Origin of the sequence: Pseudomonas sp. 5P_5.1_Bac1, assembly GCF_025466015.1 — a bacterium.
Classification (GTDB): Bacteria; Pseudomonadota; Gammaproteobacteria; order Pseudomonadales; family Pseudomonadaceae; genus Aquipseudomonas.
On record NZ_JANLNX010000019.1, the window covers coordinates 114,946 to 200,749 of the forward strand.

70 protein-coding genes and 5 pseudogenes (1 of these 75 cut by a window edge) are annotated in these 85,804 nt (G+C 63.3%); 36 read left to right on the forward strand and 39 right to left on the reverse strand.

The features are described 5' to 3' along the window. The 4 genes from NTD82_RS03990 to NTD82_RS04005 all read right to left on the reverse strand — a co-directional run. Positions 1–225, reverse strand: the 5' portion of a protein-coding gene (locus NTD82_RS03990) for a CocE/NonD family hydrolase (protein WP_262127822.1). The gene continues 1,638 nt to the left of window position 1, outside the view; the window shows 225 of its 1,863 coding nt (coding positions 1–225); the start codon lies at positions 223–225; its stop codon lies beyond the left edge, outside the window. A gap of 78 nt (positions 226–303) precedes the next feature. Beyond that, positions 304–1,125 carry a TorF family putative porin gene (locus NTD82_RS03995; protein ID WP_262127823.1) on the reverse strand — a complete coding sequence of 274 codons (822 nt, stop codon included), beginning with the start codon at positions 1,123–1,125 and terminating at the stop codon, positions 304–306. Between the two features lie 229 nt (positions 1,126–1,354). Continuing rightward, positions 1,355–2,476, reverse strand: a complete 1,122-nt coding sequence (locus NTD82_RS04000) for an extracellular solute-binding protein (protein WP_262127824.1) — start codon at positions 2,474–2,476, stop codon at positions 1,355–1,357. Positions 2,477–2,497: 21 nt separating this feature from the next. Further along, positions 2,498–3,730, reverse strand: coding sequence for a serine hydrolase domain-containing protein (locus NTD82_RS04005; protein WP_262127825.1), 1,233 nt, complete (start codon positions 3,728–3,730; stop codon positions 2,498–2,500). A gap of 127 nt (positions 3,731–3,857) precedes the next feature. On the opposite strand from NTD82_RS04005, the gene NTD82_RS04010 reads away from it, so the two are divergent. Continuing rightward, complete coding sequence (locus tag NTD82_RS04010; protein ID WP_262127826.1) at positions 3,858–4,460, forward strand: TetR/AcrR family transcriptional regulator; 603 nt, start codon at positions 3,858–3,860, stop codon at positions 4,458–4,460. A gap of 49 nt (positions 4,461–4,509) precedes the next feature. On the opposite strand, the gene NTD82_RS04015 is transcribed toward NTD82_RS04010, so the two are convergent. The 11 genes from NTD82_RS04015 to araD1 form a co-directional block, all read right to left on the reverse strand. Then, positions 4,510–5,079 (reverse strand): NTP transferase domain-containing protein, encoded by a 570-nt coding sequence (locus NTD82_RS04015; protein WP_262127827.1) that lies wholly within the window; start codon positions 5,077–5,079, stop codon positions 4,510–4,512. Further along, complete coding sequence (locus NTD82_RS04020; RefSeq protein ID WP_262127828.1) at positions 5,076–6,098, reverse strand: XdhC family protein; 1,023 nt, start codon at positions 6,096–6,098, stop codon at positions 5,076–5,078. The genes NTD82_RS04015 and NTD82_RS04020 overlap by 4 nt, the downstream gene beginning before the upstream one ends. 16 nt (positions 6,099–6,114) lie before the next feature. Continuing rightward, entirely contained in the window at positions 6,115–7,467 is a 1,353-nt protein-coding gene (locus tag NTD82_RS04025; protein WP_262127829.1) for a c-type cytochrome, read from the reverse strand. A gap of 12 nt (positions 7,468–7,479) precedes the next feature. Beyond that, positions 7,480–9,738 carry a xanthine dehydrogenase family protein molybdopterin-binding subunit gene (locus NTD82_RS04030; protein ID WP_262127830.1) on the reverse strand — a complete coding sequence of 753 codons (2,259 nt, stop codon included), beginning with the start codon at positions 9,736–9,738 and terminating at the stop codon, positions 7,480–7,482. Then, positions 9,738–10,196 (reverse strand): (2Fe-2S)-binding protein, encoded by a 459-nt coding sequence (locus tag NTD82_RS04035; protein WP_262127831.1) that lies wholly within the window; start codon positions 10,194–10,196, stop codon positions 9,738–9,740. The genes NTD82_RS04030 and NTD82_RS04035 overlap by 1 nt, the downstream gene beginning before the upstream one ends. Positions 10,197–10,347: 151 nt before the next feature. Further along, the gene (locus NTD82_RS04040; RefSeq protein WP_262127832.1) at positions 10,348–11,250 is read right to left on the reverse strand and encodes a LysR family transcriptional regulator; all 903 of its coding nucleotides are present in this window, start codon (positions 11,248–11,250) and stop codon (positions 10,348–10,350) included. Between the two features lie 186 nt (positions 11,251–11,436). Further along, complete coding sequence (locus NTD82_RS04045; RefSeq protein ID WP_262127833.1) at positions 11,437–12,345, reverse strand: LysR family transcriptional regulator; 909 nt, start codon at positions 12,343–12,345, stop codon at positions 11,437–11,439. Between the two features lie 122 nt (positions 12,346–12,467). Further along, the gene (locus NTD82_RS04050; protein WP_262127834.1) at positions 12,468–14,039 is read right to left on the reverse strand and encodes an aldehyde dehydrogenase (NADP(+)); all 1,572 of its coding nucleotides are present in this window, start codon (positions 14,037–14,039) and stop codon (positions 12,468–12,470) included. 33 nt (positions 14,040–14,072) lie between these two features. Then, positions 14,073–15,626 carry a UxaA family hydrolase gene (locus tag NTD82_RS04055; RefSeq protein ID WP_262127835.1) on the reverse strand — a complete coding sequence of 518 codons (1,554 nt, stop codon included), beginning with the start codon at positions 15,624–15,626 and terminating at the stop codon, positions 14,073–14,075. Positions 15,627–15,655: 29 nt separating this feature from the next. Further along, entirely contained in the window at positions 15,656–16,975 is a 1,320-nt protein-coding gene (locus NTD82_RS04060) for an MFS transporter (RefSeq protein WP_177454383.1), read from the reverse strand. Between the two features lie 73 nt (positions 16,976–17,048). Next, entirely contained in the window at positions 17,049–18,047 is a 999-nt protein-coding gene (gene araD1 / locus NTD82_RS04065) for an AraD1 family protein (RefSeq protein WP_262127836.1), read from the reverse strand. Between the two features lie 110 nt (positions 18,048–18,157). Here araD1 and NTD82_RS04070 point away from each other — a divergent pair, with 110 nt between their 5' ends. Continuing rightward, entirely contained in the window at positions 18,158–19,075 is a 918-nt protein-coding gene (locus NTD82_RS04070; protein ID WP_262127837.1) for a LysR family transcriptional regulator, read from the forward strand. A 494-nt stretch (positions 19,076–19,569) separates the two neighbouring features. Here the strand turns inward: NTD82_RS04070 and NTD82_RS04075 are convergent, their stop codons facing one another. Continuing rightward, complete coding sequence (locus NTD82_RS04075; RefSeq protein WP_262127838.1) at positions 19,570–20,490, reverse strand: LysR family transcriptional regulator; 921 nt, start codon at positions 20,488–20,490, stop codon at positions 19,570–19,572. A gap of 206 nt (positions 20,491–20,696) precedes the next feature. Here NTD82_RS04075 and NTD82_RS04080 point away from each other — a divergent pair, with 206 nt between their 5' ends. Continuing rightward, complete coding sequence (locus tag NTD82_RS04080) at positions 20,697–21,917, forward strand: MFS transporter (protein WP_262127839.1); 1,221 nt, start codon at positions 20,697–20,699, stop codon at positions 21,915–21,917. A 177-nt stretch (positions 21,918–22,094) separates the two neighbouring features. Further along, positions 22,095–23,426 (forward strand): diguanylate cyclase, encoded by a 1,332-nt coding sequence (locus NTD82_RS04085; protein ID WP_262127840.1) that lies wholly within the window; start codon positions 22,095–22,097, stop codon positions 23,424–23,426. Between the two features lie 50 nt (positions 23,427–23,476). On the opposite strand, the gene cprA is transcribed toward NTD82_RS04085, so the two are convergent. The 7 genes from cprA to NTD82_RS04120 form a co-directional block, all read right to left on the reverse strand. Continuing rightward, positions 23,477–24,607 (reverse strand): cationic peptide resistance protein CprA, encoded by a 1,131-nt coding sequence (gene cprA, locus NTD82_RS04090; RefSeq protein ID WP_262127841.1) that lies wholly within the window; start codon positions 24,605–24,607, stop codon positions 23,477–23,479. Positions 24,608–24,998: 391 nt separating this feature from the next. Continuing rightward, positions 24,999–25,964, reverse strand: a complete 966-nt coding sequence (locus tag NTD82_RS04095; RefSeq protein WP_262127842.1) for a polysaccharide pyruvyl transferase family protein — start codon at positions 25,962–25,964, stop codon at positions 24,999–25,001. Between the two features lie 4 nt (positions 25,965–25,968). Beyond that, positions 25,969–26,706, reverse strand: a complete 738-nt coding sequence (locus tag NTD82_RS04100; protein WP_262127843.1) for a glycosyltransferase family 32 protein — start codon at positions 26,704–26,706, stop codon at positions 25,969–25,971. Beyond that, positions 26,703–27,953 carry a capsule biosynthesis protein gene (locus NTD82_RS04105; protein ID WP_262127844.1) on the reverse strand — a complete coding sequence of 417 codons (1,251 nt, stop codon included), beginning with the start codon at positions 27,951–27,953 and terminating at the stop codon, positions 26,703–26,705. The genes NTD82_RS04100 and NTD82_RS04105 overlap by 4 nt, the downstream gene beginning before the upstream one ends. A 189-nt stretch (positions 27,954–28,142) precedes the next feature. Further along, on the reverse strand, positions 28,143–29,951 hold the full coding sequence (locus tag NTD82_RS04110; RefSeq protein ID WP_262127845.1) for an ABC transporter ATP-binding protein/permease: 1,809 nt from the start codon (positions 29,949–29,951) through the stop codon (positions 28,143–28,145). A 69-nt stretch (positions 29,952–30,020) separates the two neighbouring features. Further along, positions 30,021–31,244, reverse strand: coding sequence for an MFS transporter (locus tag NTD82_RS04115; RefSeq protein ID WP_262127846.1), 1,224 nt, complete (start codon positions 31,242–31,244; stop codon positions 30,021–30,023). 31 nt (positions 31,245–31,275) lie between these two features. Then, the gene (locus NTD82_RS04120; RefSeq protein WP_262127847.1) at positions 31,276–32,523 is read right to left on the reverse strand and encodes an MFS transporter; all 1,248 of its coding nucleotides are present in this window, start codon (positions 32,521–32,523) and stop codon (positions 31,276–31,278) included. Positions 32,524–32,729: 206 nt separating this feature from the next. Here NTD82_RS04120 and NTD82_RS04125 point away from each other — a divergent pair, with 206 nt between their 5' ends. The 15 genes from NTD82_RS04125 (at position 32,730) to NTD82_RS04195 (ending at position 49,041) form a co-directional block, all read left to right on the forward strand. Next, positions 32,730–33,632, forward strand: coding sequence for a LysR family transcriptional regulator (locus tag NTD82_RS04125; RefSeq protein WP_262127848.1), 903 nt, complete (start codon positions 32,730–32,732; stop codon positions 33,630–33,632). A gap of 188 nt (positions 33,633–33,820) precedes the next feature. Then, positions 33,821–35,158: an NAD(P)/FAD-dependent oxidoreductase gene (locus tag NTD82_RS04130; protein WP_262127849.1), complete on the forward strand. Its 1,338-nt coding sequence runs from the start codon at positions 33,821–33,823 to the stop codon at positions 35,156–35,158. Positions 35,159–35,288: 130 nt separating this feature from the next. Then, a complete protein-coding gene (locus NTD82_RS04135; RefSeq protein ID WP_262127850.1) occupies positions 35,289–36,320 on the forward strand; it encodes an ABC transporter substrate-binding protein in 1,032 nt (343 codons plus the stop codon). 13 nt (positions 36,321–36,333) lie between these two features. Then, on the forward strand, positions 36,334–37,368 hold the full coding sequence (locus NTD82_RS04140) for an ABC transporter substrate-binding protein (protein ID WP_095153419.1): 1,035 nt from the start codon (positions 36,334–36,336) through the stop codon (positions 37,366–37,368). Between the two features lie 96 nt (positions 37,369–37,464). Beyond that, on the forward strand, positions 37,465–38,547 hold the full coding sequence (locus NTD82_RS04145) for an ABC transporter ATP-binding protein (protein WP_177454381.1): 1,083 nt from the start codon (positions 37,465–37,467) through the stop codon (positions 38,545–38,547). Continuing rightward, the gene (locus NTD82_RS04150) at positions 38,544–39,425 is read left to right on the forward strand and encodes an ABC transporter permease (RefSeq protein ID WP_262127851.1); all 882 of its coding nucleotides are present in this window, start codon (positions 38,544–38,546) and stop codon (positions 39,423–39,425) included. Before NTD82_RS04145 ends, NTD82_RS04150 begins: the two co-directional genes overlap by 4 nt. A 4-nt stretch (positions 39,426–39,429) precedes the next feature. Beyond that, positions 39,430–40,245, forward strand: a complete 816-nt coding sequence (locus NTD82_RS04155; protein ID WP_262127852.1) for an ABC transporter permease — start codon at positions 39,430–39,432, stop codon at positions 40,243–40,245. Next, positions 40,242–41,726: a 2Fe-2S iron-sulfur cluster-binding protein gene (locus NTD82_RS04160; RefSeq protein WP_262127853.1), complete on the forward strand. Its 1,485-nt coding sequence runs from the start codon at positions 40,242–40,244 to the stop codon at positions 41,724–41,726. The genes NTD82_RS04155 and NTD82_RS04160 overlap by 4 nt, the downstream gene beginning before the upstream one ends. Next, positions 41,723–42,892, forward strand: coding sequence for an NAD(P)/FAD-dependent oxidoreductase (locus tag NTD82_RS04165; protein ID WP_262127854.1), 1,170 nt, complete (start codon positions 41,723–41,725; stop codon positions 42,890–42,892). Before NTD82_RS04160 ends, NTD82_RS04165 begins: the two co-directional genes overlap by 4 nt. 61 nt (positions 42,893–42,953) lie before the next feature. Further along, positions 42,954–43,745, forward strand: coding sequence for an IclR family transcriptional regulator (locus tag NTD82_RS04170; RefSeq protein ID WP_095153415.1), 792 nt, complete (start codon positions 42,954–42,956; stop codon positions 43,743–43,745). A 105-nt stretch (positions 43,746–43,850) separates the two neighbouring features. Continuing rightward, complete coding sequence (locus tag NTD82_RS04175) at positions 43,851–44,885, forward strand: zinc-dependent alcohol dehydrogenase (RefSeq protein WP_262127855.1); 1,035 nt, start codon at positions 43,851–43,853, stop codon at positions 44,883–44,885. 34 nt (positions 44,886–44,919) lie between these two features. Continuing rightward, positions 44,920–45,279 (forward strand): RidA family protein, encoded by a 360-nt coding sequence (locus NTD82_RS04180; protein ID WP_095153413.1) that lies wholly within the window; start codon positions 44,920–44,922, stop codon positions 45,277–45,279. Positions 45,280–45,335: 56 nt separating this feature from the next. Next, a complete protein-coding gene (locus NTD82_RS04185) occupies positions 45,336–46,835 on the forward strand; it encodes a CoA-acylating methylmalonate-semialdehyde dehydrogenase (protein WP_262127856.1) in 1,500 nt (499 codons plus the stop codon). Between the two features lie 69 nt (positions 46,836–46,904). Next, positions 46,905–48,332 carry an aldehyde dehydrogenase family protein gene (locus NTD82_RS04190; protein ID WP_262127857.1) on the forward strand — a complete coding sequence of 476 codons (1,428 nt, stop codon included), beginning with the start codon at positions 46,905–46,907 and terminating at the stop codon, positions 48,330–48,332. 244 nt (positions 48,333–48,576) lie between these two features. Then, the gene (locus NTD82_RS04195) at positions 48,577–49,041 is read left to right on the forward strand and encodes a DUF3574 domain-containing protein (protein ID WP_262127858.1); all 465 of its coding nucleotides are present in this window, start codon (positions 48,577–48,579) and stop codon (positions 49,039–49,041) included. A gap of 149 nt (positions 49,042–49,190) precedes the next feature. On the opposite strand, the gene NTD82_RS04200 is transcribed toward NTD82_RS04195, so the two are convergent. The 4 genes and pseudogenes from NTD82_RS04200 to NTD82_RS04215 form a co-directional block, all read right to left on the reverse strand. Then, positions 49,191–51,575, reverse strand: a complete 2,385-nt coding sequence (locus NTD82_RS04200) for a TonB-dependent receptor plug domain-containing protein (protein ID WP_262127859.1) — start codon at positions 51,573–51,575, stop codon at positions 49,191–49,193. Positions 51,576–51,950: 375 nt separating this feature from the next. Continuing rightward, positions 51,951–53,000 carry a substrate-binding domain-containing protein gene (locus NTD82_RS04205; RefSeq protein WP_262127860.1) on the reverse strand — a complete coding sequence of 350 codons (1,050 nt, stop codon included), beginning with the start codon at positions 52,998–53,000 and terminating at the stop codon, positions 51,951–51,953. A gap of 32 nt (positions 53,001–53,032) precedes the next feature. Further along, complete coding sequence (locus tag NTD82_RS04210) at positions 53,033–54,058, reverse strand: ABC transporter permease (RefSeq protein WP_410017025.1); 1,026 nt, start codon at positions 54,056–54,058, stop codon at positions 53,033–53,035. Continuing rightward, positions 54,051–55,616: pseudogene (locus NTD82_RS04215) on the reverse strand (sugar ABC transporter ATP-binding protein). The gene NTD82_RS04210 and the pseudogene NTD82_RS04215 overlap by 8 nt, the downstream one beginning before the upstream one ends. Positions 55,617–56,155: 539 nt before the next feature. Here NTD82_RS04215 and NTD82_RS04220 point away from each other — a divergent pair. The 5 genes from NTD82_RS04220 (at position 56,156) to NTD82_RS04240 (ending at position 61,817) form a co-directional block, all read left to right on the forward strand. Next, a complete protein-coding gene (locus NTD82_RS04220; RefSeq protein ID WP_262127861.1) occupies positions 56,156–57,418 on the forward strand; it encodes an acyl-CoA dehydrogenase in 1,263 nt (420 codons plus the stop codon). Then, positions 57,415–58,767 (forward strand): LLM class flavin-dependent oxidoreductase, encoded by a 1,353-nt coding sequence (locus NTD82_RS04225; protein WP_262127862.1) that lies wholly within the window; start codon positions 57,415–57,417, stop codon positions 58,765–58,767. The genes NTD82_RS04220 and NTD82_RS04225 overlap by 4 nt, the downstream gene beginning before the upstream one ends. A gap of 22 nt (positions 58,768–58,789) precedes the next feature. Continuing rightward, complete coding sequence (locus tag NTD82_RS04230) at positions 58,790–59,842, forward strand: NADP(H)-dependent aldo-keto reductase (protein ID WP_262127863.1); 1,053 nt, start codon at positions 58,790–58,792, stop codon at positions 59,840–59,842. A 46-nt stretch (positions 59,843–59,888) separates the two neighbouring features. Beyond that, positions 59,889–61,091 (forward strand): acyl-CoA dehydrogenase family protein, encoded by a 1,203-nt coding sequence (locus tag NTD82_RS04235; RefSeq protein ID WP_262127864.1) that lies wholly within the window; start codon positions 59,889–59,891, stop codon positions 61,089–61,091. 102 nt (positions 61,092–61,193) lie between these two features. After that, positions 61,194–61,817, forward strand: coding sequence for a dTMP kinase (locus tag NTD82_RS04240; RefSeq protein ID WP_262127865.1), 624 nt, complete (start codon positions 61,194–61,196; stop codon positions 61,815–61,817). On the opposite strand, the gene NTD82_RS04245 is transcribed toward NTD82_RS04240, so the two are convergent. The 6 genes from NTD82_RS04245 to phnD all read right to left on the reverse strand — a co-directional run bounded on the left by NTD82_RS04245 (position 61,801) and on the right by phnD (position 68,102). Next, complete coding sequence (locus tag NTD82_RS04245; protein ID WP_262127866.1) at positions 61,801–63,285, reverse strand: EAL domain-containing protein; 1,485 nt, start codon at positions 63,283–63,285, stop codon at positions 61,801–61,803. The two genes, NTD82_RS04240 and NTD82_RS04245, sit on opposite strands and share 17 nt — an antisense overlap. Before the next feature lie 304 nt (positions 63,286–63,589). Then, positions 63,590–64,417 (reverse strand): phosphonoacetaldehyde hydrolase, encoded by an 828-nt coding sequence (gene phnX / locus NTD82_RS04250; RefSeq protein WP_262127867.1) that lies wholly within the window; start codon positions 64,415–64,417, stop codon positions 63,590–63,592. Between the two features lie 35 nt (positions 64,418–64,452). Continuing rightward, complete coding sequence (gene psrA / locus NTD82_RS04255) at positions 64,453–65,541, reverse strand: iron-containing alcohol dehydrogenase PsrA (protein ID WP_262127868.1); 1,089 nt, start codon at positions 65,539–65,541, stop codon at positions 64,453–64,455. A gap of 79 nt (positions 65,542–65,620) precedes the next feature. Then, entirely contained in the window at positions 65,621–66,439 is an 819-nt protein-coding gene (gene phnE, locus NTD82_RS04260) for a phosphonate ABC transporter, permease protein PhnE (protein WP_095153397.1), read from the reverse strand. A 2-nt stretch (positions 66,440–66,441) separates the two neighbouring features. After that, positions 66,442–67,236 carry a phosphonate ABC transporter ATP-binding protein gene (gene phnC, locus NTD82_RS04265; RefSeq protein ID WP_095153396.1) on the reverse strand — a complete coding sequence of 265 codons (795 nt, stop codon included), beginning with the start codon at positions 67,234–67,236 and terminating at the stop codon, positions 66,442–66,444. Next, positions 67,233–68,102 (reverse strand): phosphonate ABC transporter substrate-binding protein, encoded by an 870-nt coding sequence (gene phnD / locus NTD82_RS04270; protein WP_262127869.1) that lies wholly within the window; start codon positions 68,100–68,102, stop codon positions 67,233–67,235. The genes phnC and phnD overlap by 4 nt, the downstream gene beginning before the upstream one ends. Before the next feature lie 111 nt (positions 68,103–68,213). On the opposite strand from phnD, the gene NTD82_RS04275 reads away from it, so the two are divergent. After that, complete coding sequence (locus tag NTD82_RS04275; protein ID WP_095153394.1) at positions 68,214–69,095, forward strand: LysR substrate-binding domain-containing protein; 882 nt, start codon at positions 68,214–68,216, stop codon at positions 69,093–69,095. Between the two features lie 24 nt (positions 69,096–69,119). Here NTD82_RS04275 and uraH read toward each other — a convergent pair whose 3' ends face one another. Both uraH and NTD82_RS04285 read right to left on the reverse strand, forming a co-directional pair. Beyond that, positions 69,120–69,530 (reverse strand): hydroxyisourate hydrolase, encoded by a 411-nt coding sequence (gene uraH, locus NTD82_RS04280; RefSeq protein WP_262127870.1) that lies wholly within the window; start codon positions 69,528–69,530, stop codon positions 69,120–69,122. A gap of 10 nt (positions 69,531–69,540) precedes the next feature. Next, entirely contained in the window at positions 69,541–70,044 is a 504-nt protein-coding gene (locus tag NTD82_RS04285; protein WP_262127871.1) for a GlcG/HbpS family heme-binding protein, read from the reverse strand. 146 nt (positions 70,045–70,190) lie between these two features. Between NTD82_RS04285 and NTD82_RS04290 the strand changes: the two genes are divergently transcribed. From NTD82_RS04290 to NTD82_RS29230, 7 genes and pseudogenes are all read left to right on the forward strand, one after another. Next, positions 70,191–70,862 carry a heavy metal response regulator transcription factor gene (locus tag NTD82_RS04290; protein WP_095153391.1) on the forward strand — a complete coding sequence of 224 codons (672 nt, stop codon included), beginning with the start codon at positions 70,191–70,193 and terminating at the stop codon, positions 70,860–70,862. Next, positions 70,859–72,247 (forward strand): heavy metal sensor histidine kinase, encoded by a 1,389-nt coding sequence (locus NTD82_RS04295; protein WP_262127884.1) that lies wholly within the window; start codon positions 70,859–70,861, stop codon positions 72,245–72,247. The genes NTD82_RS04290 and NTD82_RS04295 overlap by 4 nt, the downstream gene beginning before the upstream one ends. 51 nt (positions 72,248–72,298) lie before the next feature. Beyond that, positions 72,299–72,823: a sigma-70 family RNA polymerase sigma factor gene (locus NTD82_RS04300; protein WP_262127872.1), complete on the forward strand. Its 525-nt coding sequence runs from the start codon at positions 72,299–72,301 to the stop codon at positions 72,821–72,823. A gap of 2 nt (positions 72,824–72,825) precedes the next feature. Further along, positions 72,826–73,764: a FecR domain-containing protein gene (locus tag NTD82_RS04305; RefSeq protein ID WP_262127873.1), complete on the forward strand. Its 939-nt coding sequence runs from the start codon at positions 72,826–72,828 to the stop codon at positions 73,762–73,764. 78 nt (positions 73,765–73,842) lie between these two features. Then, positions 73,843–76,242 carry a TonB-dependent siderophore receptor gene (locus NTD82_RS04310; RefSeq protein WP_262127874.1) on the forward strand — a complete coding sequence of 800 codons (2,400 nt, stop codon included), beginning with the start codon at positions 73,843–73,845 and terminating at the stop codon, positions 76,240–76,242. A 343-nt stretch (positions 76,243–76,585) separates the two neighbouring features. Then, positions 76,586–77,512: pseudogene (locus NTD82_RS29225) on the forward strand (cache domain-containing protein); the annotation flags it as partial. 345 nt (positions 77,513–77,857) lie between these two features. Then, positions 77,858–78,373: pseudogene (locus NTD82_RS29230) on the forward strand (methyl-accepting chemotaxis protein); the annotation flags it as partial. 402 nt (positions 78,374–78,775) lie between these two features. On the opposite strand, the pseudogene tnpC reads toward NTD82_RS29230, so the two are convergent. From tnpC to tnpA, 3 genes and pseudogenes are all read right to left on the reverse strand, one after another. Further along, positions 78,776–80,311: pseudogene (tnpC, locus tag NTD82_RS04320) on the reverse strand (IS66 family transposase). Positions 80,312–80,374: 63 nt separating this feature from the next. Continuing rightward, the gene (gene tnpB / locus NTD82_RS04325) at positions 80,375–80,710 is read right to left on the reverse strand and encodes an IS66 family insertion sequence element accessory protein TnpB (RefSeq protein WP_159985346.1); all 336 of its coding nucleotides are present in this window, start codon (positions 80,708–80,710) and stop codon (positions 80,375–80,377) included. Beyond that, the gene (gene tnpA, locus NTD82_RS04330; protein WP_262127876.1) at positions 80,707–81,027 is read right to left on the reverse strand and encodes an IS66-like element accessory protein TnpA; all 321 of its coding nucleotides are present in this window, start codon (positions 81,025–81,027) and stop codon (positions 80,707–80,709) included. The genes tnpB and tnpA overlap by 4 nt, the downstream gene beginning before the upstream one ends. 596 nt (positions 81,028–81,623) lie before the next feature. Here tnpA and NTD82_RS04335 point away from each other — a divergent pair. Continuing rightward, positions 81,624–81,791, forward strand: a complete 168-nt coding sequence (locus NTD82_RS04335; protein ID WP_262127877.1) for a hypothetical protein — start codon at positions 81,624–81,626, stop codon at positions 81,789–81,791. A 230-nt stretch (positions 81,792–82,021) separates the two neighbouring features. Here the strand turns inward: NTD82_RS04335 and NTD82_RS04340 are convergent, their stop codons facing one another. Further along, positions 82,022–82,912 (reverse strand): helix-turn-helix transcriptional regulator, encoded by an 891-nt coding sequence (locus NTD82_RS04340; RefSeq protein ID WP_262127878.1) that lies wholly within the window; start codon positions 82,910–82,912, stop codon positions 82,022–82,024. Positions 82,913–83,043: 131 nt separating this feature from the next. Between NTD82_RS04340 and NTD82_RS04345 the strand changes: the two genes are divergently transcribed. From NTD82_RS04345 to NTD82_RS04355, 3 genes and pseudogenes are all read left to right on the forward strand, one after another. Then, positions 83,044–84,522, forward strand: coding sequence for a hypothetical protein (locus tag NTD82_RS04345; protein WP_262127879.1), 1,479 nt, complete (start codon positions 83,044–83,046; stop codon positions 84,520–84,522). Further along, positions 84,509–85,234 carry a hypothetical protein gene (locus NTD82_RS04350; protein WP_262127880.1) on the forward strand — a complete coding sequence of 242 codons (726 nt, stop codon included), beginning with the start codon at positions 84,509–84,511 and terminating at the stop codon, positions 85,232–85,234. Before NTD82_RS04345 ends, NTD82_RS04350 begins: the two co-directional genes overlap by 14 nt. A gap of 63 nt (positions 85,235–85,297) precedes the next feature. After that, positions 85,298–85,804 (forward strand): annotated as a pseudogene (locus tag NTD82_RS04355) (hypothetical protein); the annotation flags it as partial.

Sequence of the window (85,804 nt, forward strand, 5' to 3'; positions counted from 1 at the left end):
CAGCACCGGGAACTTGCCTTCGCCCTTGGGCAGCAAGACCGAGTAGCGCAGTTGGGTGCCGTCGGCGGCGGTGATGTAGCCGGTGACGCGCTTGCCCCAGAAGGCTTCGAAGCTGCGGTCGGACGGCGGCAGGCCGTCGCCGCCGGGCGGGGCACCGGCGCAACCGGCAAGCAGCAGGGCCAGGCTCAGGGCGCTGAGGCTCAGCGCGCGGGTGAGGGAGGGCATGGACATAACTATCCTCGGATCAGTCGTTGCGTAGGGTGGCGGGGCGCTGACGTGCGGCCCGCATCATTCAGTCAGTGCTCAGAAGCGCTTGCTGGCGGAGAACACCACGGTGGCGGAGCAGTCGCCGCCCTTGCCGAAGTTGTTGGTGCACTCGGCCTCGGACAGGTCGGTGTCGATGTAGGCGGCCTTCCATTCCAGGCCGTAGGCGCGCTTGCTGACCGCCAGTTGCCAGTCGTTGTAGTCGCTGCGGTACTTGCCGCTGGCCGAGCGCCAGGCCTGTTCGTCCGGGGTCGAGGTGTGGCCGAAGCGGACGTTGAGCTTGGTCTGCCACGGCAGATAGAAGTCGTATTCGGCCCAACTGATCAGGCGGTGCCCATCGCGCTCGGTGATGGCGGCGTTGGCGGGCAATACGCCCCAGCCGATCAATTGGTCGACCTGGGCGGCGGCCGCGGCGCGGGCCGGCGGGTTGCGCAGGTCGTTGGCGTATTTGAAGCCCACGGTGGCGTTGCGGTAGCCGAGGGTGCCGATCCATTCGCCGAAGTTGATCCAGCTATCGCCGGGGTATTCGTAGCGGACGTAGGACAGCGAGAAGCGCGTGTTCTCGGTGATCGGCCGGGCGATACCGACGTAGTAATCCCATTCGCGGTTGCTCTGGGTGCCCATGTCGACGTTGGCCGTGAAGACGCCGGCATAGAGACCGCTGATCTTGTGCACCAGGGTGGCGGACGTGAGCAGGACGGGGCCGTCGTTCTGGTTCAGGGAAAAGCCGCCGACGCGGTAGTCGCTGGCCAGCCCGACGTTGATGTCGAGCAGGGTTTCCGGGGTCAGGTCGATGGCCTGGGCGGACAGTGAGAGGCCGAGCAAGGCGCCGGCCAGCCCCCCGAGAGTCAATTTGTTCATGCGTTCTGCTCCATTGTTGTGATTGATCTGGCAGATAAGGGCGTTGCGTTGTAGGTCTTGTTATTGGATGGCCTGATGGCCCCCGCGCTTTTTCCGGGCATGACGAGAGCGCTGGCTCGATCGAAGACGAGCCACTCAGGCACCGGGCAAGGGTTGTTATTGGCGGGTGAAGCGGGTTGCGAATCAGTGTCGGCGGATGCTGTTCTCCTTGTGCGGTTGAGCGAGTGCTTCAGACATCGGAGCGAATCCGGTTCCACAGCCGTGTCAGCAGGCGCAGCACTTGCCGTTGTGGCGGCTCGGCCTGGAACAGCAGGTGACGGTCCTCGTCCGGGACGAACAGGTTGTGTTCGCCCAGCAGTTGCGGGTCGATCAGCGCCTTGCTCGCCGGGGTGGGGTTGGGGTAGCCGATCTGGTTGGTGACCCGGGCGATCACCTCCGGTTGCAGCAGCCAGTCGATGAAGGCATGGGCCTGGGCGAGGTTCTTCGCGCCCTTGGGGATCACCATGTCGTCGGACCACATCAGCGTGCCCTGGCGCGGCAAGGCCATGCGGATGTCGTTGCCGTTGTTGGCGCCGAGGGCCATGTTGCGCGCCGCGAGCATCCCGCCGGACCAGCCGAGGGCCACGCAGATATCGCCGTTGGCCAGGTCCTGGGGGTACTTGGACGAGTTGAAGTAGCGCACGTAGGGCCGGATCGATTTGAGCAGCGCCTCGACCTTGTCGTAATCGGCCTGGCGCGTGCTGTTCGGGTCCAGGCCGAGGTAGTGCAGGGCGATCGGCACGACCTCGTTGGGGCTGTCGAGAATGGCCACGCCGCACTGGCTCAAGCGGGCGATGCGCTCCGGTTTGAACAGCCAGTCGTAGTCGCGCATGTCGACGTCTTTGCCGAGTACCGCCTCGACCTTGGCCTTGTTGTAGCCGATCAGCGTGCTGCCCAGCAGGTAGGGCACCGAGTAGCGGTTGCCGGGGTCGAGGTGTTCGCGCTGTTGCAGGGTGCTGGCGTCGAGCTGGTGCCAGTTCGGCAACTGCTGGCGGTCCAGCGGCAGCACGGCGCCGGCGGCGATCAGGTTGGGCACCTGGCTGCTGCCGGGGAACGCGAGGTCGTAACCCGCCGTGCCGGTCAGCAGGCGCGCTTCCAGTGTTTGCGGGCTGTCGAAGACGTCGTAGATGACCTTGATGCCGGTGCGTTTCTGGAAATCCTGCACCACGTCCTTGGGCAGGTACTCGATCCAGTTGTAGATGCGCAGTTCGCCGCCCGGGCTTTGATTCGGGGCCTGGTCCTGGGCCTGGACGAGCAGGCTGGCGCCGCCCAGCAGCAGGGCCGTGGTCATGGTTTTCAGCAAATGCTTCATGGAGCTCTCCTGTCGATCAGATCAGAGCGCACGGGCGAGGGCGCGGAGCAGGCAGACGGTGTCGATATCGAGGATGCTTTCGGCCACCGGCATCGACGACTGCTTGACGATTACCACGCGGCGCTCGAAATCCAGGTACAGGTACTGGCCGTGGATGCCCACCGCCAGCAGCGCTTCGCCGGGATAGACATACCACTGGCTTTTGTAGCTGGCCCCGGGACTCCACTGGGCGAAGCTCTCGTTGGCGGCATAGATGGCCGGATCACCACCGGCCAGCACGGCGCCGATGGCGTCGGCGCTGAGCAGTTGGCGGCCCTGGCAATGGCCGCGGTCGAGCAGCAGGCTGCCGTAGCGGGCCATGTCGCGCAGGGTCGCGTTGAAGCCGCAGCCGGTGATGTTGCGGCCCCACGGATCAGCGAGGAAAAACCCGTCGCGCTCGCAGCCCAGGCCCTGCCAGATGTCACCCAGCAGCTCGGCGCAACTGCGGCCGGTGGCGCGCTCCATCACCCAGCCGAGGGCTTCGGTGGTCGCGGTCACGTAGTGGAAGAAACCGCCGTGCTCGCCACGCTTGCGCATCCCTGGCAGGTATTCGTAGAGCGACTGACAGGCCTGGATACCGGCCGGTGGCGGGGTGAGCCCGCAGGCGTAGCCGAAGTGCGAACTGCCGGAGTCCGGGTCGTCATAGACCTCGTCGTAGTCGATGGACACAGCCATGTCCATCAACTGGCGCACGCTGGCATCGCCGAAGGCACTGCCTTCGAACTCCGCGACGTAGTGGGTGGCCAAGCGTTGATCGTCCAGTTGGCCGTTCTGCACCAGTTCTTCGGCTTTCATGCCGATCAGCGATTTGGTCACCGAGAACATGATGTGACGCGTGGTCTCGCCGTGGCCGTTGGCGTACAGCTCCTGGGCGACCTGGCCGTCTTTCATGACCAGCCAGCCGTCGGTGTGGGTCGCCGCGAGGTGATCGGCGAGGCTGACGTCATCGCCCGATGCGCTGAGGAAACTGAAGTCGGCGATCGAATACCCGGCGGCGGGCAGGGGTCCGGCGGCTGCCTGGCCACGTGGCACGCTGATGCTCGGGCGGATCCGCCCCAGGTTGTGAAACGCCCAGCGGTTATGCGGCGGGGTCATGAAGTTATGCCATGTCACCCGTTGTTCGGCGGGCGGCGGAAACCCCTCCATCAACGGCGTTACGGAAGGAGCGCTGGTGCGATAGGCACTGCGCATTGCCTCGACGAAATCGGTGTTCATGGACAGCTCCGTGGGGTGGCGGTGGGAAATTTTTATCTCCATATAATTTTATAGTCAAATAAAATATTTGATCGAGATTGAAAATTTACTAGAATCGGCACCTTGCCAAGGCCACCCGGAGAAGAACGTGAGCGGATTACGACAGAGACAAAAGGAACTGCGGCGGGAGGCCATCGTTACCGCGGCGCTGGAGCTGTTCGAGACGCACGGCTTCACCGCGACCACCGTGGAGCAGATCGCCGTCCAGGCCGGGGTGTCGACACCGACGGTGTTCAACTACTTCGGCAGCAAGCAGGACATCCTGCTAGCCCTGATGGAACACGCCGACCAGCGCGCGCTCGGCGACGCCCGGGTGCAGATGCCCGTATTCGACAACGCGGTCGACGCCATGTGTTATCTCGAATCGCAGATCATCCGCCGTGAACTGCAGGCCTTGCCCGCTGCGATATGGCGCGAATTGCTGCCGCTGGGCGTGCTCACCCCGCGCCCTGACGCCGCGACCCACCTCAACCAGCGCCTGATCGTCGAAGTGGCCGGTTTGCTGCGCGATCTGCAAGCGCGGGGCTTGTTGAAGGCGTCGTTCGATGTCGAGTTCGTCGCGGAATTTCTCAATGACTACAGCTCGACGCTGTTCATGCGCCTGGTGCAGGACGACGTGCCGGACCTGGAGGCCCATGACCGGCGCATTCGCACGCTGACCCAGACGTTGGTGGAGGGGTTGGCGCCGTAGGCGGATCGGGGCGCTTGGCTTAGGCTGCGGCGCGGATAGTCGGTGTAACTTAGCCCGTGAGATCCCCAGGCAGATCGATATCCCGCACAACTCCGGGGTCTTGCACCTCGATCCGCACACAGGCCTGAGGGTTGTCGCCGATCACCTGCCGGCCACCCTGATCGCCGTTTGCCCGCAACAAGGCGGGCCAGAAGCGGCGCCCGAAAATCACCGGGTGACCGCGCTGGCCGTGGTGAAGCGGCATCAGGATGCGCTCGCTATCAGCTTGGGCGCACAACTGCCGCAGCGTCTGCGTCTCGATCCAGGGCATGTCTCCAAGCAACACCGCCACTGCCACGGCGGGATTATCCGCCAGCGCGCCAATGCCCGCGGCCAGGCTCGCGCCCATGCCTTCGTCGGCGTATTCGGCGCGGATGAGCGCGACCCGGCTATCGAGGCCCAACTGCCGAGGTTCATCGTCGTGCCGCAGCACCACGTGGACCTCATCGAAGCAGGTCAGCACCCGCTCCACTGTCGCCGCCAGCACGGTCTGGCCAGAGGGGAGCCGCGCCAGCCGCTTGTCGCTGCCAAAACGCTTGCCTCGACCGGCGGCCAGCACCAACGCCACGCAGGTGCTCATGCCGCTGGCACCTGCAGTTCGCGGCTGTGCTTGGCCCGCGAGACGCTGATTTCGCCAGGCAGGGCAACGCCGTTCTTGGCGGCAAGGATTTCGGCCATGACGCTGACCGCGATTTCGGCGGGGGTCTTGCTGCCGATATAGATGCCGATGGGGCCATGCAGGCGTTTGAGCGAGGCCTCGGTTTCGCCGAAATGCTCGATCAGCCGCTCGCGGCGCAACTGGCTGTTACGGCGCGAGCCGATGGCGCCGACGTAGAACGCCGGGCTGTGCAGGGCCTCCAGCAGAGCCAGGTCATCCAGCTTGGGGTCGTGGCTGAGGGCGACAATGCAGGTGCGGACATCGACCCGGTAGGCCCGGACCACGTCATCCGGCATGCCGATGATCTTCTCGACCCCGGCGACGTTCCAGCCGCCCATGTACTCGGGCCGTGGGTCGCACACCGAGACCTTGAAACCGTTGAACAGGGCCATGGTCGCCAGGTACTCGGCCAGCGCCCCGGCGCCGATCAACAGCACGCGGTAGCCGGGGCCGAGGGTGTTGAACATGTGCCGGCCATCGAAGCTGAACTGCTCCGGGAGTTGGGTCGGGGTCAGGGTGACCTGGCCGTCGCTCAGGTCGAGGTCGCGGCGCACCAGGCTGCCGCTATCGAGCAGCTCGAGCAACTGCTCCAGACGGGCCGGTGCCGGGTCGAATTCGAGGATCAGTTCGAGGGTGCCGCCGCAGGGCAGGCCGAACCGGTGGGCTTCGTCGGCGCTGACGCCGTAGCGCACCACTTCGGGCAAGCCGCCGCGCATGCCGGCGCCGCCATAGGCCGTGGTGTAGCGATGGATCAGGTCATCCTCGATGCAGCCGCCGGAGACGCTGCCCACCACCCGGCCATCGCCGCGCAGCGCCATCATCGAACCCACCGGCCGGGGTGACGAACCCCAGGTGCGGGCGACGGTGGCCAGCAACACCGGCTCGCCCGCCTTGACCCAGTCGCGGACGCTACGCAGGACCAGCAAATCGATGCTTTCCATGATTGCCATCACCTCCTCAGCGCATCTGCAGAATGATCGGGCTGCTGCTGGCCGGATCGGTGTGGCCGCGCAGCTTGCCGACGGCCTGGGCCTCGACCTTGCCACCCTGGTTGCCCCAGGTGGTGCGGATGAAACTCAGCACATCGGCGATTTCCTGGTCCGTCAGTTGCGCGCGGAACGCCGGCATGCGGTAGGCATCCGGCAACCCGGCGGCGACCACCCGTTGCGAGCCATTGAGGGTGATATTGATCGCCGAGGCGTCCTCGCGGGCGAGCGCCGAAGTCGCCCCGGCCAGCGGCGGCATCCACTCGGCCAGTCCCTTGCCGTCGAGTCCATGGCAGGAAGCGCAGCGGGTCACGTAGGTATGCGCTCCGGCATTGTCCAGGTGCTGTGCGGCGGACACCGCCTGGTATTGCCAGGGTGCGCCGTCGCGTTGTGCATCGCCGGGCAGCGATTTCAGGTAGTGGGCGATTGCTGCCAGATCATCGTCGCTCATGAACTGCGTGGAGTTATTGAAGGCCTCGGTCATCGAGCCGTAGACCACCGCATGCTGATTGCGCCCGGTCTTGAGGAACCGGACGATATCGGCCTCGCTCCAGCGCCCCAGCCCGGTGTTGTGATCGTCGCGCAGGCTCGGCGCGTACCAGCCGTCGAGCAGGGCGCCGGCAAGGTACGGCTTGCCGGTTTCATCCAGGGCTTTTTCGTTGAACGCTAGGCCGCGGGGAGTATGACAACTGCCGCAATGGCCGGGCCCCTGGACGATGTAGGCGCCGCGGTTCCACTGCGCGTCCTGTGCGGGTTTGTCCGCGTAGGGGCTGGTCGCGGCGAACACACCGTTCCATAGAGCGATGGGCCAACGCATGTTCAGCGGCCAGGGAATGCTCCCCGCAAGGTTGGCTTGCCTGACCGGCCGCACGCCTTGCATGAAGAATGCATAGAGCGCGCGGACATCGTCGTCACTGAGCTTGGCGTAGGACGGGTAGGGCATGGCCGGGTACAAACGCCGACCGCCGGGCGCGACGCCATGGCGCACGGCGCGGTCGAAGTCGGCGAGGCTGTAGCCGCCGATACCGGTCTCCCGTTCGGGGGTGATATTGGTGGCATGGATCACGCCCAGCGGTGTCGCCATCGGCAACCCGCCAGTGAATGGCGCGCCGTCCGGCAGGCTGTGGCAGGCAACGCAATCGCTCAGGCGCGCCACATATTCGCCACGGCTGACCAGCGCCGCATCGGCACTGGCGTCAGCGCGTGGCGCGGCGTCGAACGGCGAGGCGGGCTCGCGGTTGACGTACCAGGCCAGCAGGCCCGCCGCGACAAGGCACGGCAGCACCAGCCAGCCGGCGGTTCTTGCGAATCGGCTGCGAGTCATGGGCGTTCCCCGTCAGGTGAAGGTGTAGCGGCTCAGGGGCATGCTGCGAATGCGCTGCCCGGTCAGCCGCGCTACCGCGTTGGCCACTGCCGGCGCGACCGCCGGCAACGGTGGTTCGCCGATGCCGCCCATTTTCGCCCCGCTCTCGATGATGCGCACATGCACCTTGGCCATGCGCGACGGCGGCAGGATCGGGTACAGGTCGTAGTTGCGCGCCCGTGGCTTGCCGTCGATGAACACCGCTTCTTCCAGCAGCGCCTGGGACAGGCCCAGGGCCACGGCGCCATTGACCTGCGCCTCGATGATCGCCGGATTGACGATGCTGCCCGGATCGATTGCCTGCCAGATGTCGTGCACCCTGACCTGGCCGTTCTCGATCGACACTTCGGCGATTACCGCAGCTTCGGAGCCGAACGGCGAGGCCATGGCCACGCCGCGGGCACGCCGGGTGCCGTCTTCAGCGGTAAACGGGCCGCGCTTCCAGCCGCCGGACAACTCGCCCACCGCATTCAGCAGGTTGGTCAACCGCGGGTTGTCGCGCAGCAAGTGCTGGCGCAGCTCGAAGGGGTCCTTGCCGCCCTTGTCGGCGAGTTCGTCGAGAAACGCCTCGTAGAAGAAGTCATTCAGGGAATTGCCCACCGAACGCCAGTAGCCGAGCATCATCGGGCCTTGGACGTAACGCTGGGCGATACGTTTGTTGGGGATGGCGTAGGACTTGCCTGACAACCCTTCCAGGGCGGTGGGGTCGAGCTTGTCGCCCTGCTTGCCGGCGAGGGCTTCGCTGGGCCCTTCGGTGGCACTGATCGCTTCGATGGCCAGCGGCAGCCCGTCGCCATCCAGCGCGGCGCGGAACCTTACCGCGGCGATCGGGCGCAGCACATCACGCAGGAATTCTTCCTCGCGGCTCCAGATCAGCTTCACCGGGCGGCCGACCGCCTTGGCCAGCTCGATGGCCTGGGGGTACGGATTGGCGGACTCGTAGAGAAAGTGCCGGCCGAAAAAGCCGCCCAGCAGCGGCGAGTGCAGGGTGATCCGGGCGGGATCGAGGCCGGTGCGTTTGGCGATGTCGGCGCGGAACATGTCCGGCGCCTGGTTGGGCAGCCAGACTTCCAGCGAGCCGTCGGGGTTGAAGCGTGCCAGGGCGGACGGCGGCTCCAGTTGGGCGTGGTTGAGGTATTGGTTGTGATAAGTGGCCTCGACCGTGGTCTTGGCGGTGGCGAGGATGCCGGCGACATCGCCCTCGTGTTCATCATCCCGGGCCGACCCTTGTTCGGCGGCGAGGCGCTCGCGAAAGGCATCGCTGGAGAAATCTGCGGGCATCGCCCGGACCTTGCCGTCGCTGGCCGCTTCCCGCCAGTCGACCTGGATGGCTTCGGCCGCACGCTTGGCGTGCCACCAGCGTTCGGCGACCACGGCGACCGCGCCGGGCAGGCGATGGACCGAATGCACGCCCTTCATCGCCTTGACCTGCGCTTCATTGCGCAGCTCGCCGACCGTCATGCCCAGGCGCGGCGCGTGTTGCACCGCGGCATGGAGCATGCCGTCGAGCCTGATGTCGATGGTGTACTGCGCCTTGCCGGTGGACTTGTCGTAGGCGTCGACGCGGCGCACCGGCTTGCCGATCCAGCGGAACTGGCTGGGGTCGCGCAGTTGCACACTGGCCGGGTCGGGCACCGGCAGGTCCATGGCGCGTTCGGCCAGTTCGCCGTAGGCCAGCGAGCGGCCCGAAGCCACATGCAGCACCTTGCCGGGCTCGGTGGACAGCTCGCTCACCGGCACGCCGAGACGCTCGGCTGCGGCCTGCAGTAACATGGCCCTGGCCAGGGCGCCGAGACGGCGCATGGTCGGGTAACTCATGCGCACCGACATGCTGCCGCCGGTAATGCGCATGCCGTTTTCCATCACCACATAGGCATCGCCCGGTGGCGCGCTATCGACCAGGAAGGTGGCGGGATCGGCGTCCAGTTCCTCGCCGACGATCTGCGCCATGGCGGTGTAGGTACCTTGTCCGCCCTCCATGAACGGGCAAAGCAGGCGCACGGTGCTGTCCGGGCGGATTTCAAGAAACGCCGGCACCTGGGTGCCGCGCTCCTGGGCCGCGGCGGCGGCAGCCTGGACCCTGGCCGAACCCAGCGGCAGGCCGAAACCGATGACCAGAGCGCCGACCGCGGTGCCGGCGGATGCCAGCAGGAAACCCCGTCGTGACAGGTTGACCGGTTCACCCTTGAGCAGGGCAGTCAATGCTTCGGGCGCGTCGATGGGCGTGTTCATCAGACGTTCTCCTGTTGCGTCGCCAGGTCATGCACGGCGGCATGGATGGCGTTGTAGGTGCCGCAGCGACACAGGTTGACCATGGCCGCGTCGATCTGCGCATCGCTCGGTTTCGCCGTGTGCTTGAGCAACGCGGTCGCCGCCATCACTTGCCCGGACTGGCAGTAACCGCACTGGGCCACCTGGTGTTCGACCCAGGCCGCCACCACGCGCTTGCCCACCTCGTCGGCCTCGATGGCTTCGATGGTGGTCACCTCGCGCCCGCTCACCGCCGCCACCGGGGTGACGCAGGAACGCACCACGCTGCCGTCCACCAATACCGAACAGGCGCCGCACTGTGCCAGGCCGCAGCCATACTTGGTCCCGGTCAGCCCCAGGTCGTCGCGGATCACCCACAGCAGGGGCGTATCGGCGTCAGCCTCGACCTCATAGGTCTTCTGGTTGATTCGTAGCTCCATGGTTCACCTGCTAATCAGTCGGTTGATGTCTTGGTTTTCTTATAGGCAGGTGCCACGCACAGACGCGTGGCCCAAACCAGAAACGCTAGCACAAGGCTGCAAGGGGCATTCTTCGCGTTCATCGCATGAGCCCAGCAACGGGATTGATGAATCAGGGCGCGTCGGACGGCAGCCGCAGAGCGTCGATCACCACCTGCATGGCCGGCGAGGGCTTGCGCTGCGCCGCGTAGTACAGGTGATAACCGGGAAAGCGCCGCCAGCACTGCTCCAGCACCGCAATCAAGCGGCCGGTCGCGAGGTGCGGGCGGGCCAGGTCTTGCGGCACATAGGCGAGGCCGTGACCATCCAGCGCGGCGTTGAGCACCTGATAGATGCCGTTGAACACCAGGCGCCCGCCAACCCTGACGCTTAGCGCCTGCTCATCGTGCTGCAGTTCCCAGGCGTAGAGGTTGCCGTAGGTGGGCAGGCGCAAGTTGATGCAGTCGTGATCCATCAGCTCACCGGGAGTACGCGGTGGTTCGCGACGGGCGAAGTACGCCGGGCTGCCGATGATTGCCATGCCGAAGTCCGCGCCGATCGGGATCGCACGGATGTTCCGGGCCAGGCCGTCACCCAGGCGCACGCCAAAATCGAACCGGCCCTGGACGATGTCGACGAGGTTGTAGTCGGCGTGCATTTCCAGGTTCAGCCGGGGATGAACGGCCAGCAAAGGTGCCAGCTTCGGCCACAGCAGCGAGTCGATGGCATGGTCGCCGGCGGTGATGCGCAGGGTGCCACTGACGGAATCGGTGAACTCGGCGACCGCATGCAACTGCGCCTCGATGGCCTCCAGCCTCGGCGCCACGCTGGCGATCAGCCGTTCGCCGGCCTCGGTCACGGCAACGCTGCGGGTGGTGCGGGTCAGCAGGCGTACGCCCAGGCGGGCCTCCATCGCACCGATCGTATGGCTGAGCATCGATTGCGACATGCCCAGTTGCGCCGCGGCGCGGGTAAAGCTGCGTTCGCGGGCCACGGCGATCAATGCGAGCAAGTCGCTGTAGGGCTCTTTGGCCATCCGGGGGTTCCTTGAAGTGGCTTGAAATCCAGGCTCGAAAACAGGTGAGGAACGGCCGGGGTCGCGCTCGACGTTGACGGGTCGTCAAGCGGGCTACGGGACGATGGCACCAGTCTAGGGATTGGCATGCCCTGCAAAAACCCGGATAAAGCGCATGTACCTATGCATCGGATTGATAAATAGGACTCAGGCTGCGGGATAGCGCAAGGCCGCGATGAGCAACGTCATCGCCGCAGACGGCTGGCGTCGGCTCGGGTAGTACAGGTGCAGCCCGGGCCAGGTCGGGGACCAGTCGTGCAGCAGTTGCACCAGCGCGCCGGCCTGCAAGTGAAGCCTGGTCATTTCTGCCGGCATATAGCAAATGCCCAGCCCGGCCACTGCCGCTTCCACGCAGTCGAAGCTGCTGTTGCACACCAGTTGGCCGTCCACCCGCAGGTTGAGTGGCGTACCGTCCTTCTCGAACTCCCAGGCCCACAGATTGCCGAGGCTGGGCAGGCGCACATTGATGCAGTTGTGCTGGAGCAGGTCCGCCGGCGTTTGCGGTCGGCCATGCTGGGCCAGATAGCCCGGGCTGGCCACCACCGCGAAGGGCGCGTCGGGACCGATGCGCACCGCGATCATGTCCTGATCCAGCGACTCGCCCATGCGCACGCCGGCGTCGAAGCGCTCGGCGACGATATCGACGAAACCGTTGTCGGCGACCAGCTCGACCTTGATCTGCGGGTAGTGCGGCAGGAACTGCCTGAGCCTGTCCATCAGCACCGCGTTGATCGCATGGTCCGAAGCGCTGATACGAAGCGTACCGGCGGGGCTGTCGCGAAACGCGTTGAGGGCCTCGAGTTCGTTATCGATCGCTTCCATGTGCGGGGCCACCCTGCGCAGCAGTTGCTCGCCGGCTTCGGTGGGGGTGACGGTGCGTGAGTTGCGGGCCAGCAACTGCACCCCCAGTCGCGCTTCGAGGGCGCGAACGGCATGGCTGACCGCTGTTTGTGTGACCCTCAGGCGTGCGGCGGCCTTGGTGAAACTGCCTTCACGGGCGACGGCGAAGAAAACCGGGAGGCCGCTGAAGGCCTCGCGGAGGGATTTGTGCTCCATGGCTGGCGCATCTCACTGAAAGGATTGATGCACGGTAATGGCTTGGGGAAGGATTTTGAAGGGTAGATTCTTTGAACCTGGGTGTCGGCGCATCGAGTTCACCGCGCCAACACCCAGTGCCTTTACCTGCTGTACTCACCATCGATCAGGCGCGGAATGCCCAGCGGATTGGCATCCTGCAACGCGGCAGGCAGCAGCTCATCGGGGTAGTTCTGGAAACACACCGGGCGCAGGAAACGGTCGATGGCGAGGGTGCCAACGGAGGTGCCGCGGGCATCCGAGGTGGCCGGGTATGGACCACCGTGAACCATCGCATCACAGACCTCGACACCGGTCGGATAGCCGTTGAGCAAGACCCGACCGACTTTCTCCAGCAGCAGCTCACTCAGCCAGCCATAGGTGCGCAGTTCGTCCGGCTCACCGATCAGCGTGGCGGTCAGTTGCCCGCGCAGGGCCTGGATGGCGGCGCTCAGTTGCGTCTGATCTTCGACTTCGATCACCAGCGTGGCCGGGCCGAACACTTCTTCCTGCAACAGCTCATCGCCGCTCAGCAGCAGACTGACATCCGCCTGGAACAACTGCGGTTGCGCCTGCGTGCCGGTTTGCGCGGCGCCGGCCAAATGGCGGATGCCAGCGTGGGCGTGCAGGTGCTCCAGCCCCTTGCGGTAGCTGGCCAGGGTGCCGGCATTGAGCATGGTCTGCGCCGGTTGGTCAGCCATGTGCGCCGCGAACTGTTCGATGAACGCGCTGAACGCCGGCGAACGCAGGCCGAGGATCAGTCCGGGATTGGTGCAGAACTGGCCGCAGCCAAGCGTCACCGAGCCGCTGAGTTCGCGGGCGATGGTGGTGCCACGGGCTTGAAGGGCATCCGGCAGGAGGATCACCGGGTTGATGCTGGACATCTCGGCAAACACCGGGATCGGCTGCGCCCGTTCGGTGGCCATGCGGCACAGGGCGTTGCCGCCCTTGAGCGAACCGGTGAAGCCCACGGCCTGGATTGCCGGATGCTTGACCAGCCATTCGCCCACGCCGCCGCCATAAATCATATTGAACACGCCCGCTGGCATGCCGGTGCGCTCGGCGGCGCGCAGGATCGCATCGGCGACCCATTCCGCTGTCGCCATATGGCCGCTGTGGGCCTTGAACACTACCGGGCAGCCGGCCGCCAACGCGGAGGCGGTGTCGCCACCGGCGGTGGAGAAGGCCAGCGGGAAGTTGCTGGCGCCAAACACCGCCACCGGGCCGACGCCGATGCGGTATTGACGCAGGTCCGGGCGCGGCAGCGGCTGGCGCTCGGGCAGCGCGTGGTCGATGCGTGCGCCGTAGAAGTCGCCGCGGCGCAAGACCTTGGCGAACAGGCGCATCTGGCCGCTGGTGCGGCCGCGCTCGCCCTGGATGCGCCCGGCAGGCAACGCCGTCTCGCGGCACACGGTGGCGACGAAGTCGTCGCCCAGGGCGTCGAGTTCGTCAGCGATGGCGTCGAGGAAGTCCGCGCGTGTGGCGGCGCTCAGGTTGCGGTAGATCGGGAAGGCGGCGCTGGCCGCCCTGGCCGCGGCATCCACTTGCGCCTCGGTGGCCTGGCTGAACCGGTGCGGCAGCGCCTCGCCGGTGCTGGCGTCGAGGCTGTGCAGCCAGGTGTCGCCTTGGGCCGAGCGCTGGCCGCCGATGTAGTTGTGACCGAGGATCGAGGTCATTGGGGTCTCCGTAATCAGGTAAAAACAAGGAAATCAGGTGATGGCGCCGATCTGCCACGGCACGAATTCGTTCTGCCCGTAGCCGTGCTGTTCGCTCTTGCTGCGCTCGCCCGAGGCGATGCTCAGCATCAGGCGGTAGATGTGCTCGCCGCGCTCTTCGATGGTCATGCTGCCGTCGGCGATGCCGCCGCAGTTGACGTCCATGTCTTCTTCCTGGGTTTCCCAGAGGCGGGTGTTGGTCGCCAGCTTGATCGACGGCGAGGGCGCGCAGCCGTAGGCCGAGCCGCGGCCGGTGGTGAAGGCGATCAGGTTGGCGCCGCCGGCGACCTGGCCAGTGGCAGAAATCGGGTCGTAGCCGGGGGTGTCCATGAACACCAGGCCGTGGGCGCGCACCGGTTCGGCGTATTCGTAGACGTCGACCAGGTCGCTGGAGCCGGCCTTGGCCACGGCGCCGAGGGATTTCTCCAGGATGGTGGTCAGGCCACCGGCCTTGTTGCCGGCGGACGGGTTGTTGTTCAACTCGGCGCCCATACGCTCGCAGTAGGCTTCCCACCACTTGATGCGGGCGATGAGTTTTTCGCCGACCTGCTGGCTGACCGCACGGCGGGTCAGCAGGTGCTCGGCGCCATAGATTTCCGGGGTTTCCGAGAGGATCGCGGTGCCGCCGGCGGCGACCAGGCGGTCCACCGCATTGCCCAGTGCCGGGTTGGCGGTGATGCCCGAGTAGCCGTCCGAGCCGCCACATTGCAGGCCGACGGTGAGGTGGCGAACGCTGACCGGCTCGCGCTCGATCCGGTTGGCCTCGGCCAGCAGCGATTTGACCTGGGCGATGCCGCTGGCGATGGTCTTCGAGGTGCCGCCGGTGCCCTGGATGGTGAAGGTGCGCAGGGCGTCGCTGCTTTCCAGGCCCTGGGCCGCCAACAGGTCGGGGATCTGGTTGGTTTCGCAGCCCAGGCCGATCATCAGCACCGAGGCGAAGTTGGCGTGTACCGCGTAACCGCCGAGGGTCCGTTGCAGCATGGCCAGGGCTTCGCCGCCCGGGTCCACCGCGCAGCCGACGCCGTGGGTCAGGGCGACCACGCCGTCGACGTTCGGGTAGGCCGCCAGGGCTTCGGGGTGGATGTCGCGGCGGAAGTGGTCGGCGATAGCGCGGGCCACTGTCGCCGAGCAGTTCACCGAGGTGAGGATGCCGATGTAGTTGCGGGTGGCGACCCGGCCATCGGCGCGGACGATGCCCATGAAGGTGTCGCCGGTCGGCGCCTGCACGCCCTTGGCATCGACGCCGAACGCGTAGTCACGGGCGAAGTCGCCCATCGCCAGGTTATGTACGTGAACGTGTTCACCGGCGGCGATGGCCTGGCTGGCAAAGCCGATGATCTGCCCGTAGCGGCGCAGCGGCTGGCCGGCGGCGATGGCGCGGGCGGCGACCTTGTGCCCGGCCGGGATCGGCGCCAGTACGCGCAGGCCTTCTTCCAGTTCCAGGCCCGCGGGCAGCGGTTGGCGGGCGATCAGCACGTCGTCCAGCGGGTTGAGGCGGATCACGGCGTTGGCAGCGCTTTCACTGCCTGTTCTTGTAATGAGTTGCATGGCGGTTACCTCAGAAATACAGCGGGGGCTCAGGCCAGCCCGCGCTCGCGATAGTCGATCAGGCCGGAGAACAGCATCAGGCCGAAAGCCATGACCACGAAGAAAATCAAGGCCAGGAAGTAGGAACCGGTGAACTGCACGATCAGGCCGATCAGGATCGGTACGATGACGCCGACCATGTTGCCGCAGAAGTTCATGCTGCCACCCAGCACGCCGGCCTTGGACTTGCCGCCGAGGATCGCCGGCAGGCACCAGTACATGCCGCACCAGCGGATGAAGAACAGGGCGACGCAAAGCAGGGCGATAACCCGCGCGGCATCCGGGGTGTAGGCCACCAACAGGATGCACAGCGCGGCGACGGCGGCGGAGCCGGCGAACATGCTGCGCATCACGGTGTTTGGCTGGCCGCCATTGGTTTTCCATTTGTCGGCGACCCAGCCGCCGATCAGTTCGCCGACGAAGCCGCACATGAAGATCAGGAAGGTCGCGCCACCCATGGCCTTGATATCGAGGTTGTGGGCCTGGTGCAGGTAGCTCGGCATCCAGGTCAGCAGGCCGTAGAACACGCTGTTGTAGCAGGCGTAGCCGGCGAACATGCACAGCACCGAGCGGCTTTTCAGCAGTTCCTTGAGCACGGCCTTGCGGTTGCCGTTGTTCTTGCTCGCGGCGTCGTTGGCCTGGGTGATGTAGTCCAGCTCGGCCTTGTTGACTTGCGGGTGTTCGCTCGGGTGGTTGCGGATGTACCACCAGGCCCAGATCCCCACCACGACGGTGCCGACACCGGCGATGAAGAAGGCGATGCGCCAGGAATCGAACCAGGTGATCAGGCCGGCAATGATGATCGCGCCGAACGCGGTGCCCAGCGGTGCGCCGCCGTCCACCAGGGTGGCGCCACGGCCACGCTCGTTGGGGGTCAGCCAGGCGCCGTTGAGCTTCGCGCCGGCGGGCATGATCGGCGACTCGGCGACACCCAGGCCAATGCGGGTGATTAGCAGGGTGATCCAGTTGTGTGCGAAACCGCCCAGCGCCTGGAAGGCGCCCCAGCCAACAGTGGCAACACCGACGATATTGCGCACCTGAAAGCGGTCCAGCAGCATGCCGCTGGGGATCTGCATCAGCGCGTAGGACCAGAAGAAGGCGCTGAGAATCAGGCCTTCCAGGGCCGGGGTCAGTTCGAACTCGGCGGAAATCAGCGGCAGGGCGACCGACAGCGAGGCACGGTCGATGTAGTTGATCGCCGCCAGCAACAGAAGGATCAGGAAAATGCGCCAGCGCACGGTGGTCGGGCGAGCGCTGTCAGTGGCGGCGAGGGCGGGCGAGGGGGCCGCCGGATAGGGGCTGTTCTTCATGCTCATCTCACTCTTATGGTTGTTATGAAATGCCGGGGCGGCGCCTCCCTGCGCCTGCTTCACATGGGCCGGGTCAGAGCGGCTTCACGGCGCCCGGTTCCAGCGGTTCGGCGGCACGGGCAACGCTGTTGCGCAGTGGCGCGCCGAACTCGCTCAGGCTGATCTCGAACACATCGCCTTCGACGGTCTTGATCTGGTCGGCGAACGACAGGGTCGCGGTGCCGAAGAAATGGATATGCACGTCGCCAGGGCGGAGGAACTGGCCGTACTTGAAGTGGTGATACTCCAGGTTCTCCAGCGAGTGGCACATGTTTTCTTCGCCGCTGAGAAAAGGTTTTTCCCACAACACGGTGTCGCCACGGCGAATCCGGCTGGTGCCTTCCAGGTGGCGGGGCAGCTCGCCGACCCGCAATTCCGGGCCATACGAGCAGTTACGCAGTTTCGAATGGGCGAGGTACAGGTAGCTGCGGCGCTCCATGACATGGTCGGAAAACTCGTTGCCGACGGCGAAACCCAGGCGGTAAGGCTGGCCATCATCTCCGATCACGTAGAGGCCGGCCAGTTCCGGTTCCTCGCCGGCGTCTTCGGCGAACACAGGGCTCTGGAATGCCTGTCCCGGACGGACGACCGTGGAACCGTCGCCCTTGTAGAACCATTCTGGCTGCGCGCCCACGGTGCCTGCGGCGGGACGGCCACCGTCGATGCCCCACTGGAACATCCGCGCGGTGTCGGTCAGGGCGGCGGCGTCATCGATTTTCTGCTGGTGCATCTTGTCGCGGGTCGAGGCGCTGCCCAGGTGGGTCAGACCGGTGCCGCTGATCAGGCAGTGAGCCGGGTCTTCGTGGTCCAGCGGCGGCAGCACGCGGCACTCGGCCAGGACCAGGGAATAACTTTCAGTACTGCTGTCCAGCCCGCGCTCCAGAACCTCGGCGCTCAGGCTGCGCTGGTTACGGATGGCGGCGAGGGCCAGTTCACGCATGTGGGAGGTGTTGCGCACAACCTGGATCAGGTCGCCTTCGACCACGCCAACATGGCGTTTGGCTTGTGCAGTCTCGAATTGGATCAGGCGCATGAGGGCTCCTGTTTGTTCTTGTGGAGGATCGTCTGAGGGCCACTTTAATTTTCCCGGGCGATGCTGCCTAATGAGAGCTGTTTACCCCGTGATAACTTTTAGTGATCCCTATGCTGCCTTCCTTGAGTTCCATGGCTTCACGCCTGCGCCTGCGTCAGTTGCGCCTGCTTATCAGCCTCGACGAACTGGGCTCGATCCACAAAGCCGCCGAGGCCATGTCCATCACCCAGCCCGGTGCGACCAAAGCCCTCAACGAAATCGAGTCGACCCTCGGCGCGGTGCTGTTCGAGCGCACCAGCAAGGGCCTGGAAGCCAATGACCTGGGGCGTTGCGTGGTGCGTTACGCACGCTTGATCAATACCGACCTGGCGCATTTGCGCGAAGAAATGCTGGGGATTCTCCAAGGCCATGGCGGGCGCTTGTCGGTCGGCACCATCATGGGCGCCGTGCCGATGCTGGTGGAGGGCCTGGCGCACTTGCGCGAGAGCCAGCCGGACCTGTCGGTGACGGTGGTCGAGGACACCAGCGACCGCCTGCTCAGCCTGCTCGACCAGGGCCGGCTGGACGTGGTGATCTGCCGGACCAGCGTCAGCCGGCGGCCGGACGCCTACGACAGCCGGGTCAAGCATCAGGAACAACTGGTGCTGGTGGCGAACCCGGCGCACCCGTTGGCCGGCAGCGAAACCCTGAGCCTTACGCAACTGGCGGATTCGCGCTGGGTGGTGTTCCCGGTGAACATGCCCCTGCGCCTGACCCTGGAACGCGAGTTCCGCGAGGCCGGGTTGAACTTTCCGCAGTACCCGATCGAAACCTCATCCACCTTCACCACCTTGTCGCTGCTGCGCCAGGACGCGGGACTGCTCGCGGTCATGCCGTGGGACGTGGCCAAGGTGGCGGTAGAGCACGGCATGCTGGTGAAGTTGCCGCTGCAGTTGCTGTCGCGCAGCGAGCCGTATGAAGTGGTGACGCGGCGGGGTGTCGAGTTGAGCGGGCCGACGCAGGTGTTGATTGGTATTTTGATGGAGTGAGGGGCATGGGTATTTACACATCTTTCTGTCATGTGGTGGCTGGAAGGCGCCTGTCAAAAAATCGAGTAATGGCCACCATGCGCATGTCGGAAGTTTTCTAGCGCTCTCAAGACCGAGCGCCGCCCGCGCGGCGCATCGCGGATGAATCCGCTCCTACATTTGCTGCAACGTACCTATGCCTGTCAGGCCATGGTTGACCGCCTTGGTGGTATGACGCGGTATCGAGTCGACCTCAATAGCCTCCCCGCAATTCATCGTCAGACGCCAAAGACGGGCAACGCCTATCTGACAGGCCATGGCACGTTGCAGCAAATGTAGGAGCGGATTCATCCGCGATGCGCCGCGCGGGCGGCGCTCGATCTTGAGAGCGCTGAAAAACTGTCGGCTCGCGCTTGGCCGCCATTACCCGATTTCCTGACTGACGCCTCATGGTCTTCATACAGCCACAAGATGTTTAGATACCCATGCAACGATGGCCCCCACTAAACAATACGTTACCCACCAGACCGCCCCCAATACGGCGGCTCCCCAAAATGCTCGGCAAAGAACTCGACAAACGCCCGCACTTTCTTCGAATTGCGCCGGTTCGGCAGGTACACCGCATGCACGCTGCTGTCTTCGCTGTTCACATGGGCCTTCCACTCCGGCAACACGATCTGCAACCGGCCGGCGTCGATGTCCTTGCCCACCAGCCAGTCGGCGATCAGCAGCAAGCCCATGCCATTCAGCGCGGCTTCGCGCAGCACCAATGAGTTGTTGGCCCGCAACGGACCGCTGACCCGCACGCTTTCTTCACTGCGACCAGTGAAATGCCAGAGGTGGTTGCCGCGGGTGTAGGCGAAGGTCAGGCAGGCGTGCTGGGCAAGGTCGGCCGGGGTGCGTGGCACGCCATGGCGCCGCAGGTACTCGGGGCTGGCGCACAGCAGTCGGTGATGCGGCGCCAGGCGCCGGGCGACGACATCCGGCGAGTTCACGCTGCCCAGGCGGATCGCAAGGTCAAGCCGCTGCTCGACCAAATCCGCCACGTCATCGGACAGCAGCAGTTCCAGGGTGATGCCGGGGTAGCGCGCGAGAAAGGCCGGCAGCGCCGGGGATATATGCAACTGCCCGAAGGCCACCGGCAGGCTGACGCGCAGTTGACCCCGGGGCGGGCCCTGCGCTTCGCTGGCTTCCAGGTTGGCGCTCTCTAGATCCGCCAGCAACCGCACGGCATGTTCGTAGTAGGCTTCTCCGGCGGTGGTGAGCGTCACCCCGCGGGTCGAGCGATTGAGCAGCCGCGTACCGAGCTTTTCTTCCAGGGCATCCACCTGGCGCGTGACCGACGAGGTGACCATGCCCAACTGTCGCCCGGCCGAGGCGAAGCCGCTGGCATCCACGGTGGCGACGAAAGCGTTGAGCGCCGCGAAACTGTCCATGATTGTCCCTATTGCGCTCTGCGCAACGAAATGTTCCGCATCTTCTGTAGCCTGAGCACGGCTCGTCAAGCGAAGTTAACCTTGGACTCAGGCTAGTCGTTGCGTAATGCGCAACGCTGCGTTGCCCGACAGACGGATTCTCTCGGCTGACGCCGCGCTCTACGCTGGCGTCCTTACTCCCGATTCACCCTGATGAGGTGTCGTCAATGTCCTCCGGCAATTCAGCTACCACTGCTCCCACCAGCCAGTCCGCCAGTGCCACGCCGGCGCTGCCCGCAGCCCTGGTGGTGTTTCTCGCCTTCTGTTGTGGCGCGGTGGTCGCCAACCTCTACTACGCGCAGCCGATCGTGGAAATGATCGCGCCGTCCATCGGGCTGTCCACCACCCACGCCAGCCTGATCGTGTCGCTGACCCAGTTCGGCTATGCCCTGGGCCTGCTGTTCCTCGTGCCGTTGGCGGATCTGCTGGAGAACCGCCGGCTGCTGGTGACCTTCACCCTCGCCGCGGCGGTGTGCCTGGCCGCGGCGGCGTTGAGCCAGACGCCTTCGCTGTTCCTGCTCTGTTCGCTGCTGATCGGCCTGACCTCGGTAGCGGTGCAGATCCTCGTGCCGCTGGCCGCGCACATGGCGCCGGAAGAATCCCGTGGCCGGGTCGTCGGCAACATCATGAGCGGCCTGCTGCTGGGCATCCTGCTTTCCCGTCCCTTGGCCAGCACGCTTGCGCAAGCCTTCGGCTGGCGTGGGGTGTTCTTCAGCGCGGCCGGGCTGATGGTGGTGATGGCGCTGGTGATGGGCTGGTTGTTGCCGCGCCGGGTGCCGGCGCATCGGGTCAGTTACCCGGCGCTGATCGGCTCGGTGTTCACCCTGGCCCGTCGCTATGGGGTGTTGCGTGAGCGTTCGCTGTATCAGGGTTTGCTGTTCGCCAGTTTCAGCAGTTTCTGGACCATCGCACCGATCGAGCTTATCCGCCAGCACGGCTTCAGCCAGAACGGCATCGCGCTGTTTGCCCTGGTCGGCGCGGTGGGCGCCGTTGCCGCGCCCATCGCCGGCCGTCTGGCGGACGCCGGGCACGGCTTGCGCGGTACGGCCAGCGCCTTGTTGCTGGCGCCACTGGCATTGCTCGCCGGGGCGTTGCCGGGGGCAGGGTGGTGGTGGATGGTGGTCACCGCGGTGCTGCTGGATTTCGCGGTGCAACTGAACATGGTGCTCGGCCAGCGCGAAGTCTATGCCTTGGATCCGCACAGCCGGGCGCGGCTGAATGCGGTGTACATGACCAGCATTTTCGTCGGCGGCGCACTGGGCTCGCTGATTGCCAGCCCGCTCTATGAAACCCTCGGCTGGACAGCGTTCGTGGTCTTGTCGGCGATCCTGCCGGGGCTGGCGCTGCTGAAGTTCATGCTGCGGGCCGGCGGGGCGGCCCGTCACTGACGGGGATGGCCAAAAGCCTTTTAGCCGCTTCAGTTCAAAGACTTTCAGGGTCTTCGTGCAATAGAATGCCCGGCTGGCGGACGCGGTACGGTTCGCCAGCACGCTTTTTGCTGAACTGAAAATAGGCCCCACATGCCCAGCGTCGCTCCAGAAATACAAGCCAGGGAATGGCACAACATGGTTGCGCATTTTCCCGGCGCACTCATTCAATCGTTGAAGAGCCTGGTCGAAAGCAACAAGGTCACCCTTGCCGCTCGCTTCTATGAACACATGCTGGCGGACCCCAACGCCTCGCTGATCCTGTCCCACGAGGAGGTCAAGAACCGCCTCGGCAGTTCGATGCAGGCCTGGCTGGTCAAGGTCTATTCGGCGTCCGCCGAGGGTGACTTCCTGCCCCTGGTGGCCCTGCAAAAGCAGGTCGGCGAAGTTCACGCGCGCATCGACGTCCCGCTGCACCTGGTGCTGAGCGGTGCGCGCAACCTGAAAAAGCAGTTGTTCCAACTGATCATTCAGCAGGACTGGCCTGTGGAAGACCGGGCGCAAGCGCTGCACCTGGCCAGCGAAAGCATGGACCTGGCCATGGAAATCATGAGCCACGCCTATTCCCGCTCCCATGACCGCAACTCGCGCAACGAAGAAGGCTACCGGCTGTTCTCGGTGCTGCAGAACATCACCACCGAGCGCGAACGCCAGCGCGGCGCCTTGCTCGATTGGGAAAACAGCCTGATGTTCGACCTGGTGATGGGCTCCAACGGCGTCAACCTGCCCCGGCTGGCGGCCTCGGATTTCGGCCTGTGGTTCCGTCACAAAGGCGCCTATGCCTTCCAGAACACCGATGAGAGCAACCAGATCCTGCAGATCATCCGCAACATGGACGAGGTGCTTCTGCCGATGTTCCTGGCTGCCTCGGAAACGTCGCGGATGGGCCTGCTGCGGGACATTCGCGATCAGACCAAGAGCCTGATGTTCAACCTCGACAGCCTGTTCAACACCGCGAATGAACTGGAAAGCGGCCGTGACGTGCTGACGCGCATGCTCAACCGCAAATTCCTGCCAGTAGTGATCGGCAATGAAATCACCATTGCGCAGAAGACCGGGCAGCGCTTCTCGGTACTGTCCATCGATATCGACCATTTCAAATCGATCAACGACAACTTCGGCCACGACGCCGGCGACATGATTCTCCAGCAGACCGCGGAAATCCTCAGCAGCCATAGCCGCGCGGGCGATTACGTGTTCCGCATGGGCGGCGAAGAGTTCCTGATGATCCTGGTGGACATCAACGACAGCAACGCGCGCAAAGTCGCGGAAAAGCTGCGTCGCAAGATCGAAGAGGAAAAGCTGCAACTCACCGACAGTCGCAAGCATCAGGTGACGGTGAGTATCGGCGTGGCGACGTACAACGGTCACCCGGACTACCAGCACCTGCTGCGCCAGGCCGACCAGGCGATGTACCAGGCCAAGCAGGGCGGGCGCAATCGGGTGGTGGCGTTCGACGAGATCGCCTGAGGCGGTTGATCTTCGGCGCGCAGCGCAAGGCCGCGCGCTGAAGCTGGGCGTTACTTGAAGTCGGCTTGCATCTGCGTGGCGATGCTTACGCCGCTGGACGACTCCACGCACACGCCCAGGTAGTCGGTGAAGCGCGGCGGCATGGCAATCCCTTCATTGATCAGCCGGCTGTTGTCGAACAGGTAGTTCAGGTCGGCAAAGCCGCTGTACAGGCGCAACGCCCGCAGGACCAGACGCGGGTTGGCCGGGCCGATGCGCGACTCGAAGTCGCCGGCCAGTTGCTTGAGGTCGTCCACGCCGATCTTGCGGTAGCGCTCGCCCACCGGCGCCGCGCCGTTGGCCTGGGCGAAGGCGGCGTCGATTTCGGCGAAGGTGCAGGCCGACTGATGCCCGGCGGAGATGTGGTAGAGGTCGTGTTCCAGGGTTGGCTTGAGCGTCAGGCCGATCAGCGCTTCGGCGCAGTAGTCGACGGGGATCACGTCGATCTGCTCCTCCAATCCGCAGGTGAAACTCTCCAGGGCAAAGCCCATGCGGAACACCCAGAAAATACTGCCGGACGCCTGACAGCCGAGGGTCCGGTGCCCCACGACAATCGACGGCCGCGCGACCACCAGCGGCAGGCCGGGCAGTTCCTCGCTCATGCGCCGCTCGATTTCCGCCTTGGACGCGGTGTAGTCCACCAGTTGCTCGCGCGCTTCGGGAAACACCCAGGACTCGCTGATCGGCGAGGACTGTTGCGGGCCGCAGCACATCGCGGTGCCGACGTGAAGGAAGCGCTTGAGGCGCTTGGAACGGCTCATGACCTCGGCGAAGGCGAAGGTGCCTTCGACGTTCACCGGCCAGATGGTCGGGTTCTTCGAAAACGACGCTACTGCGGCGCAGTTGATCACACGGTCGATCTGCATCAGGCGTGGCGTTTCGCGGGGCAGCCAGGTGGTGTCGAGGAAGTCGCCGCAGATGATTTGCGCAGGTTCCAGCGCCAGGCTGGCGGCTTCGCTGACGCCGTGTTGGCGCAGGTTGTCGCGCAGACGTTGCAGGCCTTGTTCGCGGTTTTCGGCGCGCACCAGAAACGACAGGTTGGCGCCTTGGCCCTCGGCGATCAGTTGGGCGCTTACCGAACCACCGAGGAAACCGGTGGCGCCGGTCAGCAGAATGCGTTCCAGGGTCGTATTCGAAGTCATATGTTCACCAGTTGATAAGCGGGTTACCCATGTTTCATGGCGAACACATTGCGCCGGGAACTTCTGGATTAACCTGGATTGAGGTTGGTTGAAACTTTCGGCCGCGCGAAACCGTTCGCCTCGAGAACTTTGAGTCGAGGTCGGCAGGGTCATGATTGACGGAGCGGCGCTGGCCGTGGGGCCTGTGGCGTTTTCACCCGCTAAGGGGAGGCGAGTCATTGTTACGGCATCTTCGCGCCGTTTCAATTAACGAAAGTGGTTAAACCGATGAAAGAATTTTAATAACGGTTTGATGACAGGGGCGGGGGTTAATTGTTGTGGGGTGTCTTTGTTGCGGACTTATTCATCCCAGTGGGATCTGGCTGGAGCACAAATGTACTCCGCCCTTGTTTCAGCGCAAAAAGAGCAGCGGGTCACCCGTCAATCGACCCACGGGCTGCGCATTCAATTCGGCACGCAATTGGTCAACCCGCTCATAAAGCTGATCCACCCGCTGGGCCAGCACAGCATCCGTGCTGAGCATCCCTGGCGTCTGCGCCAACGCGCGCAATTGCTGGGCGAGCCGTCTGCCTGCGGCGTGCGCCCGGAATGACGGCAGCGTTATGCGTTTCCACTTCTCGCGGCCGAGGCCGATCCGGCTCAGGTGCACCTTGAGCACTTTGCCGACGTGGTAGCGCAGCGGGCGATCCTCGCTGAAACGGTCCGGATCGTAGAAGCCGGGCAGGGCGCGTACCTGGGGATCCAGGTCGAACATCTCCGCCCAGTCCAGCCACTTGTCGGTGTTGAACTGGCCGCCAAAGGCGAAGCCTTGCCAGGGCACTCGAACAATGTCCGCGAGGATCGCCCCGTGCATGGCTTCGGTCAGCACCAACCGCGCACCGGCCACTGCTGTCATGAACTGCGCCGCCGGTAGCAGCGGCGATACGAAACGGGCCCCGGCGCGTTCGCAAACCTGCTGCCAATCCACATAACGCAGCGAACGATGGTGGGGCACGACCACTACCTCGCCGTGCGGCTGGCGCAGGGACGCCCAGTCCAGGCTGGCGAGCAGGTAGGCGGAATCCGCCACCGCCCGGTCCGGGTCGAGCCCCAGCGCCCGCGCGGTACGCTGGCCGCGCACCGCATGGAAACTCCAGCGTTCGTCGAGGGCGGGGACCGGGCCGTATCCGGCGCCGGAACCCATGACCAGAATCTTTCGCGCATCCGCCACACGACGGCAGAAGTGCTCGTTCAGCAAGGTGCCGACGCCCAATACCGCAGCGCCTTTCTGCTGGACGTCACCGAGCAGGGCGGGCCAGATCCATTCGTTCAATTCGTCGCCCACATTGGCGCTGCCTGCGGCAAAAACGGCTTTCACGGGTTCACTCTCCAAAGGCTTGGGCAAGCCGGGCGGCTACCGTGTAGCGACACAGTTGCAGGCCATGGCCAAGGTTGCCCGGCGCTTTGCGCAGTGCGCGCCATGTGCGGCTGAGCGCGCTTTTGCGCTCTCGATTGCGCCAGCTTCCGGCGTACAGGTGCCGGGCGACGGGCTGGATGCCAACTGGCGCCTGATGGCGTGGGTCGGCAAAGACCCCGACCGGACATACCCGGTCCCAGCCGATTACTTGTTCGTGCTCGACGCCGGCAAAGCCCTTGGCAAGCAGCAGGCGACTGACCTCGTTGACGTTGACCAGGCTGGAAAGCCGGGTTTCGTCGAAGCGCTGCCGGTCGTAGTAGCCAAGCATCGCGTTGGGTAGCCAGTGGCCGGGCGCGGCGCCTATCACCGAGGTGCCGAAGCGGTCGTCCCATTCCAGGCCGATGAAGAAATCGTTGTCGAGCAGGTCGTCGAACCCGCCCAGCACCTCGACGTCGGTGTCCAGGTAGATGCCGCCTTCACGGTGCAGCACCTGCATGCGCACGTAGTCGGCGACGAAGGCATAGCGTTTGGCGGTATAGGCCGCCGCGGTGAAGGTATGGCTGTAGACGTCGAAGTTGCTTTCGTCCCAGCGCACCAACTCGTAGTCCGGCAGGTGGTAGGCCCAGGACGCGAGGCAACGGCGTACCAGCACGGGCATCGGTTTGCCGCCGAACCAGCAGTAGTGGATTTTCTTGGCGATCACCCCAGGGTTCCTTCCAGTCGAGTGGTAGGCAGTGGCTGCCCGTGGATCAGGCGGTCAATGGCCTCGGCGGTCTTGCGCTGGCCGTGGACGCCGTGGGCGAGGTGGTAGTCGGCGAATGCCCGGGCGCTGCGCAGCGCCTGTTGGTAGTGCCCGCACAGCCAGTCGAGACGGTCGTCGAGCATTTCCAGGCTGGTCACGCACTCGCCAAAGAAGCGGGTCTGTTCGAGGTCGTCTTCATCCTCGCTGGTGTTGATGTAGATGACCGGACGGCTCGCCAGGCTGGCCTCCAGCGCGGCGTTGGACATGATGCTGAGCACCACGGAACTCTGTTCGAGCGCCTCGGCCAGGGGCATGTCCGGCGACAGCAGGCGCAGGTTCGACGGCGCTGCCGAGGCGTCTTTCCAGAACGTCATCGGGCTTCGCGGGTGCGGTTTGAAACTGACGGGAACGTCCGGGTGGCGGGCCGCCCAGTCGCGGATCAACGCGTAGGTGCGCTGATAGCCGGCGCGCTTTTCCTTGTCGGGGCCCACGCCCAGCACCAGCACGTGCGGGTCCTTGGTGGCCGGCGGCATGTCGTAGCGCTGATCGATCAGGTAGGAACCGGTGAGAATGGCCTGGGTGGTGCCGAAGCGCAGCGTCCGGCGTTGCAGCGCCGCCAGCGAGCTTTGCCCGAACAGCAGGTAGTAGTCGTAGTCGGTCATGCTCAACCGGCGCGAACGTTCGACGGTGGTGGCGTGGGCCAGTTGCGCCAGGTGTTTGTCCTGGGCATTGAGGGACAAGCGCAGAAACGGGGTGACCAGGCTGCCATGCCGCTCGCTCAGCACCAGCCCCGGCTGGTGATGCCGCGCCAGCCATTCGGCGTAGGCGGCATGGGCGTAGTAACGCAGTGGCACCTTGGCCGATGGGCGATACAGCAGTTTCTGTCGGATGGCCACGTCGAGCGGCTCGATGGCGGCTTCGACCACTTCGTGGCCGCGCTCGCGCAGCGCTTTGATCAGCCCGTTCTTGCGCCGCTGCGCCAGCAGTTTCGGCGAGCCGTGAAGCACCAGTATTCGCTTGGCAGCGCTGTCCGGGGCGGTGCTCGCGCGTAGTCGCGCGCCGATGCCGTACTTGAAATCGAGGATCGCATCACGCACGACCCGCACGGCTGCGCCGATCAGCCCATAACGTTCACGCCAGAGTGCCCAGCGATAGGCGTCGAGCTGGCGGGCGCGGATTTGCCAGAGGTCTGTGGTTTGATTGGTCATCGAAGTTGCTTAGCTTGCTATTGACCAAAAAATGCTAACAGCGTCCGGGATCCAATTTTGTCAGTGCTAAGTAAGGTTTAAGTAAATTACAGCGCTGCCGATAAGAAATTGCGGACTTCTGCTTTTCAAAATGCCAAGCATCGCGCAATCCATTGTTAAGCTTCGGTCTTTGCCCGGCGGGCGGTTGTGTTAGTCCACTTTTTCCGCCATTTCGTGGACCTTCCACGCCCCGTTGCCATCCAGCTCCAGATGATGGCTATGGAACCCCGCGAGCGTCGCGCGGTGGCCGACGCTCACCAGCACGCTGTCGCCCATGCGCTCGCGCAGCAGCGAATAGAGTGCGTGTTCCAGACCTTCGTCCATGGCCGACGTCGATTCGTCGAGGAAGACGATCCGCGGCTGGTTGACCAGCACCCGGGCGAATGCCAGACGCTGCTGCTCGCCGATGGACAGGATGCGCGCCCAGTCATCGCTGATACTCAGCTTGTCCGCGAGATGCGCAAGATTGACCTGACGCAAGGCCTGCCGCAGGCGCTCGTCGTCGGTCGGCGAACCGCTGGCCGGATAGGCGACGGCGGTGCGCAGTTCGCCCAGTGGCAGGTAAGGCCGCTGCGACAGAAACAGCGCCGCCGTGCCGCCCGGGCAACGCACTTCACCTTCGGCATACGGCCAGAGTCCGGCGACGGCGCGGAGCAGGGTGGTCTTGCCGCAACCGGAAGGGCCTTTGATCAGCAATGACTGGCCGGGGGCGAGGCGCAGGTTGAGGTTGTCCAGCAGGTGATGGCCATCGGGGCGCAGTACCTGCAGAGCGCGGATCTCCAGAGCCTCGGCTTGGTTCACGCGCAATACCTGCGGCAATTCCCGGGCCTGTTCGTTGGCATCGAGAAACCCGGTAAGCCGGTCCAGCGTCGCCCGGTACTGGGCAAAGGCATCGTAGGACGAGCGGAAGAACGACAGCGAATCCTGCACCTGGCCGAAGGCCTGGGACGTCTGCATCACGTCCCCCAGCTTGATCGCCCCGCTGAAAAAGCGCGGCGCCTGGAGAATGAACGGAAACACCACCGCCACCTGGCTGACCGACAGGTTGAAACCATCGAACTTCAGGCTTCGGAACACCAGCGCCCAGACATTGCCAATCAAGGCCATGAAGCGGCCGAGCAAGGTGTCCCGCTCGATCGTCGAACCCTGATAGAACGCCACGTTTTCCGCGTATTCGCGCAACCGCATCAGCGCATAGCGGAAGTTGGCGGTGAGCTTTTCGTTGAGGAAGTTGAGGCGGATAAGCGGTTTGCCGAGCTTGAACGCAATCCAGGTGGCGACCAGCACATAAACGTACACCGCGAACACCATGGCGCGCGGCACCTCCACGCCGGCGACCGTCAAGGGCGCCGACAGGCCCCAGAGAATCGCGGTGAAGGCCACCAACGACACCAGCGCGCTGACCGCGCCCAGGGTGAGCGTCACCGAACCGGTCACGAAGGTATTCACGTCCAGTTCGATACGTTGGTCCGGGTTGTCGACCGGGTGCTCCAGAAACTGGCCGCGGTAATAGGCGTCGCCATCCATCCAGTCACGGGTCAGGCGTTCGGTGAGCCAGGTGCGCCAGCGGATGCTGAAGGCCTGGGTCACGTAATAAGTGAACAGTTCGCGCAGCACATGAATGGTCGCCAGCACCGCGAACACCCCGAGCAAATACCAGAACGCCACTTCATCCAGTCCTTGCAAAGCGCTGTAGAAGCCGTTGTACCAGAAGGAAAAAAGCACGTTCAGGCGCACTGCAAACAGCGTCAGCAACAGCAGCAGACTGAACACCAGCATCGGCCGCCAACTGTGTCGCGGGCGCAGGTACGGCCCGGCGATCTGCCAGAACTGCTGGCCCCAACGGGTAAAGCGCACCACCAGCGTGGCGCAGACCGCGAGCGAGATGAAGGTGATGAGTGACGCGATCGCCAGCCAGCGCAGGCTCTCCTGCAATGCTTGATGCCAGTCCATTTCCATCGGCGGAGTTCCACGCAAAGTTTGAGCTGAGCGTAGATGAGTCGCGGCGCGGGATGGGTGAAGGAATCTTTAATGACGCAAAGGCGGGCCGATCTGGCCGCGCTGGCTTCGCCACATCAGTCGCCCAAAGGTAATCGCCCAATTGACCAGGGCAATCAGCAGAACCAGTTGCAACAACGCCGGCATGCCCGCGTGGACGATGATCGAGCCGGCCAGCAACGGAAAACCGAAAACCCCGACGAAATAGGCAAGGCTGAACAGCAGCAGCGACTGTGCGGTATGCCCAACCGGCGCTTCATTGGCGGCCAGGCCGTTGATCACCGAATAGGTCAGGCCGTAGCCGACGCCGAGGACGACGGCGGCAAGCAAATAGGTGGTGGCACTGTCGACCAGGAACATGAACATCAGCACCGAGACCACCATCAATGCGGTCAGCACGCAGGCGGTGCGGTAAGGATCGCGCTTGACGATAAACCCGGCGATCAGCAGCCGGCAGGAAATCGCGGCAGACATAAAGCCAAGGAAAAACAACGAGTAATCAAGATGTTTTAGCGTGGCGTATGAAGTCTGGAAACTGGAAAACCCACCGAAGATCGCGCCGCCCAGGCCCACCATGAGAATGGCGAAGGCCGCTTTGGAGCCCAGCACCGAGCGTGCGGCGGCGGGGGTGATCCGGCACACCACCACCGGCCCGAGATTCGCTTGCTGTTGCCGAATCCGCGGGCCCATCAGCAGGAACAGGGCGCCGCCCAGCAGGCTTGCCACCGCCGCGACAACAAAGGCCGCCGCCACTGGATACCCCAGCGCTTCCGACAGTCGCCCGATCAGGGGGCCGGTGCCGATGCCGGTCATCATGCTGCCCGACAGCAGGGCGAAGTACCTGACCCGCCATGCCGGTTCAACGATCATCGCCACGATGATCGGGCCCAGGGTGTAAAAAACGCCCCAGCCAAAACCGAGCAACAGGCCGAACAGCAAGAGCGCGGTGCCGCCGCCGGGTACCAAGGCAAAGCCAAGGCAGGCGGCGGCGAGGAAGACCGCGCCGGTGGCGATGGCTTTCGGCGCGCCCATCAGGTCGGTCAGGTGCCCGGAAAAGATCACCGCAAGGAAAGTGCTGAGCATTGCCACGGAAATGACCGAGCCGGCGTCGGACTCGCTGCCGCCATGGGCACTGAGCATCTTTGCCAGCAGGAAGGTGGTGCCGTAGGACAGTGAAAGCAGGTAGCTGCTCAGGCAAAACGTGCCGAACAACCCAGGCGCGGGCACCGCGCCTGTATCGGATACCGAGGACATCGTGTTCTCCGTGAGTGACAAGGCGCGTCATCTAATCACGGCTTTCTCGCAGGACAGGTGTGAGATCGCTGGAGTGAAGATGCTGCCCGCCCGATGTATCCGTCGTTGTCGCCGCGAAGCCGTGGTGCCGGGCCGCCCACACCACCACCAGCGTCGCGGTCAGCAGCACCAGCAACGCCGGCGGGAAGGCGCCGACACCGAAGCGGTCCAGCAACACACCACCGAAAATGCCGCCACCGGCGATCGCCAGGTTCCAGGCCGTGACCAGCATCGACTGCGCGACATCGGCGGCGTCCCCGGCGGTATGCGCCAGGCTGGTCTGCAACAGCGTGGCCACGCCGCCGAAGGCCAGGCCCCAGACGGCCACCGCCACATACACCAGCGCCGGAACATCGCTCGCCACGGCCAGCGCCAGCACTGCCAGGCCGAACAGCACCGTGCTGGCCAGGGTGAGTGCGCGCAGATAACGGTCGATCAGCACGCCGATGATCCAGATGCCCAGCAGCGAGGTCACGCCGAACACCAGCAGCACCAGGCCGGTGCTCGCGGCCATATCCGCCGCCGCGAGGAATGGCGCGATGTAGGTGTAGAGGATGTTATGCGCCAACACGAAGGCCAGCACCACGAACAGCACCGAACGCACGCCCGCCAGGCGGAACACCTGCCCCAGCGAGCGCTGCTGGCTCGCCGTCTGCCCGGCGAAATCCGGCACCTTGATTCGCACCCAGAGCATCAGACCCAGCGCCAGAACGCTCATGATGCCGAAACACAGGCGCCAGCCCAGCAGTGTGCCGAGCGCGGTGCCGGCCGGCACGCCGAGTGCCAGCGCCACCGGCGTACCGACCATCGCGATGGCGATGGCCCGGCCTTTCTGGTGCTCGGGCACCATGCGCGCGGCGTAGCCCGCGATCAGCGCCCACAGCAGGCCGGCGGACATGCCGGCGAGAAAGCGCGCCACCAGCGTCAGGACATAGTTACCGGAGAGGGCGGTGAGGGTATTGGCGACGACGAAACCGGCAATCGCCACCAGCAGCAGCGGGCGCCGACGGAGGCCTTGGGTCAGGGTGGTCAGCGGGATCGCCGCCAGCAGCGAGCCGATCGCATAGACCGTGACAAGCTGCCCGGCCAGCGCCTCGGAAATCTCCAGGCCGGCGCTGATCTGCGGCAGCAAGCCGGCCGGCAGCGCTTCGGTCAGGACCGTGACGAAACCTGCCAGCGCCAGGGCCAGGAGTGCGGCAATCGGTAAGGGGTGGTGTGTGGGATTGCTTGGTTGTGGCATGGGTATATATGCGTCTCGTGGTTGTGTGGAAGGGGTTCAGTGCTCTCAAGATCTTGCGCCGCTTGTGCGGCGCATCGCTGGCTTGCCAGCGATGGGGGAACCCCCGAAATGCACCTGCTGCACACGATAGAAACCCGGCGATTAAAGAAAAACCCGAGTAGAGTTCCTTGCTCTACGGACACAGGTGTCCGCAATCGAGGTGTTGTATGGACCGCTTGAATGGATTCGCCGTCTTCGTCCAGGTCGCGGAAACCCGAAGCTTTGTCGCGGCCGGCAGGCTGTTGGGCGTTTCAGCGTCCGCCGTCGGCAAGAGCGTGGCGCGTCTGGAAGAACGCCTGGGCGTTCGCCTGTTCCACCGCAGTACGCGCAGCGTCACGTTGACGGCGGAGGGTTCGCTGTTCCTTGAGCGCAGTCGGCGCATCCTGTCCGAAATCGAGGCGGCGGAGCTGGAGTTGTCCGAGGCCAGCGCCGCGCCACGCGGGCGGTTGCGCGTGAGCCTGCCGCTGGTGAGCCCGCTGGTGTTGCCGGTGCTCGCCGACTTTATGCGCGAGTATCCCGACATCGAACTGGACCTGGATTTCACCGACCGGCTGGTCGATGTGATCGAGGAGGGCTTCGACGCCGTGGTGCGTACAGGAGAACCCAGCGACTCGCGCCTGACCGCCCGCCGCCTGGGCGCCTTCCGCTCAATCCTGGTCGCCGCCCCCGCGTACCTGGCGCGCCGCGGTACGCCCCGGGCCCCTGAGGACCTGCTGCAACACACCTGTCTCCACTTCCGCTTTCCCTACAGCGGCAAGCTCGAACCCTGGACGCTGCAACTGGCGCCAGGCGCGGCCGAGTTGCAACTGCCCACCTCGATGATCTGCAACAACATCGAGACTCGGGTGCACTTCGTGCTGAAGGGGCTGGGCATCGCCTGCCTGCCGGACTTTTCCATCCGCGAGCTGCTTGCCGATGGCCAACTCGTGCCGGTGTTGGATGACCATGTGGGGCGCACGGGTGTGTTCAATGTGCTGTGGCCGGCGAGCAAGCACGCGTCGCCGAAAATCCGGGTGTTCGTCGATTACCTGTGCGCCCGGGTGTTTCCTGCACACGATACGGGCCGCTAAACCCCCGTCCGGGCGCTCTGGCGCCTGATATCGCCTGTTCGCTGTCCTGCCTTACGCCGCCTCGGGAATCCGGGGCGGCGTTTTTGTTTTGCACGCCTCTCAAGATTTTCGATTGACATGAATCACTATCTGATCGAGTATTTCGCTCGAGTGATTTATGTATATCGCACAGCGATACGGAGAATAAATTGTACGATCCACTGGTCAATGCGCACCCAGGCGTCGGATTGCCACATTCCGCGTCCTACTGGGTAGATACGGCGGGCACCGCACCGCAGGATGATGGGCCGGTTTCCGGGGCCATGGACGTTGAGGTCGCGATCATTGGCGCCGGTTACACGGGCTTGAGTTGCGCGCTGCACCTGGCCCGTGAGCACGGCATTCACGCCGTGGTCCTGGAAGCCAATCAGGTGGCCTGGGGCTGCAGCGGTCGCAATGGCAGCTTCGCCCGCATTTCCGGCGGCCGGGTGCCGCTGGCCGAACTGATCGAGCGTTATGGCGCCAGCACGGCCAAAGCCTATTTCGAGGAAATGTCGGCAGGCTTGAACACGGTGCGCGGGCTGATCCGTGAAGGGCAGATCGAGTGCGACGCGCAGCCGGACGGCGTGTTCAAGGTCGCCAGTCATGCTGGGCATGTGGCGGCGCTCAAACGCGAAGTCGGCCTCTATAACGACGTCTTGAACTACGGCGCCAGCTTTGTCGAAGCGGCGCAGGTGCACGGGGTGCACAGCGGTGCGGAGGCATTCGGGGCGCTGTACATGCCGGACGGTTTTTCCATGCACCCGTTGAAGCTGGCCTGGGGCATCCAGCGCCTGGCCCGCGAAGCCGGGGCCAAGGTCCATGTGGCCTCGCCGGTGACCGACTGGCACAGCGACAACGGCCGGCACCGGCTGGTGACGCCGGGCGGCGTGGTGACCGCCCGCCGCGTGGTGGTGGCCACCAACGGCTATACCTCCGGCGCGCTGAACAAGGCCACGGCTGGACGGGTACTGCCCGTTCACTCGCAGATCATCGTGACGCGGCCACTGACGGCCGACGAAAAACGCCAGAGCCTGGCCGGCAGCGAATGCATGTTCGACACCCGCAACCTGCTCTCGTATTACCGCCGCTTGCCGGACGACCGCATTCTGTTCGGCGGCCGCAGCGCCATCACCGGCCGCGACGCGGAAAACCCGCGCCATCGGCAAAACCTGCACGACGCGCTGTGCCGCAAGTTCCCCGCATTGCAGGGCATCGAGGTGGATTACAACTGGGGCGGCTGGGTGGCGGTCAGCGAAAACTCCCTGCCGTTCATTTGCCGCGTGCCAGGCCTGGACAACGTGTTCTCCGGCGGCGGTTATGCCGGCAGCGGCGTGTCGTTCTCGGTGCAGACCGGCAAGCGCCTGGCGCAGATGGTGGCCGGTGACGAGCAGCCCACGGGCATCGATTTTCTCCATCAGAGCCCGAGGCGTTTTCCGTTTCAGCCGTTCCTGCGGATCGGCCAGCGAATGGCCTACGCCTGGTACCGTTTCAAGGATGCGCAATAAGCAGCGAGACAGGCCCGGAGTGGCCAGCGAGGCAGACGAGCAACGTCTCCCGGTATAACAACAGCAACAGGGGCAGCAACGCCCGGCGTTCGATTCAACTGTCTAATTACAATAACCTCAGGAGTTGAAAATGCGATCAACCAACAAGCGAATGGCGGGGCTGGCATTGGCCCTGTCCTTGTGTGCCGTGGCCCAGGTGCAGGCCGCGGGGAGCGTGACCTTTGCCGGCTGGGGCGGCGCGCTGCAGGACGCCGAACGCAAGGCGTACCTCAAGCCCGCGGAAGAAGCGCTGGGCATCAAGATCCAGGAAGACAACATGGATGGCCTGGCCGCCGTGCGCGCCCAGGTGATGTCGGGCAAGCCCAAGTGGGACGTTGTCGAGCTGGCGTCCAACGATTGCGTACTGGCGCAAGAGCAGGGGCTGACCGAGCCGCTGGACTACTCGGTGATCAGCACCGAAGGCGTGGCGGCGAACTTCTACGGCAAGAACTGGATCGCCAGCAATGCCTATTCCACCGTGCTGGCCTGGGCCAACGATGCCGGCGCCAACACGCCGAAAACCTGGAAAGCCTTCTTCGACCCCGAGGTGAAAGCCTCGCGTTCGATGTACCGGCAGCCCTACACCACGCTCGAACTGGCGTTGATTGCCGACGGCGTATCGCCCAAGGCGCTGTACCCGCTGGATGTCGACCGGGCCTTCAAGGTGCTCGAACGTATCAAGCCGCAAGTCATCAACTGGTGGCGCAGCGGCACCGACTCCGCGCAACTGCTGCGTAGCCGTGAAGTGGACGCGCTGGCGATCTGGGCCTCGCGGGTCGATGAGTTGAAGCAGTCCGGCGATGACGTCGACTACACCTACGACCATGCCTTGCTCGACTACGATTGCGTGGTCGTGCCCAAAGGCGCGCCGAACAAAGCGCTGGCAATGAAGCTGATCGCCGAAATCATGAAGCCGCACAGCCAGGCGACCCTGGTGACCCTGATCCCCAACCCGCCGATCAACGTCAAGGCCTATGACACCGGGATCATCCCCGCCGCCATGGCCGCGACGCTGCCGACGGCGCCGGCCAACCTCGACAAGGTGGTGTTCTTCGACCCGGTCTGGTGGCAGGCGCATCAGGCTGAAGTACAACGTCGTTTCGACCTGTTCATCCAGAATTGACAAGGCGGCCACTATGAAGACTCTCAAGAAAAGCCTGTTCCAGGGGGCCGTCGTCGCCGCGTTGACGATGGCCGCGAGTTCCGCGGTGCTGGCCGACAGCCTGACCTTCTCCGGTTGGGGCGGCGCGTTGCAGGACGCCGAGCGCAAGGCCTACCTCGAGCCCGCCGCCAAGGCGCTGGGCATCACCATCAAGGAAGACAACATGGACGGCCTCGCCGCCGTTCGTGCCCAGGTCATGTCGGGCAAGCCGAAGTGGGATGTGGTGGAACTGGGCAGCACCGAGTGCGCCCAGGCCCAGCAGGAAGGGCTGGCCGAGCCGTTGGACTATTCGGTGATCGATGCCACCCATGTCGACAAATCGGTGGTCGCCAGCCACTGGATCGCCAGTCACGCCTACGCCACCGTCGTGGCCTGGGCCGAAGACAGCGGCGCGCCGGTAGCGAAAAACTGGCAGCAATTCTTCGATCCGCAGGTCAAGGGCGCCCGTGCCCTCTACCGTCAGCCCTGGCTGACCATGGAAGCGGCGTTGCTCGGCGATGGCGTGGCGCCAAAAGACCTGTACCCGCTGGATGTCGAGCGGGCGATCAAGGTGCTCACCCGGATCAAGCCGCAGGTCGCCAACTGGTGGAGCGCGGGCGCCGATTCGGCGCAGTTGCTGCGCAGCCGCGAGGTGGATTTCCTGGCGATCTGGAACGGTCGCGTCGCCGAGGTCAAGGCCAGCGGCGACAAGGTCAATTACAGCTTCGACGGCGCGCTGTTGAGCCATGACTGCCTGATCGTGCCCAAGGGCTCGCCCAACAAGGCGCTGGCGATGAAGCTGATCGCCGAGATCATCAAGCCTGAAAGCCAGGCGGCCCTGGCCACGCTGATCCCGTATTCGCCGGTGAATGCCAAGGCCTACGAGCTGCCGGTGATTACCGAGGAACTGGCCGCGCGCCTGCCGACCTCGCCGCAGAACATCGACAAGGTGGTCACGGTGTCGCCCGAGTGGTGGGTGGCGAATCAGGAAGCGGTGCGCCAGCGGTTCGCCTTGTTCCTCGCCAATTGATCCACCGCGGGTGATGTGAGAAGTGGGGTGGGGCGCCCTGGGCCCCCACCTTCGATAAAAAGGACGCTGGACGTCCGATCTGTGCCGAGTGTGAGCATGTCCGAAGACGCTAAACTTTCGATGTCCATCGACATTGAAAACCTGACCAAGACCTACGACAGCTTTGCTGCGTTGGATGATGTCTCGCTGTCGATCAAGAGCGGCGAATTCCTCTCCTTGCTCGGTTCTTCCGGTTCCGGCAAGACCACCTTGCTGATGGCCCTGGCCGGGTTCGTCCGACCCGACGCCGGGAGTATTCGCTTCGGCGGTCGCGAGATGATCTTCGAGCCGCCGCACAAGCGCGACGTCGGCATGATGTTCCAGAGCTACGCGCTGTTCCCGCACATGAACGTGTTCCAGAACGTCGCCTACCCGCTGAAGCTGCGCGGCTACAGCCGTGCCGACATTCGCCAGCGGGTCGAGCAGGCGCTGGCCACGGTGGAGCTGGATCACCTGATCGAGCGCGGTATCACCGAAATGTCCGGTGGTCAGCGCCAGCGCATCGCCCTGGCCCGTGCCATCGTCTTCGAACCGAAGATTCTGTTGATGGACGAGCCGCTTTCGGCCCTCGACAAACGCCTGCGCGAAACCATGCAACTGGAATTGCGCCGCCTGCACGAGCGCCTGGGCATGACCGTGGTCTACGTCACCCACGACCAGCGCGAAGCCCTGACCATGTCGGACCGCATCGCGGTGATGAGCAAGGGCCGGATTCGCCAGATCGACACGCCGATCAACCTCTACGAGCGCCCGGCGAACCGTTTCATTGCCGAGTTCGTCGGCGAGTCGTCCTGCCTGCCGGTCACCCTGCAGGACGGCAAGGTGCAGTTCCAGGGCCGCCCGTTGCGTGCCGCCGGCATCGCCGCTGGACTGAAGAACCCGAGCCTGGTGGTGCGCCCGGAAAAACTGCAGTTCGTGACCGCCAACGCCGCCGACTACAACCTGCTGCACGGCAACGTCACCGACGTGATTTTCCAGGGCGAAAGCCAGTTGGTGCAGATTGACCTGGGGCAGGGCATGGCTGTGGCGATCCGCCAGCCCACCCGCAGTTCCGAAAGCGGCCGCCTGCCGGCCCGTGGCGAGAGCGTGGTGCTCGGCCTGCACCTGCAAGACACCCTGGTGGTGGGAGACGAGCAATGAGCGGCGGCGGATCGGTTGCGCGCAATGCGCGCGAGCTGCGCAGCGCGGAACGGCGGCAACGCTGGTTCCTGTTCGGCTCCGGGCTGCCGGCGCTGTTGCTGGTACTGCTGACCTTCGTGCTGCCGATCGGCTGGCTGTTCTGGCTGTCGCTGTTCGATGCCAATGGCCAGTTGACGGTGGAGAACTACACCCGGCTGCTGGAGCCGATCTATGTGCTGACGTTCGTGCAGACCTTCAAGATCAGCATCCTCGTCACCATTGTGTGTGTGCTGATCGGCTACCCCTACGCCTATTTCATGATCAAGGGCCCGCGCTGGCTGGCCAACCTGGCGATGGGCCTGTTGCTGGTGTCGCTGTGGACCTCGCTGCTGGTGCGCACGTACGCCTGGCTGATCATTCTGCAGCGTCGCGGCATGGCCAATGACTTGCTGATGAGTCTGGGCCTCACCGACGCGCCGCTGCCGCTGGTGCACAACCTGACCGGCACGGTGATCGGCATGGTGCACATCATGCTGCCGTTCATGATCCTGCCGCTGTTCGCCGCGATGAAGAGCATCGACCCAATCTACAACCAGGCCGCCGCAGCCTTCGGCGCGTCGCCGTCGCGGGCCTTCCGCGATGTGTTCCTGCCGCTGTCGCTGCCGGGCCTCGCCGCGGGCGCGACCCTGGTGTTCGTCATCACCCTCGGTTTCTACGTCACCCCGGCATTGCTGGGCGGCGGCAAGGTGCAGATGATCTCGATGCGGATCGAGAGCGATGTGTCGATGTACGCCAACTGGGGCGCGGCCTCGTCGCTGGGTGTGGTGCTGCTGGTGGCCACCCTGCTCATGCTGTTTATCGTCAAGAGGAGCGCGGGCCTTGGCCGGCGCAGCGAGTGAGATCATGGCCCGACTGAAACAAGCCCTGACGGACGCGCTGCGCGCCTCCTGGCTGTACCTGCTGGTGCTGGTGACGATGCTGTTCCTGGTGCTGCCGACGCTGATCGTGATCCCGATGTCGTTGTCCGATGCGCGCTACCTGAACTTCCCGCCGAAGTCCTTCAGCATCGAGCCGTTCTTCAGCTATTTCGCCTCGCTGGAATGGCGCGCGGCAACCACGGTCTCGCTCATCACCGCGACCCTGACCATGCTGTTGGCGACAACCCTGGGCACCGCGGCGGCGTATTCGCTGCACGTCACCCAGTCGCGGCTTTCGGGGGTGCTGCGCGGCCTGTTGATGGCGCCGATGATCGTCCCGACCATCTTCATCGCCATTGGCCTGTTCTTCGTCTATGCGCGGCTCGACCTGAACAACACCATCCCCGGCCTGGTGCTGGCGCATACGCTGCTGGCCTTGCCCTACGTGGTGATCAACGTCAGTGCCGGGCTGCGCAGCTACGACATGACCCAGGAACAGGCGGCCTGCATCCTCGGCGCCACCCGGTTGCGGGCGTTTTTCGACGTGACCTTGCCGCAGATCCGCTTTTCGGTGATCGCCGCGGCGATGTTCGCCTTCGCCATTTCCCTTGATGAAGCGGTGATCTCGCTGTTCATCAGTGGCGGCGACAGCTCCACCCTGACCAAGCGCATGTTCAGCTCGCTGCGCTCGGAGATCGACCCGCTGATCGCTGTGGTCGCGACGCTGATGACCCTGCTGTCGATCATCATGCTGTGCATCAGCATCATGGCCCAGCGCAAGGCCCGGAGGAACGCCGCATGAGCCGCCGCGTCAACCTGCGCCTCGGGCATGCCGCCACGGCGAGCGTCGAGTTCTTCTGGAATGGCCGTGCGCTACAGGGTCGCCAGGGCGAGAGCGTGGCGGCTGCGCTGCTGGCCAACGGTATTCGCACCTTGGCCTGGAGCCGCAAATCACACCGGCCGCTGGGCTATTCCGGCAACTACGTCGCTGGCGTGCTGGCGCGGGTCAACGGCGTGCCGAACGTGCGCCTGGACCTGCTGCCGGTCAGCGCCGGCGCACGGGTGGAGATGCAGAATTGCTGGCCCACCCCGGCGTTCGACCTGTTGCGGCTGTCGCGGCTGATCCCGGCGGGCTGGATTCAGGGCGGTTTCGAACACACCAACCTGGTGCCCAGCGGCACGGCGCTGTTCCAGCGCTGGGAGGCGCTGCTGGCGTTTCTCGCCGGGGCCGCCAAACCGGCGGAGCGCACCGGCGAAGTCGCCGTGCCGCCAGCGCGGCACATGAGCGCGGAGCTGTTGGTGATTGGTGGCGGGCCGGCCGGCTGTGCTGCGGCCAATCAGGCGGCGGCCGGCGGACGTGATGTGTTGCTGGTGACCCGCGGCCAGTCGCTGGCCCGTTTTGCCTGCGCCGCGGGCGTGGCCCGGCCGGTGCTGGACCCACGGGTGCGCCTGGTGACGGGCGTCGAAGTGTTCGGTGCCTACCGTGAAGGCGAGCTGCTGCTTGCCGCGCCTGAAGACCCAGCGCAAGGCGCGCTGGCCCTTGAGGCGGATGAAGTGATTCTGGCCAGCGGCCGCCGCGCTTGCCCGCCCGTGGTTCCGGGCATGTGGCTGCCCGGAGTGATGGAGGTACGCACGGCGCTGATCATGGCCCATCAACAGGCGGTGGCGCCGGGCGCACGGGTGGTGGTGGTCGGCAATGGCGACCAGCAGGTGGTGGCCAGCCGTTTGGGCGAACTGGGCGTGAACGTGGTGGCCGCGCTGCCGGTGGCCGGGCTGCGCCGGGTAGTGGGGCACCACCAGGTCACGGCGGCGCTGTTCGACGAAGCGATTCCGTGCGATGCGCTGGTTCATGCCGGTCCGTGGTTGACCGAAGCCAGCCTGACCTTCCAGAGTCGCGCCGAAGGTTTGCTGCAATTGCGCGAGCAACGCCAGAGCCGTCTGCGTACCGTGGGTTCAGCGAGCGAAACCGATCAGCCGTTGCCGGTGGCCGCGCGATCGCGGCACGCGGCGTTGTTGTGCCCGTGCTTCGACGTGTCCTGTCATGAAGTCGAGGCCCTGATCGCCCAGGGCATTACCGACCTGGAAGTGATCAAGCGCCTGACGTCCTGCGGCATGGGCCCGTGTCAGGGACAACCTTGTTGGGATTTGTTGCGGGCGCTGGTCAGTGCCCGCAGCGGCATCGCCCTGGCGGCGCTGGCCCGGCCGACGCTGCGCCCGCCACGCCGTGCCTTGACCGTTGCCCAGGCCGCCGGCCTGGCTGCGGTTGTCGAGCCACTGCAATGAATGCCGTCAAGCCATTGCCTGGCAAGGCATCGATCATCATCGTCGGCGCGGGCATCCAGGGCCTGTCGCTGGCGTTCAACCTGACCGAACTGGGCGTGCGCGACATTCTCGTGCTCGATGCCGGTTACTGGCAGGGCGGCGCTTCAGGCCGCAACGGCACGCTGATTCGCGGCGCGTTCAGTTCGCCGGAGTGGACGCGCTTCTTTGCCCATTCCTGCCACCTGTGGCAGGGGCTGTCGAAACGCCTGGGCGAGAACGTCATGTATTCGCGCCGCGGCTACACCATGGTCGGCGAGCGGGACACCACGGCGGCGCTGCTGGAACGCACGCGGCAAGTGCACAAGGATTGCGGCATCACCTCCGGCCTGCTGAGCCCGGCGCAACTGCGCGAAGTGCTGCCGGCCCTGGCCCACGAACGGGTGAGCGCGGCCTTGCACCTGCCCGACAGTGGCGTGGCGCCGCACCATGCCGCCATGCATGCCTATCGGCAGGCGTGCGAGGCACGCGGAGTGACCATCCACTACCGCACCGAGGTCACCGCCATCGACCAGAGCGCCGGGCGGATTTCCGGGGTGAGGGTAGGGCAGCAGTGGATTGCCAGCGACACCGTGGTCCTCGCCGGCGGCGCCGAAAGCAATCGCCTGGCGCAATTGGCGGGGGTGGCGCTGGACGGTTACCCGATGCGCCTGGAAGCCATGGCGCTGGAGCCGACCCGGCCTTTGATTGGTCCTGCCGTCGCGCTGCTGGATCGGCTCTGCTACATGCACCAGACTGCGCGCGGCGAAGTGGTGGGCGGCGCCGAAGTCGCTGAACGGCCACAGCACACCTTGAATGCCGATGTGCCAGTAATGGCGGCGACGGCACGGGCGTATCTGGAGATGTTTCCGCAGTTGGGCCATGCGCGGATCTTGCGTCAATGGGCCGGCCTGGTGCATATCTCCAAGGATTTCGGGCCTCTGTTGGGGGCCCATCAGCAACTGCCGGGGCTGTTTGTCAGCGCGGGCTGGTGTTACGGCCATGCCGGTGCACCGGCCGCCGGGGAATTACTGGCCAAGGCCATCGTCAGCGGCGAGGTGGATGAGCGCATGCGCCCCTTCGCCGTGGACAGGTTTGAACGCAACGCGCCGGTCGTGGAACCTGGCATTGTCTTGAGTCATTTCGAATGAAACACAGCGTTGAAAGCACCGTGATAACCGCGTTTTTCGCGGCAAAAACAAGGAAAACCCCATGAGTACTGCAGAAGACTCGCCACTGTTCATTACTGCTTTGTCCAAGGGGCTGGCGATCCTGACGGCGTTCCGTGCCGGACGCCCGAGCATGAGTCTGATCGAATTGGCCGAGGCGACGGGGCTGAACAAAAGCACCGTGCAACGTTCGGCCTTCACCCTCGAAGCGCTGGGTTACCTGTACAAGGAGCCCGTGACCAAGCGCTTGCGCCTGGCGCCCAAGTCACTCGACCTGGGCACCGGCTACCTGCAGACCAGCGAGTTGATCGAGCGTGCCAACCCGTACCTGCACGAACTCAACCGCAACGTCGAGGAAAGCTGCAACCTGCTTGAACCGTGCGGGCTGGACATGCTCTACGTCGCCCGTTTCCCGAGCCACAAGCAGATCGCCATTCATATGCCGCTGGGCCGCCACCTGCCGATGTACTGCACCTCGGCGGGCCGCGCTTACCTGGCCGCACTGCCGGAGGCGGAAGCGGACGCGATCCTGATCGCCTCCGAGCGCCAGGGCTACACCGCGAGCACGGTCACCGACCTGGACGCCTTGCGCACGATGGTCGCCGAGGCCCGCCGCGAAGGCTATGCCTACGCCCAGGAAGAGTATTTCGCCGGCGATATCAGCGTCGCCGCCGCAGTGGTCAACGCTGATGGCTATCCTCTGGGAGCGGTCAACATCTCCGTTCCCTTCAGTCGCTGGAACCTGGAAGACGCGCGCAAGCAACTGGCACCTAAAGTGATCAATACCGCGCGCACCATCGCCAGCGCGACACGCAGTTTACGTCCCGTGGGCTAGCGCCCCGGGCAGCACCTTTCGACCCGCACACACCGTCGCCAGCCCAGGCTGGCGGTATAGGTGCCCAATTGCCCGAAAACCGGGTGGATGTATCAGGAGAGAGCGATGAGTCAAACCATGAAGGCTGCCGTTCTGCACGGCGTCGGCGAGCCCCTGCGTATCGAACAGGTCCCGATTCCGCAGCCTGGCCCGGGCGAACTGTTGATCCGCATCGTCGCCTGTGGCGTCTGCCACAGCGACCTGCATGCCATGGACGGTGACTGGTCGGACCTGCCGACCTTGCCGCTGATTCCCGGCCATGAAATCACCGGCCATGTCGTTGCCCACGGCGAAGGCGTCAGCGAGCCGGCGATCGGCACCGCGGTCGGCATGCCGTGGATGTACAGCGCCTGTGGCACCTGCGAATTCTGCCTCGGCGGCATGGAAACCATCTGCGAGCGCCGCGAATCCACCGGCTACAGCAAGCAGGGCGGGTATGCCGAATACATGGTTGCCCCGGCCGCGTTCGTCGCCAGCATTCCGCCCACTGTCGATCTCTATGCCTTGGCGCCGATCCTCTGCGCGGGCGTCACCACCTACCGTGGCCTGATGCGCTCGCGTGCCCGGCCGGGACAGTGGGTCGCGGTCATGGGTATTGGCGGCCTCGGCCATGTGGCGGTGCAGTACGCCATTGCCATGGGCCTGCGTGTAGCGGCCATCGATGTGTCCGCCGACAAGCTCGAACTGGCCCGCAGCTATGGCGCCGAATGCCTGATCGATGCCCTCGACAACCCGGTCGAAACCCTCAAACAACAGATTCCCGGCGGCGTCCACGCCGTGCTGGTGACCGCCACCGCGAATGCCGCGTTCGAGCAGTCGGTGAAGATGCTGCGCCCCGGCGGCACGGCGGTGTTCATCGGCCTGCCGGGCGGCGACGCCGACACCGTGCGCGCCTCTATCTCGGCCATCAGCGGCTGGGAGCTGTCGATCACCGGTTCCAATATCGGCACCCGCCAGGACCTCAACGAAGCGGTGGCCTTCGCCGCCCGCGGCCAGGTGAAAGCGCAGGTCAGCCTCGAACGCCTGGACGATATCAACGACATCTTCGCCCGTATGCGCAAAGGCCAACTGGTCGGTCGCACCGTGCTGAAAATCGCCTGATCCAACCCCTTTGTCCTCAACAGGAGTCACCTTCATGACCATCACCCGCCTGCAACCCAACCCCGGCCTGCTCAGCCACGCGCTGGTGCACAACGGCATTGTCTACATCACCGGCCAGGTGCCGGCCGACCGCACCCAGGACGTTTCCGGCCAGACCGCCCAGGTGCTGGCGCGCATCGACGCGCTGCTGGCCGAGGCCGGTTCTGACAAGTCGCACATTCTGTTCGCGCAGATCTGGCTCAAACATGCCGTGCAGGACTTCGCCGCGATGAACGCGGTCTGGCGCGAGTGGGTGCCGCAGGACGCGCTACCGGCGCGGGCGACCGTAGAGGCCAATATGGCGGCGGACAACATCCTGGTGGAAATCGCCCTGCAGGCGGCGGTCAAGGCCTGAGTCAGCCATTCACTACCTGCCGGCGAGAGGTCTCGTCCGGCACTGGAGAGTTTTCAATGAGCAGTATCGTTCCCCATCTGATCAACGGCGCACGCGTGCAGGGCACGGGGCGCACCGCGGATGTCTACAACCCGTCCACCGGCGCCGTGGTCCGGCAAGTGGCGCTGGCCGACAACGCCACCCTGCAGCAGGCGATCGACGTCGCCCGCGCCGCGTTCCCGGCCTGGCGCAATACGCCACCGGCCAAGCGCGCGCAGGTGATGTTCCGCTTCAAGCAACTGCTGGAGCAGAACGAAGCGAAGATCTCGCAACTGATCAGCGAGGAACACGGCAAGACCCTGGAAGATGCCGCCGGCGAACTCAAGCGCGGTATCGAAAACGTCGAGTTCGCCTGTGCCGCGCCGGAACTGCTCAAGGGCGACTACAGCCGCAACGTCGGGCCGCATATCGATGCCTGGACCGACCTGCAGCCGGTGGGCGTGGTGGCGGGCATCACGCCGTTCAACTTCCCGGCCATGGTGCCGCTGTGGATGTACCCACTGGCGATCGTCTGCGGTAACTGCTTCATCCTCAAACCGTCCGAGCGCGACCCGAGTTCCACCCTGTACATCGCCGAACTGCTGATCGAGGCCGGCCTGCCCAAGGGCGTGATGAGCGTGGTGCATGGCGACAAGGAAGCGGTGGACGGCCTGATCCAGTCGCCGCACGTCAAAGCCTTGAGCTTTGTCGGCTCGACGCCAATTGCCGAGTACATCTACAGCGAAGGCACCAAGCGCGGCAAACGCGTGCAGGCGCTGGGCGGGGCGAAGAACCATGCGGTGCTGATGCCCGATGCCGACCTGGACAATGCCGTTGGTGCTTTGATGGGCGCGGCCTATGGCTCGTGCGGCGAACGCTGCATGGCGCTGTCGGTGGCGGTGTGTGTCGGCGACGCCATCGCCGACGCCCTGGTGACCCGCCTGGTGCCCGAAGTGCGCGCCCTGAAAATCGGCGCCGGCACCTCCACGGGCCTGGACATGGGCCCGCTGGTGACCGGCGCGGCGCGGGACAAGGTCAAGGGCTACATCGACGCCGGCGTCGCCCAGGGTGCCAGCCTGCTGGTGGACGGTCGCGACCTGGTGGTGGAAGGCAATGAAAACGGCTTCTTCGTCGGCGGCACGCTGTTTGACCGGGTGACCGCGCAGATGAGCATCTACACCGACGAAATCTTCGGCCCGGTGCTGTGCATCGTCCGTGTCGGCAGCCTGGAAGAAGCCATGCAACTGATCAACGATCACGAGTACGGCAACGGCACCTGCATCTTCACCCGCGACGGTGAAGCGGCGCGGCTGTTCTGCGATGAAATCGAAGTCGGCATGGTCGGCGTCAACGTGCCGTTGCCGGTGCCGGTGAGCTACCACAGCTTCGGCGGCTGGAAGCGTTCGCTGTTCGGTGACCTGCACGCCTACGGCCCGGACGGCGTGCGTTTCTACACCCGCAAGAAAGCCATCACCCAGCGCTGGCCACGCCGCGCCAGCCATGAGGCGGCGCAGTTCGCGTTCCCCAGCAACGGTTGAGTTAGCCGCCCCATTCACCCGGGTGAGGGCGTTGTCCTCACCCGGCGTCCCAGCCAAACGAGAAAAACCATGAACAATGCGCTCAAGTTCTACATCGACGGCCAATGGACCGATGCCCGCTCCGGCAACACCCTGGAGGTCATCGACCCGTCCACCGAACAGGCCTTCACCACCATTTCCGTGGGCAACGCGGCGGACGTCGACGACGCGGTCAGCGCCGCGGCCAAGACCTTTCCGGCGTTTTCGGTGACCAGCGTCAGCGAACGTCTGGCACTGCTCAAGGAGATCCTGCGGGTTTACAACCTGCGCTACGAAGACCTGGTCAAGGCCGTGAGCCAGGAGATGGGCGCGCCGCTGCATTTCGCCCGTGACGCGCAGATCTGGAGCGGCCGCGCGCACCTGGAATCGACCATCAGCGCCCTGGAAAACTTCACGTTCAGCGAGTCCCATGGCAGCACCCGGGTGGTCCGCGAAGCGATTGGCGTGTGTGCCCTGATCACCCCCTGGAACTGGCCGCTGAACCAGATCGTCTGCAAGGTCGCGCCGGCCATCGCCGCCGGCTGCACCGTGGTGCTCAAGCCCAGCGAAATCGCGCCGCTGACCGGGATTATCTTCGCCGAGATCCTGCACGAGGCGGGTGTTCCGGCCGGGGTGTTCAACCTGCTCAACGGCACCGGGCCTGGCGTCGGCCAGCACCTGGCGAGCCACCCGAAGGTCGACATGGTGTCGTTCACCGGCTCGACCCGCGCCGGCATCAGCGTCGCCAAGGTGGCGGCCGACACGGTCAAGCGCGTGGCCCAGGAACTGGGCGGCAAGTCGGCGAACATCCTGCTTGAAGATGCCGATTTCGACGTGGCGGTAGCCAAGGGCGTTCAGGGCTGCTTCTCCAACTCCGGGCAATCGTGCGATGCGCCGACCCGCATGCTGGTGCCGGCTGCGCAACATGCCCGCGCCCTGGAAATTGCCCGGCAGACCGCCGAGCAACTGGTGACCGGCAGCCCGCTGGAGGCCAGTACCAACCTCGGCCCGGTTATCAGTGAAGCGCAGTTCGCGAAGATTCAGGGCCTGATCGCCACCGGCATCGACGAAGGCGCAACCCTGGTGGCGGGTGGTCTGGGCCGTCCCGAGGGCCTGGAAAAGGGTTACTACGTGCGGCCCACCGTGTTCGGCAACGTAACGCCGCAGATGACCATCGCTCGCGAAGAAATCTTCGGCCCCGTGCTGTCGATCATTCCCTACGAAAACGAAGAGCAGGCCATCGAAATCGCCAACGACACCGTCTACGGCCTGGCGGCCTACGTGCAGTCGACCGATAGCGAACATGCTCGCCGCGTGGCGGGGCGCATGCGTGCTGGGTCGGTGTACCTGAATTACCCGAACTGGGACACTTTTGCGCCGTTCGGTGGTTACAAGCAGTCGGGCAACGGCCGTGAATACGCGGGCTGGGGCATCCACGACTTCCTTGAAATCAAGGGTGTGGTTGGCTGGGGCAACTGATCGTTGGCAAGCCAACTCCCACAGGCGCGCTGCAACCCTTGTGGGAGCCGGCTTGCCGGCGCTCGCTCTCAAGCCGCCTGGTGACCATTTGCGAAACAGGCCCATTAACTGAACTTGAATATTTTCAAGTTGCGCCAAAGTTTGTAGCGAACAAGGCAGTCTAGTTACCTTTGAATTAGTTATTTTGAACCGCCAAGTGCCGCCTCTATAGTGTGTTGCCATTAAATTTCAATAAGGAAGTTTCATGTTTCAACGCATTGTGCTGGCCTCGGTTTTAATTGCATTGACGGGTTGTGCCAGCGCGCCACTCCCTTCCGTCCACACCAAGGATCCGGCCAGTTCGACCCTGCAAGGTGACCCGACCCGGCCGGCAGAGGCGAAGTGGTTGCGCACGGAGTTGTATTTCTCGCTGGGGCGAGTCGGGGGCGGAGCCCAGGAGGTCATCAGTCCCGCGCAGTGGCAGGCTTTTCTCGATACTGAAGTGACGCCGCGCTTTCCTGCGGGTTTCAGTGTTCTGGATGCCTATGGGCAATGGCGTGACCAAGGCGCGAAGGAACCTGAGCGGCTGTTGACCAAGGTGATTGTGAAGTTGCATGAAGACAATGCGCAGAATGCCGAACGCATCGAAGCGATTCGTCTTGCCTGGAAGCGGGTGACTGGCGATCTTTCTGTGCTGAAGGTGTCGCAGCCTGCGCAGATTTCATTCTGATTGAAGTTGCCGGATATTTAGTCGATAGTTTTTCTGGGTTCTCAAGAGCGAGCGCCGCTTATGCGGCGCTTCGCGAGCAAGCTCGCTCCTACAAGGGGGTGTAATGCACCATGGCAAAAATGTAGGGGCGAGCGGCGCGGATACCCATTCTAGAAACCGTATGTCACCTTCGCGTAGTAATACGCGCCGTTGCTACCCAGCGGCGACAGTACGTCATGGGGCAAGTTTCCGCCGTAGTTGATGTCGTTGTTGGAGCGCTCCGGGTATTGGTCGGTGAGGTTGTTGGCGCCCACGGTGACATCGAAGGTCGGGGTGAACTTGTATTGCACTTCCGCATCCAGTTGCCAGTCGGTGCCGTAAGTCTGCTGGGGCTGCGAGTCGCCGAAGTCGAACACTCGGGTGGTCTTGCCATGGCGGGTCAGGCGGCCCAGCAATCCCCAGTGCTGGCTGGTCCAGTTGGCCGAGAGGATGAAGCGGTCCTTGGGCGCGGCGTCGGTCAGGGTGTTGCGCTCCTCGACACCTACCAGCGCATCGTTGCCAATGCCCAGCGCGGTGAGTTGCGACGGGGTGCCCTTGGTTTTGACGACCTTGGTGTCGTTGTAGGTATAGGCCGTGGTAATGCCCAGTTCCCCCTCCAACAGCGGCTGGTGATAGTTGAGCACCAGTTCCGCGCCATTGGTGCGGGTGTCGGCGGCGTTGGTGAAGAAGTTGACGTCGTGCACGCCCGTCACACCAAACTGGTTGTTGATGAACTGTTCGAGGGCGTCGCTGCCGATGCGCTGGGACAGGGTGATGCGGTCTTTCACGGCGATATGGAAGATGTCCAGCGACGCATCGAAACGCTCGCTCAACTGCGCGGTCAGGCCCAGGCTGAAGTTCTTCGAGGTTTCCGGGACCAGCGCTTGAGCGCCCAGTGCCTGGGCGATCGGATCATTGACCGAGAGCACCTGCACATCGGTGAGCGTGCCACCGTCGCCGAAGTTGCTGGTGGTGTGCTGGAAGCCGACCTGTGCCAGCGACGGCGCGCGGAAGTTGTTCGACACCGCGCCGCGCAATGCCCAGTTTTCAGTGAGGCGATAGCGCCCGCTGAGCTTGCCGGTCAGTTTGCTGCCGGCATCGTCGTAGCGTTCCCAGCGTGTGGCAGCATCGACGAACAGCCGGTCGGTCAGGTCGGCGGAAAGCTCGGCATAGGTGCCGAACACATTGCGGTCCAGATCGGCCTCTTCATCAGGACGCAGGCCGTTGGCGCCGTCCGCGCCACTGCCGGTGTAGGACGCCGCGTCGCCCGCGGTGGTCAGGTAGTTCTCGTAGCGGTATTCGGCGCCCGCGGCGAACACGAAGGGGCGGTTGGCGATGCGCAGTTCACGGCTGAAGTCGAAGTTGGCCGTGGTCTGGCGCAGCTCGTATTGGCCGGTGTCGAAGCGGGTGGGCGAGTCCGCGCCGAGGCTGACGTTGAGGGTGCGCCGCGCGGCTGAATCAAAGTGGTTGCGGCCGTGGGTGATGCTGCTGTCGAAGTCCCAGTCTTCACCGATCAGGCCTTTGATCCCCGCAGTGGCGGAGAGGTCCTTGTTGGTGCCGAGGGACTGGGGAAGGTAGCCATTGGGATAGAACTGCGGTTGCTCGTAGGGGTAGCGGTAGAACTGCGCGCCGGTGGTGTGGCGTTCGTTGAACGTACCGAAGGAATACGCCTTGGCCTCGCCGATCGGCAGCGCACCGTTGAACCACAGGTTGACGTCCCGCGCCGATCCGTCGCCCTTGGCATAGTTGATCTGGCCCGGCGTGTCGGCGAAGCCGTCGAAGCCGGCGCGCTCGGTCGGGTTGCGGTCCTTGTATTCGGCGCCGCCGCGAATGAAGCCGCCATCCTCGCCCAGGCGGGTGCCGATCTTGGCCGTGGTGATGGTGTTCTGGCCGTCGGTGGTGGTTTTGTCGATGGCGTCCTGGTGCGTGTGGTAGGCGCCGAAGGTGCTGGAGACTTCACCGCCTTCTGGCGCGTCATCGAGAATGATGTTGATCACCCCGGCGATGGCGTCGGAGCCATATTGCGCGCCGGCGCCGTCGCGCAGCACTTCGATGCGCTTGATCGCGCTGATGGGAATGGAGTTGAAGTCGACCGGCGCGGTGCCGCGACCGGTTTTCGATGAATCGCTGACCAGCGCCGAGGTGTGACGGCGCTTGCCATTGACTAGCACCAGCACCTGGTCGGGGCTCATGCCACGCAGTTGCGCGGCCCGGATGTGGTCGGCGCCGCCGGAGTTCGACTGGCGCGGCATGCTGAACGACGGCAGCAAGGTCTGCAGGGCCTGGCCCAGTTCGCCGTTGCTGGCACCCGTGGCCTTGAGGTCTTGTGCGGTCAGCACATCCACTGGCACGGGCGAATCGAGCACGGTGCGCGCAGTGCCACGCGTACCGGTCACCAGCACGGTATCCAGCCGTTTCGTATCATCCACGGCCCCCGTGGATTCATCGGCGTGAACGTTCATTTGAGTCAATGCCGACACGACAGCGACAGCGAGCATTGAAAGGCGGTGATGCATGAAACAGCTCCTTGTATTAGTGCGAGGGCCGTCATGGCGCGCAACGTTAACGCTGTCGATAGCCGGACACGGTGTTGCACTTTGTATTATTGATTTGAACTTATGATTCGGCGGGGCTTTACAACAGTTACGCAACACCTGCGCAGGCACACGCAAAGGCAATCAGGTGTCGCGTAAAGTTGAGGATTAAAACGTTACCTAAATACGGGGTATATGCCAAAGAACGTTTTCCGCACTAATTAGAACCCGCAACTAATAATGACCGGCCTTCAACACATACTGTCGCGCAGGCAACAGTAGTGTCGGTAGTGCAACAGGACTTTCAAGTTGAACGTTGCAAGTTTGCGGGGTTTGGTTTGTTCGATAACGCGCTTACTAGTTGTCCTTGGGTATCCACGACGGATGGGCAATGCCCCCGACGTCGCCAAACGCCGGCAGTTTCTTTGCCAGGTCCCGAACGTTCTTTACATCCAGGTCCAATAACTGCTGACGGGTAATCAATGTTGGCGGCACCAGCAGGCGTGGTCCGGGATTTTCACCGGCAATCAGCATGGCCAGGCTGCGCACGCTGACCGCGCCGGCCACCTGCGGATTGACGGCGGCGGTAGCGACCCAGGCGCTGCCGGGCTCTTTCATGATCTGGATGTCGGCCGTGGAAATATCGGCACTGTAGATTTTCACCTGCGACCCCAGTCCCGCTTCGTCCACGGCGATCTTCGCGCCTTTGGCGAACTCGTCGAAGGGGGCGAAGATCACGCTGATGTCCGGGTTGGCCCTGAGCACGGCACTGGCCTGGTCGGCCACCGAGTTTGCAATCGGCGGGTTGAGCGTGCCGAAGCGGGCTTTTTCCACCACGCCGGGGTTGTCCTGCCTGACCTGGCGCCAGACCTCGTCGCGACGCTCCATCGGGGTGAAACCGCTGATATAGACGTAGCCGGCATTGAAGGTCGAGCCGTTGTCGGCAAGGGCCTTGTCCAGCGCCAGGCGGGCCAGCGCATGGTGGTCCTGCTCGATCTGGGTGACCTTGGGATTGTTCAGGTCCACGTCGAACGCCACGACCTTGATGCCCTTGGCGATGGCCTTGTCGACCGCGTCGCCGAGGGTTTCGGGCAGCCCCAGTTGCACGATGATCCCATCGACCCCGAGATCGATCGCCTGCTCGATCAGTTCCCGTTGCCGCGAGGCTTGTTGCCGGGCATCAAACACCCGCAGCGTCACGCCCAGCGACGCCGCCTGTTTCTCGACACCTTGCAGGTAGGCTTCAGGGAAATCCCCGGAAAACAGGTAGCCGACCAACGCGATCTGCACCTTGCCCTCATTGAACGGCGCGGGGGCGCCCGGCAGCGCCGCAGCCTGGGCCTGCCAGGCCAGACCGAGCAAGCCCACGGTCAGGTAACGAACAGCGTCTTTGAACAAAGGGTGCATAGAGGGTCCTTGCGGGTAGATGAAATCCGGTTTCAGCGCGCCCGATGGGCCAGACCGAAGGTGAAGATCAGGGCCAGTACCAGGACCAGGCCCTTGACGAAATCCTGTGCGTAATAAGGCGCGTTGAGCATGCTCAGGCCATTGAGCAGGGTGGCCACCAGCAAGGCGCCGGCCAGGGTGCCGAAGGCGTTGGGCTTTTTCGCGCCGAGCACGGCAAAGCCGATCAGCGCGGCGCCCAGGGCGTCGAGCACCAGGCCGTTGCCGGAACTGACATCACCGCGTCCGAGGCGGGCGGCCAGCAACAGTCCGCCTGCGGATGCCAGCAGTGCCGACAGCACGTAGGCCAGCAGTTTGTAGCGCTGCACCGGCGCCCCGGCCAGGCGCGCGGCCTGTTCGTTGCCGCCGATGGCGTAGAACAGCCGCCCGATCCGCGTGCGCTCCAGAAACAGCCAGACGGCAAGTGCCACCAGCGCCATGATCACTACCGGAATCGGCACGGTGTCCCACAGCCGGCCACGCCCGATGGCGAGAAACACCGCGCTGAATTCACCCTCGGTTTCGCGGCCATTGGGCAGGGTCATGCCCACGGCGATCGAGCGCCCGCCGGTAGGGATCAACTGCACGCCGATAATCAGGAACATGCTGCCCAAGGTCGCCAGGATGTCGGGGATGCGCAGTTTGACGATCAACCAGCCGTTCAGCAGACCGACCAAGGCGCCGCCCGCGAGGCTGATGACGATGGCAGACAGCGCGTCCCACTCCAGCACCACCATCACATAGCTGGCGATCATCAGGCTCATGGCGGCAACGGCTCCGATGGACAAGTCCAGGCCGCCGACGGCCATGGTCAAGGTCACCCCGAGGGCCAGCAAGGCGACGATCGACACCGACTGCAGGATCAGGAACAGGTTGTTCACCCGCATGAACGCGGGCTCGGCAACGCTGAACACGATGACGATCACCGCCAGCACCAGTAGCAGGCCGTAGCGAATCAGTATGTCCAGCCCACGCTGGCACGGGGCCGGCGCGCTGGGCGACGGGGAAAGCGAATCAGACACTCGCGGTACTCCTTGGCGATGTAGGGGATGCAACAACCGGCAGTGCTTCAACTTCGTTGCGGGCCAATTGCGCCACCAGCGCGGCGCGCGACAGTTCGGCGCGGGGGTACTGCGCGACCACCGCAAAGTTGCGCACCACCAGAATGTGGTCGGCGATGTCCAGGGCTTCGTCGATATCGGCGCAGATCACCAGCGTTGCCCGGCCTTCGGCGCTTTCACGCAACAGTTGGCCGATATCGCGGCGGGCGCGGACATCGACGCCCTGGAAGGGCTCGTCGAGGATCAGCACGCGGGCGCCGCCCAGCAGCCAGCGACCGAGGATGACCTTCTGCTGGTTGCCGCCGGACAGCGCCTCCATCGGCAGGTCGATGCCAGCGGTCTTGATTCCCAGCGCCGTCACGTGCTCCTCGACCGATGCGGCTTCGGCGCGGGCGTTGATAAATCCGGCGCGGGTGAAGCGCTCCAGGAAAGGCAGGGTCAGGGTCTTGCGCACTGAAAAGCCGGGGACCAGCGAACCGTTGGCACGGTCTTCAGCGGCGTAGAACACCCCGGCGCGAATCGCCTGGCGGGGTGAGTCCGGGTGCCAGGTGACGCCATCCAGTTGCAGGGTTCCGCTCGCCGGGCGGCGCAGGCCGAACAGCAGCTCGGCGATTTCGCTTTTGCCCGCGCCGAGCAGCCCGGTGATGGCAACCACCTGATGTTCATGCAGGGTCAGATCAAAGGGCGCGGTGTGCGCCGCAACGCGGGCGCCGCGCAGGCTCAGCACCTCGCGGCCCGGTGCCCTTGGAACGAAGGGGCGGGTTTCGATTGCTTCGCCGAGCATGGCCTGAATCGCGTCAGGCAGTTGCGCCGCCGCGAACTCGCCGGCCAGCCGGCCGTCGCGCAGGACCACCAGGCGTTGGGCAACACGCTGCAAGTCGGACAGCCGATGGGAGATGTACAGAATCGCCACGCCGCGTTCGCGCAGCCGGTCGATCAGGGCAAACAGGCGCTGCGCTTCGGTGTCCGAGAGCGCCGCGGTGGGTTCGTCGAGAATCAATAATCGTGGCTGCAAGGCGAGGGCCCTGGCCAGGATCACAAGCTGGCGTTCGGCCTGGCCGAGACGCTCGATGGGCGCGTGCAACGGCAGGTCCAGCTCCAGCCCGGCGGCGATAACAGCGGCCCGCGCGGCCAGGCGCTTGCGGCTGACCCACTAGCGCGCCTGCGGCAGGCACAGTTCGTCCAGCACCAGGTTTTCCGCGACGCTCAAGCCCGGGGCAATACCGTCATTGACGTGCTGGTGCACCGCAACGATCCCCACCCTGCGGGCAGCGAGCGGCGAGGCAAAGCGCTGCAAGCGGCCCTGCACCCAGAGTTCGCCGGCGTCATGGGGCTGGCTGCCGGCGAGAATCTTGACCAGGGTGGATTTGCCGGCGCCATTGGCGCCCAGTAACGCGACAACTTCGCCAGGAAGAATCTGTAGATCAACCTGATCGAGCGCGTGGTTTGCCGCAAAGGTTTTACTCAGGCCACGTACCCGGACAAGCGGTTCGGGTAGCGCGGCCATTGGAAGTGTCATGCTGGAATTCCGGGGTAACGGGTGGGTTAGTTCGCGACTACAAAAGTTGACTCCGGGATTAAATTCACTAACGCAAACAAAATCAACTAACCTGATCGCATAGAAAAAGTTTTTTAGTTATAAGCCATCCGCAACTTCAATTTCACTGTTCAGGGGCCAACACTTGAGCAACAAAGTGTTGGTGCAACGACAGGCGTGTAGGGTCGGGCAGTGCGCTAGTGCCTCAATCCGGGCGTAATGATTTATTGTCCGGGAGTGTTTTTAAAGAAATAGCTTTCCTTGTTTATAGCGTAAGCGCTGGTCTACTAGTGGGCACATGTTTTTTCCGCGTGGCATGTTGATTGCAATCTGCTTTGTGAAGCGGTAACGGTGATTTCAAAATAAAGTTGATCGTGATTCCGATTTTTTCAAATACATCATCGAACTGTCCCTCTCCCAGTAGTAACCGCTGAACTTTGTGGTTGCGCAGCATCATTCGCTGTATTGCATTGAGTCGCCAGTGAGGGCGGCTTGGCACATGAACCCACCAGGAAAAAACAATGAGTTCGACATTTTCTCCCGACCCGACCTACGCAGACTTGCATCAGCGCTTTGCCGACGTGTTCGCCCGCATTGCCGACACCGCCGTTGCCCGCGAGCAGCAGCGTGAACTCGCCTTTGAGCCGGTCAAGTGGTTGCGTGAAGCCCGTTTCGGCGCCCTGCGGGTACCGGTCGCACAAGGCGGACTGGGTGCGACCCTGCCGCAGCTTTTTCGCCTGTTGATTCAACTCGCAGAAGCGGACTCCAACCTGCCGCAGATCTTCCGGGCGCATTTCGGTTTCGTGGAGGGGCGGTTGTCCAGCCGTGACCCGGCATCGCAGGACTATTGGTTGTCCAAGGTGGCCGATGGTCAGCTCTGGGGCGCTGCCATGGCTGAGCGCAGCAGCACCACCGGCAATTCGGTTGCGCTCAGCCCTGTCAGTGCGGGATCGGCAACGGCCGGCTGGCAACTGGATGGCGAGAAGTATTACTGCACGGGAACCCTGTACGCGGACTGGATCGCCGCCGTCGCGCTGGAGGGCGAGGACTTTGTCAGCGTCGCGGTGCCGACCGATGCCCAAGGTGTATCGGTAGTGGATGACTGGGACGGTTTCGGCCAGCGCCTCACCGGCAGCGGCACCACGCGGTTTGCCGCGGTAGCGGTGCCGGAACAGCACATCATCCGCCGCTTCAAGAAAGACGAGGTTCGCGCCGAGTCGTACCTCACCGCGTTCTATCAGTTGTTCCACCTTGCAGCCCTGGCCGGGATCGCCAATGCGGTGCTGCGCGATGCCACCGAGTTCGTCAAGGGCCGCACCCGAGCGTTCGGCTTCCCGGGACATGCCAGCCCCAAGGACGATCCGCTGGTGCAGCGGGTTGTCGGGCGTCTTTCAAGCCTTGCCTATTCGGCCGAAACCCAGGTGCTGGCAGTGGTCGGGATTGTCCAGGAGGTGTACGAGGCGGAGCAGGGCGGTTACGCCGAGGAACACCATTACACCGAAGCGGAAGTTCGCACCTTCCAGGTTCAGCAGATCATTCTGGGGCAGGTGCTGGAAGCCACGACCTTGCTGTTCGAAGTCGGCGGTGCTTCCGCCACCAGTGAAACCCGGCGTTTCGACCGTCACTGGCGCAATGCCCGCACGCTGGCCTCGCATAACCCGGCGATCTACCGCGAGCGGGTGCTGGGCAACTACTACCTGAATGGCGTCACCCCGGATGCCGCCTGGCTTGCCCAGCAAGCCGCCGATACTACCGGCGCCCGCGACGAGGCGAGCGCGGTATGAGTAGCGCAAACCGGGGCAACCAACGTAGTGGCCAGATGAGCCTGGGCATGAACATGCTGGGTTTCGGCGCGCACCTGGGCGCCTGGCGTAAAGCCGAACTCGCCGCCACGGCTCACCTGGATATCGAGCATTACCAGCACATCGCGCGGCTGTCCGAGCGTGGCTGTCTCGACGCGGTGTTTCTCGCCGACTGGTCAGCCCTGGCGGGCGACGTGTCCAACCAGCCGGTCGGCCACCTGGACCCGGCCATCGTGCTGACCGCGGTCGCCGCCGCCACCCAGCGTATCGGCCTGATCGCCACGGCGGCGACCACCTACAACGAGCCGTACAACATCGCCCGCCGTTTTGCCTCCCTCGACCACGTAAGCCGCGGCCGGGCGGCATGGAACGCGGTGACCAACGCCAGCGACGATGCCGCGCAAAACTTCGGCCTGGGCGGCGCGCCGCTGCACGTCGACCGTTATGCGCGGGCCGACGAGTTCATCGACGTCACCCTGAAGCTGTGGGATAGCTGGGAAGACGACGCGATCATCGGCGATGCCCGCACGGGGCAATTCGCCGACCCGCGAAAGGTCCGTGCCATTGATTTCGTCGGTCAGCATTTCTCGGTCAAAGGGCCGCTGAACGTGCCGCGCTCGGCCCAGGGCCGCCCGGTGCTGGTGCAGGCGGGCTCGTCGGAGGGCGGCAAGGCCCTCGGTTCACGCTATGCCGATGCCATTTTCACCACCCAGACGACGCTGGGCGCCGGCCAGCAGTTTTACCGGGAAATGAAGGAGCGGGCGGTGCGTTGGGGGCGCAACCCCGAGCACCTGAAGATCATGCCGGGGCTGTCCACCGTGATCGGCAGCACCGAAGCCGAGGCCCAGGCACGTTTCGACGACCTTAATGCCTGGCATGGCGAGCACGGCTTGCTCGATCTGGTGGCGGGTCGGTTCGGCATCCCGGCCAGCGAACTCGACCCGGATGCGCCGCTGCCGTGGGACCGCATCGGTGCGGTGGCGGACTTCGAGCGCGGCTCGCAAGGCTTCCTCGAAGCGCAACTGAACCTGGCCCGCCAGGAGAACCTCAGCGTTCGCCAGCTTTCCCGGCGCATCCTGGTGGGCCATCGCCTGGTGGTCGGCACGCCCGAGCAGGTGGCCGATACGCTCGCCGAGTGGTTCCTGGCCCATGCCGCCGATGGCTTCAACATCATGCCGGACATGTTCCCGTCCGGTGTCGAGGCGTTTGTCGATGAGGTCGTGCCGCTGCTGCGCAAGCGCGGGCTGTTCCGTCATGAATACACCGGCAGCACGTTGCGCGAGCACCTTGGCCTGCCGTTCCCCGTCAACCAGTACCGCCCGCGCTCCTGAGCAGCGGCGACAAGGATTCAGCATGCGTTATCGCCAATTGGGCCGCAGCGGCATCGACGTGAGTGTTCTCGGGCTGGGCACCTTGACCTGGGGCCATCAGAACAGCGAAAGCGACGCCCACCAGCAAATCGAACTGGCACTCGCCGAAGGCATCAACCTGATCGACACCGCCGAGATGTACCCGACGCCGACCAGCGCCGAGACCTGGCGCACCACCGAGCGTTACATCGGCAACTGGCTGGCCGCCAGCGGACGTCGCGCCGAGGTGGTGTTGGCCAGCAAAGTCAGCGGACCGTCCGGCGGGCTTCAGACCCAGCAACATATCCGTGGCGGCCTGAGCCGGCATGACCGGCGCAACATCGTCGAAGCCCTGGACGGCAGCCTTGAGCGTTTGCGCACGGACTATCTGGATGTGTACCAGTTGCACTGGCCCGACCGTAAAACCACCACCTTCGGCCAGCGCGAGTACGTGTATCAGGGCGATGCCGAGAGCGTGGCCATCGAAGAAACGCTCAGCGTGCTGGCCGAGCAGGTCAGCGCCGGCAAGGTCCGACACATCGGTGTCTCCAACGAGACGCCGTGGGGCGTCGCCGAGTTCCTCAAGCAGAGCGAGCGGCTGGGGCTGCCGCGCATCGTCAGCGTGCAGAACCCCTACAGCCTGCTCAACCGACTGTTCGAGGGTGGTTTGTCCGAGTTCAGTGACCGTGAAGGCGTAAGCCTGCTGGCGTATTCGCCGCTGGCCTTCGGCGCCCTGACCGGCAAATACCTCAATGGCGCGCGCCCCGAAGGATCGCGGCTGTCGTCGGTGTATCGGGCGTTCAACCGTTATGACAGCCCCTCCGCGCAGGAGGCCATTGCCGCGTATGTGGACATCGCCCGACAGCACGGGCTGACGCCGGCGCAACTGGCGCTGGCCTTTGTCATCGACAAGCCCTTCGTCGCCAGCGCGCTGACCGGGCAAACCAGCCTGGCCCAGCTCCGGGAAAACCTCGGTGCGCTGGACGTCAGCCTGAGTGACGAGATAAAGGCGCAGGTCCAGGCGATTCATCAGCGAATTCCCAATCCCGCGCCGTGAACGCGCGCCCCCACTTTTTACGCGAGACCTTGAACAAGGAACTGTCATGAACAGCGTGTCCGCCGTACCTCAGACCGTCACCCTGGAGCAGCTCAACGCCCGTATCGATCAACTGCTGCCCGTGATTGGCGCCGGTGCTTCGCAGCGTGAACGCGACCGGCAACTGCCTTACGAGGCCTTGGCCCAGCTCGCCAAGGCCGGTCTGTTTACCGCACGTATTCCGGCCAGCCACGGTGGTGCCGGCGCATCGGTTAAGGACGTGATCGCCTTGCTGATCCGCATCGCCTCGGTCGACTCCAACGTGGCGCAGGCGCTGCGTCCGGGCTTCGGATTCCTCGAAGGGCTGCTGGCCTCCAACGCCGACGGCGCCGAGGCCGAGCGCGAGCGCTGGTTCACGCGTTATCTGCAGGGCGCCGTGATCGGCAACGCCGGCTGGGAAGTGGGCGGCGCCAGCGGCACGATCAGCGCCAGGATCGTTGCCGAAGGCGACCACTACCGAGCGACCGGCAGCAAGTTCTACAGCACCGGCGCGCTGTATGCCGATTGGGTCAGCGCGATGGCGCTGGATGAAAATGACCAGCCGGTGACCTTCATCATTCCCAGCGACCGCAAGGGCCTGGAACTGCTCGACGACTTCGATGCGATGGGGCAGCGCCTGACGGCCAGCGGCACCACGCACCTGCGCGGGGTGGTGGTCAATCGCGATGAGATCTGCACGCGAATCGTCGAAGAAGGCAAGCGCACCATCGTCACGCCGTTCCTGCAATTGTTCCTGGCCGCGGTCCAGGCGGGTATTGCCCGCAACGCGCTGAATGACGCGGTGAGCTTCACCAACCAGCACGCGCGGCCGATCAAGCACAGCACGGCCAGCCGTTCGGTGGACGATCCGTACGTGCAGTTCAGTGTCGGCGAAGTGTCGGCCCGCGCCTTTACCGCCGAGGCCGTGGTCCTGCGCGCTGCCGAGGCGATCGACCGGGCGTGGTCCAGCGGGCTGGATCCGCGGGTGGTGGATCAGGCTGCCGTGGATGTTGCCCAGGCGCAGTACATTGCTGCCGAGTCGGCATTGAAAGCCGCGGAGTTGATCTTTGATGTGGGCGGCGCGTCCACCACAGGACGGACGCACAACCTGGACCGGCATTGGCGCAACGCCCGTACCGTCGCCAACCACAACCCACGGCAATGGAAAGCGGCCGTGGTGGGCGCCTGGCAATTGAGCGGGACGCCACCGCCGACGTCCGGGCTGTTCTGAAGGGCCATAGACCCAAGGCGCCGCCGGCAGGGAATCTTATTGCTGGCGGACCGCCCGTTTTACTGGTAGGAAGTCCCACCCTTACCAATCGTTGTTTAAAGCATGAATCGTCCGCTGTTTGTCTCTCTCGATGGCCCCAAGGGCACCGGAAAAACCACCCTGTTGGAGGCCGTCACGAAAGCACTGAGGGCCGACAACAGGAAAGTGGTCCGGCTTTGCGAGAAGAAAAGCGACCCTTACCGGGGTGAGACGATGGCCCTGGTCAACCAGCTCGTCAGAAATCCCGATCGCGATCTGGAGTTAAAAGTTTGCGAGCGCTTTGCCGATAGCCGGGCCTGGATTTCCCGGCACGTGCTGCCTGAGCAACCGCGGGACAGCATCATCCTGATGGATCGCTGGTATCCGTCTGATGCGGCGTTTCGCCGGCTGGTCCCGTTTGCGGACATCCTCCAGTTGAACCTCGATCGAAATGTGCAGGTGCCAGACCTGCATGTCGGGGTTGTCACTGCCCCGGACGTTTCATGGGCCAGGGCCGCGGCACGCTCGCGCGGGCTGGGCAGTACGCTGATCCACAAGCTGGAAGAACATATCGCCTGTACCCAGGCCTTCGAGCGCGCAGTCGCGGATCACGGTTGGGTGCTGTGCCGTAATGAAGGCACCGTCGAAGAGGCAACGATGCAGGTGGTTGCCGAGATCCAGGGTGTACTGATCAATCAACTACGTTGACCGGCGTTGGAAGCTGGGCGAAGGCTGACTGTTGGTACAACTGGGTGAACTGGCCACATTCCATTGCTTTGGCGAACAGCCAGCCTTGGGCGTATTTGACATGGTTCGCCCGCAGGTAATCGAGTTGCTCCGGCGTTTCCACGCCTTCGGCGACCAATGTCAGTTGCAACGCCAACCCCATGTCGATGACATGGGAAACCAGGTTGGCCTTGACGTCCTGCTTGCCGATCTTGTCGACGAATGACCGGTCGATCTTCAGCACATCCAGGGACAGCCGTTGCAGGTACTGCAAGCTTGAGTAGCCCGTCCCGAAGTCATCCAGCGCCACCACGAAGCCCGCCTGCCGGGCGTGCTCGATGGTCTTCTTGGCGGAGTCGGGGTCGATAAAGCTGCGCTCTGTCACTTCCAGCCAGATCTGCCCGGGAAGCACATTGGCGCGGGCGATTTCCCGCTGGAGGAGCGGCAGGAAGCGCCCGGAACACACATCCGCCGCCGCGAGGTTTATCGCGATATGCAGCGAGCGGTCGGCAACCAGCAGCGCGCCGAGGTCTTTGAGGATGCTTTCAATGACTTGGTCGGTGATGGGCAGGATGAGCCCGCTGCTTTCGGCAAGGGGAATGAACAGGTCCGGCGGGACCATATCGCCGTTGGGCTTGCGCCACCGGATCAATGCTTCGGCGCCGACACAGCGTTGGCTGTCGAGTTCAATGATGGGTTGGTAGTAAACGATGAATTCACGCCGGCGCACCGCGCGCTCCAGCGCAGCAAGGGGAGACAACGTACGCCGCCAGGCGCGCAGGACCAGCGTCAGCAGCCAGGCCGCAACGATGGCCCCGAGCGGCAGAAGATACAACTGGTGTTCCCACAGGCTGGCCAGCAGGTGCTGGCGGGGAATCGCGGCGACAACGGTAAAGTTGCGCTGGGGCACGAGGGTGTAGAGAAAACCATCCTTGAGCCCGTGGGTCGGCCCCGCGTGGACCAGCGCCAGAAAATGCGCGGTATTGGGATGGGTCGGCCCCAGCACGCGGCCTTGTTTGGTGCCTACGGCCACCCGGATCCCTTCGTCGAGCGCCACTTCGCGGAATTGCTCGGGGTCGACCAGCACATTGAACGCGGCGTACTGCAAGGCCAGCATCGGTTTGACCAGATCGCTGTCGGACTGCACATCGATGGAAACCTTGACCCCGTCATCGGTGGTGAAGTCTTCGGGCCAGGCTTTCGATTTTGGCCGTGTCGCGCCCCATGACGTACACGCGAAGACATCTTCCTCGTAGCCCACGGACTCCACGGAAAAGGTGTTCATCGCCACCATGCGCATCTGGTCGATGCCCTCGGGGGAGCACGGCGGCAGGTCGGTGAGGGCGATGCTCTTGAGGGCTTGCGAGGCCTGCTCGAACGTGGTGTTCGCCCGTTCCGAGGCGATCTGGGCGAGGGTGGTGAGCCGGGTCTGGGCCGAATGAATGGTCAAGAACCAACCGACGGCTCCGCTGAGCGCAAAGGGAACAACGACTGCCAGAAAACTCAGGAACAGACCACGTCGCATGATTGTGGAGCGTTTCATTTCACCCGCCTTGGGGAGCTGACCTGGACACCCAGGCCCAATACCTTTTGCATTCGATTGACCATCGCGCCGACACGGGTGTCGACCGTCCGTGTCGGCGCGATGGCTACAAGCTAATGGCATTATGGTACTGAACGCGACTATTGCCGGGTCACAGGTTAAAAATCAGCGGCGGGCTTGATTCAGAACAATAAGGAGCGGGCCACGCGGGTCAGCCATTCTGCGGCATCTCACCGCGTGCCAGGCGTGCGTTGATGTCGGCGATCACCGCGGGCAGTTCAACGAGGGTGTCGATCAGGTAATGGGGCCGTGAACCTCCGAACAACTGGGCGATGCGCTGGCGCTCCTGTTGCAGTTGCGCTTCGGGCAGCGCCTTGTACTGCTCATACGTGAGGCCAAGGGCATTGCCCGAGCAACTCAGGGCCACGGTCCACATCCCGGCGCTGCGACCTTCGAGGATGCCGGGCCAGGTGTCGTCCACCTTGACGCAGGCCGCCACGTCACTGATGCCCAGGGCGATGACGTTGGCCAAAGCCTGCGCGGGCCAGGGGCGGCCGTTGGGGACTTCATCGGTGGCCACCACATGGTCGGCGACATAGCCGTTGCCCAGCGCCAGGGCCACCACTTTTTCCATCACCACCGCCGGGTAACCCGAGCAGGAGCCGATTTTCAGCCCTTGCCGGCGCAACTGGTCGATGGCTTCCAGCGCGCCCGGAATCAGTGCCGAGTGGTCGGCGATTTTCTCAATCTGCAACGGCATGAAGCGCTCGTAAATGGCGGTTACGTCCTCGTCGGTCGGCCGATGGCCGAAAGCGGCCTCGTAGCGCTCGGCGATGGCCGGGTTATCGCACAAGGTGCGGATATGGTCCCACTTGCCCATGCCCATCGGGCCGCGGGCTTCTTCCAGGCTGACCTGGATGCCGAATTCGGCGAAGGCTTCGACGAAGATCTGGGTCGGCGCGAAGGAGCCGAAATCCACGACGGTGCCTGCCCAGTCGAGGATGGCGGCTTGCAGTTGCTTTGGCGGTTGGTAGTTCATGGCGTTGTTCCAGAGAGTGAAAGGGGAATGGCGTGTCAGGCGCTGGGTGAACCAATGAAATTGCGGCCGCGAGCACCCTGCATGGCGAAGTCGATGATCGCGTCGGCTTCGGTGGCAGATAAGCCGTAGTCTTCGAATTCGGTCTTGACGCCGAGGCGCTGGAGGAAATCGCGCAAGCGGCGCTGGGCGTCGGGCAGGTCGCAGCCGAAGATTTTTTGCAGGGTCCGGTCGCGCCCGGCGTCGCGGCCCCAGGCCAGGCCCAGCACGCGCGGCAGGGTGAAGGAGCAGGCGATGCCGTGGGGCAGGCCGTGGCGCAGGGTCATTTCATAGGAAATGGAGTGGGCCAGGGCGGTCTTGGTGTTGGAGAAGGCCATCCCGGCCTTGAGCGCGGCCAGGGCCATGCGGGCACGCAGTTCGCGGTTGCCGAGGTCGTGGTGCAGGCGCGGCAGGCAGTCGAGGATGTCTTCGATGGCCGACACCGCGAAGCTGTCCGAGAGCGGGTTGGCGTTGACGTTCCAGATCGATTCCAGCGCGTGGGACAACGCATCCAGGCCGGTGGAGACCGTCACGCCGGCAGGCACGGTGAGCATCAAGTCGGGGTCGATGATCGCGGCCTTGGGCCAGGTGCAGTCCAGGTGCAGGGAGTATTTCTTCTGCTGACTGGTGTCCCATAGCGTCGCCCAAGGCGTGACTTCACTGCCGGTGCCGGCCGTGGTCGGGGCGGCGACCAGGGTCATGTGCCGGGCCGGGACAAACGGTTTGCCGCTGGCCAGCAGGTCCAGCAGTTCGTCGAAACGGCCGGAAGCGGTGCCGACGATCAGCGCCTTGGCGGTATCGATGGCGCTGCCGCCACCCAGGGCCAGCACCGTGTCGCAGTCGGCGTGTTCGGCCCAGAAGCCTTCATGCACGTCGCGCAGCCAGGCCACGTCGGGATTGGGTTGTACGTTGTCGATCACGCAGGCCAGGCGCTCGCCGAGCAGGTCGCGGACCCGCTCCACCAGCCCCAGTTGCGCAGCTTCAGGGAAGGTCACCAGGGCGACCTTGCCCTGGCACAGATCGGCGATCCGCTCGAGGCTGCCAGCGCCGAAGACGGTGGTGACAGGGTTGTAGTAACAGGCGGGCATTGCAGTGGCTCCAGGCATGAGTCTGCCCGTCGCGCGCCCGAGGGGACGCACGTGGCAGGGAATGATGAACAGGGTGGAATCAGTGGCGGCCGTTGCCCTGAATGGCTTTGCGCAGGCGGGTGGACACCAGGTCGGCGAGCACCACCATCAGCGTGATGACGAGGATGCAGGTGGCGGTTTCCTGGTACTTGAACAGCTTCAGGCTGCTCACCAGTTCGAAGCCCAGGCCACCGGCGCCGACCATGCCCAGCACCGTGGCCGCACGCAGGTTGACCTCGAAGCGGTAAAGCACGACGGCGATCCAGGCGGTGATCACTTGCGGCAACACGCCGAAGGCGATCACCTGCAACGGCCGCGCTCCGGTGGCCTGCAAGGCTTCGATCGGGCCTTGGTCGATTTCCTCGATGCTCTCGGCGAAGAATTTGCCGAGCATGCCCACGCCATGCAGCGCCAGGGCCAGCACGCCGGGGAAGGGCCCCAGGCCGACCGCCGAGACGAACACCAACGCCAGGATCAGTTCGTTGATGCTGCGGATCACGTTGAGCAGTTGCCGGGTGCCTTGGTACAGCCAGCGGTTGCTGTGCAGATTGCGCGCGGCAAGAAAGCCCAGCGGCACGGCGCCGATGATGCCCAGCAGGGTGCCCCACAAGGCGATCTGCAGGGTTTCCATCGCCGGACGCCAGAGGCTGGGCAGGATGCTCATATCAGGCGGAACCGAACGACCGATGAAATCACCGATCTGCGGCAGACCGTTGGCCAGTTCGCTCCAGCTCAGTTGCGCGCCCTCGGCGCTCCAGTGCAGCACGCAGAGCGCCGCCAGCAACAGGGCGCCGCTGCTCAGCCAGCCACGGGTGCTGGTGGGGGTATTGACCAGCCATTGGTGACTTTGCGGGTTCATGCTCAGGCTCCTGTGCCGCTGGAAAACGCGGTGCGGGCGGTGGCCAGCGGCGCATGCGGCTCGCTGGCCGCGGGGTTGTGGTAGATGCGCTGGAGGGCGGCATCGTCCAGTTCGTCGGGGCGTCCGTCGAACACCATCCGGCCGCTGGCCAGGCCGACGATGCGGTCGCCGAACTCACGGGCCAGGTCCACCTGATGCAGGTTGCACACCACGGTGATGCCGAGGCTGCGGGTCGCATCACGCAGGTAATGCATCACCAGGTGGGCGGTTTTCGGATCGAGGCTGGCCACCGGTTCATCGGCGAGTATCACCTTGGGCCGTTGGGCCAGCGCCCGGGCAATACCGACCCGCTGCATCTGCCCGCCGGACAGCGAGTCGGTGCGGGCGCCGGCCTTGTGCTCCAGTTCCACCCGGCGCAGGCAGTCCCGGGCCAGCTCTACATCCTCGCGGCGAAACAGTTGCAGCAGCGAGGTGAGGGTGCCGGTGTAGCCGAGGCGGCCGGTGAGCACGTTTTTCAGCACCGAGAGGCGCGGCACCACGTTGTGATGCTGAAAGATCATCGCCACCCGCCGACGCAGCTCGCGCTGGTCGCGGGCACGCATGGCGTTCACCCCGGCCACTTCCAACTGGCCGCTGTCGGCCTTGGCCAGACGGTTCATGCAGCGCAGCAAGGTCGACTTGCCGGCGCCGGACTGACCGAGGATCACCACGAACTCGCCGGCCCGAACCTCCAGGTCGATGCCCCGCAGTACCGGGTTGTCTGCGTAGTCCTTGGTCAGGTGTTCGACGCGAATCATTTCAGGCCCTTCAGGTCGAGGTCGAGCACCTTGGCGGTGTCGCGCACCACGTCATAGGCGGCGTCGGAGGTGGGCTGGAAGCCGTTGAGCATGCCCTGATCACCCCATGGCACATCCTTGATGGCGGCAAAGGCGGTGCGCAGCTTGCCTTGCAGCTCGGGATCGAGGTTCTTGCGCCAGACCATCGGCGACTCGGGGATGTCCTGGGAAGTCCAGACCACCTGGAAGTCTTCCTTTTTCACCTGGCCGCTGTTCACTGCGCCGGCGAGGATGCGGTCGGCGACGGCAGCGGCATCCACCTTGCGGTTTTCCACGGCGAGGATGCTGGCGTCATGGGAGCCGGAGAAAATCACCCGGGAGAACAGCGCTTTCGGGTCGTGGCCGGATTGTTCCAGGCCCGCCTTGGGGAACAGGTGGCCGGAGGCCGAGCTTGGATCGACAAAGGCGAAGGTGCGGCCCTTGAGGTCGTCGAGGCTGCGAATGCCGCTGTCCTGACGGGCGACGATCAGGCTGTGGTAGGCGCTGGTACCGGTCTTCTTGGTCACCGCCACGGCGAACGCCTCGGCGCCGGCCACCTTGTTAGCCAGGACATAAGAGAAGGGCCCGAGGTAGGCGATATCGAGCTTGCCGGCGCGCAGTGCTTCGATCACGCCGTTGTAGTCGGTGGCCACGAACGGCTTGACCGGAATGCCCAGGCGCTCCTGAAGCTGGTCGATGACCAACTGGCTGCTCTTGATCATGGCCTGCGAGTCCTCGGACGGAATCAGGCCGATGGTGAGGGTTTGCTGGGCTTGCACGGCGGGCGCCAGCAGCAGCGGCAGCAGGGCGAGGCGGGCAGAGCGGAACAGGCGGGTGAGGGTGATCATGGCAGTACCGGAGTGGTTGTTGTCGGTAACGCCAAAGTAGGGCTGTCATGTGACAGTCACCCCATCAATTCAATATGGGTTTTAACGCCAAACCATTCAAAGGATCTATGGATGTCCACCGCCCGCCTGCGCACCTTCCTTGCCGTCGCCCGCCATGCCAGCTTCAGCGCCGGCGCCAGAGCCCTCGGCCTGAGCCAGCCGACCGCCACCAACCAGATCCAGGGTTTGGAGCGGGAATTCAACGTCGAACTGTTTCATCGCCGAGGACGGCGTATCGAAGTGACGGCGGTGGGCCGTGCCTTGCTGCCCATCGCCCAGCAGATGTCGATGCTCGAATCCGAGGCATTCAACCTTCTGCGTGATTCCGGCAAGCTCAACCGGGGTCAGTTGAAGATCGGCGCGGTGGGGCCGTTTCATGTGATCGAAATGGTCGACCGTTACCGGCAGGAGTATCCGCAGATCGATGTATCGATTCGGGTCGGCAACTCGGCGTCGGTGCTGGCAGACCTGGAAAACTACGTGACCGATATCGGTGTGCTGGCGGGGTTGCAGGATGATCCAGCCTTTGTCGTCGAGCGCTATGCGCGGCATTCGGTGATCCTGTTCGCCCATGTCGATCACCCCCTGGCGCGGCATGACGAAGTGCCTTTGCAGGCCCTGCAGGGACAGCCGCTATTACGGCGCGAACAGGGCTCCACGACGCGGCTTGCATTGGAGCGAGGATTGGATGCAGCGGAAGTAACCCCGCGGATCGCCATGGAGATTGGCAGCCGTGAGGCGTTGCGCGAGGCGGTTATTCGCGGGATCGGGATTGGGGCCGTGTCGGAGGCGGAGTACATCGCCGACCCGCAGTTGAAAGCGATCAGGATTATCGGCGATCCGGTGTATACGGAGACGTTTCTGTATTACCTGGCGGAGCGGCGCAGTAGCCAGGTTATTGCTTCGTTTCAGCAGTGCTTGAAGGCTGCGGGGGGCAAAAGAGGCGCGGGCTAGCGAGCCTCTCAGCGGGGTGGACGCTCAATTCCCTCGGTAGGTAGAGAAACCGTACGGGCTGAGCAGTAATGGGATGTGATAGTGCGAAAGGGTACCGTCTACCTCGAAAATGACCGGTACCTCTGGAAAGAAACTTGAGACGTTGTGAGCCTTGAACCATTCACCGGTTTTGAAGGTGACACGGTAGGTGCCTTTCTCCAGAGCCTGACCCTCGGGATAGAGCCCGGGAATACGACCTTGCTCGTTGGTCGCTGCGCTGTTGAGCATGTTCCAGTTCTTGCCGTCCTGTTTTTCCAACGTGACATTTACCCTCGGAGACGGCAAACCATCCTGCAAGTTGAGTACATGCACGCTGAGCGGGTTTCCTGCCGCTAATGCCAGTGTCGATACGACACTCAATACAAGGCCCGCGAAGAACGCTTTCAATAAAGTCATGATGAAGTCCTTAGTTTTTAACGGCAGGTAAAATTTTGTTGATAGCGGTTAATGCGCAACCCTCATCGAATGCTGCTCCACCAGCACCGGCCACTCCGATAGCGCCAATGACTTGCCCTTCAAACACCAACGGCACGCCGCCGCCCAGCAGCAATAGTTCATCCAGGGTGTTGAGGTTTTCAGCATCGGGTGTACTGCGTGCACGCTCTGCCAATAGCCGTGTTGGCGTCTTGGTCGATAGGGCGGTATAGGCCTTGCGTTGGGCGGCTAATGTGTTGTGCGGGCCAACGTTATCGTCGCGCTGCAGGGCTACCAGATTTCCGCCGCGGTCGACAATTGCAGCAACACCTGTGCGGCCGTCGGCATGACACGCTGCCAGTGCGGCATCAAGCAAGTCATTGGCCATTGCCAGTGATACGTCGCTGCGCTGCACAACTTGATTCGGGGCTGCAACGGCGAGCGCAGAGCTCATTGCGAGTGATATCAGCAATGAGCTCGATAGGCGTATACGCATGTTTTTTCCTTTGTTATTTCTGGCTGATTCAGAGCCAGAGAGGATGACCCGTGCGCTCCGTCAGAATGATTGCCCAATGATTACCAAGATGTAATGTGCCAACACGGGCGGGCGCGTTAGCCTATGGTCCGGTCCCGGAGAAAAAGATGCGTATCCTGATTGTTGAAGATGAAGCGAAAACAGCTGATTACCTCCATAAAGCCCTGACTGAATCGGGCTATATGGTCGAGGTCGCCCTGGATGGCGTGGAGGGCCAGTATCTGGCGCAGGAAAGCGAGTTCGACTTGATCATTCTGGACGTCATGCTGCCGGGTCTGGACGGTTGGCAATTGCTTCAGATCATTCGGCGCAAGTGGCAAACCCCGGTGCTTTTTCTGACCGCCAGAGACTCTGTGGAGGATCGGGTCAAAGGGCTTGAGTCAGGGGCCGATGATTACCTGGTCAAACCATTTTCCTATGCCGAGTTGTTGGCACGCGTCCGCACCCTGCTACGCCGAGGACCGCCCCGCGAGGTCGAGCAATTCCTGGTTGCAGACCTGAGCCTTGATCTGTTGCGGCGCAAAGTTACGCGCAGCGGGGAGCGCCTGACCTTGACCAACAAGGAGTTTGCTCTGTTGCACCTGCTCGTCAGTCGTGAGGGGGAGGTGCTGTCGCGCTCGTTGATTGCTTCGCAGATCTGGCAGATGAACTTTGATAGCGATACCAATGTGGTCGATGTCGCCATCCGTCGACTACGGGCCAAGGTTGACGATCCTTACCCGCTCAAGTTGATCCACACCGTGCGTGGCATCGGCTACATGCTTGAGGTGCAATCCTGAAACTCTTTCCGCGCTCCCTGAGCTTGCGTCTGGCGGCCATGTTCGCGTTGGTCAGTGCGCTGCTGCTGGGCGTCATTGGCTTTTATCTTTATCAGTCGTTACAGCGAGAAATCGCGTGGCGCGACGACCAGGCCCTGCTCGGACGGCTGGAGCGCATGCAGGCGTTGATCAGCGACAGTGTCAGCGTCGAGCAACTAAGAGATCGGCCCAAGCTCTACGAAAATATGCTGGGCAATCGCGACAACCTGCTGTGGATTGTCGATGACACTGGCCAGGTGTTGATCCAGATAAACCCGGTAAACATGAGTTTGCCCACATTACCTGTCGCAACCCAGGCCCGGCTCGGTGACGGCCATGCTGCGCAGGGCGTGCGGCTTGCATGGAAGAATGTCATGCAGGGACAACGCGGCTTGACCCTGATTGCGGGCAAGTTGTTAGGTGAGCGTGAGCAGATGCTGGCGGCTTACCGACTCAAACTCTGGCTCGCCATGTCAGTCGGCGCCCTTTTGGCGTTTGTGCTCGGCGGGTGGGTCAGTCGACGAGGCTTACAACCCGTGCGCGTGCTGGCGCAGCATGCGGCCGGCATTGATGTACAGCATCTGCATCTGCGGCTGGACGAGTTCAACGAATTGAGTGAACTACAGGCGCTCAGTCGTTCACTCAATCAAATGCTTGCTCGCCTTGAAGAGGGGTTCGCCCAGCTCTCACGGTTCTCGGAAGACCTCGCCCATGAGATGCGTACTCCACTCAGCAACCTGATGGGACATACCCAACAAACTTTGAGGCACTGCCGCTCCATCGAGGACTACCAGAACCTGCTGGTTTCCAATCAGGAAGAATATGAGCGCCTGGCGCGGATGATCGACAGCATGCTGTTTCTCGCGCGTACCGAGCAGTCGCAGGCATCGGTAAATGAAGAACTTATCGACCTGCACGATCTGGCTGAGCAACTGTGTGAGTACTTCGAAGGCGTGGCGCAAGAGCGTGATGTCACGCTGGTTAATCACGCCCATGGTCAGTTACGGGCTGATCCGGCGTTGATACGTCGAGCATTGGCTAACCTGCTCGCCAACGCACTGCGTTATGGGGCTCCCGCTGCGGCAGTGACTATCAGCAGCGTGGTGTGGGAGGGCAGGGTTGTAGTTACGGTGCACAACCTCGGCCAGCCGATTTCAGCAGAGCATCTGCCTCGACTGTTTGAGCGCTTTTATAGGTGTGATCCTTCACGCAATCAGCCGGATGATTCTGGCGGTTTGGGGTTGGCAATCGTGCGTTCGATCATGCAGTTGCATGGCGGCAGGGTGACTGTGGATAGCGGTCAATCAGGGACGAGCTTTCGTTTGGGGTTTCCTGTGCGGAAGGCTTTAGCCGTTCAGTTGCGGTAACACCAATCTAAAGGCATCATTTGCTAATAATTCCCATTAGCAAAATATTCCATGTCCTCCGTCCCTCTCGATAATCAGTGTCTCGCCTTACGTAACCGCGTCCTGCAGCAGATGTTCGGCGATCACCATGACTGGCTGTTGCAGCGCCTGCGCGCACGCCTGGGCTGCAGTCATGACGCTGCCGACATGGCTTCCGAGACTTTCGCCCAGGTGGTGAAGTTGCCCGACCCGCAAGGCATACATGAACCGCGAGCCCTGCTCACCACCATCGCCAAGCGCCTGGTGTTCGCCACCTGGCGGCGACGCGATCTGGAGCGTGCCTACCTGGAAGCGCTGGCTCAGCAAGTTCCGGGTTACGAACCGTCGGCGGAAGAGCAAGTGCAGGCGCTGGAAACCTTGAGCAACCTCGACCGCATGCTCGATGGCTTGTCGCCGCTGGGACGCAGTGCCTTTCTTTACAGCCAGCTGGAAAACCTCACTTACGCCGAAATCGGCTCACGCCTGGGTATTTCCGCGCCCCGCGTGCATCAGTACGTGGCCAAGGCCTTGGCCCTGTGCTACCTGGCGCTGGAGTGAGCATGCCGCAGACACGACTGCCAACAGCGGTGGCCGAAGCGATCGAATGGCTGGCGCTTCACCGCTCAGGAAGCATGAGCGACGCCGATCGCCAGCGTTTTCAGCACTGGTTGAGCCTCAGCCCTGATCACCCGCAGGCCTGGCAGCGCCTCGAGCAACGCCTTGGCCAGGTCTTCGCCGATATGCCACCGATGGCCCGTCAGGTGCTCAGCACCGAGGCCGCTAGCCGTCGGCGGTTGTTGCGCGGAGCGCTGGCGGTCGCCGGCATTGGTGCCGGTGGCTGGTGGTTGCAGCGCCTGGGTCTGCTGCCCTTTGCGGAGGGCGACCTGCACACCGGCTTCGCCGAGCGCCGGGCATTCACCCTGGAGGATGGCAGCCGCGTGGTGCTCAACGCCCAGAGCCGTGTGGACCTTGCCTTCGCCGGCCGGTCGCGCACGCTCATCCTGCGTGAAGGGGCGCTGAGCATTCAGGTAGCCGCTGACCCGCAACGGCCGCTGATCGTTGTCACTGCCTTTGGCGAGGTGCGCGCCCTGGGCACGCGCTTTACCGTCACCTTGCAGGAGCGGGCTGCCAACCTCTGGGTGCAGGAGTCACGGGTGCAAGCGCAAGCACCCAACGGTGCCCGCCTGGAGTTGGGCAGCGGAGAGGGCGCAGTGCTGTCCGGCAGCGGGATCCATGCGCTCGATCCCAACCGTGCCGGCGAGGGCCGTTGGGAAGACGGTTATCTGGAAGTTCACGATCAGCCTCTGGGCGCGGTGATCGATGCCCTGCGGCCCTATCGACGCGGCGTGCTGCGTATCAGCCCCGACGCCGCCGCGTTGCGGGTCTCGGGAGTATTTGCGCTGGACGACAGCACGCAGGTCCTGCATACGCTGCAAGAAACCTTGCCGGTTCGGGTCGACCAGCGTTTCGCCTGGTGGACCCAGGTGAGCCGGCGCTGAATTTTTTCATCGTCCCCTTAATAACGGAGCCCCTCGCGTCACATAGGTGGCATCGACTACCTATCGGGACCGCTGCCCATGTACCGGACATACCGTTTCAGCCTGACACCACTGGCCCTTGCCCTGACCTTGAGCGCACTGCACGCGCCTGTCGTTGCGGCGATCGAACCCGACGCTCAGCAGCAAGTGCATGGTTTCGACCTGCCGGCCGGCGCGCTGGATGCAACCCTGACCGCCATCGCCCGGCAAAGCGGGCGCGGCATTTCCTATGACGCGTCGCTGACCCGTGGCCTGACGGCGCCAGCGCTGCGTGGCCGGTTCAGCACCGAGCAGGCGTTGAATCAGGCGCTGCAAGGCACCTCGCTGCAACTGGCCGTCACACCCGGCGGAGCCCTGAGTATCGGGCCGCGTGCGGACGATGTGTTGCACCTCTCCGACATCGACGTGTCCGGGCTGGCGTTCGAGCAGGATGCCTGGGGGCCGGCGTACAGCAAGGTCGCCCGGCGCAGCGCAACGATGAGCAAGACCGACACGCCGCTGTTGGAGACACCCCAGTCAGTGTCGGTCATCACCCGCGAGGAGATGGTTTCGCGCCAGCACGACAGCCTGGCCGACGTGCTTGGTTATACCGCCGGCGTGGTCACGCAGCCCAACGGCTACAGCCGGGTGGCCGATGACTACCGCTTGCGCGGTTTCGACATCGGCCCACGTACTGGGAGCGTGCTGCGCGATGGCATGAAGATGCAGAGCACTCAGTTCGAAGGAGGGCAGGAGCCCTATGGCCTGGAGCGTGTCGAGGTGCTCAAGGGCGCGTCCTCGGTGCTTTATGGACAACTGGCACCGGGTGGCTTGATCAACACCACTAGCAAGCGGCCGACCCTGGCCCCGCTGCACGAGCTCAACCTGGAATACGGAAATCATCAGCGCCAGCAGATTTCCACCGACCATAGTGGCGCGCTGGATGACCAGGGGCGCTTCAGCTACCGCCTGACTGCCCTGGTTCGCGACAGTGGCACGCAATACGACGAGATCGATGACGACAAGCAGTACATCGCGCCGGCCCTGACCTGGCAAATGGACGACGACACCCGCCTGACGCTGTTGGCCAGCCACCAGCGCACCCAGACCACACTGACCCCACCGATCCGCTACGACCTGACCACCTTCAGCAAGACGCCAGGCTACAAGGTGCCGTATGACCTGTTCCCCGGCGAACCGGACTTCGACGACTACGACGGCACCCTGGAGACCTTCGGTTACCTGCTGGAAAGCCGCCTGAGCGATCAGTTGCAAGTGCGCCATGCTGTCCGTTACTTCGAATCGCGCAGCGACTACGACTACATCACCCTCAACAGCAGCCGCGTCACCGGGGCGAACCTGAACAACCTGACCCGCAGCTACAATGCCCGCGAGGACGTTTCCACCGGCTGGACCAGCGACAGCAACCTGACCCTCGACCTCGCGCATGGCAACTGGCGCCACACCCTGCTCGGCGGCATCGACTACTACCGCAAGACCTACGACAGCCATCGGCACAGTGGCAGCGCGCCGACCCTGGACCTGGCCAATCCGGTCCATGGCAACCTGCCGAAGGTGAATACCGCCGTCGACAGCGGGTCGGACCTGCACAGCACGCAGATGGGGATCTACCTGCAAGAGCAGGCCACGTTCGACGAGCGCTGGGTGGTGGTGCTGGGAATGCGCCAGGACTGGGCCGAAAACAACACCCGCAACTACCGCGACGGCTCGCGCAGCACCGTCACTGACCGCAAGACCACCGGCCGGGTGGGGCTGGTGTACCTCGCCGAGAACGACTGGGCGCCCTATGTCAGCTACAGCCAGTCGTTCCTGCCGTCTGCCGGCACCGACAGCAATGGCGACACCTTCGAGCCTACCGAAGGCGAACAGTACGAGGTCGGTGTGCGCTACCAGCCAGCCGATCGCGAGCTGCTGATCAGCGCCGCGGTGTACCAACTGACCCAGCGCAATGTGTTGACCTCGATCGCCGGCTCCGACTTCGACGAGCAGACCGGCAAGGAACGCAGCACCGGCGTCGAACTTGAGGCCAAGGCACAACTGACGACCAACCTGGCGATGAACGCCACCTACGCCTACACCGATGCGCACATCCTGTCCGACAACGACAAGATGCTCGAAGGATCGCGGATCGAAGGCACGCCGTATCACAGTGCCGCCTTGTGGCTGGACTACGGGTTGGGCTTGTTGGGATTGCCCGACGTCACTGTTGGCGCTGGTGCCCGATACAACGGCACTACCCACACCGTGCCGAGCGTGAGCGACCGCAAGATCCCGGCCTATACCTTGTTCGATGCACGCGTCACCTACCGGGTGAATGACCAATGGCAGGTGAGTGCTCGCGCCCAGAACCTGGCCAATGAGCGCTATGTGTATTGCGCAAACTCGTGCCGCTATGGCGATGAGCGCAGTGTGGTCGGGGCGGTCAGTTACAACTGGTAGCGGTGTTGCCGGTCGTCCGTGGCTGTTACCTGGCTTCCACGCAAAGGCACCCCGCATCGTTCTAAAGTGCGCACCATCGCGGTCGATAAATCAGGGTACGCATGGGCGCTATTTCCTCATAACAACACATGCGACGTTCAGTATTGCGTTTTCCTTGCCAAAACTATAAATACCCGCAGGTGAAGTCATGAATATCAAGCAGAAGCTGACCTGGGCGTTCGCGGCTATCGCGTGCGTCCCGGTCATCCTGGTCGCCGTTTTGGTGGTGCTGAATCTGCGAGAGGGGGCCCTGGTCAATTTCCTCGACAGCAGCGGTCGCGAGATCCGCCAGATCGACAATGGCATGAAGCAGTTTTTCGACGGTATCAGCCAAAACGTCGACTACGTAGCGAAGGACCCGCGCGTTGTCGCCGCCAAAGACCTCAAGAGCTACGCTGGCGCCGAAGCAGCGCAAATTCCCCTCACCCAGACCAACAAAGAGCTGCTGGCGATATTCGAGCAGTTCGCCAAAAGCCATCCGAGTACCGCTTACCTGTCCCTGGGCCTGAAAGACGGCGGCTACGCCAGTTGGCCGGACGACACCAAGCTGAGCAACTACGACCCGCGGGTACGTCCCTGGTACAAAGCGGCCATCGCCGCGCCAGGCACCACCGTGCGCACCGGTGCCTACTATTGGGCGCCGGACGATGTGACGTTGATCGGCACGGTGCACACTGTCGCCGACGCTGCGGGAAATATCCTCGGCGTGGTTGGCCTGGACGTGTCGCTCAAACAGCTCACCGAACTGGTGCGCAACATCAAGCTGGGTGACAGCGGCTACCTGATGCTGGTGGAAGCCAACGGCAACGTACTGGTCGACCCCAGCGACGCCAAGCACAACTTCAAACCCCTGGCCGACCTGGGCCCCAACTACGCCGAACTCGCCAAGCGAGGCGACGGAGTGACCCAGATCGAGATTGATGGTGTGCCCTACATGGCCAACGTGGTCAGTTCCAACGGTCTGGGCTGGCGCTTTATCGGCCTGATCAAGCGTGATGAAGTGATGGCCGAAGCCACCCGCCTGACCTGGTTGATTGCGGCCATAGCAGCGGCATTGGCGTTGGTGTTCGCGGTCGTAGGCGCAAGCTTTGCCAGTGTCATCGTGCGCCCGATTCGCGGCGTGGCCGACGGCCTGCAAGAAATGGCCGAGGGGGAGGGCGACCTGACGCGCCAACTCAAGGTGCAGGGCAAGGACGAAACCGCCAGTCTGGCGGGCTGGTTCAACCAGTTCCTGGGCATGATTGCACAACTGGTGCAGCGCATCGGCAACGCCTCATCGGACCTGCAGACCGCCGCCGTCGATACCCGCGAAGTGGCCAACAACATGAACCAGGCCGCAGGTCGCCAGCGTGAAGCCGTGGAACTGGTGAGCACCGCGTTCAACGAAATGGTCGCTACCGCCAACGAAGTTGCGCGTTCGTGCAGTGCCGCCGCGTCGAGTGCCGATGAAGGCTACCGTGATGTAAATGACGGCCAGCAGCACATCGGCGAAGCCACCGGCAGCGTGCTCAAGCTCAGCGAAGACCTGCAAAAATCGACTCAGACCATGCAGTTGCTGGAGCAGGACAGCCAGAACATCAACACCATTCTCGACACCATCCGCTCGATTGCCGAGCAGACCAACCTGCTGGCGCTCAACGCGGCGATTGAAGCGGCGCGTGCCGGTGATCAAGGCCGTGGCTTCGCCGTGGTCGCCGACGAAGTCCGCGCCCTGGCTCGCCGCACAGCCGACTCCACCGGCGAGATCGACAGCTTGCTGGGCAATCTTGCCCGCCGCACCCAGGAAGTCACGCAGCAGATGCAAGGCAGCCTGCAGGTGTCCCACGCCAGTGTGGAACGCATTCAGCAGGCACGTGACAGCTTCGACAAGATCCGTGGCTCGGTGGACTCGATCCGCGACCAGAACACCCAGATCGCCACAGCTGCCGAGGAGCAGCACCAGGTGGCCGAAGAGATCAATCGGCACATCGCGCAGATCCATGCCGATGCTCAACTGGTCGAAGGCTTTGCCCAGTCCTCGCAGACGGGGTCGGGCCGATTGATAGAGATTTCTGGTCAGCTCAAGGGGTTGGTGGGGCGGTTCAAATATTAGTGTTTCTGGCCGGGTGAGAGCGCTGAGTGCTGAGCGCTTTCATTTGGGCAGACCAGTTGCTGCGGCGTTGCAAGTGACGCCGCGGGTTCTTGGTTTGAAATTTCTCGGAAGGTTTTCACGCCCCTCTAAATTCCTAGTTAGTAATGGTCACTGTTTTGGTGAAGATGTTTAAGGTTAGGAATGAATTGGGCGGGCGGTGAATACTGATAGGGCTTCGCAGGTTTGAGAAACCGGAGATGACAAAATGCTTGAGCTTTGGGTGACATGGATGCTGATTTACAAAGAGTACGGGGGTTTGTGGAATCGGCTGCGTAGGTTAGTGGAAACAGACAGATACTCAGGTGGACATTTTCACCGTTCACCGTTCACCGGTAAGCGCCCGGCGAACTCACCTTGCGTGAGTCAGGCCGGCACCCACTGATGCGGCAGCAATTGCCCGATCTCACTGGCCCGCTGTGTCGGCAGCCGTGTCAGCACATCCTTGAGATAGGCATACGGATCATGCCCATTCATGCGTGCCGATTGGATCAGGCTCATGATTGCAGCCGCCCGTTTGCCACTGCGCAGCGACCCGGCAAACAACCAGTTCGAGCGACCAAGTGCCCATGGTCGTATCTGATTCTCGACTTGGTTGTTGTCGATGGGCACAGCCCCATCGTCCTGGTAGCGCGTCAGCGCTACCCAGCGTTTCAGGCTGTGATCGAGGGCTTTAGCTGTGGCTGATCCGTTGGGCACCAAGTCACGCTGGGCCAACATCCAGTCATGCGGTGTTTTGATGATCGGTACCGCCATTTCCTGACGTATTCGCCAACGATCTTCATCACTCATGTCCCGCGCTTGGCGTTCGACCTCGTACAACCCGCCAATCGAGTGCAGCGCTTGTTCGGCCAGCTGACTTTTGTTCGCCACGTGCAGATCGAAAAACTTGCGACGAGCGTGAGTCATACAGCCGATTTCAGTGATGCCTTGCTCAAAACCGGCCTTGTATCCAGCGAAGTCGTCGCAGACCAGCTTGCCCTTCCAGTCACCCAGGAAGTTGCGTGCATGCTCGCCAGCACGGCTTGGGCTGAAGTCGTAAACCACCGCTTTGAGCGCCGAAAACGGCGTAGTGCTGTAGGCCCAGACGTAGGCCCGGTGGGTTTTCTTCTCGCCCGGCGCAAGCATTTGCACGGGTGTTTCATCGGCGTGGATCACGCCCTGGCTCAGCACTGCTTCACGCAACGCATCGACCAGCGGGTGGAGTCGCACGCCGGCTTGCCCGACCCACTGGGCCAAGGTCGAGCGAGCGATTGCCAGCCCGGCGCGGCCAAAGATTTTCTACTGCCGATACAGCGGCAGGTGATCGGCAAATTTGGCCACCATCACGTGAGCCAGCAAGCCTGCGGTCGGGATACCTTTGTCTATAACCTGCGCCGGTACCGGCGCCTGGATTAGTGTTTCGCACTGACGGCAGGCCCATTTGCCACGCACATGTTGCTCGACGTTAAACACGCCCGGCGTGTAATCCAGCTTCTCGCTAACGTCTTCACCGATGCGTTGAAGTTGGCAGCCACAGGCACACTGGGTGCTTTCTGGTTCATGACGAATCACCTTGCGTGGAAACTGCGGCGGTAATGGCGGACGTTTGGGTGACTGCCGTAGTTCGGCCTGTGGCGCTGCTGGGAGGAGCTGTTTTAGCTCGGCCTCGATAGCTTCAAGGTCTGTGTCGAGCAGGTCATCCAGCAAGCTGCTTTGCGCTGGGCTGATTTGCTCGCTGCGCTTGGCAAACTTGTGCCGTTTGAGCAGGGCAATTTCGTAAGTGAGCTGCTCAATGACGATTTGATCGTTCTGGATCTTTCTGCTCATCGCCTCGACCTGGGACTGCAACTGCAACGCCTGTGCCGCCAAGGCACGAAGCTGTTCCGGGGTCATCTGGTCGAGGTTGGGCGAGGAAGTCATGCCGCCGATTGTGCCAGAGCAGGCACGGGGCAACGACAAGTAGACCGGCCAAATGGCCGGCGTTTACAGCAGGCGGATCACACCGCCTGCACCGACGCGCTGCCATGGCAGGCCCAGCACCAAGGCCTGGAGTTGTTCGCTGTCGAGTTCGACCTCGCAGCCATGGCGAATGCCAGGCCAGTGGAACTTGCCTTGATTCAGTCGTCGCGCGGCAAGCCAGACTCCCACGCCGTCGTGCACCAACACTTTCATTCGGTTAGCCCGGCGATTGGCGAACAAGTAAGCGCAGTGCGGCTTCGCCGCACCGAACACCGCGATCACCCGGGCTAATGCCGTCTCGGTGCCGGCGCGCATGTCCATGGGGTCGGTGGCCAGCCAGATCGCATCGATGCGGATCATTGAACAACAGCCCGGATAAATTGTGCGCAGCCCTCGGGATCTGAGGTTGGCCATTTCACCGTGATCACTTGCCCAGCCATGGGCAACTCTATGATCACTGACGTTTCGGCTGGCCGTTTAGGTGCGGCTTTTAGCGGGACGAATGCCGGTAGTGAAGCTGCTGCGGGCGGGTCTCGAAAGAGCGGCATCCATTTGCGGATGACGTTGGCATTAATGCCGTGGCTGATGGCGACACTGGACACAGTTGCGCCAGGTTGCAGGCATTCCTGAACGACCTGGGCTTTGAATGGTTTCGGATAAGAGCTTCGTTGGCGCATGGAAATCCTGGCAATAAGGGTGATCGCGTCCGCTTAAAAATACGCGGACACCATCGCCCTTAATGCTGGAGTTCGGAAGGTGACTTGGCCGGACGCTTACCGCCATACTGGATTCTCTGGAGGTCGTTAGGGTGCGAATAGGCCCAAGACCTACTCTAGCGGCGAATCCCCTTGAGGTCAGATTTTGCTGGCTAAATGAGATCGTCTCACCGGGCTGCTGTTGATCGAGAGTGTTTATCAGACAGGCCGATCTCATCAGCGGTTTAGTCCCGGTTAGGAGCAAGATGATGAGGCGCGATTTTTTGAAAGTATTCGAGGACAGTCAGCCGCTCTCCCTTCAAGCAGCAGAAGCGCTGCCTTCCTATTAGGAAGGGCTCGCAGCAGGCCTGACAGCGGAGGAGATTGAGCGTCTGAAGGCAAAAGCCGAAATGCTGTTCCAGGCCGTCTCAGATTTTCAACTCAGAGCGATGGGATTACCGGCTCCTACACTGCAATGATCCGCGGCAGCGATACCGGAAAGCTCATGCTTAACCGCTATGCGGCGCGTTACACTTACAGTAATCATTGGCTCTGCCCATCACCCAGGAGCTGACAGCATGTTGGTGGAATTCGACCTGAATACAAATGATCTCGAAGCCCTGCTCAGGCACGCGCGAGCGTTTCAACCTGAAACGGATGATGCGCGAGAAAATCGGCGCCTGACAGACGCTCTCGACCAACTGGCCGACGCCTTGGAAATGGCGCGAGGCCAATCAAATCGCTAACAGACCCTCTCTACGGTGCTGCAATATATGACGTCAAGCCTCTCTCGAATTCGGCTGCTTAACTAGTAAGCCTCAACCCAGCGCCTGGTGCTTTTTCCGTCCGCTTTTGACCCCAGACCTGTACCACGTGGTACCGCGCCGCCACTCATGACCGACGCACTGTGTAGCAGGAAGACGGAGCATCGCACCGTCTCTTCAAAGCAGGTCTGCATGTGAAGCTGCAGGGGATACTAGCTCGCAGTCGACTCTGAAAATCCTGGGGCAAGCAGTGCGTTATCCACGCCTACGAGCACCTCATTATTCCTGAGCCACAGCCGGTACTCTGGGCCTCTGAGGCTGTGATCAGGTGAACAGTCAACACTCCACTGGCGCAGGGTGTAGCCGGCAGTCAGCGCTTGAACAGTCATCCTCAGCACGCCCTCCTGCATCTCGTAGTCCAAGTGAGTGACTTCAGGTCGTGGTTGGTCAGGATGATGCACCATTTCCAGCGTTACCTGATGATTCCATTGGTTATCGGACTCTCGCGTTTCATAGTCCAGTGGCACGTCGTTATCGAGAATCCGCGGCTCGATGATCCGGGTGACGACAAAGTCTCGGAACTCTTGCGTTTTTCGATCAAAGCCACGTACATGCCATCGCAGCCCGTTGTCTACCAGCACATGAGGCACAATTACCCGCTCGCTTGCACCGCTTAAAGACTCGTAGCGGATGAGTAGGGGCTGCCGTTGAAAGATGGCCCGCGTTACTACGCCCAGAGTTTCAAGGCTTGGGTTGCCCAGGCGTGCAGGCTGTAGAGCCGGCACCCCGGCGGCCCAGACACCCGGAAAACCGTCCGCAAACCCTTGAGACAGCCAAGTCATTACCCGCTGCGAGCTGAAGCTGTACATAGGCTGAAAGCTCGGGGTAATGAAAAAGGTCTTGGCGCTGACGTCGTACGTCAGGTTGCCTGGATTCAAGCTGGTATAGAGGGCCAGATCTCGGGTTGCTGACGCAGCCTTTATCTGGAAACGCCTCACCAGCATCTGCCGTCGCACTTCCCCTAGAAACCACAGGTTCAGCTCGATGTAGGCAAGGCGCTCTTGCTGCGCCTGCGAATGATCTGCAATGGCTTTGGTCATCAAATCGTCTACGTTCTATTTTTTTGGTTGCGATGCTTAGAGGCATAAAGCTAGTATCCGTCACACCACCTCATAATGAGTCGGTGCCGGCTTGATCGGTTCCGACGGCTCGACAAGGAATTCGTGGGCTGAACATGAACGACCTTTCTAACATGGCAGAGCCTCCTGATACGAGGAATGGTGACCTGGTCGATCTGACAGCCCACCAGCGCAACTTGCTGCTTTTGCGTCCAATTTTGCGCCTCGACGTGAACAAGTCGATGCACCGCGGTGACGATGATTCCAAGGTTCTGGATGGGCTCGATACCAATTACCTCTGCCTCGCTTCGCTCTTCTACATGATGGAAGGCGCTGCCATCAATCAGGGATATACCCTCACCGAGGTTCGTGACCACTTAATGGCCACCGCTGGCAAGATGCGCGCTGAACTCAGCGATTCAGCCAGACTGCGGGTGGCAGAAGTCGTGCTGGATACGTTGAGTAACGCCACCAACAAATACGCTGCGCACCGAGAATCGTATTTTCACGCGCCTTCCGGTGAGACCAAGGAGCTGACCTTCAAACTGGTTCGTCTGGAGCAGGATCCCGAAGGTACCGTCCGCTTCACCCCGACTGAGCAGGGTTACGTGGTGCTCATGGGGATGCTTGATCTTGAAATTGAGGACTATCAGGTTCTCATCGAAAAAATGCTGGTTCATCTCATCGAGAACGGACGTTTCGAACAAGCACTGGAACTCGCGAATCGAGCACGCTTGCTGTCGATTGAACATCGACAAATGATCCGGGAGATGATTCGACAGGCCAATCGTTCACCCGGCACGGTGAACTGGCGCAAGGACATCAGCCCGCGGCTGAGTGAGGCACGCCATCACGTATCAGAGCGCCAGCTGGTCGACCATCACATGATGGAATCGCTTGCTACCAAAATTCGCGGCATGGACAACCCGAACGCCATCGCCCCGCTGTCCAAGTTAAATCTCCAACTCCAAAGTGCCAACCTGCAGCGTTTGAACCTGCTGAATGAAATTGGTGGGGCGGGTGATCGTTTTCTCCAAGGGCAGACAATGGGCTTCCGGGCGCGGCGCCGCTCTGGCTTGCCAGACATAGACCTTCAGCTCTTGCCCGCGCTCATGGAGAAGCCATTGAGTGCAATCGCAAACGTCACCGATGACCTTTTACTAAGCTTTTATCCAGCAGTCCCTCCCAAAATTTTCGATCTGTCGACCCTGCTGGACGCGCTCCTGGAGCGACGAGAGGCATACGTGTACGAGGGCGATGAGGAAGAAATCGATGGGGAAATCGCAGAGTTCGTGCAGATTCCCAATCCATTCTCGGCGGAGGTTATTGCAACAGCCTTGGCATGGCTCGACGCCAAAATGCATTCCGGGCAGACCTGGCACCTTGGGCAATTGATCGAACTCGCCGAGAGGGAAGGCCTGTCATACATGGAGCGTAAGGCGGTTGCCTACGAGCTCTATCGCGCCTACGCCGACAGTGAGTCTCGTTACCCCCACCTTCATGCCCAGGTGAGCGGTGAGTTTGAAACGACCGTGGTTTCAGGCGACGACCTGGAATATGTGATCAAGCAGGAGAGCAGCAATGAGCAGCAGTGACAGCAAGGACGCAGCCACGCTGCTCTATAAGGCAATGGCAGTCTCAGCCAACCCTGCAAACGACGCAGATTACCGACATTTGCTGGCAAGGTTTCGTGGTGATCGCCTTTTCGCGGAGGCCGTCAATGGAGTCGCTGCCGGCATGGAGTTGGTCATTCTCGATGTGAGTGAGCGAGGGTTGGTGATTGCTCCTTCGGGCAGAAATAGCCGCTTTTCACTGCGCCCGACCGACTTGCGACGATCCATGTCAGAGCAGGACAAAGTGGCCATGGTACTGATCCACCTCGCGATTGCTGCAGTGTTCTACCCCACTACAGACCACATAGAAGACGAGGGGCGGGCCCCGTTTCCGAGCACCCTGGCCGAGATAAGAGACAAGGTGCTTGCCATAGCGATTTCCCTGCGCTCATCCGCTGAGGGCGACAGCTATGCCGCCGAACAGCTTCGCCCAGGCTGGAGCTTTCTCCTTGATCTGCCCGTGTTCATACCGGGGGCCGAGCGGGCGTCAATGAAGTCAGTGGACGGAATCGTGAGGGTTTGCCTGCTTCGGCTCCATGAATATGGGTTGGTCAGGAATGAGGGCAATGAGGAAATGCGCGACAAGACCGTCTTCACACCCACACACCAGTTGCGCGTCCAGTTGCGCGAATTGACGCTTCCGAACCTTTATCGAGCTGTTGCCGCAGCTGCCGCTCCTACCAATCAAGGATGACCTATGCGCATTTCAAGGATCTACGTAGACCGGTTCGGATCACCCACCAGCTGGTATGAGGAAATGACGTTCGACCTGTGTGACCCTGCCACCGGCGAGCCGATCGACAGCTGCATGAACCTTGAGAATGCAGGGGGCAAGACCTCACTGCTCTCGTACATTTTCAGCTGCTTTGAGCCTAAACAGGAGCGATGGCTGCAGCATCTGCAGTCCAAGTCCCATAGTTTCCGAGATTACTTTTCCCGAGATGTAAGGCCTTCCTTCATCGCCATTGAATGGGTCATGCCGCCTCGCAGCGCTAGCGGGCGGCCCTATCGGGTAGTCATGGGGCAGGCCGTTCAAGTGAAGGAAGCCGCAGACCGGGCGTCTGAGGTTGATCGTCGGTTTTTTGCTTTTGAAGCCAGCTCTGGCCTGGCATGGGAAGACTTGCCGGTTCCAGGCCTCTCCCTTGCGCCGGTTCAATCGATGCAGGCGTTCCTGAGCTGGGTACATCAAAACGCTCGGCTGGAAAGTCAGGGTGACTTTTACATCACCCAGAACCAGGGTGAGTGGGTGACGCACCTGGAACAG

Excerpts from the sequence above, each read along its gene's own strand:
- NTD82_RS03995 (WP_262127823.1), bottom strand. The coding sequence starts at position 1,125 with ATGAACAAATTGACTCTCGGGGGGCTGGCCGGCGCCTTGCTCGGCCTC.
- NTD82_RS04000 (WP_262127824.1), bottom strand. The coding sequence starts at position 2,476 with ATGAAGCATTTGCTGAAAACCATGACCACGGCCCTGCTGCTGGGCGGC.
- NTD82_RS04005 (WP_262127825.1), bottom strand. The coding sequence starts at position 3,730 with ATGAACACCGATTTCGTCGAGGCAATGCGCAGTGCCTATCGCACCAGC.
- NTD82_RS04015 (WP_262127827.1), bottom strand. The coding sequence starts at position 5,079 with ATGAGCACCTGCGTGGCGTTGGTGCTGGCCGCCGGTCGAGGCAAGCGT.
- NTD82_RS04020 (WP_262127828.1), bottom strand. The coding sequence starts at position 6,098 with ATGGAAAGCATCGATTTGCTGGTCCTGCGTAGCGTCCGCGACTGGGTC.
- NTD82_RS04025 (WP_262127829.1), bottom strand. The coding sequence starts at position 7,467 with ATGACTCGCAGCCGATTCGCAAGAACCGCCGGCTGGCTGGTGCTGCCG.
- NTD82_RS04030 (WP_262127830.1), bottom strand. The coding sequence starts at position 9,738 with ATGAACACGCCCATCGACGCGCCCGAAGCATTGACTGCCCTGCTCAAG.
- NTD82_RS04035 (WP_262127831.1), bottom strand. The coding sequence starts at position 10,196 with ATGGAGCTACGAATCAACCAGAAGACCTATGAGGTCGAGGCTGACGCC.
- NTD82_RS04040 (WP_262127832.1), bottom strand. The coding sequence starts at position 11,250 with ATGGCCAAAGAGCCCTACAGCGACTTGCTCGCATTGATCGCCGTGGCC.
- NTD82_RS04045 (WP_262127833.1), bottom strand. The coding sequence starts at position 12,345 with ATGGAGCACAAATCCCTCCGCGAGGCCTTCAGCGGCCTCCCGGTTTTC.
- NTD82_RS04050 (WP_262127834.1), bottom strand. The coding sequence starts at position 14,039 with ATGACCTCGATCCTCGGTCACAACTACATCGGCGGCCAGCGCTCGGCC.
- NTD82_RS04055 (WP_262127835.1), bottom strand. The coding sequence starts at position 15,626 with ATGCAACTCATTACAAGAACAGGCAGTGAAAGCGCTGCCAACGCCGTG.
- NTD82_RS04060 (WP_177454383.1), bottom strand. The coding sequence starts at position 16,975 with ATGAAGAACAGCCCCTATCCGGCGGCCCCCTCGCCCGCCCTCGCCGCC.
- araD1 (WP_262127836.1), bottom strand. The coding sequence starts at position 18,047 with ATGCGCCTGATCCAATTCGAGACTGCACAAGCCAAACGCCATGTTGGC.
- NTD82_RS04070 (WP_262127837.1), top strand. The coding sequence starts at position 18,158 with ATGCTGCCTTCCTTGAGTTCCATGGCTTCACGCCTGCGCCTGCGTCAG.
- NTD82_RS04075 (WP_262127838.1), bottom strand. The coding sequence starts at position 20,490 with ATGGACAGTTTCGCGGCGCTCAACGCTTTCGTCGCCACCGTGGATGCC.
- NTD82_RS04080 (WP_262127839.1), top strand. The coding sequence starts at position 20,697 with ATGTCCTCCGGCAATTCAGCTACCACTGCTCCCACCAGCCAGTCCGCC.
- NTD82_RS04085 (WP_262127840.1), top strand. The coding sequence starts at position 22,095 with ATGGTTGCGCATTTTCCCGGCGCACTCATTCAATCGTTGAAGAGCCTG.
- cprA (WP_262127841.1), bottom strand. The coding sequence starts at position 24,607 with ATGACTTCGAATACGACCCTGGAACGCATTCTGCTGACCGGCGCCACC.
- NTD82_RS04105 (WP_262127844.1), bottom strand. The coding sequence starts at position 27,953 with ATGACCAATCAAACCACAGACCTCTGGCAAATCCGCGCCCGCCAGCTC.
- NTD82_RS04110 (WP_262127845.1), bottom strand. The coding sequence starts at position 29,951 with ATGGAAATGGACTGGCATCAAGCATTGCAGGAGAGCCTGCGCTGGCTG.
- NTD82_RS04115 (WP_262127846.1), bottom strand. The coding sequence starts at position 31,244 with ATGTCCTCGGTATCCGATACAGGCGCGGTGCCCGCGCCTGGGTTGTTC.
- NTD82_RS04120 (WP_262127847.1), bottom strand. The coding sequence starts at position 32,523 with ATGCCACAACCAAGCAATCCCACACACCACCCCTTACCGATTGCCGCA.
- NTD82_RS04125 (WP_262127848.1), top strand. The coding sequence starts at position 32,730 with ATGGACCGCTTGAATGGATTCGCCGTCTTCGTCCAGGTCGCGGAAACC.
- NTD82_RS04135 (WP_262127850.1), top strand. The coding sequence starts at position 35,289 with ATGCGATCAACCAACAAGCGAATGGCGGGGCTGGCATTGGCCCTGTCC.
- NTD82_RS04140 (WP_095153419.1), top strand. The coding sequence starts at position 36,334 with ATGAAGACTCTCAAGAAAAGCCTGTTCCAGGGGGCCGTCGTCGCCGCG.
- NTD82_RS04145 (WP_177454381.1), top strand. The coding sequence starts at position 37,465 with ATGTCCGAAGACGCTAAACTTTCGATGTCCATCGACATTGAAAACCTG.
- NTD82_RS04150 (WP_262127851.1), top strand. The coding sequence starts at position 38,544 with ATGAGCGGCGGCGGATCGGTTGCGCGCAATGCGCGCGAGCTGCGCAGC.
- NTD82_RS04155 (WP_262127852.1), top strand. The coding sequence starts at position 39,430 with ATGGCCCGACTGAAACAAGCCCTGACGGACGCGCTGCGCGCCTCCTGG.
- NTD82_RS04160 (WP_262127853.1), top strand. The coding sequence starts at position 40,242 with ATGAGCCGCCGCGTCAACCTGCGCCTCGGGCATGCCGCCACGGCGAGC.
- NTD82_RS04165 (WP_262127854.1), top strand. The coding sequence starts at position 41,723 with ATGAATGCCGTCAAGCCATTGCCTGGCAAGGCATCGATCATCATCGTC.
- NTD82_RS04170 (WP_095153415.1), top strand. The coding sequence starts at position 42,954 with ATGAGTACTGCAGAAGACTCGCCACTGTTCATTACTGCTTTGTCCAAG.
- NTD82_RS04175 (WP_262127855.1), top strand. The coding sequence starts at position 43,851 with ATGAGTCAAACCATGAAGGCTGCCGTTCTGCACGGCGTCGGCGAGCCC.
- NTD82_RS04180 (WP_095153413.1), top strand. The coding sequence starts at position 44,920 with ATGACCATCACCCGCCTGCAACCCAACCCCGGCCTGCTCAGCCACGCG.
- NTD82_RS04185 (WP_262127856.1), top strand. The coding sequence starts at position 45,336 with ATGAGCAGTATCGTTCCCCATCTGATCAACGGCGCACGCGTGCAGGGC.
- NTD82_RS04190 (WP_262127857.1), top strand. The coding sequence starts at position 46,905 with ATGAACAATGCGCTCAAGTTCTACATCGACGGCCAATGGACCGATGCC.
- NTD82_RS04195 (WP_262127858.1), top strand. The coding sequence starts at position 48,577 with ATGTTTCAACGCATTGTGCTGGCCTCGGTTTTAATTGCATTGACGGGT.
- NTD82_RS04200 (WP_262127859.1), bottom strand. The coding sequence starts at position 51,575 with ATGCATCACCGCCTTTCAATGCTCGCTGTCGCTGTCGTGTCGGCATTG.
- NTD82_RS04205 (WP_262127860.1), bottom strand. The coding sequence starts at position 53,000 with ATGCACCCTTTGTTCAAAGACGCTGTTCGTTACCTGACCGTGGGCTTG.
- NTD82_RS04220 (WP_262127861.1), top strand. The coding sequence starts at position 56,156 with ATGAGTTCGACATTTTCTCCCGACCCGACCTACGCAGACTTGCATCAG.
- NTD82_RS04225 (WP_262127862.1), top strand. The coding sequence starts at position 57,415 with ATGAGTAGCGCAAACCGGGGCAACCAACGTAGTGGCCAGATGAGCCTG.
- NTD82_RS04230 (WP_262127863.1), top strand. The coding sequence starts at position 58,790 with ATGCGTTATCGCCAATTGGGCCGCAGCGGCATCGACGTGAGTGTTCTC.
- NTD82_RS04235 (WP_262127864.1), top strand. The coding sequence starts at position 59,889 with ATGAACAGCGTGTCCGCCGTACCTCAGACCGTCACCCTGGAGCAGCTC.
- NTD82_RS04240 (WP_262127865.1), top strand. The coding sequence starts at position 61,194 with ATGAATCGTCCGCTGTTTGTCTCTCTCGATGGCCCCAAGGGCACCGGA.
- phnX (WP_262127867.1), bottom strand. The coding sequence starts at position 64,417 with ATGAACTACCAACCGCCAAAGCAACTGCAAGCCGCCATCCTCGACTGG.
- psrA (WP_262127868.1), bottom strand. The coding sequence starts at position 65,541 with ATGCCCGCCTGTTACTACAACCCTGTCACCACCGTCTTCGGCGCTGGC.
- phnE (WP_095153397.1), bottom strand. The coding sequence starts at position 66,439 with ATGAACCCGCAAAGTCACCAATGGCTGGTCAATACCCCCACCAGCACC.
- phnC (WP_095153396.1), bottom strand. The coding sequence starts at position 67,236 with ATGATTCGCGTCGAACACCTGACCAAGGACTACGCAGACAACCCGGTA.
- phnD (WP_262127869.1), bottom strand. The coding sequence starts at position 68,102 with ATGATCACCCTCACCCGCCTGTTCCGCTCTGCCCGCCTCGCCCTGCTG.
- NTD82_RS04275 (WP_095153394.1), top strand. The coding sequence starts at position 68,214 with ATGTCCACCGCCCGCCTGCGCACCTTCCTTGCCGTCGCCCGCCATGCC.
- uraH (WP_262127870.1), bottom strand. The coding sequence starts at position 69,530 with ATGACTTTATTGAAAGCGTTCTTCGCGGGCCTTGTATTGAGTGTCGTA.
- NTD82_RS04285 (WP_262127871.1), bottom strand. The coding sequence starts at position 70,044 with ATGCGTATACGCCTATCGAGCTCATTGCTGATATCACTCGCAATGAGC.
- NTD82_RS04290 (WP_095153391.1), top strand. The coding sequence starts at position 70,191 with ATGCGTATCCTGATTGTTGAAGATGAAGCGAAAACAGCTGATTACCTC.
- NTD82_RS04300 (WP_262127872.1), top strand. The coding sequence starts at position 72,299 with ATGTCCTCCGTCCCTCTCGATAATCAGTGTCTCGCCTTACGTAACCGC.
- NTD82_RS04305 (WP_262127873.1), top strand. The coding sequence starts at position 72,826 with ATGCCGCAGACACGACTGCCAACAGCGGTGGCCGAAGCGATCGAATGG.
- NTD82_RS04310 (WP_262127874.1), top strand. The coding sequence starts at position 73,843 with ATGTACCGGACATACCGTTTCAGCCTGACACCACTGGCCCTTGCCCTG.
- tnpB (WP_159985346.1), bottom strand. The coding sequence starts at position 80,710 with ATGATCCGCATCGATGCGATCTGGCTGGCCACCGACCCCATGGACATG.
- tnpA (WP_262127876.1), bottom strand. The coding sequence starts at position 81,027 with ATGCGCCAACGAAGCTCTTATCCGAAACCATTCAAAGCCCAGGTCGTT.
- NTD82_RS04335 (WP_262127877.1), top strand. The coding sequence starts at position 81,624 with ATGTTGGTGGAATTCGACCTGAATACAAATGATCTCGAAGCCCTGCTC.
- NTD82_RS04345 (WP_262127879.1), top strand. The coding sequence starts at position 83,044 with ATGAACGACCTTTCTAACATGGCAGAGCCTCCTGATACGAGGAATGGT.
- NTD82_RS04350 (WP_262127880.1), top strand. The coding sequence starts at position 84,509 with ATGAGCAGCAGTGACAGCAAGGACGCAGCCACGCTGCTCTATAAGGCA.